The following is a 113820-nucleotide window of genomic DNA, read 5'->3' as shown; positions in this document are numbered from 1 at the left end:
TCGAGGGACTGGAAACTTGGAGCAAAATTTTCGCTCAAGCGAAGCCAAAATCCCGAGGATAGAGAGCAGAAACTTTGATGGGGGCGAATTCAGAGGATACCGCTCCTCAAGGGACGTCAGCGTCACGGTGATAAACTTTCCCAGAGGGGTTCCGGTTTCATACCTTCCACCCGTCAACGGGGGAATTAAGGACGTTGATTTTTACAATTCTTTGATCTGGGCAGTTCTGAACGGTAAAAAACCCCCAATAAAGCTCGATTTAAACGACGTCCGCGTCAGGGTCAGGAAGACCAAAGCTCCTACGCTCTGGGTTCTGCTCCTGGATTCGAGCGGAAGCATGGCCGTGCAGAAGAGGATAAGCATCGCGAAGGGGATAGCGGAGAAGCTGGTTGAGAACGGATACACAAAGCGGTCAAAGATGGCCCTGATCGTTGCGAAAGGCAATCAGGCGGAAATATTCGTTCCACCTACGAAGAACTACTGGGAGGTGCTTGAGAAAATAGAGAGCGTTCCAACTGGAGGGAGAACGCCTTTGAGTTCGGCCCTCTACAATCTTCTGCTTCTGGCGAACAGGGAGAGGATGAAGGATAAATCAGTCAAGGTGAGGGCTTTTCTAATAACCGATGGAAAGGCGAACGTGCCGCTCTTTGGAAAGAGGATCAAGGAGGAAATAACGGAGCTGGCCAGGGCGCTGAAAAAGAGAGAGATTGAGCTCACGATTTATGATACTAGGGGAAGGGGAATAAACCCGGGCCTGTCCTACGTTCCCATCCTGGAGCGGGTTGCTAGGGCGGAGGTACACAAAGTTTAGCCCTCTGAAGCGCTCTGTAGCTGGAAGAACGGCTGCACGGATGTATGGTGGGAGGCTGGGCCGGTCGGAGGCTTTGGATTTCTGAAACCTTTGTCCATTACGTACCGTGCAGCTCTGGGGTGATGCCAAGAAACCGAAAACTTTATAAATAATCCAAAGGAACCATAAACCGGAAACACTAATTGTAACTAAAAGTCCTCAATCGGTGAAAACAAAAGCGGGCGGAGGTGAGAGGAGATGGCCCAGCTCGCTGGACAGCCGGTTGTTATTCTGCCCGAGGGAACCCAGAGGTACGTTGGTAGGGACGCTCAGAGGCTGAACATTCTGGCCGCCAGGATTATTGCTGAAACCGTTAGGACCACCCTCGGCCCGAAGGGCATGGACAAGATGCTCGTCGACAGCCTCGGCGACATCGTCATCACCAACGATGGAGCAACTATCCTCGACGAGATGGACATCCAGCACCCGGCTGCCAAGATGATGGTTGAAGTTGCAAAGACCCAGGACAAGGAGGCTGGCGACGGTACCACCACCGCCGTCGTCATCGCAGGTGAGCTTCTCAGGAAGGCTGAGGAGCTCCTCGACCAGAACATCCACCCGAGCATTGTCATCAAGGGTTACGCCCTGGCCGCCGAGAAGGCCCAGGAGATACTCGACGAGATAGCCAAGGACGTCGACGTTGAGGACGCCGAGATCCTCAAGAAGGCCGCGGTCACCTCTATCACCGGTAAGGCCGCCGAGGAGGAGCGCGAGTACCTCGCTGAGATAGCTGTCGAGGCCGTCAGGCAGGTCGCCGAGAAGGTCGACGGCACCTACAAGGTCGACCTCGACAACATCAAGTTCGAGAAGAAGGAGGGCGGCAGTGTCAGGGACACCAGGCTCATCAGGGGCGTTGTCATCGACAAGGAGGTCGTCCACCCGGGAATGCCGAAGAGGGTTGAGGGTGCCAAGATCGCCCTCATCAACGAGGCCCTCGAGGTCAAGGAGACTGAAACAGATGCCGAGATCAGGATAACCAGCCCGGAGCAGCTCCAGGCCTTCCTCGAGCAGGAGGAGAAGATGCTCCGCGAGATGGTCGAGAAGATCAGGGAGGTTGGAGCGAACGTCGTCTTCGTCCAGAAGGGCATCGACGATTTGGCTCAGCACTACCTGGCCAAGTACGGCATCCTCGCCGTCAGGCGCGTCAAGAAGAGCGACATGGAAAAGCTCGCCAAGGCTACCGGCGCCAAGATCGTCACCAACGTCCGCGACCTCACGAGCGAGGACCTCGGTGAGGCCGAGCTCGTCGAGCAGAGGAAGGTCGCCGGCGAGAACATGATCTTCGTCGAGGGCTGCAAGAACCCGAAGGCCGTGACCATACTCATCCGTGGCGGTACTGAGCACGTCGTCGACGAGGTCGAGAGGGCGCTCGAAGATGCCGTCAAGGTCGTCAAGGACATCGTCGAGGACGGCAAGATAGTCGCCGCCGGCGGTGCTCCGGAGATCGAGCTTGCCATCAGGCTCGACGAGTTCGCCAAAGAAGTTGGAGGTAAGGAGCAGCTTGCCATCGAGAACTTCGCCGAGGCCCTCAAGGTCATCCCGAGGACCCTGGCAGAGAACGCCGGTCTCGACCCGATCGAGATCCTCGTGAAGGTCATAGCGGCACACAAGGAGAAGGGCCCGACCGTCGGTGTCGACGTCTTCGAGGGCGAGCCGGCTGACATGATGGAGAAGGGCGTCATCGCCCCGGTCAGGGTCACCAAGCAGGCCATCAAGAGCGCCAGCGAGGCTGCCATAATGATCCTCCGCATAGATGACGTCATCGCCGCCAGCAAGCTCGAGAAGGACAAGGGCGGCGAGGGCGGCAGCGACTTCGGTAGCGACCTTGACTGAAGGCCTTTAACCTCTTCTTTCCTTTCAACTCCGAAAAGCATTTTTAGTCCAATGAGAACTTTTCTTGTATGCCCTCCATTGAGGTAAGAGGCCTCTCCAAATGGTACGGCTCAAAAAAGGCTCTAAACGACGTTTCCTTCACCGTGGAAGAGGGCGAGATAGTGGGAATAATCGGGCCAAACGGTGCCGGAAAGACGACGCTGATAAGGATTCTGAGCTGTCTCCTGAAGCCCGACTCCGGTGAGGTTAGGATTTTTGGAAGGAAGCACTGTGAAGCAAAAGACCTTTTCGCGCTCCTCCCACAGGACGTTAAGGCCCATTTCTACACGCTCACCCCGAGGGACTACGTCTACCACTACCTCCGGATGAGGGGGTTAAGCAGAAGTGAAGCCCGGCAAAGGGTCGATGAGGCCATGGAACTCTTGGGAATAGACTACGCGGACGAACCGATGTCCACCCTTTCCGGGGGCATGGTCAGAAGGGCCCTCCTGGCCATGGTTCTCTCGGCTGATGCCAGGCTTTACTTCCTTGACGAGCCCACCGTTGGCCTGGACGTCGAGAACAGACTCAACCTGTGGGAGGTTCTCCGGGAAAAGGCGGAAGAATCAACGATAGTCCTCACCAGCCACTACCTCAACGAGATATCGAGCGTCTGCGACCGCGTTCTCCTCCTGAAGGACGGCCAGGTGAAAGCCTTCGGAAGGCCCGAGAGGGTTGCGAGGGACTACCTGAGCGGTCTTCATTCGAAGATCGTCGCCTTTGAAGACGTTAAGCTTGAGGGCTTTCTCCTGAAAAAGGCCGGGAGAAATACCTACATCTACACCCGCTCCAAGCGTGAGGAGAAGGAGATAATGGAAGTCCTCGAAAGCTCAGGAGTGCCCTTCAGAAGGGAGAGCCTGACGATAGAGGACGTGTTCATCACGGGTGGTCTCGATGATGGCGCTGATTGAGTACTACGCCAGGGCACTGACCAGGGGGAGGTTCTCCCTCATCAGCTTCGCGATTCAGCCGCTCTCCTTCATCTTCATAGTCTACGTCGTGAGCGGGGGCAGGTTCCTGAACACTGCCCTCGCTGGAGCGGTCGTTAGCTTCATAGCCGGGGTCGGCATAGCAGACCTGGCGATAGAACTCGTTGGAATGAAGACGCGTTCGAGGTTCTACGACATCCTCATGTCCCTTCCGGGAAGCGGCTGGAAGAAAGCCCTGGGAATTTCCATAGGCATGAGCGTTCCTGCCCTGCCCTATGTCCTTCTCCTCACGGTTCTCCTCCTCACGCGCCTTGGAGCCTGGGCAGTCCCCGGGATAATCCTCGGGATAATATCCCTCTGGCTGTGGAGCGCCGGGATAGGCTTCCTCCTCGGCGTGAGGATGAAGGAACCCGTTAGAACGATAAGGCTCTCGAACATACTCGTAACCGGTCTTACGGTGTTCCCGCCGGTTTACTATCCCCCCAGCGTTCTCCCCAGTAGCCTTGCTAGGATTCTCATGTTCCTCCCAACGGTGAGCGCCTCACGGCTGATATCCGGGAACGGCGATCTGGGGAATCTCCTCGTGACGACCTTCTGGGGACTCATCGGCCTGCTCTTCCTGGCTAGATTCAGGGGGCTTGAGGGGTAAGCCCACCTATTTCCTCCTCCAACCTCTTCAGCTTCCCCTTGAAGCGCCTCACCTGGGAGTTGGCAATGGCGACGATTCTCTCGATGTATGCCTCATCGACCCAGAGCTCCCCGTCCGCTCCGAGCGGAACGTCCATCCTCTCGGTGGAGCGTATCTCAACGAGGAGCTTCTTGTGGCTCACGCTTTTAATGTTCGAGTACTTGAAGCCCAGCCCGATGGCGAGGTTGAGTAACCTAACCGCATCCTCCATGGTTCGCGCGCCGACGTGAAGAATCGGACTCCTCACGAGGAACCAGAGCTGGCCCTTTGAGTGCTTTCCTATGGCATCGAGGACCTCTTCAACGGTAACCTCGCGGTGCCACTTGCCGAGCCAGACCGAGTTCACCTTGTCCCCGAAGTGGGGCATCTCCATGACCGAAATCCTGCCCGAGCACGAGGAGGTGGTGAAGTAGTTCTCAAGCGAGTTTATCTTCTCTAGGAGCGGGATTATATCCCTGTCCACCTTGCCCCCCTCTAATGCCTTTCTCAGGCCGGCCATGGCTTTCTCCTTCTGCTCGTCGAAGTTCTTCGTGTAGAGGAACATTTCTTACACTCTCCTGCCAATTTTAACAGGGTGCACCCCCGGAACATGTTCCGGGGGTATCCATTAAAAAGGATTGTAAGTTGTGTCCCTGTAGATTGACCGTATCCTGTCCCTATCCTTTTCCCTAACTTTTTTGACTTTTCTCTTTTCACAAGCCTCGTCCTTTGGGGCGGGGTACGGTTTTCAATCCAATCAGCTTTGAATCATCGAAACCCTTAAATGTCTTCCCGTTTAATAAGGGCCTCGGAGAGGCCACCGTAGAACAACCCGGGGGGAGGGGTTTCACGTTACCCTCCAGCGTTGGAGGGTTGACGCCGTGAGGCGTCCTTTCAAAGACTGCTTTCGGGCGGTCAAAAACTCTGAGTGGTGGCCTTTAAGCATAACCCTAATTCGGGTTTGCCGGTAGGGGTAACGGGCCGAAGACCCGGCCTGCGGGCTGAACCGAAAGGGGCAACCCGGGTAGGTGATGGGCCTGCAAACCGAACCGCCCGCTGGCGAGGGGTTAACTCGCTGGAACCCTCAGCCAAGGCGGGGAGGAGGTCAGATCTTTTGGAACGTCTATTTATTCTTTTGTCTCAAGATCTCAAGAGTTTTCCTCACGTCATCTATAGACAAACTTGCTGGCGGTTCGGTTAGTTCTCCGGCATCAACCACCGTCTCCTTCTCCCCCACAAACTCCACCAGCCGTTTATAAGTTGGGTGGGCACTTAAAGTCGAGGAATCGCCTATCAAAATCAGCTTCCTCTTCGCCCTCGTCAGCGAGACGTTCAAGCGCCTCAAATCCTTCAGGAAGCCCAGCTCACCCTTCCTGTTGGAGCGGACGAAGGACAGGACGATTACCTCCTTCTCGCGCCCCTGGTAGCCGTCGACCGTCTTCACCTCAACTTCCTCCGGCAAAAGCGAGCGTATCAGGTCGCGCTGGTCGTCGTAGGGCGTTATGACCCCAACCCACTCCGGCCTGAGGCCGAGCTCTAGAAGTCTTTCAACTGCCCCTTTAACGAGCCCCGCCTCAAGCGGGTTCTCCCTGCTCTCACTGCCGTACCTCTGCCTCTCGAAGCGGTCTTCTCTCTTTGATGTGTCTATGAAGACCAAGGTGTTCTCCGGCCTGAGGACTTCGTCCCATGAACCATCGCGCGCGGGGCTTTTAACCCCGAGGTCGGCTAGGGTTATCGCCCTGATGCTCCCGTCGGCCTCTATTCTACCGTTGTAGAACTCCCTGCTCGGGAACTCCATCAGGCGCTCGTTCATCCTGTACTGGACGGTGAGCATCTCACTCTTTCCGGGATAGCGCTCGATTAGGCCTTCGAAGAGGGTCTTACTCAGCTCCTTGGCCTTTTCGCTGAGTATCGTCGGGGGCAGCTGCTTGTGGTCTCCAGCTAAAACGAACCGCCTCACCCTGTTGATTGGTATGAGGACGCTTGGAATGGTTGCCTGCGTCGCCTCGTCTATTATCGCGACGTCGTAGGAACCGTAGTCAACGACATCAAGGCCGGCAGAGGAGTTCGTCGTTAAAACAACGTCGGCATCGCGGATGATTTCCCTCGCGATTCTCTCCTCAAGCTTTCTGGCATCGTCGAAGGTCTTCTGAACCTGCCGGTTGATCTTGATCCACTCCGCCATCTCGCGGATTAAGCGAGCGGGAACGCCCCTCGTCCCGATGCCCTTCGAGGCCAGCCTGAGGATCTCCTTATCGCTCAGCCCGCGCCTGTACTTCGGGGACGGCTTAGTGAACGTGTCGCGCTTCTCCTTCAGGTTCTCGCCTATAACGCGAAGCTCCCTCAGCTCGCCGTAGAGCTCGTGCCGGGTTATGAGGTAAGCTAAGGTCGTCTCGTGGAGGCTCTTTGAGACCCTGCTCGGGTGACCGACGCGAACCACCTTAATGCCCGAATGGACCAGCCTCTCCACTAGGTTGTCCACGGCAACGTTGCTTTCAGCCGTTGCCAGAACCTTGTTGCCCCTCTCCACCTCCTGCCTTATCAGCTCAGCCAAAGTTCTCGTCTTGCCGGTTCCGAACGGGCCGTGAATCAGGAAGAAGTCGGGACTGCCCAAAGCCCTCGCCACAGCTTTCCTCTGGCTCGCGTTCAGGCTTCTGTCAAAGGGCGTGAACTCGACTTCCCCGCTCTCCTCGGGCTCCCTCAGACCGAGGTAAAGCTCCAGCGCTTTCCTCCCGCTCTCGCGAAGGGCCTCAAGGTTCTCGAGCCATCTCTTAAAGGTTATGTCGTTGGCGTAGAGGTCGAGGCGGACTCCCTTCAAAGCCCACTCTGGAACGGTTTCCAAAGCCACGGTTATGAAGCGCTTCCCCTTCTCCACGACCGTTCCAACCAGGTCGCTCTTCAGCGGGTCTCGCCTGCTCACGACGACGAGGTCGCCAACGCTTATCTCCGTTTTTATCTCCCGGTCTCGGCCGTATTTCACCAGAACGTAGCCCAGCTCCTCCCCAATGACCTTCCCGTTGAGGCCGAGGATCGCTCTCCCGACTTTCTCCCTCTCCCTTCCGGAGAGCCTTTTCATTTCCAGGCGCATGGCCTCTATCTCGGCCTTACGCTCCATCTCGACGAGTATCTTGAGGTGGGCAATAAATCTTTCAGGCTCCATTCTCTCCCCCAATCTGGGAGAAGAGAGGGAGTTTAAAAAGTTAGGTCAAAAAGGAAATGAAGAAGGTCTGTTCTGTCACTTCTTAGGAACAAGTGTTTCCTTTATAGTTCTGGGATTGAGCCACCTGAGCAGGTTAAGCCATGAACCTGCTTTGTCATTGGTTCCACTCCATCTCGAACCGCCGAAAGGCTGTCTGCCAACGATTGCCCCGGTAGGCTTATCGTTTATGTAGAAATTCCCTGCCGCGTATCTGAGCATCTTTTCGGCCTTCACTATTGCATACCTATCTCTGGCGAAGATTGAGCCGGTGAGGCCATACGGTGAGGTTTCGTTGCACAGGCGGAGTGTCTCTTCGTATTTGTCGTCGTCGTAAACATAGACCGTCACAACGGGCCCAAATATTTCCTCGGTCATGAGCTTTCCTTTTGGATTCTTCGTGAGGATAACCGTCGGCTCGATGAACCAGCCCTTGCCTGAGTCGTAGTGGCCTCCGCAGATAATCTCATACTCCTCGGGGTGTGCTTTGGCGTACTCTATGTACGACACGATTTTCTTAAATGCCCCCTCATCTATGACCGCCCCCATGTAGTTGCTCAAATCATCAACGGGGCCGTACTTGATTCTCGGCAGCTCCGCAAGGAGGCCCTCTCTAATGGCCGGCCACAGACTCTTTGGAACGTAAACCCTTGAAACGGCTGAGCACTTCTGACCCTGATATCCGAAGCCGCCACGAATTATGTTCGTCACAACTGCCTTCACGTCTGCAGAGCTGTGGACGAATATGAAGTCCTTCCCCCCAGTTTCGCCCACAATCCTTGGGATATTCTTGTATCTGGTGATGTTTTCGCTTATTCTCTTCCAGAGCTTGACGAGGGTTTCATGACTTCCAGTGAAGTGAAGTCCAGCGAAGTCAGGATGGCTTAGAACAACGTCGGACCATTTGCTTGGAAACGGTACGAAGTTTATAACGCCATCCGGGAGCCCGGCTTCCATGAGTATCTTCATTATTTCAAAGTTTGCAAATATCACCGAGCGGGAAGGTTTCCAAAGAACGACATTTCCAACCATCGCCGGCGCAGTTGGCAGGTTTCCTCCAATTGAGTAGAAGTTGAAGGGTGTAACTGCGAGTATGAATCCCTCTAAGGGACGCCAGTCAGTTCTGTTCATCTCCCCTGGCGCTTGGTCTGGCTGTTGCTCGTAGATAAATCTGATGTAGTAGGGGTTGAACCTCCAGAAATCAACAAGCTCGGCCAGGTCGATCTCTGCCTCGTAGGGGTTCTTTGAGAGGTTCATCATTATCGCTGCAATGTTTCTTTTCCTGTACTTCCCGGCAAGCAAATCTGCAGCCTTACGGAATATTGCAACCCTGTGGTACCAGTCCAGCTCGGACCAATCCTCCCATGCTGAAAGGGCACATTCTATTGCCTCTTTCAGCTCATCCTCTCCAGCTAAGTGAGCTTTTGCGAGCACAACATCATGGTCGTGTGGGGCCCTTATCTCTATAACCTCTCCGGTTTTTACCTTCCTCCCTCCGATAATCAGGGGAATTTCTTCGGTCGTTTTCTTGATCCTTTCGATTTCTCTCAGAAGCTCCTCCCTTTCCTTTGTTCCGCTGGAGTAGCTCAGTATGCTGTCCATCTCATTTTTCGGCTTCTCAACTGCCCATATCATACCTCGCCACCTCATTCAATATCAAATTTAACCCCCTGTGCGAGAGGCAAGTCCCTACTATAATTCACAGTTGCAGTCTGCCTCCTTGCGTAGAACTTCCACGCATCACCTCCCGCTTCCCTTCCGACTCCGGTGTCTTTCTCCCCTCCGAACGCTCCGCCTATCTCCGCTCCAGCAGTGCTCGTGTTTACATTGGCTATGCCGCAGTCAGAATGGGCTAAGAAGTACTCCGCTTCCCTTAAGTCGTTCGTGAATATTGCAGAAGAGAGACCCTGTGGAACCGAGTTGTTGAGTTCAAGGGCCTCCTCGATGGTGGAGTACTTGAAGACATAGAGTATTGGAGCGAATGTTTCCTCCTTTACTACCCTCATATCCGGGTGCGCTTCGATTATCGTGGGCATAACGTAACAGCCCTCTAGTCTCTTTCCGCCATAAAGAATCCTGCCCCCTTCTGCAACTGCCCTCTCTATGGCTCCCTCATACTTCTTAACGGCCTCTTCGTCTATTAGGGGCCCAATCAGCGTATCCGGCTCAAGCGGATTGCCGATTTTTACGTTCTTGTACACTTTTATCAGCTTGTCCAAGAACTCGTCGTAGATTCTTTCATGCAGAATTAAGCGGCGGGTTGTTGTACATCTCTGTCCTGCAGTTGCGAGGGCTCCAAAAGCGACTCCCTTGAGCGCAATTCTCATGTCTGCCTTATCGCTGACTATAGCTGCGTTGTTCCCGCCGAGTTCGAGTATTACCCTTCCAATGCGCTTTGCAACCTTCTCATACACCTTTCTCCCTGTTGCGGTCGAGCCGGTGAAAGATATCAGCGGCAGCCTCTTGTCTTCTGCCATCCAGTTGCCGACGGTAGAACCTTTGCCGATTACAAGGAAGAATATTGGCGGAAGTCCGTGGCGCTCAAGGACGCTGTTGACGATTTTGGTGGTTGCTATTGCGGTCAGAGGTGCCTTCGTTGATGGCTTCCACACAACTACATCGCCGACTGCGGCCGCTATGAACGCGTTCCACGACCACACTGCACAGGGGAAGTTAAAGGCTGTAATAACACCTATCGGGCCGAGGGGATGCCACCTCTCGCAGAGAACGTGGTCTTTCCTCTCGCTCGCGATCGTAAGCCCATAGAGTTGCCGCGAAAGACCGACTGCAAAGTCTGCGATGTCTATCATCTCCTGGACCTCTCCCCTGCCCTCAGTCAGTATCTTTCCGACCTCAAGAGTAACCAGTCTTGCTAGTGCTTCCTTCTTTTGTCTTAGTTCGTCTCCAATCTCCCTGATAATCTGTCCCCTCTCCGGTGCGGGAATTTCGCTCCAGACATCAAATGATTCCTGCGCCTTTTTGATAACCATTTCATAGTCCTCTCTCCCTGCGATTGTGACTTTTGCAATCTCTTTTCCATCTATGGGAGAATGAGAGGATATTAACTCCCTCCCATCGATGGGCATCCATTCCCCATAGAAGACTCCAGAATTGACCTCTGACAATTCCAATTTGCCTAATATATCCTTGGGCATCGGGTCACCCCCTAGGCCTCTGGTCGGTATAACTATCCCCACGAGGAATTTAAACATTTTGTGTAAACAAAAGCACTTAAGTTAAACAGAAGTGTTTGACTATCACAAAAATATCTGAGAAATCTGAGGAGAAATCTGGGAAAGGTTAAATGTACTCCCACACCCCGTATTCTCTGTAGTTCCTGACTATTGTTTTTGTTGTGGTAAATTGTTCAATGGAGTAACCTATGCCTTCCCTTCCGATTCCGCTGTCTTTCATCCCTCCAAATGGATAGTATCCGATGCCGTGTCTCGGAAACTCGTTTATGAATACTGCCCCAACTTCAAGCCTTCTTGCGACTTTCCTTGCTCTGGCATCATTTGTGCTGAAGACTGCCGCATCAAGGCCAAAGCGGGAAGAATTTGCCAGCTCGACGGCTTCGTCTTCATTTTTGACCTTGACTAAAAGCGTCAGCGGGCCGAACACATCCTCTTGGAATGCCCTCAGCTTTGGAAGTGTCTCCTTTCTGACCTCAAGGAGAACCGGCCACACGTAGTTTCCTCTGCGCTTGAATTCTGTCAGTGGCTTTGCGCCTTTTCCAACGGCATCCCGATAGAGTTCTTCAATTGTCACTGCACTTTTCTCATCGATCAGCGGCCCCATTATGGCGTTTTCATCTTCGAGTGGATTCTTGGGATCAATCCCCTTGAGCCTCTCCACGAGCATGTCCTTGAGATTCTCATATATTTCCTTCTCTGCAAAGATTATCCTTATGGCATCGCATCTCTGCCCGGAGTAGCTTACCATTCCCTTGATGAGTTTTTCGATGGTTGTTTTGAGATCGGCATCATCCAGAACTATTGCGGGGTCTTTTCCGCCGAGCTCCATGTGGTATGCCTTTATTCCCCCGGTTTTGAGAAGGTGCTCTCCAACCTCAGTGCTTCCCGTGAAGGTTATTGCCCTGATTCTCTTGTTTGCCACGACTCTATCCATGTCTCTGCCAGCTATGGTCAGAAGTGCAAAGCTCTCTCTTGGAAGCCCGGAGAGCTCGAGAACCCTTATGAATAAGAGCGGTGCAATCGGGTCAAGTGATGCAGGCTTAAGCAGAACGGCATTTCCGCTGAGCAGTGCTGGGATAACCTTTGCGGCGGATATGAAGAGAGGATAATTGTATGGACTTATGGCTAGGACTACCCCATAAGGCTCTCTCTTTACAATTCCTTCGCTTTCGAGGGTCTCTTCACTCCAGTCTCCGGGAATGTAGTCTCCCAGAAGTCTTCTTGACTCCATCGTTGTCTTTTCCAGACGTTCGATTGTTGCCATGACCTCGCCCTTGGCATTGCTCAAGGGCTTTCCAGCGTCGAGCATTAACACCTTGGTGAAATCGTCGAATGCCTCTCTCATGAGCTGGGCAGCCTTTAAAAACGCCTTTATCCTTTTTTCTCCGGGAAAGTTTCTTATAGCCTCCCTTCCTTTTGTATAGACTGCATCAATGGCCTCCTCAAGTTGTTCCCCGTTCAGTTTTGAAACCCTTGCAATGACTTCATTGTTTATCGGACTTCTGACCTCGATGAGGCTCTCTCCAAAAACCCATCCTCCGGCTGAATATGTAGCGAACTCCACTACTCCATCGTCTCCAATCCGGCATATATCCTTAAAGATTTCGTGCTTCAGTTCGAACATAATATATCACCCGGAGAGATACATAACTAAAGGAATATTTAAACATTTTGCGTAAACAAATGGGGTTACTTTAAATAAAATTGTTTTCATAAACTCTTGGCCCAACGGACTTGTAGAAGCAAATGGACGCATTATCTAAATCTACGGGAAGACCTTGGCCTGTTGTGCTTTTCCTACCTGTGAAGATCTAGCTATAATGACACCAACCTCCTGCCTTGGAAGGCCGGGCTTTCAAAAGGAAAATGTAGAAGGCTAGAAGAGGTAGTCAGCCCATGCGAGTTTCCTCACCGCTCGGACGAAACTTCCCTCATCATCCCAGAAGGAGTAGGGAAGAGGGGTTAAAAAGCTAAGCCCTCTCAGAAGAAATCACCGAGACTATGTCCCTGTGGAAGGACTTCAAGGCCTTCCAGTGCCGCTCGTCAATCTCGTTGCTCCACGAGACCCTCTTGTAGAACCTTTCCAGGTCGTCGAGCAGGTACTCCAAGTACTCCCTGCGCATCCTGTCCACGCCGATGCCGTTGCTCAAGAGCTTGCCCCTCAGAAACGGCATGACCTCCGACGGCCGACCGAGGGCCGCCCAGAAGAGACCTTCCTTCAGTATTTCACCCAACAGCTCATCAAAACCAAAGCTCCTCTCAACATTTCCAGCGGAGGGTTTGGCCCTCCCCCCTTGCAACGTTTCTTACGGCTGCCTCCATAGTAATCACCGAAAAATGTGGACATCGATGTCTATTTTAGTCTTTCGGCTTGTTCTTTGTATTTGTGATGAACCGATGGGTAAAAAAGGGGAAAGTTTGGATTGAACGTAAACTTTTCCTGGTTCTTTTGTCATATCGTCGACGCCGGCCTCTTAAAGTCAGTTGTCTATTATTTTCCTCGTCCACGTTCCCTTCATGAACCAGGCGAAAGCAATCACCACGGAAAAGAGATTACTAAGTCCCATCCCCAGCCAGAGTCCACTTGTATCGTGCATGAGCACTCCAAGTCCGTATCCCAACGGAAGACGAAGTCCCCACAGTCTCAGCGTACTTAAAATGAGCTCGTTTCTTGTGTGGCCTGAGCTCTGGAACACATCTGTCACTGCAGAGTACACTCCAAAAAATGGAAGGAAGGTCACAAGTGCAAAACCCGCCACGACGAATCCATCACCTATGCTCAGCAAAAGACCAATTATCGGCCATGAAACGCTTGGGGCTGCAACTTCGACCCTTCCAAGTTTTCCAAGCCAGAACATATCCGTCATGTTATACACTATTTCAATCAGCTGGTTAAGAAGCAGGGATAGGCCAGCACTAATAACGTGCTTAATATAGGTCCAGTGAGTATTTTATCTCGTGTTGTCTCTAGCTTGTCTTCCTCATTTATGTGCATGTTTAATTCAAAATGCCAAGAGTATAAAAAATTTAACCAATTAATAAATTCTTTAATTAGATAAGTTATAGTTATTACACCTCGACAACCCTACGGAGAGGATGTCCTCTGGGGATAGTAGCAATCCTTAGCAGTTGATAGTTAACAAGAGTGATGATATGGCTTAAGCCTTTTTTGGGTGTGCATGTGTTATCCTGTGGCATGTTCAAATTCGTCAAAACCCTTAAAAACCCTTGACAGGTTCACGTTAAAAAGGATGTGGAGGCGCGAGAAAAATGGGAAAATTTGAACACAAACTTGTTAATGCTATTAAGGGGTACACCTTTGACGACGTTCTTCTGATACCGCAGGCGACCGAGGTCGAGCCCAGGGACGTTGACGTCTCAACGAGGATAACCCCGAACATTAAACTGAACATCCCAATCCTCAGCGCGGCGATGGATACAGTTACAGAGTGGGAGATGGCAGTGGCGATGGCCAGGGAAGGCGGCCTGGGAGTCATCCACAGGAACATGAGCGTTGGGGAGCAGGCCGAGATGGTCAGAAAGGTCAAGCGCGCCGAGCACTTCATAGTCGAGGACGTCATCACCATAGGCCCCGATGAGACCCTCGACTACGCGCTCTTCCTCATGGAGAGAAATGACATCGACGGCCTTCCGGTCGTTGGTGAGGACGGCAGAATAGTCGGCATCGTTACCAAGAAGGACATAGCGGCCAAAGAGGGCAGCCTTGTGAGGGAGGTCATGACAGGCGAGGTCATAACCGTCGGCGAGGACGTCTCGGTGGAGGAAGCCCTTGATGCGATGGTCTCCAATAGGATAGCCAGGCTTCCGGTCGTCGATGAGAACGGCCGCCTCGTGGGGATAATCACGATGAGCGACCTCATGATGAGGAAGAAGTACAGGAACGCGGTAAAGGATGAAAACGGTGACCTGATAGTTGCCGCAGCGGTGGGTCCCTTCGACATCGAGCGCGCCAGGGCCCTTGACCGAGCAGGTGTTGATGTAATCGTCGTTGACACGGCACACGCCCACAACCTCAAGGCGATTAAAGCGATGAAGGAGATAAGGAAAGCCGTCGATGCCGACCTGATAGTCGGAAACATCGCCAACCCGAAGGCGGTTGATGATTTGACCTTTGCCGACGCGGTGAAGGTCGGAATAGGACCCGGGAGCATATGCACAACGAGGGTCGTCGCCGGTGTCGGCGTCCCGCAGGTTACTGCCATAGCGCTCGTGGCAGACAGGGCTCAGGAATACGGGCTCCACGTCATAGCCGACGGCGGAATCCGCTACTCCGGCGACATAGTCAAGGCGATAGCGGCGGGAGCTGACGCGGTAATGCTGGGCTCCCTATTAGCCGGAACGAAGGAAGCCCCGGGCAAGGAGGTCGTCATCAACGGCAGGAGGTACAAGCAGTACCGCGGCATGGGTTCCCTCGGTGCCATGATGAAGGGAGGAGCGGAGCGCTACTACCAGAAGGGCCACATGAAAACCAGGAAGTTCGTCCCGGAGGGAGTTGAGGGAGTCGTACCCTACAAAGGAAGCGTGAGCGACGTCCTCTACCAGCTCGTTGGAGGTCTACGCTCAGGAATGGGCTACGTCGGAGCTTCAAGCATAGCCGAACTCAAGGAGAAGGGCGAGTTCGTGGTCATAACCCAGGCCGGCGTCAAGGAGAGCCACCCGCACGATATCTTCATCACCAACGAGGCGCCGAACTATCCGGTCGGGAAGTGATTCCCTCCCCTCTTTTTGAAAACCTTATAAGGCGTTTCTCCCAGTCCAGCCTGGGGAGAGCTATGACCAGCGTTGGAATCATCGGAAGCGGTGCCGCGGGATTAACGGCGGCCGTAGCCCTGGCGAGACGGGGCTTCGACGTGACGGTCATCGGGAGGGGAATAAGGGAGAGCAACTCCTACCTCGCCCAGGCCGGGATAGCCTTTCCCATCCTCGACGGTGATTCTCCTAAAGCCCACGTTCTGGACACTATCAGGGCCGGCAAGTATCTCAACGATGAGGAGACCGTGTGGAGCGTTGTGTCCAAGGCGAGCGAGGCCTACGAGTTTCTCCTCTCGATAGGGCTGGAGTTCGAGGCCAACGAGACCGAGGGGGGACACTCTTTCTCCAGGGTTTTCACGATTAAGAACGAGACCGGGAAGCACGTGACGAAGCTCCTACACCTCCGCGCCAAGGAGCTTGGGGTTCACTTCGTCAAAGGAGGAGTTGATGAGCTGGCCGTGAAGCGGGGGAAAGCCTACGGTGTTTTCCTTGAGGGCGAATTCCTGCGCTTTGACTCGATGGTCATAGCTTCCGGCGGTTTCTCTGGCCTTTTCAAGTTCACAGCGGGCTCGAAATCCAACACTGGCCTCCTCATTGGCGACGCGATAATGAAGGGTGCCCCAGCGAGGGACTTGGAGTTCGTCCAGTTCCATCCGACGGGTTACCTCGGAAGGAGCGGCGTTTTCCTGGTCAGTGAGGCCGTCCGCGGTGCCGGGGCAAAGCTGGTGACGGAAGACGGGGAGCGCTTCGTTAACGAACTCTCCACGAGGGACATCGTCGCGAGGGCGATATACAGGCAGATGCTCGCTGGAAAGAGGGTCTACCTAGACGCTACCTCGATAGAGGACTTCAAGAAAAGCTTTCCCCAGATATACGCTTTCCTGCGGAAGGACGGTCTCGACCCCTCTAGGGACCTAATCCCTGTATCACCGATAGCCCACTACACGATGGGAGGAATAGCGGTTGACCTCTGGTACAGAACGGGAATTAAAAACCTCTACGCAATAGGCGAGGCTATGAGCAACGGCTTCCATGGGGCGAACAGACTGGCCAGCAACTCGCTCCTTGAGTGCATTATTTCGGGGCTGGAAGTGGCCAGAACGATAGCGAGGGATAAGCCGAGACTTGGCAAGGTTAAGGAGCCGGTCTATCACGGCTACGAGCTTGGGGACGTTGATTCCCTGAGGGAACTCCTGTGGAATCACGCCGGAATCGTTAGGAGCGCGAAGACCCTTAAAGAGGGCCTCAGGGAGCTTGAGGGAATCGAGGCAGACCCGAGGTTAAAGCTGCTCGCGAGGGGAGTCCTTGAGTGCGCACTCGCGAGGGAAGAAAGTCGGGGCGCTCACTACCGCGAGGACTTTCCGGCTATGAACAAATCCTTCGAGAGACCGAGCTTCTTCGACGGAAGATGCAGGCTCTAACCAAAGGTTTAAATTTTCATCGAATCCTTATCATGCCCGGTGAAACGAGTGGAACTGCTCTACCTGATCGCCTCCTTCGCGGTAGTAATAGCCCTTATCTGGCTTAAAATCAACATTGGCGTCTCAATATTCATCGGTTCTCTGGTGCTGGCATTCCTGTTTGGAATGAGTCCAGGGGATGCCGTTGCGGCCCTTTACCACTCCGCCACCTCGTGGGAGACGATAAGGCTGGTGCTCATAATAGCCTTCATCATGGGCATGACATCGGTCTTCTCCCAGATAGGCTACCTGAAGGACATGGAAATGGCGGCGAGCAACCTCTTCCCCAAGGCCAAGTACTCCCTGGCCATGCTTCCGGCCCTCATCGGGCTGATGCCGATGCCAGCGGGCGCACTGGTCTCGGCCCCCATGATAGAGCCGGTCGCCGGGAAGTTCGAGATGAAAGCTGAAGACAAAACCCTCGTCAACTACTGGTTCAGGCACGTATGGGAGCACTCGTGGCCAATGTACCAGGCCATAGTCATTGCCTCAGCCCTCGTTGGAATCTCTATACGGGAGATGAGCACCAAGATGTTCCCTCTGACGGTTCTAATGGCGCTCATCGGCTACGTCCTCCTCATCCGCCCGCTTCCGGATGACGGCTCCGGGGAGGGAGATGTTAAAACCGGCCTCAGGCTTCTCCTGAAGAGCACCTGTCCAATACTGATAATCATACTCACCTCGATAGTTCTCGGTCTGGACATGGTCTACGGCGCTTTCCTGGGCTTTCTCGCCGCTCTCATACCCAACCTGAGAAGGGTGGACGTGAAGGAGGTGCTCGCCCACGCCCTCCAGCCGAAGATAGTCTTCCTTCTCGTGGCCGTCATGTACTTCAAATACGTGCTCCAGGTTACGGGGGCGGTTGAGACGCTTCCGAACGCCATGATATCAATGAACCTGCCGGTAGTCCTCGTTCTCATGGTGACGCCGTTCATCGTCGGCCTGATGACGGGCATAAGCTTCGCCTACGTGGGCATGACGTTTCCCCTGCTCCTGCCCTTCTTCACGGGCTTTGACAGCATAGCCCTCGCCTACCTGAGCGGCTACATGGGTATGCTCTTCAGTCCCGTGCACCTCTGCTTCGTGTTCTCGGCCGAATACTATGGGGCTGAACTCAGAAGAGTCTACCTGCGGCTCCTTCCTCCGGCGCTGCTTCTCTTCGCTGGGGGCGTTGCCTACATAGCCCTCGTTCTCTGAAAGCTTTTATACCCTGGAACATAGCATTCCACAGGTGAGACCATGAAGATGGAGGAGCTCGTGCGGGAGGTTGAACGCCTGAAGGAAGAGCGCAACGCTATAATAATGGCCCACAACTACCAGCTGCCTGAAATCCAGGATATAGCCGACTTTCTCGGTGACAGCCTTGAGCTCGCGAGGAAGGCAGTCAACGTTGATGCCGACGTCATAGTCTTCGCGGGAGTAGACTTCATGGCGGAAACGGCAAAGATCCTCAACCCCGCAAAGAGGGTTCTCCTTCCAAGCAAGCGGGCAACCTGCGCCATGGCTAACATGCTGAAGGTCGAGCACATCCTCAGGGCCAAGGAGCAGTATCCGGACGCTCCTGTGGTTCTCTACGTAAACACCACCGCCGAGACGAAGGCCTACGCCGACGTGACTGTGACTTCGGCCAACGCGGTTAAAATAGTTGAAAAGCTCGATTCCGATGTCATAATCTTCGGGCCTGATAAGAACCTGGCGAGCTACGTCGCTAAACAGACTGGGAAGAAGGTCATCCCCGTTCCCGAGTACGGGCACTGCTACGTTCACAGGCAGTTCACCCTTGAGGACGTCGAGCGCGCGAGGAAGCTCTACCCCAACGCCAAGCTGATGGTTCACCCGGAGTGCGAGCCGGAAGTGCAGGAAAAGGCGGACATAATAGTCTCCACTGGCGGGATGATAAGAAGGGCTAAAGAGTGGAACGAGTGGGTCGTCTTCACCGAGCACGAGATGGTTTACAGGCTCGGGAAGCTCTACCCGGACATTAAGTTCCACCCGGCCAAAGAAGATGCCATCTGCATCGGCATGAAGGCGATAACGCTCAACCACATATACGAGTCGCTCAGGGACATGAAGTACGAGGTTGAAGTTCCGGAGGATATAGCCGAGAAGGCCAGGAAGGCCATAGAGAGGATGCTGGAGATGAGTTGAGTTTAGAGGGAAAGATTTCGCAGTTTCTGTTAAGTATGGAGGGAAACTTTATGATCTCTCTTTCCTATCTGCTCAGGTTCCTTGAGGAGGATGCTCCCTTCGGCGACGTCACGAGTGAGGCCGTAATCCCTGAAGGAACCAAAGCCAAAGCCGTAATCATTGCCAAGCAAAACGGCGTTATCGCGGGCGTTGAAGAGGCCAAAGCTCTGTTCGAGCACTTCGGGATTGAAGCTGAGGTCAGGAAGCGCGATGGAGAGGCCGTGAAGAAGGGCGAGGCTGTACTTGAGCTCAACGGGAACGCTCGCTCGATACTCCTCGTCGAGAGGACTGCACTGAACATAATGGGCAGGATGAGCGGGATTGCGACAGAGGTCAGAAGGCTCGTGGACAAGGTTAAGGCCGTGAATCCCAAGGTTCGCGTTGCAGGGACGAGGAAGACCCTCCTCAAGCCGATAGACAAGAGGGCGATACTCATCGGCGGCGGTGAGCCGCACCGCTTCTCGCTGAGCGACGCGATCCTGATAAAGGACAACCATCTCGCTCTCGTTCCGCTGGAGGGGGCTATAAAGCGCGCCAAATCCTTCAGCGTTTACAAGGTCGTCGAGGTTGAGGTCGAGAGCCTTGAGGATGCCCTCAAAGCGGCAAAAGCCGGGGCGGACGTGGTGATGCTCGACAACATGAGTCCGGCCGAGATAGCTGAGACGGTGGAGGCTCTAAGGCGTGAGGGTCTTCGCGAGAGGGTGAAAATCGAGGTCTCCGGTGGGATAACCCCCGAAAACATCGAGGAGTACGCCAGGCTCGACATCGACGTCATAAGCCTCGGCTACCTCACGCACTCGGTCAGGAACTTCGACCTCAGCCTTGAGATAACTGGAAAGGCCTGAACGAAAACCTTTCATCTTTTTCGCGTTTCTTCAGTATCTTTTTTGGCTCCACAGACTTCCCTCCGCGGCAAGGTTTATATTCAAGTTTTTTCTTGAATGACATTGCAAGTCATAACTTGAAATGGTGGTGGGGATGGACAAGTTGAAGGTTATCGAGGCCAAGGGCACGGACAGACTCAAGCGCGGTTTCGCCAGGATGGTCAAGGGCGGAGTGATAATGGACGTCACGAACGCGGAGCAGGCAAGGATTGCTGAAGAAGCCGGTGCAGTTTCGGTCATGGCGCTCCACATGGTTCCCGCGGACATAAGAAAGGCCGGCGGCGTTGCCAGAATGGCGCCCGTTGAGAAGATTCAGGAGATAATGGACGCGGTGACCATTCCCGTCATGGCGAAGGTCAGGATTGGCCACGTGGCCGAGGCTAGAATCCTTGAGGCCCTTGGCGTCGACATGATAGATGAAAGCGAGGTTCTGACCCCGGCGGATCCGTATTTCCACATAGACAAGAGGGAATTCAGTGTTCCATTCGTCTGCGGCGCCAGGAACCTCGGCGAGGCCGTGAGGAGGATATGGGAAGGCTCGGCCATGATAAGGACCAAGGGTGAAGCCGGAACCGGGAACATAGTTGAAGCCGTCAGGCACGTCCGCCTCGTCGCCGACAACATACGGCTCCTCCAGCGCATGACGGACGAACAGGTCTACATAATCGCCGAGAAGTTCGCCGAACCCTATCTAAGGCTGGCCGCCAACATAAGGGACATCAGCGGTGTTCCCAAGCAGATACTCGAAAACGAGCCCCTTTACAGCCACTACACCTACGGCGAGATAGTTGAGGGGCTCTACAAGATTCTCCTTGAGATAAAGAAGCTCGGCCGCCTTCCGGTTGTCAACTTCGCCGCCGGAGGAGTTGCAACTCCCGCAGATGCAGCGCTCATGATGCAGATGGGAATGGATGGCGTCTTCGTCGGCTCGGGAATCTTCAAGAGCTCTAACCCTGAGAGGATGGCGAGGGCAATAGTTGAGGCCGTCAACCACTGGGACGAACCCGATGTCCTGGCCGAGATAAGCAGGGAAATCGGCGAGCCGATGCGCGGCAGGGACATCGGGGAACTGGAGGTTCGCCTTGAGGAGAGGGGCGTCTGATCTCTCTTCTTTGTCTTTTTCCGTCGAGGTGGTGAGAATGGTCAGGGTGGGTGTTATAGGCCTTCAGGGCGACGTCAGCGAGCACATCGAGGCCAGCAAAAAGGCCCTAGAAAACCTCGGCGTCACCGGGGAGGTGGTCTGGCTCAGGAAGCCGGAGCAGCTGGAGGGAATTTCCGCAATCATAATCCCCGGCGGCGAGAGCACGACCATCTCGAGGCTCATGCTGAAGAACGGCCTCCTCGAGCCGGTCCGGAAGCTCGGCGAGGACGGTCTGCCGATAATGGGAACCTGCGCCGGCCTGATAATGCTCTCGAAGGAGGTAATAGGCGCCACCCCGGAGCAGAGATTCCTCGAGCTCCTCGACGTCCGCGTTAATAGAAACGCCTACGGCAGGCAGGTGGACAGCTTCGAGGCCCCGATAAGGCTCACCTTCAGCGACGAGCCGTTCCCAGGGGTTTTCATTCGCGCGCCCCGCATAGTCGAACTCCTGAACGATAAAGTTCGGCCGATAGCGTGGCTTGGCGATAGAGTTGTTGGCGTCGAGGCGGACAACTTAATCGGGCTGGAGTTCCACCCGGAGCTGACCGACGACACAAGGGTTCATGAGTACTTCCTGAGGAATGCCCTGTAAAGGGGAATCAGCGCCAGGAGCAGGAAACTTGCGGGGCCGCATATTCCGGAGCTTTCGCTTTTCACTCCATTTTCATTGGATGCCTCGCCGCAAACAACATCCGAAGCGAAGCCGGACCCTTTCTGGAATTCCTGGAGCTGGAAAACCTTGAGCCTTTCCCCGTTGTTTGGATAGTAGAACAGGCGAAGGTCTTTCCTCTCCACGGGCGAGCCGTTGACATGGTAATCATAGGGGTAGTATAATATAATCCCCTCTCCCACGATTGCTGAGGCAAAGCCTTTAATGTCTCCCTCAACCCTCAATGATGAAACAACCTTATCAACGACGTTTATCGGAACGAGAACAACGGCACTACCGTTGGAGGCGTAGCCGTCTCCATAAACGTAGAAGCTCCCCATTGGAACGCCGTGCTCTGTTGCGTAGTAAACCGGTGTCTTCTCCGGAAAACCCGAAAAGTTCGCCGGCTCCACGCTTTCTCCTATCCAGAACTTCTTGGCTTCCACTCTGCTTCCATTCTGGAACTCAATTGAAAAGGCTTTTTTTCTGTAATACACAACAACGCGCGAGACTTCCCCCTGGGGAACGACAACGGAAGTCCCGCCTATTAACCAACACTTCCCATCCCGGACGCGGTAGGCTTCGACCCCGCGCGTGCTGTTTTCTGGAACGTAGAACTCCCTGAGGAATATCCACGAGCCGTTGTCAGGGATAATATAGGCTCCGTCGTTCACAGCACTTGCATTATCGCAGAAAAGGCAGGTGCGATAGAATGGGACAAGGGTTCCATTTGAGAAGTAGTAGAAATCGGTCCCCAGCTCGCCGTTCTCATCTGCCCAGCGGTAGATGACAAACGCATCGCCTTTCCCTGGAACCACAACGAGCTGGGGGGCTACGTAGTTGTTAGCAATCAGCATTTCTATTGTAACCAAAAACATTAAAAAACAGAGGGATTTTTTTGTTACCATCCCGGACACAGCTCCCGAACCGTATCTATTAGATAAGATAACCCTCTCCAATGGTTGCGGGGATTCGTTATTCCTGCTGGGGTTTTGAACTTGTAATACGGTACAGGGACCAGATAGTCCATTCCATTCATCAATTCATTCAGATATGAAACTAGCTCTCTAGCATCATTGTACCCGGAATTATATGAGTGGCCACTCATGGGTATTCCACTACCTTCGCCCCAGAGGTAGTTGCCCGTGAACTGTGTACTATCTGCTACTATAGCATAGTCGAAGCCTTTTTGTTTTATATTGCTTATAGTTAATTGCTTGCCATCGTACATCATTCTGGAAATATACTCTCTAATTTTTTCGTTTCATTCTATCCACCACATAGCAAAGTTAGTCACAGTAATCACCGGAGAAATTTTTCTATCTAACTTTATAAATTTTTTCCTCGTAATCTGGAATATTTTAGCAAATTTTCATCAATCTTTGCCAGAAAGCTTTTTTATTTTTGCTGCCTAGTTGTTTACAGGTGGTATGATGAAGGAGCTCAAGACGGTCGTGTGTCCCTACTGCGGCTTTGGCTGCAGGCTTCTCGTTGATCCCAAGACGATGAAGGTTAAACCTCACCGTGGCGAGCCGAACCGGGGCAAGCTCTGCCCCAAGGGACTTCACGCGACGGAGTTCGTTCTTTCCGGGGACAGGCTCAAGCGCCCCCTGAAGCGTGAGGACTCCAAGATAAGGCCGATAAACTGGGGGCAGGCCATCGAGGAGATAGCAGGTAAACTCCTCGAAATCCGCGAGCTGTACGGGGCGGATGCCGTCGCTTTCATAGCCTCCTCCAAGGTCAGCAACGAGGAGAACTACCTCCTTCAGAAGATTGCGCGGCTTTTCGGCACCAACAACATAGACAACTGTGCCCGTCTCTGCCACGAGGCGAGCGTTCACGCCCTCAAGATGACCGTTGGGGCGGGAGCACAGACCAACCCGTACGAAGACCTGGAGAGATTCGGGGTTATACTCATCTGGGGCTACAACCCCGCCGAGACTCACCCCGTTGTCATGGACTACATCCTGAGGGCCAAGAGGAACGGGGCGAAGGTAATCGTTGTTGACGTCAGGGAAACCAGGACGATGGCATTCGCGGACTACAGCCTCGTTATCCGCCCGGGGACGGACATAGCCCTCGCAAACGCCATGATGAACTTTATAATCCGGGAGGAGCTCTACGACGAGGAGTTCATAAAGACCAGAACCTCTGGCTTTTCAGAGGTCAGGATGGCGGTGAGAAAGTACACGCCGGAGTACGCGGAGAAGGTAACCGGAATTCCGGCTGAAACGATCAGAGAAGTTGCGAGAACCTTTGCCCTCGCGGGAAGCGGCGCGATAATGTGGGGCATGGGGCTGACACAGCACGTTTCAGGCGTTGAGAACGTTATGGCCGTTATAGACCTAGCCCTGCTCCTCGGCTACATCGGCGAAAAGGGCGGCCTCTACCCGATGCGCGGTCAGAACAACGTTCAGGGCGCGGCATACATGGGAGCGCTGAGTGAGTTCCTGCCGGGCTACGTCCCGCTGACCGACGAGAGGTTCAGGAAGCGGGTGGCGAAGATATGGGGCGTGGAAGACCTTCCAACGGAGCGCGGGCTCTACCTCACGGAGCTCTGGGAGGCAATAGAGAGCAACGATATTAAAGCGCTCTACATAGTTGGGGAAAACCCGGCCGTCAGTGAGGCGGACTTCATCCGGGTGAGAGATGCCCTCAGAAGGCTCGATCTCCTCGTCGTCCAGGATATTTTCATGACGAGAACTGCGCGCTATGCCCACTACGTTCTGCCGGCTTCGGCCTTCTGCGAGAAGGAAGGCTCGTACATGAACAGTGAGAGGAGGATTCAGTGGAGCCACAAGGTCTGCGAGCCAATGGGTGATTCGAAGCCCGACTGGGAAATACTGACCATGCTCGGCAAGGCCCTCGGTTTGCCCGGATTCAATTACTCAAGCGTTGAAGAGATCACCGCCGAGTACTTCCGCCTCTTCCCCTCACTGGAGGAGAGGAGCGTCGACGAGCTGAATGTTGGGGATGGGATATTCCTTCCGAAGAAGAGGCTCCACACCTGGGAGTTCGCAACCCCCGACGGGAAGGCCAGGTTCATCGCGGTGGAGCAGGTGCAGCCCTGGGAGAGGCCGGACTATGAGTATCCCTTCATCCTCACCACCATCAGGCTGATAAGCCACTACAACACCGGCGAAATGACCCTCAGGAGCCCATCGCTCGTCAGACTGATGGGAGAGCCCAGGGTGCTGATAAACAGGAGCGACGCGGAGAGGCTTGGAATCCACGACGGAGACTGGGTCGAGATCGAGACGAGGCGCGGGAAGATTAGAATGAGGGCCAAGCTTGGCCGGATTCCCTCAGGCGTCGTTGCGGTTCCCTTCCACTTCAAGGCGAACAAAATAACAAGCCCTGCCCTGAACAAAGCTGGAACGCCGGAGCTCAAGTTCTCCGCGGCGAGGCTGAGAAAGCTCAGAAGCGGAAAGCCCACTCAGGATACTCACCGGTAAGGCATGCTAAGCAGAGGTCTCTCCTCCCAACGGCTTTTTTCAGCCCTTCGACGCTGAGGTACGCCAGGCTGTCCGCTCCTATGGATTCCCTCACCTTCTCAACGCTTCCAAAGGCCGCTATGAGTTCGTGCCTCGTAGGAATGTCAACCCCCATATAGCACGGGTACCTTATCGGCGGGGAGGCTATTCTCACGTGCACCTCTCTCGCGCCGGCCTTCCTGAGCATTGCCACGATGCGCTTCATGGTCGTTCCCCTGACGATTGAGTCATCAACAAGAACGACGCTCTTGCCCTCTATTACCCCCCTCACCGGCGAGAGCTTGAGCTTAACCTTCAGCTCGCGGTAGAACTGCCCGGGGGTTATGAACGTCCTCCCTATGTAGCGGTTCTTTATGAGGCCCTCCGAGTATGGAATCCCGCTGATCCGGGAGAAGCCTAATGCAGCGGCTCTCCCCGAGTCCGGCACGGCTATGACGACGTCTCCGTCGGCCGGGCTCTCCTTCGCCAGCTCCTCCCCCATCCTGACCCTCGCGGTATAGATGTTCACGCCGTCTACCGTGCTGTCCGGGCGGGCGAAGTAGATGTACTCAAAGACGCAGCCGTGGCGTTTTTCCGTGGCAAGGATGCGGTTTTCAATCCCGTCCTCCGAGAGGAGGAAGACCTCCCCGGGCTTCACGTCCCTCACCTCCTCCACGAAGAGCCTCAGTGCGGAATCCTCCGAGGCGAAATAGTGCCCGTCTCCAACCCCGTAGCTGAGCGGCCTGAAGCCGACCGGGTCCCTAGCCACGAGTATCTTCCCATCGAAGAGAAAAGCCACGGAGTAGGCTCCCTTCACCTCGCTGAAAACTTCCCGCATAGCCTCGAACTCGTCTCCAGTCTCGCGAAGGTGCCAGAGAAAAGAGATGCCCAGCAGCTCGGAATCCACCGAGTGCCTGAACTTAACTCCCAGCCGTTCGTAGTGCCTCCTGAGGGGAAGGAAATTCGTGAGAGTCCCGTTGTGGGCAACGGCTATCCTTTTCCCGCAACAGCCGGTCTCAAGTGGCTGGGTTTCGGTGGGGGAGCCGGAGGTCGAGTATCTAACGTGGGCTATTGCCATCTTGGATTTCAGCTTCGCTATCTCGCCGTTCCTGAAGACCTCCGAAACGAGCCCCCGCCCTGCTGCCGTTTTTATCCTGTGCTTCCAGACGCTTATCCCCGCGCTCTCCTGCCCCCTGTGCTGCAGTGCTATCAGCGCGTAGTAGGCTTTTTTCGGAGCATTCTCGGCAACCGCTGCAAAGACGCCGCACTTCTCCCTCATGAGGAACCCCGCCAATTTTTTGACTTTAACATGTCAATAAGTATAAACTCTGACGCCGTACTTTAGCCTTTTTGTGTTTAAAAGCTTTGCCCATTGATTGACATTCACATGCTAAAATAAGCCTTAAATACTGAAAGATTTTACACAAAAATGGTGAAGTCCATGCAGGTTTATGAAGGTAAGGCCAAGAAGGTTATCCCTCTCGACGATGGAAAGGCCATTATGGAGTTCAAGGACGATGCCACGGCCTTCGATGGTAAAAAGAAGGGTCAATTTAAGGGCAAGGGCTGGCTCAATGCACAGATTAGCGCGGTTCTTTTCAAAGTCCTTGAGGAGAGGGGCGTTAAGACGCACTTCATAGGCATCGCGGGTGACAACAGGCTCATCGTTGAGAGGCTCAGGATGTACCCCGTCGAGGTCGTGGTTAGAAACGTCGTTGCCGGAAGCCTGAAGAAGCGCCTTCCCCTTGAGGAGGGAACCGAGCTGCCGGAGCCGATAGTCGAGCTTTACTACAAGGACGACAGCCTCGGCGATCCTATGATAAACCACCACCACGCCAAGGTTCTCGGGGTAAGCGAGAGCGAGATAAGGGAGATGGAGCGCATAGCCCTCAAGGTGAACGAGGTCCTCAGGGAGTACTTTGCCGAGCGCGGGATAATCCTGGTCGACTTCAAGCTGGAGTTCGGAAAGAACGAGAGGGGTGAGATAATCCTCGGCGACGAGATAAGCCCGGACACCTGCCGCTTCTGGGACGCCAAGACAAAGAAGAGCCTCGACAAGGACGTCTTCCGCTTCGACAAGGGCGACCTGATAAACGCCTACGAGGAGCTCTACGAGCGCTTAGCTGGCACTTCCTGAGCTTCCTCTATCATAGTCATTATTTTTCTGTGGAGCTGTTTGATCAGCTCCCTCCTGTCCTCCATCAGAATCACGTCGCTCGAGCCTATCGCCTCCAGGTTGAAGGCGAAGGGACTCGGAACGCTGTGGGTTCTGAACTCCACCTTTATTCTACCCTCCCTGACCCAGCTCAGGAAGAGCTCCGCGCTCTCAACGTCCATCTTGTCCTCCATAATCTCGCGGTAGACCTCCTTCAGGAGCGGGAAGTCGGGATGGTTCTCCTTGAGGACCCTGAGGAGGGAAACCGCCATCACCTGCTGCCTGCCGAGTCTCTTGCTCCTGCCCACGTAGCGCCTGAGGATTAGAAGCCCGCGGTTGGCCACGTGGCGGAAGCGCCTCTTCAGCAGCTCGGTGTTGTCCAAAGCCAGCTTTAACGTCTCCCTTAGGTCATCGACCTCGAAAAGCCCCCTTACCTCCTCCTCGCTCAGCTCGACCTCCGGCGGGAGTAGCAGGGCGAAGCCGTTGTCGTTTATCGCTATCCCGACGTTGCAGTTCTTCCTCTTGCTCACGAGGTAGGCGAAGGCCCTGCTGAGTGCATCGTTGGCACGCCTCCCGATGAGGGTGTGGAAGAAGTAGCGGTTTCTTTTATCCCCTGGAACAAACTCGACCAACACCGTCTCATCGTCCGGGATTACCGAATACCTCTCCTGCTCGCGGAAGTAAGCTATTATCGCCCTCGCGGCCTTCTCGTCTACCCCGTACTTCCGCACGAGCCTCCTGACCGCGTCCCTTCTCTTCAACAGCCCCTTAACTTCCCGTCTGAACCTCTGGATGTCGAGGGCCAGGTCGAAGCTGAGCGGCAGCATCTCAGAGAACCACGCGGGAATGGTGGGCTTCGCTCCCTCGCGCGGAATCACGTATATCTTGTTTCCCCTGCTCTTGACGAACTCGTAGGTCCTTCCGGCCAGGACGAAGATGTCGCCGGGCATTAAGCGCTCTGCGAACTCTTCCTCGACCGTTCCGATCATCTGCTTGTCCATGGTGTGGACTCTGATCTTGGCTTCATCTGGAATCGTGCCGACGTTCATGTAGTAAATCGCCCTCGTCATCTTCCCGCGCCGCCCAAAGCGCCCGTCCTCAAGCCATATCTTGGCGTATACCTTCTTCTCTTCTAAACCAGCGTATTCGCCGGCGAGGTACCTCAAAACGCTCATGAAGTCCTCAAGAGGCAGGTTCCTGAAAGGATAAGCGCGCCTCACGAGGTTGTAGGCTTCTTCAACTTCCCAAACTTTGTTGAGGGCCATTCCGAGCAGATGCTGGACGAGGACATCGAGCGGGTTCTCTGGGATTCTAACGCGGTCGAGCCTTCTGTTCCTTGCGTTGTGAGCTAAAACCGTAACCTCGACCAAATCGTCCCTGTCGAGGGCCAAAATCACGCCCTTGCTAACCTCGTGGAGCCTGTGGCCGGCCCTCCCAATCCTCTGCAACGCGCGGTTCACGCTCTTCGGTGAGCCGATGAGGACGACCAGGTCAATCGTTCCGATATCCAAACCTAGCTCCAAGCTTGTTGAGCTGATTACCGCCCTAAGCTCGCCCCTCTTGAGCTTCTCCTCAACGTCCAGGCGAACCTCCCTCGACAGCGAGGAGTGGTGAGCCTCTATCAGGCCCTCGAACTCCGGAAAGCGCCTCTTGAGGTTGAAGGCTACCCTCTCGGCGCCGCTCCTCGTGTTGGTGAATATGAGGGTGGTCCTGTGCTCCCGAATCAGCTCGGCCAGACGGTTGTAGAGGGCCTCGCTCAGCGCTCCAGCGGGGGTGTAAATCAAATCCTCGACGACGCTCTCGACTTTTATTTCCGTCTGCTTCGCAAAGCTCACATCTACTATCAGTCCAGGCCTCGGCTTCCCGTTTTCAAAGCCGAAGACGAACTTGGCCACTTCCTCAAGCGGGTGTATGGTGGCGCTCAGGCCTATCCGCACAAACCTCCCTTCGGCCATCTCCTGGAGCCTCTCAATGCTTAGGGCAAGATGGGAACCGCGCTTGTTCTCAGCCAGGGCGTGAACCTCGTCCACGATGAGGTACCTTATCGTCTTTAACCTCTCGCGGAACTTTGGTGCGTTCAGGGCTATCGCGAGGCTTTCCGGCGTCGTGATCAGTATGTGGGGTGGCTTCCTCACCATCTTGCTCTTCTCGTAGCTCGAGGTGTCGCTCGTCCTTATGCCGATCCTTATCTCGGGAATTTCGTAACCCAGTTCCTCGGCGACCTCCTTTATCTCCGCCAGGGGTCCCTCGAGGTTGCGCTTTATGTCGTTGTTGAGCGCTCTCAACGGGGAGACGTAGAGGACGTAGATTTTATCCTCGAGCTTTCCCTCCTTGCCGAGGAGAATGAGCTCGTTTATCGCTGAGAGAAAAGCGGAGAGTGTTTTCCCCGAGCCCGTCGGCGATGAAATGAGTACGTTCTCCCCCTTGTGAATCTCGATAACCGCGTAGCGCTGGGGCGGGGTGAAGGTTCCAAACTTCCGCTTAAACCACTCCCTAACAGGCTCGCTCAGGATTGAGAATATCTCCCCATCGCTGTATTCTCTCCCTGCCCATCGTATCATGGTTGGAACTCTCCGGGTTTGATTAAAAACTTTTTGCTTCCTAAATTCAAACCGAACCGAGCCCCTTGAGGATTTCGGTAAGCCTGCTCAGCTCCCCGAAATCCAGGAACTCCCCCTCGACGGGCACCAGCACGCGCAGCTTTGAGCTGTCGAACTTCCTGAGGAACGGCGAGACTATCTCCCTCGTCACGTCGTTGCCGTAGGCCCAGGGACTGAAAGCGGGCAGGACGATAAGCCTCTCGCCCCACAGGAAAGCCGGTACCTTCACGCTCGCCCCGACCTCGTCCCTCAGCCTTATCGCGGGGTGTTCGTGGCCGATTATGAACCTCTCTCCTTCCTCCAGCCTGTGGCCGTGAACCAGAGTCCATCCCCCTACTTCCAACCTGTCCACGATTTCAACTCCCCTCTCCCTCAGCCACAGTATCCCCGGGTCGTGGTTTCCCCTGACCACCGTTATTTCACCGATTTCGCCCTCAATGGCGTCGAAGAATCTTCCCAGCTCCTCCCGCTCCATCTTGAACGGGATGAAAGAGTGCTTTAAATCCCCGTTGATGATGAGCCTCTTCGGCCTTTCCCTCCTTACAACCGCCAGAACTTCCTGGATAAGCCTGTCGAGGAGGTTGGGAACGTAGTTGCCCTCCCTGGCCATGGACCTCTCGAAGCCTATGTGGAGGTCCGCTATTATCAGGTCTTTTCCCAGCAGGACCGCTTTCTCGGGAACGGGCCTCGGCTTCATGGTATCTGGAACGGGTCGGGGCTTAAAACGCTTGCCGTTCGGACTCGTAAGTTATCCAGACGGTGTAGCAACCCTTTTCGTCTTCCTCTATCACTATTTTCCTCAGCCGGATTCCATACTCGCTTACAGCTTTTTCCACGACGGCTGGCAGGTTCTCAAGGAATGCCTTCCTCTTTACCGTGAGCTCCATGCGACCACCGAGAAAAGTTTGGGAAGAGGCTTAAAGCCTTACCCTGTAGTTCTTCACAACTATCCCCGGTTTCTCCGTGACGGTTCCAAGCTCAAAAGCCTCAAACTGCCTGCCGAGGATTTCCAGGGTTTCCTCCCTCTCCTCCTCAGGCACTATGGCCACCATGCCAACGCCCATGTTGAAGACCCTGAACATCTCCTCTAGGGGGACGCCGTTCTCGTGGATTAGCCGGAATATCCCATCGATGGGTGGCATCTCAATGGAGAAGCCGTAGTGTGTCAGGCGCTTCAGGTTGGTCAGGCCCCCACCGGTTATGTGGGCCAGCCCGTGAACCTCGACGCTCTCAATCAGCTCAAGAACAGCTTTCACATAAATCCTCGTTGGCTCCAAAAGCCACTCCCAGAGCTTTCTCCCCTCGTATTCGTAGTCAAGGCCGTACTTCGGGATGAGGAGCTTTCTCGCCAGGGTCAGGCCGTTGGAGTGTATCCCCGAGCTGGCAATTCCGATGACCGCATCCCCGGGCTTTATCTTCTCGCCGGTTATTACCTTTCCTTTCTGGACGGTACCTATGGCCGTTCCGGCCAAGTCGAAGCCGTTTATCAGGTCGGGCATCACCGCGGTTTCTCCCCCGACTATCGCTATCCCCGCCTGCCTCGCTCCCTCGTAGAGACCCTTGGCTATCTCATCGAACACCCTCTCGTCGGGCTCCCTGACGGCGAGATAGTCAACGAGCGCCACCGGTTCGGCCCCAACGCAGAGCAGGTCGTTCACGTTCATCGCTATCATATCAATCCCTATCGTGTCGAACTTACCAACGGCCTCGGCCACGAGCACCTTGGTTCCGACTCCATCCGTCGTCATGGCCAGATAAAAGCTCCCAAAATCCATCAGCGCCGCGTAGTGGCCTATTCCACTCGGCTCGCCGGTTTTTCCCTTCCTGAACTTGAAGGTTTTCTTCGCAAGCCCTATGATTCCTCTGAGGGCCCTTGCAGTTTTCTCGTCATCGACTCCGGCCTGAGCGTAGGTCAGCATGAGCATCACCGGTGAGAGTTCCATCGAGGGCTTAAAAGCTTTGTCATGTTTATGCTTAAAAAATAGCCTAAAGGCCTAAAAATTAACAATTTAATGTTAATTTCGGTGCCTCTTCAGCAGGAGACCCGTCGTGGTGGCTAGAATTATGAACGCAGGCCCGCAGATGTTCTTTTTGTCGTTTGATGCTGTGGGTTGAGAAGGAGTGGTTATTATTGGTGGGGTGAGGGGAGTGTCCGTCGAATTTGCCGTGAGGTTTCCACCCGTTGATTTGGTTGTGTTCACGCTCGTCTCTGCACAGGCGAGCTTTTCCAAGCCCAAAACACTGAGGGAACGAACAGTTCCATTCTCAACCGTAAAGAGGAGAGGGACTCCATCAATACTTACCCCTACTGGGACGTGGATGACTCCCATGTTAATCAAAACAACTCCATGTTCCGCTGCAAACGCTTCCAGATTCAGATTTGAAGTGTTGACCCACTCGGGGAGTGTAAGGGTGTAGTGTTTTCTCAATGTAAAATGGATTGTTCCGTTCTCAATTCTTACGGGAGCGCCAGTAAGGAAACCTCTAGGGGGTTTAAAGGCAGAGGCGTTCCAGATAAATCCCTTGCAGGTGTTTGTTTTTGTCCCGTTTGGATACGAAACGATTCTGCACGTTGAAGCGTTTTCCAAACAGGTTCCATTGAACAGGTAAAGTGTCTTCACCGTCACGTTTTTGATGAGTGTGAAGTTGTGAGGTCTGCCTTCAATAGTAATGGTTACGTTTCGATATGGAGCATGAGTGCTGGTAACGATTAGGACGTAGAATGTCTCGTTCATAAACCCGACAAAAATTCCCTGCCCGATGCCGGTGCCTCCAAGCAGGATTGTTTTGTTCCCGTCGGTAAGGAGGTAGTACTCATCGGGTATGCCAACCAGCACTGGCGTCCATTCTCCTGCTATCATCTCGCAGGCATAACTGTCCTTTCCCACCCCAATGAGGAGCCAGCCATTGAAGGAGCTGATTGAATTTACAGAATAAAGCTCATACGACGAGCAATCCGCCGAGACTGTCTGAGTTAAAACTAGAATTGAGGGAATTACAGCTAAGAGAGCTATGAATTTTCTGATGAGCGCCACCTCCTTCTTGCCCCTATGCAGGCAGGAATCAAAACGCCAAGGAGAAGAAGAGCAGGGCCACAGATTCCTTTTTTTCTGGTCTGTGTTTCTGTTGTATTTAAGGATGCCTCCTTAGTGTGGGTTGTGCCGTTGGTCTCAACGGCCATGCTGGTAGATGTATTCACGTTCGCTTTCTCGCAGACTGTCATGTTAACGATTTTAACATCGCCTGGAAACCAGAAACCCTGTATCAGACTGTTGTTTCCAGTTGTGTTCAGGTAAACGAGGGTGACGTTTCTTACCAATTCGTCTTTTTTGATAATGAAATAAACCGGGAAAACGCTCGAATTCGCAACGATGGCCGGACCTGGAGACCAGCCGCTCGCGCTTTTGCTGGAAGCTATCCAGAGGTCGCTCACGTTCGCGTGACTCCACTCGCCGGGACCCCAGGATTGCAGTTCAATCTTCCAGCCGTTTATCTCGTTGCTAATCTTTCCCTGAGAGATCCAGAACCACCTGCTGACGTTTACCTGCTCAATGCAGAAGTTCCGGGTGTCAAGCCTGTAAACCATATCGGCCCTGGAGTAATCTGGGAGGTAGTACTCCATCTCCACGTACCAGCTCCCGTTGATGAACGTTGCTCTCCTGTAGATTATCCCCTCCGTGGGAACTCCTACCGCAGGAGTAAAGTTCAGCAGGTAAAGCCTGCCGCCATCGGAGAACAGGAGGTACTCGTGGCCGTAAAAGACCTCAGGCCAGCAGTCGGTCATGCCGCAGCTGACTCCCCACTGGAGGACTTCCAGATGAATTAAGGCATCGGTTCCGTTCGAGAGAACCGAGTATTTTACCTCGTAAAGGGGACTGGGCTCTTTTACGTAGTACGTTGCGGAAACAGGAAAGGTAAGGAAAAGGAGGGCAATAAAGAGGGGAATCACCAGTCGGGACATTTTGACCTCACCTTCGGATTCTCTTGAGGAGTACGCCCACAGTCAGGAGGACTATCAAACCGGGCCCGCAGATGCCTTTTTCTTTGGTGGTTTGTGTTTTTGTTATATTAGGAGGTGTCTTTGTTGTGTAGGTTGTTCCATTGGTTCCAACGGCCGTGCTGGTGGATGTATTCACTTTTTTGCAGGGTGTTACGTTAACGATTTTAACGTCATCTGGGAACCAGTAACCTGGAATTCCCGTGGTGTTCTCATTGTAGTACCCATACCACATTTGAACGGGGGTGGTGTTCAGAAAGATGAGGGTGACATTTTTCATTTGATTACCTTTTTTAAGCACAAAGTAAACCGGAAACTGAGTCTGGTTAACTATTATAAAAGGTCTGGGCAACCAGCCTGTGTTGCTGGCGTTCACAGCGACAAGAAAATCCGCTGGAGGGTAGCTGGAGGGGATGGTAGAGCCGTTCTTAAGAGATGGCAACAGGAATACCCTTGGAATTTCAATCCTCCAGCCGTTTATTTCGCTCTTGAACTCACTTCCTTTAAGCGGTGACCAGTTCACGTTGACTTTCTTAACGCAGAAGTTCCTTGTATCAAGTCTGAAGACGAAGCCCAGAGTCGTTCCCCATTGAGACTCCGCAGAGTAAGAGAAAGCACTAACGTTAACATACCAGGAACCGTTCACGTATTTTATTCCATTGAAATACACATCACTAATGTTTCTTGGCACGTTGGGCGGAAGATTGGAAAGCAGGGCTGGAGTAAAGTTCAGGAGATAAAGCTGAGAACCGTTAAAAAGGAGAAGATACTCTTGGTCTCCGTAGACTTCTGCCCAGCAACTGTCCATGCCACAGGTAACGCCGAACTGGATGACCGAAAGAGGAACCAACACCTCGCTTCCGTTGGATAACACGTTGTACTGGACCTCGTAGATGAAACTGGGCTCTTTTACGTAATGCGTTGCCGAAACGGGGACGGCAAGGAAAAGAAGAGCGAGGAGAACCGCTACCACCCGGGGCATCTTTCTCTCACCCTGTCGATGACTTCAAAGTCCGTGCCAAAGTAGTAGGCTCTTGTTGGGAATGCAGTGGGGCTCACTTCGCGAATTGCCCTGTAGTAGTCACAGGCGCGTTCAAGGCACTTTTCGTTATCACACACGTAATGATGGTTCTCATATTTGCACAAAGCACAATGCCCACGCTGACCAAGAAGGACAGCACTGTCAGCTTCCATTTCTATTGAGACCGTTGTCGTAGAGTTGGGGTTTTGTTCTTTGATTTTCCTTGGGAGTTCTTTGTAAATCCAGCGGGTTTTCTCGACTAACTTCTCGTAAGTGTAGGGCAAATCCCTGGTTATTCCTCTTTCATTGCGCTTTGAGTACTGATAGTAATTCGGCTGGACGAAAACATAGTCAAAGTAGCCACCGATCTTAGGAATCCCATCATAATCCGGGTCATTCAGATAAGACACACCCCTGCCCCCAGTTGCTGGAATCCAGATGAGTTCCTGTCCACGATTGTGAATGTAACGGAACATGTCTCTGATGAAGGTTATGTAATCGTCCACGTATTCTTTTGTGTTGGCGTTGCACATTGGGCCGAAGTAATCTACAAAGTTGGGGTCGTGCTTTGTGGCTTGAAGGCAACTCTCGTAGCTCCAGTAGAAGCCCACCCTGTAATCGTCAACTACACTCAGAACGCCATCAATCCACCCGTGCCAGTAGGATCTATCAAAGCCGTTTATCGGACAATCTCTTGGCAGTGCAGAGTATCTCTTCTTCTCGTTCAATGGATTTCGAATCGAATTATCCAAACCATAAGAGAAGGGTATCGGCACGTAGTACTTTATGGTCCCAACCCGTGAGGAAATCCACAGCGAAAGAAACTGTCCATCCGAATAACCGACGTCATACCTGGACTTGCCCTTGTTGGGATTGTTGCTATCTATGCTCCAATCGTAGTGTCCGTTACAGAGGGCACGAACGTACTCCTGAAGTTTATTGTACCTATACTGGTTAGTACCGTTTTCTGGGACGTGAGGCCCACTATAACCCAAAGACCCCCAAGAACACAACCCTATCGAAGCCCCTCTCAATGAAGTCCTCAGGGGTGGCTTTCCTGCCCCCGACGGTCATTCTTGACTCGTAGTCGGAACCATCCCACCTAACCCACCACAGACCAAACTTCGACATAAGGAATCACCAACTGCTAGTAGTTAACAGTCAATATAAAAACCTTTTCATTAAACAAAACCATTAAAAACGTCCTAAAAGTTCCAAAATAAGCCAAAATCATGGGGTAGTAACCGATTACTCCCCAGTATCCATGAAGAAGTGTAGGATTGTTCACCATTTTTCTGTCAAAAAAGGCTTAAATATCGTAAGTTTTTAACATTTTAACGTCAAAATTTGAGGTGATTGTTATGATCAAGCCCCGGGATGAACTCGGAACGGCCACAACGGATTCTGCCCAGAAGATACTCCTCCTCGGGAGCGGTGAGCTGGGAAAGGAGATAGCCATCGAGGCTCAGAGGCTGGGTGTGGAAGTCATCGCCGTTGACCGCTACGCCAACGCCCCGGCGATGCAGGTTGCCCACCGCTCCTACGTGGGAAACATGAGGGATGCCGACTTTCTGTTTTCCGTGATTGAGCGTGAAAAACCCGACGCGATAATCCCCGAGATCGAGGCAATCAACCTGGATGCACTCTTCGAGCTGGAGAAGGACGGCTACTTTGTCGTCCCAAACGCCAAGGCCACGTGGATAGCGATGCACCGCGAGAGGACGCGGGAGACCCTCGCGAAGGAAGCCAAAGTTCCGACGTCACGCTACGCCTACGCCACGACGCTCGACGAACTCTACGAGGCCTGCGAGAGGATAGGTTACCCCTGCCACACAAAGGCCATAATGAGTTCCTCCGGCAAGGGTTCATACTTCGTTAAGGGGCCAGAAGATGTCCCGAAGGCCTGGGAAGAGGCCAAGAAGAAGGCTCGCGGTAGCGCGGACAAGATAATCGTGGAAGAACATATCGACTTCGACGTCGAGATTACAGAGTTAGCTGTCAGACACTACGATGAGAACGGTGAAATCGTCACGACCTTCCCGAAGCCGGTCGGCCACTACCAGATTGACGGCGACTATCACGCGAGCTGGCAGCCGGCTGAGATAAGCGAAAAGGCCGAGCGCGAGGTTTACAGGATAACCAAGCGCATAACGGACGTCCTCGGCGGCCTCGGACTGTTCGGCGTTGAGATGTTCGTTAAGGGCGATAAGGTCTGGGCCAACGAGGTTTCGCCGAGACCCCACGACACGGGAATGGTGACCCTTGCCTCCCACCCAACGGGCTTCTCCGAGTTCGGACTGCATCTCAGAGCGGTTCTTGGACTTCCGATTCCCGGAGAGTGGGTCGAAGAGTACCGTCTGTTCCCTATCCTAACGCCCGCAGCTACTCACGTAATCAAGGCCAACGTTTCAGGCTACTCCCCACGCTTCCGCGGCTTGGCTAGAGCCATGAGCGTCCCCAACTCGACGATTCGTCTCTTTGGAAAGCCTGAGGCATACCCTGGCAGAAGGCTGGGTGTTGCGCTCGCGTGGGACAGGGATATCGGGGAGGCAAAGAGACGTGCCGAGATGGTGGCGCATATGGTTGAGCTTAGAACCAGGAGTTCAGAGTGGCACTCCCAGGATTATGAAAAAGCCGGTCATCTCTGCGGGTTCTAGCCCCTCCTCTCTTTGTTTAGGGTATGCACCAATGCATACAATCGGTCCAATAGTTTGGATAAAATCCGAAAAATTTAAATTTTAGTATTCCAATTACACGCGTCTGGTGTTTGCTGGAATAAGATGCTTGAATGATGGGCCGATTTAAATATATGGATGAAACAAGTCGTGTGGAATAATACGTTGTGCGGGTTAAAATATTGGAATCGGGGGGTTTCCCCTCATTTCATTATATTTTGGCTACATTCTTCCCTTTTCGCGGTATTCCTCAAGCTTTTTTCTAAGCTTTTCATCCCCTAGCGCCAGGATCTCAACCGCCAGCAGGGCCGCGTTCTTTCCGTTGTCTATCCCCACTGCAGCAACCGGAACTCCGGGCGGCATCTGGGCTATGCTGAGGAGGGCGTCGAGGCCGTTGAGCTTCGCCGAAACGGGGACTCCTATAACGGGCTTAACTGTGTGGGCCGCTATCACACCTGGCAGCGCGGCGCTCAGACCTGCGATGGCGATGAAAACGTCGTAGTCTTTCTTGGCCAGCTCCTCAACCTTTTTTGGGTTCCTGTGGGCCGAGGCGACCTCAACGTCGTACTCAACGCCAAACTCGTCGAGAACTGCCGTAACCTTCTCCGCTATAGGGGAATCGCTCCTGCTTCCCATCACCACGAGCACCTTCATGGACTTCACCGGAGGAAGTTCACTTCGGCCTTTATAAATTTTGCCATTTCAATGTAAAAACAAAGCTTAAAAACTTAAGTTTTTGACAAATACATGGTGAAGCTCATGAAGGTTCTGCTCGTTGGAGGCGGCGGTAGGGAGAACGCCATCGGTGAGGCGCTCGTGAGAAGCGGCGCCGAGCTGTACGTCGTTTCGAGGCACAGAAACCCCGGGCTGGCAAGGCTCGCAAAGGACTACAGTCTGGCCAGGGAAACGGATATCGAGAAAGTTATCGAACTCGCCAGGGGATGGGGAATAGAACTTGCCTTCATAGGCCCGGAGGCGCCACTTGAGAAAGGTATAGTTGATTCCCTTGAGCGTGAGGGCATCCCCGCGGTTGGACCGACTAAGGATGCCGCCCAGATTGAGACCAACAAGGCCTTCGCCCGCTCCCTCATGGAGAAGTATGAGATCCCTGGCAGGAAGCTCTTCCGTGTCTTTGAGGACGTCTCTGAGATGCGTTCGTGGATAGACGACTTTGGAAGGCCGGTCGTTGTGAAGCCCCTCGGTCTCACCGGTGGAAAGGGCGTTAAGGTGGTCGGCCACCAGCTGAGGGACAACGACGAGGCCAAGGCCTACGCCGAGGAGCTCATCAGGAAGGATGGAAGGGTTCTCATTGAGGAAAGAACCGACGGCGTTGAGTTCACCTTCCAGGTCTTCACGGACGGGAAGAGGGTAATCCCGATGCCCCTCGCCCAGGACTATCCCCACGCCTACGAGGACGATAAGGGCCCCATAACCGGCGGCATGGGGAGCTACTCATGTTCAAGCCACGTTCTCCCCTTCGTTCCGAGAGAGGACTACGAAAAGGCCCTTGGAACTTTGAAAGCGACCGTTGAAGCCATGCGGAAGAACGGAACGCCCTACAAGGGGATCCTCTACGGCCAGTTCATGCTCTCCAAAGACGGTCCCGTCATAATCGAGTACAACGCCCGCTTCGGCGACCCCGAGGCCATGAACGTTCTCCCCCTCCTCAGGACGGGCCTGCTTGAGATCGCTGAGGGAATCGTTGACGGCAACCTTGGGAAGGCGGAGTTTGAGAACAAAGCCACCGTTGTCAAGTACCTCGCTCCAAAGGGCTATCCCCTGAGCCCGGTTAAGGGGGTTAAAGTTCAGGTGGACGATAAGGCGGTGGAAGAGGCGGGAGCGAAGCTCTACTACGCCTCCATTGACGAGAACTTCACGCTCCTCGGCTCCCGTGCCATAGCGGTCGTTGGAATCGCCGATACGCTCGAAGAGGCGGAGAAGATGGCCCAGAATGCCGTCGGTTACGTGAAAGGTGAGCTGTTCTATCGCAGAGACGTGGGCACGAGGGAGAGCGTTGAGAAGAGGATTAGGCTGATGAGGGAGTTTGGAAAGGAGTTCGAGCCGAATTCATGCTGAGGTGGTTGGGATGATAAGCCGCGACGAGATTTTGAGCGTTCTTGAAAGATACGATCCGGAGAAAATCACCGTTGGAGTCATAGGAAGCCACTCCGCGCTGGATATAGCCGACGGGGCAAAGGAGGAAGGTCTTCCGGTTCTCGTCGTTGCCCAGAGGGGCAGGCACAGGACCTACGCCGAGTACTTCAAGCTTCGGAAGACGAGGGATGGCTTGACCAAGGGCTTCATTGACGAGGTTATGGTCCTTGAGAAGTTCGCCCAAATCGTTAACGTCCAGGAGGAGCTGGTAAAGAGGAACGTTATCTTCGTCCCGAACCGCTCCTTCGTGGTCTACACCGGCATTGATAGGGTTGAGAACGACTTCCGCGTTCCGCTCTTCGGCAGCAGGAACCTCCTCAGGAGTGAGGAGAGGAGCGAGGAGAAGAGCTACTACTGGCTTCTTGAGAAGGCCGGGCTTCCCTATCCGGAGCCGGTAAAACCGGAGGAAATCGACGAGGTTGGCCTCGTCATCGTCAAGCTCCCGCACGCGAAGAAGAGGCTTGAGCGCGGCTTCTTTACGGCAGCAAGCTACAAAGAGTTCCGCGAGAAGGCCGAGAAGCTCATCAAGCTCGGCGTAATCACCGAGGAGGACCTCGCGAAGGCCAGAATCGAGCGCTACATCATTGGGCCGGTCTTCAACTTCGACTTCTTCTACTCGCCGATCGACGGGGAGATTGAGCTTTTGGGCATAGACTGGCGCTTTGAGACGAGCCTGGACGGCCACGTGAGGCTTCCCGCTCATCAGCAGTTGACCCTTCCGGAGCACCAGTTCGAGCCTGAATACACCATCACCGGTCACGCCTCTTCAACCCTCAGGGAGTCTCTTCTTGAGAAGGTCTTCGACATGGCCGAGCGCTATGTGAAGGCTACTCAGGAGTACTACTCCCCGGGAATCATCGGGCCCTTCACCCTCCAGACGGCCGTTGATAAAGACCTGAACTTCTACATCTACGACGTCGCCCCGAGGACGGGGGGCGGAACCAACATCCACATGGCGGTGGGGCACCCCTACGGAAACGCCCTCTGGAGGAAGCCGATGAGCACCGGAAGGAGAGTTGCCCTTGAGATTAAGCGCGCTGTTGAGCTCGACGAGCTTGAGAAGGTGGTAACCTGATGGTCTAAATTACTATCTAATTATATTCTTGCTCCTTTTTGGTCTTTAATCGTCATCTCTCATTATCTGTGTTTATTAAATTTATATATAAAAACCAAAAGTTTTTATATGCTAAAACAAAATACATCAATGACTACTACATGGGGGGAGTCCTGTGAAAGTAGAAGTGATACGAATGGGATTTGGAGAACACGCAGAGGGTATAAACCCCTATCCGGGAGATTGCAATATTTGGGACGGTCCCGGAACACCTTGTACCCCCAATTTCGTATTCCCGATATGTCCACAGGATGGTGGTGGGGGAAGTCCGTGTCACTGCCGTTTCCAGATGCTTGTTTCCAAATGAGTTGCCTCTTTAATCTCTTTGATTTTCATTATAATGTTAAATAACATCGCGGAGGGGGGTATATGGAGAGTTATAAATTTTCAAAGTTTAACTTGCTGTATAAAATAGATGGTTCTATGTTTGTTGTTAATACATATAGTGGTGCTATCCTAAAAGTTGATAATGAATTTGTAGAAGTGTTTAAATCTAAGTCAGTTGATAAATTGCCTCAAGATATTAAAGAAGTACTTATTAATAATGGTATTCTTGTTCCTAATTCTCTGGATGAGCTTAAAAGGATTGAATTTGAGTATAACCTCAGCAGGTTTCATCCTAAGGTTTTTAAAGCGACACTTACTCTAACACGTGATTGTAATCTAGCGTGTCCTTATTGTTACCAGTTGCAAAGGGGGTTGAGAGAGCGTAAGTACTTAACTAAAACTGATGCCAATAGTCTTGTGTTGTTCTTTGAAAGGATGTTTAATACTTATTCTTTGCCCATATCGATTTTCCTTACTGGAGGGGAACCCTTGGTGAATTTTGATACAGCAATGTATATATTTGATTCTTTAATTCAAAAAGAAATTCCATGGAAATTTGATGGAATTGTTACGAATGGGACACTTCTTGATATGGAAACTTTGAGATTGATTGATGAGTATGGTCATAAAAGCAACTCTTTAGTTAGACTCCAAGTAACTCTCGATGGGTATAAACAGAGACATGATAAGTTTAGATTTTTTAAGGATACTCGGGAGGGAACTTTTGATATTATAATTGATAATCTTAAAAATGCGAAAAAGTTTAAGCATATTCATCCATTTATACGGATAAATATATCTCTTGGCAATTTTGAAGTTGAGGAGATTCGGGAGTTGTTAACCTTACTAAAACAAGAACATCTTGATGAGATAGGAACAATATATTTTGCGTTTGTTAATAGTAAGAGTATTCCTATTGTATCGGGGAAGAAAAATAAGTATTTTATAACTGGAAAGACTGTCGCGAGAGTTTTTAGACAACTGTTAGATATTGCTGAAGATGTTGGTGTCAACATGATGAATTTAACTCAGCTTGTTAATAGAACGGGCCATTTTTGCATGTTTGATACACCATTTAGTATTGCTGTTGATTTTGATCTAAGTGTTTATAAATGCTGGGAGTTGGTAGGGGATAAAAGGTTTTCTGTTGGTACTATAGACAGCAATGGCATTTTAAAACCAAATCCTTCGTATTATACAATACATTCCAGAAATCCTACCCAGTTTAAACAATGTTCTAATTGTAAGCTTTTGCCAATTTGTATGGGTGGATGTGCTAGGGAAGCTCTTAAGTTACACGGTACGTTCTTTGGTTCAGGGTGTATTGAATTAGTCTATACATATCCTATCATAATTGAATATATTGTGAAAAAGAGAATTTCTCAGAATATCCAGAAGAGTTAATATTTGTTTTTATATTTTAACTTTACATTTTTCTGTCAAAATAAGCCTTAAAAACTTCGAATTTTTACACTTTTCTGACAAGGTGGTCGCGATGAGGTGGAGGGTTACGGTTACGGTTCGTCTCAAGGAGGGACTCAACGACCCGGAAGGTCGGGTCATAGGAAAGGCCCTGAGGAACCTCGGCTACGCGGTTGAGAACCTGCGCGTCCCGAAGTGCTTCGAGTTCGAGCTTGAGAGCGAGAAGCCTGAGCAAGAGGTCGAGGAGATGTGCAGAAAGCTCCTTGCCAACCCGCTCATCCACGATTATGAGTACAGCATCGAGCCGGTGAGCTGAGATGATCCGCTTCGCTGTGGTCGTGTTCCCCGGAACAAACTGCGACTTCGAGACTGAGAGGGCGATAAGAAAGGCCGGCGCCGAGGCCGAGCGCGTCTGGTACAAAACGAGCCTCAAGAACTTCGACGGCGTGGTTTTGCCTGGTGGTTTCAGCTACGCCGATTACCTACGCGCTGGGGCGATAGCCGCTCGTCAGGATATAATGGGGGAGGTGAAGGAGTTCGCCAGGGAAGGCAGACCCGTTCTGGGGATATGCAACGGCTTTCAGGTTCTAACGGAGGCCGGCCTCCTGCCCGGGGCACTGAGACCGAACAGGATTCCGCGCTTCCTCTGCAGGTGGGTGCACCTTCGCGTTAACGACGTCGAAACGCCGTTCACCTCGCTATACGAACCCGGGGAGGTCATAAGGATGCCAATAGCCCACGCGGAGGGCAACTACTACGTGGACGACCCCTCGAAGGTCAGAACCGTCTTCCAGTACAGCGACGAGAAAGGAAACGTGAGCGAGAAAGCAAACCCCAACGGCTCGGTTCTCAACATAGCGGCGATAGCCAACGAGAGGGGCAACGTTCTCGGAACCATGCCCCACCCAGAGCGCGCGAGCGACCGTTTTTTGGGCAGTGAAGACGGCCTGAGGCTCTTCAGGAGCATGGTGGAGTGGGCGAGGAGGTGAGGAGATGTTCCCGCACGAGGAAAAGCTCATCCGTGAAAGGCTCGGCAGGGAGCCGAACGAAGTTGAGTGGGCGATGCTCGAAGTTATGTGGAGCGAGCATGCCTCCTACAAGTCGAGCAGACCCTGGTTGAAGCTCCTTCCAACGGAGAACGAGCACGTAATTCTTGGCCCCGGTGAGGACGCCGGGATAGTGAAGTTCGACGACGAAACGTGGATCGTCGTCGGAATTGAGAGCCACAACCACCCTTCGGCTGTGGAGCCCTACGGTGGAGCGGCCACGGGCGTCGGCGGAATAGTGAGGGACATACTCTGCATGGGAGCAAGGCCGATAGCGCTCCTCGACCCCATACGCTTCGGCCCGCTGGAGAAGGAGCGGAACAGGTACCTCTTCGAGTACGTCGTCAAGGGTATAGCTGACTACGGCAACAGGATAGGCGTCCCGACCGTTGGGGGCGAGACGGAGTTCGATGAGAGCTTAGATAACTACACACTCGTTAACGTTGCCTGCGTTGGAGTTATGAAGCCCGAGCACCTCGTCCACAGCTACGTAACCGAGCCAGGTCTCAAGCTCATCCTCGTCGGCAACAGGACCGGCAGGGATGGCATTCACGGCGTCACCTTTGCGAGCGAAGAGCTTGGCGAGAACGCGGAGGAGGAAGATCGCTCGGCGGTTCAGATTCCCGACCCCTTCACTGAAAAGCTGCTCATCGAGGCGACCCTTGAGGCAGTCTACACGGGCAAGGTGAAAGCGCTGAAGGATTTGGGCGGTGGAGGATTGACCTGCGCCGCCTCCGAGATGGCGGGCAAGAAGGGCTTCGGTGCGGTGGTCTATGCCGACAGGGTTCCCCTCCGCGAGCCGGGGATGACCCCAACGGAGGTCATGATTTCCGAGAGCCAGGAGAGGATGCTCTTCGCCGTTAGCGAAGCCGATATCGATGTCCTCGGGGGAATCTTCGAGAAGTACGGCCTCGAATGGACGGTTGTTGGAGATGTCATCGAGGAGCCGCGCTTTATAGTATACTGGAAGGGCGAAAAGGTAGCGGACCTTCCGGTGGAGCTCCTCGCGGATGTGCCGACGATAGAGTGGGAGATGGAGCCATACAAAGCTGAAAAGCCTGTTGAAACTCCGGAGGTTTCCTTCGAGAAGGCCTTCGACCTCGTCTGGAGCAGTCCAAACGTATTGGGCAAACGCTGGGTATGGCAGCAGTACGACCATGAAGTTCAGGGAAGGACGGTTCTCAAGCCCGGAAGGGACGCCGCGGTGTTGAAGCTCAACGACGAGTACGGGCTGGCGTTTGTAGCGGACGGAAACCCTAACCACAGCCATCTCAACCCCTACCACGGTGCGATGGGGGCTGTTGCCGAAGTCGTTAGAAACCTCGTGGGTATTGGGGCAGAGCCCCTCGCCCTGGTGGACAACCTCAACTTCGCCTCTCCGGAAAGGCCACAGGTGTACTGGAGCTTCGCCGAGACCGTTAAGGGCCTCGCGGACGCGGCTAAGGCCTTCGGTTTGGCATACGTCAGCGGGAACGTGAGCTTCTACAACGAGGTCGTTGACAGGCCGATAAAGCCGACTCCGGTTGTGGCCGGCCTCGGGAAGGTTAAGCTTGAGGAAATCCCTGAGATGGGGCTGAGCGGTGGGCTGCTCATAGGCGTCGTTGGGATAACGAAGGCAGAACTCGGCGGCTCGGAGCTGTTCGCGAGGCTCGGCGTCGAAGGCGGCTTTGCCCCGCGCGTGAACCTCGACGAGGAGAAGGCCAACGCCGAGGGAATTCTGGGAGCGATAAAGAATGGCCTCGTTAGGGCGGTTCACGACGTGAGCAGGGGCGGAATAGCAGTGGCGCTCGCTGAGATGGCCCTATCTGGAAACACGGGCTTCACGGCAGACCTCTCAAAGGTTCCCACCGAAACCTCGAACCCGATTGAGGTCGCCTTCAGCGAGAGCCACTCCCGCTACATAGTTACCTTCCCGGAAGAGAATCTCGATAAGCTCAAGACCATGTTCAGGCACTTCAGGGTCATCGGGAAAGCAGGAGGAAGCGATGCGGTCTTCTACTGGCACGGAAGGGAGCTCCTCAGAAAGCCCCCCGAAGAGCTTAGAGCAATCCATGAGTCCCTGCCAAAGCTCTTGGGTGAGGAGAAATGAGGGTAGCGACCTATGCTTCACACTCGGCCCTTCAAATTTTGAAGGGAGCAAGGCAGGAAGGCTTTGAGACGGTGGCCTTTGGAAAAAGTCGAGTTAAACCGCTCTACACGAAGTACTTCCCTGTGGCGGACTACTTCATCGAGGGGAGCTATCCAGAGGAAGAGCTGCTCAGCTTGGACGCCGTTGTTATACCTACCGGCTCGTTCGTCGCCCACCTCGGAATCGAGCTTGTTGAGAGGATGCGCGTTCCCTATTACGGCAACAAAGAGGTGCTGAAGTGGGAGAGCGACCGCTCACTGGAGAGAAAGTGGCTTGAGAAAGCCGGCTTAAGGCTTCCGAGGGTTTACGAAGATCCGGACGACATAGATGGACCGGTCATAGTCAAGCCCCACGGGGCGAAGGGTGGAAAGGGCTACTTCCTGGCCAAGGGTCCAGAGGACTTCTGGAGGAAGGCCGAGAGGCTCGGCGTGAGGGACAAAGATGACCTCGGAGGGGTTCAGATTCAAGAGTACGTCCTCGGCGTCCCGGTTTACCCTCACTACTTTTACTCGAAGCTCAACCGAGAGCTGGAGCTGATGAGCATAGACCGGCGTTACGAGTCCAACGCTGACGCGATAGGAAGGATTCCGGCCAAAGAGCAGCTCGACCTCGAACTCGGCACCAACTACACGGTGATAGGCAACATCCCGATAGTTCTGAGGGAGAGCCTGCTGATGGACGTCATCGAGGCCGGGGAGAGGACGGTCAAGGCTGCCGAGGAGCTCATGGGCGGTCTCTGGGGCCCCTTCTGCCTGGAGGGAGTCTTCACCGAGGAGCTTGAGTTCGTCGTCTTCGAGGTTTCCGCCAGGATAGTCGCCGGAACGAACCCCTTCGTCCACGGTTCCCCATACAGCTGGCTCCGCTACGACAAACCGGTGAGCACCGGCAGGAGGATAGCCATGGAGCTGAGGCAGGCTTTGGAGGAGGACAGGCTTGGAGAGGTTTTGACATAAATTTGTTTAATATGTTGCAGGATAAGTTTATAAATTGACGCCCAAATGGGGGCAAAAGGAGGATGGTAGTGATGTGGGAGCGCTTTATAGAGGAGAAGGTTGAGGAGATTAGAAATACGGTTGGCGATGGCAGGGCTATCATAGCACTGAGCGGTGGCGTCGACAGCTCAACAGCGGCAATCTTGGCTCACAAGGCAATAGGTGAGAGGCTTCACGCCGTTTTCGTCAACACAGGTTTCATGCGGAAAGGCGAGCCGGAATTCGTGGTGAAGACCTTCAGGGATGAGTTTGGCCTCAACCTCCACTACGTTGATGCGAGCGAGCGCTTTTTCAGCGAGCTTAGGTGCATTACCGACCCGGAGGAGAAGAGGAAGGTAATCGGCAGGGTCTTCGTTGAGGTGTTTGAGGAAGTGGCGAAGGAAATCAACGCGGACTTTCTCATTCAAGGAACCATAGCCCCGGACTGGATTGAGAGCAAGGGCAAGATAAAGAGCCACCACAACGTTGGCGGTCTGCCCGAGAGGCTCAACCTCAAGCTCATCGAACCCCTCCGCGACCTCTACAAGGACGAAGTGAGGGAATTAGCGAAGGAACTCGGTTTGCCGGAGAAGATATACAACCGCATGCCCTTTCCGGGGCCCGGCCTCGCCGTCCGCGTCCTCGGCGAGGTTACGCCGGAGAAGGTCGCCATCGTTAGAGAGGCGAACGCCATAGTCGAGGAGGAGATTGAGAAGGCCGGACTGAAACCCTGGCAGGCCTTCGCCGTTCTGCTGGGAGTGAAGACCGTCGGCGTTCAGGGGGACATAAGGGCCTACAAGGAAACGATAGCGGTTCGCGTGGTTGAGAGCCTCGACGGCATGACGGCCAACGCAATGAACGTTCCCTTCGAGGTCCTCCAGAGGATAGCCTTCCGGATAACGAGCGAGATTCCCGAGGTTGGGAGGGTGCTATACGACATCACCAACAAACCTCCAGCAACGATTGAGTTTGAGTGAGGTGGTGGCATGATAGTCATCATGGACAACGGAGGCCAATACGTCCACAGGATTTGGAGGACTCTGAGGTACCTCGGCGTCGAGGCAAAGATAATCCCCAACACGACGCCGCTTGAGGAGATAAAGGCCATGAAACCGAAGGGCATAATCTTCTCGGGCGGCCCGGACATCGAGAGGACCGGCAACTGCTCCGCTATTTTGGAGCATTACGACGAGTTCAACGTTCCAATTCTTGGCATCTGCCTGGGTCACCAGCTGATAGCGAAGCACTTTGGCGGAAAGGTTGGAAAGGGCGAAAAAGCAGAGTACAGCCTCGTTGAGGTGGAGATACTGGAGGAGAACGAGGTCTTCCGTGGGCTTCCAAGGAGGCTGAAGGTCTGGGAGAGCCACATGGACGAGGTGAAGGAGCTGCCTGATGGCTTCAGGCTCTTGGCCAGGAGTGAGACCTGTCCGGTCGAGGCCATGAAGCACGAGAGCCTTCCCATCTACGGCGTGCAGTTCCATCCAGAGGTTGCCCACACCGAGCACGGCTCCGAGATATACCGCAACTTTGCGGAGCTCTGCGGGGAGCTCAGCTAGTCGGTCCTCTCCTCATCTTTTCTCGGCAACGGGTTCTTTCATCATCGCTCCGTCCAGCATGTGGAATCCCCTCTGAAAAGTCTTGCTGGTTACGTCTTTAGATTGCAATTTAGAAAACTTTTTAAGGTTTTGGTTCTTACTCTTTATTGTGATAGCTTGGGGCACACGGTGTACTACCGCACCAGGATTGATAGCTGGAAGGAATTCAAGGAGTTCTTAGAAAAGGCCTGCGAAGGGCTTGGCTTCCGTTTTGTTGAGGGAGAAGACGCCGTTCTAATCCTTCCGGAATGCCACGGTGTCGAGCCCCTGGAGATAAAGAAGATGGGTAAGGGATTCGTCAAGACGAACCTCGTCGAGCCCTGCCACTCGATATATCTGCTCGTGCTTCATTCGGTTTCTTCCTTCGGTTCAGTCGAGCTCTGGGAGGACTGACCGAGATAGATCTCCAGTATCCTTACGGGTCTGGCGCTCCTGAAGGTTCTATCCTCCACGAGAACCTTCACAACTCTTCCAGGCTCCGCTTCCTCGACCGCCGGGAGCCAGTAGAAGCCCGGCTTGATGTTGGCCGCTATGTCGTCGTGGATGAAGACCCTGACCAGGTCGCCCTTGACTTCCTCGACCGTCCCGTAGGTGTAATCCCTTCCAAAGGTTGCCTTGAAGTAATGGCGGAAGAGGAGAACCGCCAGCGCTATTATCCCGACGTAGGCGTAGTAGTGGTAGATTTCTGGAGAGGCGAGCTTCAGCAGGGAGTATCCGAGGAAGGCGAGGAAGGAGATGGTGGAAATTCCGTAGTAGAAAACCCTGTACGGTTTTTCTTCGATGAGGAAGCTACCGTAGCGGATGAGGAAGTAGCGGAGGTAGAGGAAGTATGGAATGGAGAGCGCGGGAATGTACCACGGTCTGGTCGTGAGGAAGACGAGGACAAAGCTGACCGCGAGATACGTCATGAAGCAGAGCTGGAGGTGGAGGCTGATGAGTTCGTGGAAAGTGAAATTTCGTTTTTCCATCACTCCCCTGGTTATTTTTAAACCCGGGGGCTTAACCGACGGGGCGGGAAAAAGGAACTCCCTTATTGTATCCATGCATTTTCCAAAGGCGGACTCGGCCGTGGAGCCTACCGTATAAAGAAAGCTTTCGAGGCTCATATTATTTACCCCCTGTTCAGTTTCCGAATACGAGCGTCCTGGTTGTCTCGTCGAGCTTGAAAGCTGGGTAGTTGAATGCTGAACCATCCCATACCGAATGTTTGCAGTACTCGTTTAGGCCATCCACACTGCATTTCAGGAAGTAGTACGACACGCTCGTGTAATCATCGGGAACGTTTGCTCCAACGCTCTCGAGTGCACCCGGCAGTGTTTGATCCGTATCCGGATCAGGAACCATGAATGTTTCAAGCCCTGCGGGGAGCTCGTTGGTAATCCCGAGGGCGGCCTGGAATTCCCTTGATAGAGTCAGGTAGTAGGAGTGCTGTCTCATGCCCTGTGGGGAAACGATTGGTTTTCCTTCAAATCTCTCGAGTACCGTCGGGTAATACATACCCGCCGAGGAGTTGTCCCGGAGACCGAGGTAGCACCAGTTGAGGACGAGCTCCTCCACATCATCCTGGCTGGATATGTTGTAGTACCCGTAGGTTTCCCCCGGAAACGGTATTTTGCAGGGGGTTATAACCCTGGTGTACAGTCCGTTGAGTTCCCTGACTATGAACGGGTCTTCAAAACCGACAATGCTCACGATGGAGTAAATGTACTCCCCATCTCCAGGAGGGATATCCCCGGAGTACCTCACGCCCCCTGAGCCGTCTGTGATTGTGATGTTTTTTATCTTCACCCTGACTGCGACATGGAAAGAATCGAGCGGCCCCACGGTGACCTCCAGGTGATCCCTCACGAATTCATCCGGGTTGGACGGCTCCACCCCCATCCCGATGGAGCCGAGGTAAGCAACGGTGTTGGTGAACCAGTCCCTGATCGTGATTCCGTTCATGCCGCTCTGGGGGATTCCGTTTAACGTCCCATCGATCATCAGGTTACCGAGCTCCAGGGACGCGTTGTCCACGAAGCTGTTGTTGATCACGTACTCCGTCAGGGTTAAATATGCCCTTTTAAAGCTCAGCTCCACAATGTTCTGGAGGTCATCCTGGATGTTGGTTATTCCAAAGTACTGCCTCTCGACCAAGGTTCTCTGGGACTGGGATGCAACGATATAGCTGGAGGCCTCCTGGTACGTGGCCGCGAGAAGGAGGAGGGGGATAATGAGAAGCAGCACCGTGACGTTGAGCAGATACCCCCTGCGCATCAGCCACACCTCCATATGCGAAGGGTCACGGTTATAGCGCCTCCTGTTGCGGGAACGCTCTTTATGCCGATTGCCTTGCCAGCGAGACCCTTGAGCTCCACTCTAACTGGGTTGTTTTCTGCCCCCGGAAGGTAGGTGGGAGCTGCTTTGAGGTAATCTGTAGAATATTCCTTTGCACCCAGCTGGAGGAAAAGTCTATAGATTGCATCATCAAGGGCGTAGTTCCAGGGCTGGAGCTGGTCGGTGCTTATCTGCATCGGCGTCTCACTCGGCCTGCAGTTGCCTATGAGAACGCTTCCCTGCTGGGCACCGCTCCCGATGTCGTACCAGTAGGTTAGATTGTAGCCACAGGCATTGTCCTGGGCGTAATAGGTGAAGATATCTCCGTACCCCGCGTAGCCGTTGAGGAAGTAGTGGACGATGGCGCGGCTGTCATCAACTCTGAATACATAATCATTGGAATCGCTTTCAAGTTTGAATGTATTGGTGCCACCGGGCACCATCATGTTAGCATTGAGACGGGTATACGCAAGGCGGATGAGGTAATAATCGAGAGGAAACTCAAAGACCTTTGTGTTGGCGTTTGGACCCTCGTAGAGGGTTGTTATGCCGGCAGGGTATCCAGTGAAATGTATGGCTGTCCAGGCGTCAACGTACCAGGGGATAGCCTTGTCGGGAAGGTAGTAGTCAAAGTACATAGTTCTATAGCCAGCAAAATACCCCCACCAATAAACTGGATTTTCACCGTTTAGAGAGTATGTCTGTTCAATGGGTATCATGAATCTGGTTCTTGTAATCCTCGACACATAGGTAATGTTTATGTACGAGTCCGGATAGCTGTATAGAACCCTTTCATTGTCCCACTCATAATGATAGTCCTGACCTGCATACCTAACTGGACGACTATAGTTTGCGTCATAATAAGCATCCAGCATTATTACTAAGTTGAAGTTTCTCTTGCTTAGCTCTTCAAGAGTCGTGTAGTTCAGCAGTCCTTTTGAGCTCGACTGACCTTCCATTAGAGTCTTGTTGTCAATAGTTATCGTTGTTAATCCAGGTGAGACGCTGGTGTTCTCGTAGATGAGGTTGAGAGCGGTTCCGTTGGAGTAGTAAACCCTGACTTCATGGACGCCCTCAACGGTGAGCTTTATGCTTATGCCAGTAACGTTTCCGGGAACAAAGAGGGAGTTGAGGTAGTATATTCCAGTTCCATCACTTGTTATATTGTATAACTTAACCAAGCCGGGGTCATCTACCTGGGGCGTTGAAGTTTTGTACTTCAGGCTTATCCAGCTACCGCTACCGAAACCGATTTCTGACCCTTGAGGATTTGTAAATGTAGCTTCAAGAACATTGTCTCCACCAACTAAGTAACTTGAGATGTCAGTGGATGTTGTATTTCCATTTAGAGTGAAACTCACGGATTCACCCATACGGGTGGCATAGTTAAGGAGTCCGCTTTTATCCGAGGCATCGAGAGGGAGGTTGAATTTGAAAGCGACATTAAGAGAGTTTTTATCCCCATATGCTCTTGAAGAGGAGATGTACCACCAACTCCAACTAACCTCAACGTAAACTCCACTGTTTAGGTATACAACTGCTTGATTCCCGCTGGCATCCTCGTACACTATCTTCTTGACTTCGTAATTTGTAGTAAATGGGAAGAGCACTCTGTCCAAGTACAATTTAATTGTGTTTGCTCCATCGGTCAGTGTAATGCGACCAGTATATCCATTGTAATAAACACTCCACCCACTCAGATCCTCATCAACGTCCACACTTCCTCCACTGTAGCTGCCGCTGAGCTGGAACCCCCCGGATTGGACGGTGTTTCTATCGCCCGGAACCGTCCGGTATAAGATGCAGAAGAACGAAACAGTTAGAGGATAACCATTGTAATATGACGAAGAAATGTCGGGCTCCGAACAGTAATACCCCCCCGCCAGAACCCTCTGTATCCCAACGAGCTTCTCCTGGGACGTTACAAGCTTCGTCAGGTACGCCTTCGCAACGTATCCTCTCGGCGTCTCGTTGGAGACGTATCCGCTGACCATAACAGTCGCAGAGCCGACGTCGCTCGCGTTCTCGTAGGAGTTGTCGAAGGTGAGATAAGGGCTTGTGTAGTTGTTTATTATCAGCTGGTACTTGTATCCCCTGGCGAGGTTGTCGAGGAGGTACTTCATTATGGTCTCAGCTTTCTGTTGATAATCCGTTGAGTTCAGCGCCCAGTAAGTTGCGACTATCTGGAGGGGTGGCATCTGGGGACTTACGTAGGTCGGATCCAGAACCGGGTCCGTTCCGTGTATCCAGGTCTCTATCTGTGTGGGCGGCACTAAATTGCTCAACGGGACGGTTCTGAAGGTCGCCAAAAGATTCTCCGCCACTTGTTTGTTTTCTCCCCGAATCTGGGTCGTGTAAATACCTGAAGCGTTGCTGGTTACCCCTATTATGCCGACTACTACTATCGTCACAAGCGTTACCGCGAGCAGAGCGTCGAGCGTGAAGATGAATCCCCTTCGCATTAGCCTCACCTTCTCGGCCACACCCAGAGCCTTATAACTCCCATCTGTCTCACGGGCTTAAGGTAGGCGTCGAGATTCCCGATGTCCTCTATGGTAACCTCCGGAAATCCTTCAAGGCTGTATGCCCACACTGTGAATGTAACGCTTTTGTCGAGTTCTGCTGGAGGGACGAGGCAGGAAAAAGGCACGAGGGCCTGTCCTTTTTCGAGTTTGATGTAACATCCTTCCGGAACGCCACTGGTAGTGTGCCCTTGATAAATTCTGGTCATGTTTATTCCATATACCCAGTGCTCATCATTCTTAACTATCACCAAGACTGAGTATCCGGTGTAATCTTTTCCTGAAAACGCTGAGATTAGTGTCAAATTGCCTTTATCAACGTTGGTTGGAAGGGTTATGTTTAAAACATCGTTAGTATATTGGTCAAGCAATCCAGAGTATATCTCTTTAGGCAACTCATTACTACTTATAAAGTAATCCTTTGAATAAACGAGCCTTAACACAGGCATACGCCTTTCAGAAAATTCAATCCATGGAGACGAATTCATCGACGCAGACACAGTTAATGAATTATCAATAGGTGTACAGTTTAAAATGGATATGCTACTTACGTTATCTGAGGAGTAATACGAAGTTGGATAAGTTAGCACCACCGAGAGGTTCATGACATTGATTATTATTTGCCCAGGCTGGCCCGGTGTCGATTGGAGACATGGGGGCAGTGGAAACTCTCCAGGAGGGCTTTTTAGTGATGATGAACTGCCGTTGACTACTATATTGTCAGTTCCCTCTATAACTTTGATCCCATCAATTTTTGCAGTATCACCCGTAATTGCCACATCATCAGAGGCGGAAGTCCAAGAGGTGCCATCCCAGCGATACCAGTTGTTTTCATTGGACGGATTCCCAACTACTGCGTACCATACGCCATTAACCCTTACATACAGGTTCCCATTAATGGTAACTTGGGTACTACCAACAAGCCAGATAAGTCTGTTGGCAGAAGCAAGTCTATTCCCGAATACATACACGTCTCCATAAACTGTGTATGGACCAGACCCGCTTACCTTCCAGTACTCTCCTATGTAAACGTCGTTGTATATTGACCTGCTGGCACTGGCGGTAAGCCACCAAGCGCCGGTAACGTAGACCCTGCTGTAGATTGAAAGGGTATTTGAAGAGGAGTCCTTAAAAGTGCCATTGATAGCGAGGTATGTATCTTGGGCAACGTAACTCCCTATCATCGCACTAACTGCCCCTGTAAGTTTTAGATCCCCAAATGTACAAAAGTTTCCAGACACTTGAAAGTTATCATTGGGACCTGAGAATCTCACGGTGTTTGTACAGTTTATCAAGACTGATCCATCAATTGTATTACCTCCAATTTCCGAGTAATTGGAACAATCATATATTGAGAATCCTTCCAGAGAGACACCGCCACCTCTCCCAACATGATACACTGAGATGTTGGCGAAAACTGTTGAATTTGTAAAAAGTGCGGTGAGTTTAAAGTTGTTGTCATGAGAAAGATTGCATAGGGAGGAGATTACATTTGAGTTTCCTGATTGTACCAGATCGAAGAGTACTTTAATCTTTTCATAGTTTAAGTAACCCTCTTGTCTATCCAATAGGCCAACAACCCTGACGTTTTGAGGGTTCTCCTCCCAATCCTCCGGCTCCCCCGGGCTCTTGGTCAGGACGTCCAGCATGTTGTCCGCTATGTTGGCCCTCTCGTACCAGCCAACCAGCGAAGTTATTTCGCTCCTCAGGCTTTCAGAGGTTGCCGATACCGTGCCGAGTATCATAATTACAAGAACTATCGAGATGAGCGCGTCCATTGAGAAGAGCTGGCCACGCCTCACGATACCACCTCCCGCGTCTCGCCAACGGTGACGTTAAACTCCACCAGCCTCCCCCCATAGTACAGGTGGCCGCCATCGAGCCTGAATCCCCTCACGTCTTTAAGGTACTCTTTGAAGAATTCTCCGACGTTCTTGGCTATTTTGGAGTCCCTTGAGGAGTTCGAGGAAAGGTCATGCGTGAATTTTACGGTTATCGTAACTTTCTCATCGCTTTCAGAGGTTACACCAAGTCCGGCGAACCTGAACCCCACGCTTCCGTATTCTGTGTACTTCTCTATGACATCATTCAACGCCGCGTACTCCCCTTTGTCGCTGATCACCCCTGTCTCGATGTAAACGGCGGCCTGGGCCGCGGCGTCCCTCACCGCCGCCAGCATAACGGAATCCCCGCTCTCCTGGGTGTAGAGCGGGATGATGACAACTACCCCCGCGAGGATTATCCCAACTATGAATAGCATCTCGACAGAGGTTTGGCCCTTACGGCTTCTCGCTAACCTTGACATCCATCCCACCGGCTGTCTCGTTGTATTCGCAAACTATCCAGAGTTCTTTATTTGAGGGGGTGAGGGTAACCGTGCTATTTGAGACGAGGGGCACGGGAATCCTCTGGACGGTCGTGTATTTCCCCCCGTTGATCTCCGCCTCGACCTTCAGTTCGTTGGATGTCTCGTTCAGTGTGACCCTTACGTACTCCCCGCTTTTCAGCTCGAATGGGACGGTCTTCTTAACCGCGAATCCATCGCCGGCGGCGTAGACCTTGGTCACGGTGTCCCTTAGGTCGATTGCGAAGACCTTCAGCCTGGTGGATGCGTCGAACGCCCTTGCCCCCTCAACCTCGTGGGTTGCGAGGCTTATCAGGCTGACCACGGTCAGCGTCATGAGGGTCACCGCAAAGAGAAGGTCGAGGCTCAGCTGTGCTTTTCTCATCTCATCCACCCGGGTTGATGTTTATCCTCAGCTCCTTGGCCGTTGTGTTGTATGACCACGAGTCGCCTCTGTCGGGGTTCCACTCGACGACGATTTTCAATTCGGAGGGCAAATCCGCTGGCTCCACGATTATCCCGTATAGGGTGTACGTGGAGCCGCTTTTGGCCCCGCACTCCTTGGAGAACTGCCCACTGGGATTATCAATGGATATCTGGGAGAATGGCGGGGAGGGTATTACCCCCCAGATTGAACTGTTATCGCTGAGCTTTTTTGAGTAGATTGCCGCGCCATGAAACACGTTCTTCTCGTCTCCGGTGGTGAGGGGTTCAAAGGGAGCCGTTTTGTTTGTGATGAACACATAGGTGCCGGGTCTGCCCGACATGTTGCAGTACGTTATGAACACGGCGGGGTTCTTTACCTTGGATGCCCTCTCAACGTACCCGGCGTTCTTCAGGTAGGTCAGCTTAACGTAGGTCGTCGCCTTTGAGCCCGGCCCCTGGGCGTACACCTGGCTTATAGTATTGGATATGGCGTTCGCCAGGCTCTTCTCCTCAAGGGCAATCTGGATCCGCAGGTTCTCAACCGATGGTGAGCCCTCACTGAAGGAGACGTTCCTCACGGAGTATATCAGGAGGATTGTGAGCAGCCCGAAGATGAACAGGAACTCGAGGGATATCTGGGCCCTCCCAGTGTTGCTTTTCTTGATCATACATCTCTCCCTCAAATGGTATATCCACGAACATCTATTTAATCGTTACTCTTCGGTTTTCCGGCGTTTACAACGGCAAAAAGGCCAGTTCCGAGCCGTTTGGTTTCAACGCCGAAGTAATCTCCGCTGAATATTTTGAACCTGTATCTCTCCGGTTGGAGGGAGTGCTTTTCCACGAGTCCGGCCAGTTCGTCGATGAAGAACTGCGTCAGCTCGTAGTATACCAGGTCGAGCCTCTCGCGGGTGATGTCCCGGACGAAGAGGACAACCGGAAGTGCTGCCAGCCCCGCGACGAAGTACGGCTGCCCCAGGATTGCCGTTGCGGCCGCAGTGGAGGCGATCAGTGCCCCTATAACGGCGTGGGCTATCTTTTCCCTCTTCCTTGCTTCCTTGATTTCCCTGACCTTTTCCTCCCAGATGTCGAGGAGTGCGGGGTTGTAGAAATCAAAGGCTGTGTGGCGCTTTCCCTTCGCTATCCTCTCCCTGATGAGGTCGTCCCAGTCGTCCTTGTAGTAGATGACTTCCCCGTGGAGCCTCGCCCTCTCGGCATCGAGGGAGGAGATGATCCTGATGATGTCCTCGGCGCTCTCGTGGGCAATGTGGGAGTAGACCTCCTTCTCGTCAAGGTCGAGGGCCACCTCAACGGAGTCCTTTATCGGGTCACTCATATTTCTCCCTCCTGAGCCTCTCGCTTACCTCTTCGATGTCGGGGTACTCCCCGTCGGGGATTCCCTTGGCGTACACGTCATCGAAGTCGGGCAGGCCGCTCAGGAGCTCTTTCTTCCGGTTCTCCGCTTCCTCCTTCGCCTCCATGAAGGACCGGGCGTACTGCTTTGCCGTGATGATGATGTCCTCGATGCTCCTGCTCTCGTAGATGCCGCTGAGGAGGGTTACAACCTCGACCTCCCTCTCGCGAGGGTCCGGATAGAAGCCGCGGAATATCTGCTTGCCCCTTATCTTGTTGGTGAGGTAGTTGAGCGCCTCGAATATGTCGGCGGCCTTCAGAGTCTCCGGCGGCCCGTGAATCGCGACCAGCCCGTACAGCGCCGATTCGATGTTCGCCTCAAGGTACAGGCCCTCGCTCTCGAAGGACCGGGTGATTAGTCTTGAAAGGCTTTTTATCCTGCCCGCGTCAGCCTTGGCGTAGCCGACCGTTGCAAAGCTTCCGAAGGCCTTGAGGACGAACTTTAAATCGCTCGCGTCGAGAGTCTGCTCGCCGGGGACGTCTACCAGGGCTAAGAGCGACGCTATCCTCTCGACTATCGTGTAGTTTATCCTCTCGTAGGCTTTGCTTATGTCGTCGCCGCCTTCCTTGAGCTTGTTGTTGTCTATGGCTATTATCGAGTCCGCTATCTTCGAGAGCTTGTCGATGGTTATGGCCGCGTTGATGGTAGGCCTTATTCCCTCTTCCCTGAGGGGGAGTGCACCGATGGCCACCACCAGGGAGTCTGGGTACTCCTCTTTGAGCGCCTCGGCCAGGACGGGTGTTCCTCCGGCGCCCGTTCCGCCGCCGAAGCCGAAGGTCAGGAAGAATATGTCGACATCCTCGTAGCCGATTATTGAGCCTATCTTGCGCATGACGAGGGGCAAATCGCGCTTCATGGCCTCCCTGCCGAGTATTGGGTTCGCGTTGACCCCCTTGCCGCCGGTTAGGCTCTCTCCTATGAGTATCCTCCGCTCATGGGGGACATGCTTGAGGTACTCCAGGTCGCCCCTGGAGGTGTTCAGGGCGAGCGCCTCAAAATCGACGAGGGAAAAAAGGTCGGCGATTTTAGTCCCGCACTGGCCGACCCCTATGATTAGAGCCCTCACTTCTCTATCACCCCGCGTCCAGGAGCTTTATCTCGTTGGGGTCAACGACGCCGTTTCCGTTGGAGTCCTTCGCCTCGAGCACCAGGTATTTTCCGTGGAAGTATTTGAAGAGGCCAGAGGTAAATATGAGCTCCACAGCCTCGCTGCTCTGCTCGTCGAAGAGAACCATCAGCACGTGGCCGTCCTGAGTCCTGCCGGGTATTATGACTATGGTGCTGGCCAGGGGGTATGTTCTGCCGTTTACCGTCACCAGCTGACCCCTGACCTCGAGGGTCACCTCGCCGTTGTACCTTGAGACGTTGATATCGCCGGGGGCGGCTAGGAAGAGGTGGTTTCCCTCCTCCACATTGGAAACCCCTTCCTTCAGGTCCACACTCGACCCGAATTCCTCGAGCTGGGGCGCGATGGTCTCGGCGACCGCCCTGTATTCCCCGGCGTAGTGAAGTTCCCACAATCCGCCGCGGAGGGCGTTTATGGTCTCGTAGAGAGTTACTCCCGGCAGGAACTTGACGTCCTTAATGAACTCGAGGGCAAGGGCGGTGTCCACGGTCGTCTTCGTCCCGTTGTGGAGGTTGTCAATGACCCACTTTAGGGCGTCGTCCTTTACGTCGTATCCGAGGGCGTCCAGGACCTCCGCGGCCCGCACGGTGTACTCCATCGAACTCACTCCTGATGAAACCTCTCCCAGCATGTTTTCGCTTCTGCCAAAGTGTCCCCAGGAGCCGTCGTGGAGTCTCTGGGCCATCAGCCAGTCCGAGTGCGGGCCCAGCTTCTCAATATCTGTGATCCCTGTGAGGGACTCCAGAACCCTCACTGTGGTTGGGACGTTCTTTCCGACCATAACACTCAGCAGGTGGTTGAGTATTATGCCCCATCCGTCCGGGGTCACCGACAGGAGCCACTCCTTGGAGGCGTTGATGTCATCCCCCTTCGCGCCGAGCTCCAGCAGCAGGTCAAGACCCATCGCCGTTTCGTACGGCTGAGGTATGGAGAAGTACCCGGTCCATCTACCTGGAAAGACCTCCAGAGAGCGTGTGAAGTTCAGGAGTTCCTCCTTTTCGTCGTCGCTCAGATCACCAAACCCCGCGAGAATCTTGACCGTGTAGTAATACTCTTCGGTCACGGTCCCGTGGAGTACCGCATCGTCCCTGGCATCTCCAAGGTGCTTCCTGGCCCATTCTATGGCCAGGTCAACACTTTCCGGCACGGGGGTGCATGTCTTCAGCGCCCGAACCGCGTAGTAGGTTGCCTTCGCCGATCCGGGGTTTCCTGTGTAGATTCCCCAGCTCCCGTCGGGGTTCTGGCTTTTGGTCAGCGCTGAACACAGCTCCCCCTTGGGATTGGTGAAGTTTCCTGAGAGCCTGTCGGCCACGCTTGAGAACGCCATAACCGCGTAGGCGGTGGGGGTGATGGAATCCGTATCGAGGAACGGGCCCTCACTGCTGGTTAGATGATACGTCCCGTTGTGGTTGCCGGCCAGTTCGAGAACCGTCAGCGCCTGGCCTGTGTCGAAACTCAGCGGCTCGTAGAGAACCAGGGCGTAGGTGAGCATGGCCCTCTCCCTTTCGTTGAGTTCGTCAGAGGACAGGAGTTCTTTGCACCTCTCCAGATCCGCAGTCACGTTTCCGTAGCCGATGGCTTTAAACGCTATTAGCCTGAGGGCCAGGTAGTCTGGCCTCAAATCCCTGGCCCTCTCTAGGTATTCGGCCCCGGCTTCGACCGCGATGCTTTTCTCGGGCGTTAAACCAATGTTCCCGAGTGCCCAGAGCGAGAGTGCGGTCGGGTAGAACTCCGTGGGAGAGTCCGCCAGATACCCCCATCCCTCTCCATTAAACGCTGTTAGAAGATACGTCCTGCCATCCCGTATTGCTACTTCAATGTCGTTTTCGCTGATTCCGGTATGGTAATCCTTTATAAGCTCCCTAACGGCCCCAAGGGCAATCAGAACAGTTGCAGTATCCTGGGGAGTGCTCACCTCGCCCCGGTAGTGGCCCCAGCCCCCATCCGGGTTCTGGATTTCGAGAAGCTCCTTCGTGACGTTCACTACGGCGGAGAGCGCGTCTGTACTGTTCTGGGCCTTCCCGACAGTGGAAACGAGGGCAGTTAAAAGCAGGGCTTTTTCGGGGACTTCGTTTGTGTCCGTCACGGTGTACCTGATGAATCCAAGGGACTCATCTATTACACTCGCGGCACTGGCATAAGGGAGCACAAAGAGCATGAACAGAATTACGGCAGTTAACGTCCTCCTCATTCCCGTACACCTCTAACTATCCCCTAGGGGATGAAAATAAATAAACTTTTTCCATATCCCGGGGGAATAAAAAGGAAAGGAGGTCAGTGCTTTATGAATCTGCCGCCGATTCCGGTTCCGTGGGAATCGACGTCGTCGCGCATTATGAGCACGACCCTGCTCGGCTCGTACTCGTCCTCGATGTGGTATCCGGGCAGGTGCTTCACCAGCTCCTCGGCGAAGGCTTTGATCTCCTCGTGCCTCGGCATGTTGTTGATGGTGAGTCTGTTGCGCGAATAGCCGACGAACATGTAAGCTTTTGCCTCAACGAACATCGGGTTGGCGAGCTTTATCAGCTCCGCGTAGCCCTCGGGGCTGTGCATGTTCTCGTCCTTGACGAGGGTGAGCCTTATCACCGTCCTGGTCTGGGCGTCCTTCATGAGCCTGAGCGTCTCCTTTATCTTCTCCCAGCCGTCCGGGACCATGGGGACGTTAACCCTGTTGTAGGTCTCGATGTCCGGGGCGGTGAGGGAGACGTAGAGCTGGCTCGGCAGCTTGTCCTCCTTTATCATTTCCTCGAGCCTTTCCGGAACGGTTCCGTTGGTGACGATGAAGGTCGTGAAACCGCGCTTGTGGAACTCCTCGACGAGGTCGCCCATGTAGGGGTACAGCATCGGCTCACCGGAAAGGCTTATAGCGGCGTGCTTTGGATTCCACGCCTCCTCGAACTTCTTCATGTTTATGCCAGGCATTCCCTTGTAGCCGACGAGGAGCTTGCGCTGGGCCTTTATGCTCTCCTCGACGATGAATGCCGGGTCGTCCCACGGCTCCGGGAGCTCCGTGCCGAGAAAGCCCTCCATCGGGCGCCAGCAGAATATGCAGTTGTGGGTGCACCACGCTGTAACCGGCGTCATCTGCAGGCAGCGGTGGGAGTGTATGTTGTAGAACTTCTGCTTGTAGCAGAAGCGGTCGTGCTTTATGCTCTCCTTGAGCCAGTGGCAGAGCTTTACCGAGCTGTGCCTGCCCACGAGCGCGTAGTGCTGCTTCCTGAAGAGGCTCGCTATCTCCTCCGGCATGTTCGGGTTGGACTTGAACGTTAACGCCATTAGCCTCACCTAATTCCTCTCTCCGGGTTGGCTTTGAACGAGCCTTTTAAAAAGGTGATGGGTCGGGTGTGTGGAGATGCCGTTTCGTCCGGAATATTTTATTGTCGAAAAATACTTCGGCAATATGCGAAAACTTTAAAAGCTGCCCGTTGATTCTACCTCCATGTTTGGACACATAAAACCGCGCCAGGAGATTAAGGCAAGGGAGATTGAAATAGATTTCTTCGAGGAGGATGTGGGCCCGCTGGAGAGGCCAAAGGTGAAGCTCCTCTTTGAGATCAAACGTCACCGCCTTGCGTAGTGGCGTTTATCAGCACTATGTCCTCAAAGAACACGTGCACCCTAGCGGCTATTTTTCCCCTCAGTCCAGCTTTCTCCAGCCTTCTCAGCGTTTCTTCCACCCCGGTTATCGAGCTCTGGACTATCTGAACGGTTCCGCCGGGTTTGAGGTAATCCCGCACCTCCTGAATGAACCGGTCGAGGACCTCCCTGCCGCCCTCGCCGCCAACCAGCGCCAGGTCTATCGGTTCCTCCGGCTCTCCGGGCAGGTATGGGGCGTTGAATGTTACCACGTCGAACCTGCCTTCAACGTTCTCAAAGAGGTCGCTCAGGCGAAACTCGACGTTTTTGATGCCATTAAGCGCTGCATTCTCCCTTGCCAGCTCGACGGCCAGCGGGTTGATGTCCACTCCGAGGACGGAGCGGGCTTTCCTCGCCATCAGGAGTGCTATAAGCCCAGTCCCCGTGCCGACGTCCAGCGCCCTCTCCCCTTCCCTAACCGCGAGGTTCTCGGCGAGGAGGAAGGTGTCCTCCGCCGGCTCGTAGACCTGGGGGTGGAGCTTGAGCTCGATGCCGTAGTAGGTGGGCATGGTACCATCTACCACAACGTCCTTTTGAGGTTAACCCTTAAGGGGATGTAGAAAAGCCTGAGAAAGGAGAGGAATCACTTCCTCTTCCACTCGGTGTAGCCGCAGCGGCCGCAGCTCCAGCGGTCCTTGTGCTCGGCCATGAAGACGCCCGGACCGCAGCGCGGGCAGAACTTGCCCTTCCTCTTGACCTTTCCGCCCTGAACCTCGTAGAGCTTCCACTTCTGGCTGGTCTTCTTGCCCTTAGCCATCTAAACCACCTCACTCCTCCTCCTTCTGAACCAGGCCGTCCCTAACGAGGATGTATTCCGGCTCGATGTAGAGCATCCTCTCCCTGCTCTCGTAGGCCTTGGCGTAGCCCCTGCTGACGCGGCTACCGAAGTAGCTCCTTATGTACTGGAGAACCACGGTCTCCGGGTTGAGGTCGAGCATGGCAACGAGCTTGCCCTTAACGTCGGCCCTGCTCGGGGTGGCCTCTCCCTCGTGGATGACATCGAAGTATATCTCCTTCCTTCCGAGGAGCTTGTTCTCCCTTATCTCGGTAACCTTAATCTCCATCGTGAATCACCTCCATCTTCGACATGAGCTTTCCACACTTGAGCTTGCATTCGGGGGTTACCTTTATAAGCACTACTCCCTCGTCCGGCTGGCCGTAGAGCACGAGAGTGCCCTCGGGGGCGTAGAGCACGGCGGGAATCGCCGCCAGGTCTTCCTCTCCGTACACCTTTATGTAAACACGCCTGCCCCTCGCGGCCAGTCCAAAGCCCTTTCTGATTGCGTTTAATAAAGCTTTCGTTATGGTTCCGGCCGGGTTCTGGACGGTCATCACGACCGAACCCGTCTCGATATCCGGGTTGTACTCGTGCCTTTTGGTTCTGTGGTCGTATATGGCTATGCTCGGCCTTATCCCGAGCTTGAGGACGTTCTCCGTGACGACGTCGCCTACAGTAACGACGCGCCCGGCCCTCTCAAGCTCACCCTTAAGCCGGATGTACGGCTCGGGGATCTCCCCTCGGATGAGCTCTCCGAGGGGGTCTTTGAGTTCCCTTCTAAGCTCTGGGGTGAGTACGAACCTCATCATCTGACCCTTATGGCGTACTTTCCTGGGACATCAACGCCCAGCTTCTGGGCTATCATCGACTTCTCGGGCTCGGTGATTATGACGAGGTCGAACCACTCGTCGCTGAGGTCCCTGCTGCCGCAGACCGGGCAGCGCTCCTCCGTGGTTATGTAGTGGCAGTGCCTGCAGGCGCGCTCCTTCGCCATTACTCCTCAGCCTCCCTGCGCTTTTCCTTTTCCACCCAGTCCCTCTTTCCGAGGCCCGGCTGGCGCATGGTGAGGCCTATCTTGTTCTCCCTGATAACGCGGCTCTTGACGCTTATGGCTATTATCCTCGCCTTCGCCTCGTCGCCGAGCTTGAGGATCCTGTTGGTCTCCTTACCGATGAACTGCTTGTTCTTCTCGTCGAAGACGACGTAGTCGTCCATGAGCTGGCTGATGTGGACGAGACCGTCCATCGGGCCTATCCTGATGAAGGCACCGTACGGGGCGACGTCTATGACCTCACCCTCCACGACCTCGTGCATCTCAGGCTTCCAGACGAGGACGTTGAAGACGACCTCGTGGTAGGTTGCCCCGTCACCGGGGACGATAACCCCCTGCCCGATGTCCTCAACGTCCATGACCGCTAGAACAACGCCCTCGTCGCGGTCGTAGATCCCTTCGTAGGCCTCACGAAGGACTATCTTGGCGGCCTCCTTGGGATCCATAGTGAACATTCTTGGGGGAATCCTAACGACGTCCTTAATCTTGAGGAGCTTGTACATGCCTTAACCTCCTTGGGGGAATAAGAGGGAAAAGAAATCACTCCTTCTTGCCGAACTTCTCCTTGTAGAGCTCGATGGCGCGGAGGATCTCCCTCTTGGCCTCCTCGGCGTTGCCCCAGCCCTCTATCTGGGTGACCTTGCCCTGGAGCTCCTTGTACCTCTGGAAGAAGTGGGCAACCTCGTCGAGGAAGGCCTTCGGGACGTCGTCTATGTCCTTCCAGTCGTCGAAGTACGGGTCCTCAACGGGGACGGCGAGGACCTTCCAGTCCTTGTCGCCGCTGTCCTCCATCTTCATTATGCCTATCGGCCTCGCCTCGATGATGGTGAGCGGGTAAACTGGCTCGCGCGTGATGACCATGATGTCGAAGGGGTCGCCGTCGTCGTACCAGGTCTGCGGGATTATTCCGTAGTCGACCGGGTAGAAGAACGGGCTGTAGAGCACTCTATCGAGCTTTATAAGGCCGGTCTTCTTGTCGAGCTCGTACTTGTTCCTGCTTCCCTTCGGAATCTCTATGAGAGCGTAAACGACCTCTGGAACCTCCGGTCCGGGCTCAAGCTCGTGGAACGGGTTCATCTCTAACCACCTCTTACCTCTTTAAGAACTTCTAGCTTAGGCTTTCGAATAGGGCTTTTAAAGTTGTTGGTTAAGGAAATTGGAAAAAAGCGGGAAAAAGAGATGCCTCAGTTGGCCTCCTTCCCTTCCCCTGGCAGGAGCTTCCTGTACTCGTATGACACCCCATTGTCGATTATTGCGTAGACTTCCTCGTCTTCCTCTATGTAGTGCAGGATTGGCTTATCTATGAGCTCAAAGGTTGTCTCCAGGTCTTTGGGGGTCTTAAGCTCAACGACCTTCTCAACGGGGCCTGGGGCGCCTTTGACCATGTAGGGCCTTATCTTCGCCAGCTCGTCTTTAGGAGCCCTTGATGTGTAAACGTAGCCGAGCAGGGGTATCAGCATCAGCAGTGCCAGTACCGTGGTGACGGTCTGGGCCGTTCCAAGGTCACTTGTTATGCCAAGAACGCTTGCATCCTTCTCCGTCCTTACTGTCTCGGTGAGCGCTCTCTTCTCTGCCTTGCTGGTGTCCGTGAAGTAGTAAAGCTCTGCCGTTGAGTCCCTAACGAGTTCGACGGTGTGGTCGAAGTTCTCCCTTATCTCCCTGCCGCCGACGCTTCCGGTGCTCGTCACTGTGGTCTCAATGGTTATCCTGTTCTTCAGCCTCTTCACACCGAGTTCGCTGGAGATCCTTTTGCTCGTGTTCTCGAAGCCTTTCATGTCCAGAACGTACTCCGCGGTGAATCCGCCGTCCGTCAGATTTCCTCTCTCGTCGAAGAGCGGTTCCTCCCAGAGGACTATCTCCTCGCTGCCTTTGTTCACGTAGTACTCAGCCTTCACAACGATATGGTACGACCCCTCGCTCAGGGGCGGCTGTGACCTGTAGGTGTACGTCAGCAGGAACCGATCGACCAGCGGTATCGGGTAGTTGTCCATTGTCAATCTGTACCCGTAGAGATCGTTGGGTTCGAGGTAGGCCTCGTGTTTCAGTGTTCCCTCTTCCCGATACGTTCCTATCTTATGCGTGGTGACCATGTACGGGCTTGCACTCATGAGCTTCACGGAATAAAATCCGAAAACTATGAAGAGCACCAGGAATATCCCCAGCACTTCCTTCCTTCTGATAAATTTTGTAATACCTTCTTTATTCATCCTTCACATGCCTCCGTGCAACAGTCAGATTCGATTTCAGCCACTTCATAGACGTCGGGCACCTCCGGACCATCCCCGCTACCATGGCAACCGCACGGGTAGACGTGAACGTACTTGGCGCAGCCATGACACTCACAGCCGGCAACGCAGGGGGTGCTGACCAGCATAACGTACTTGTGTGAGTTGGTGTGGATCCCATCCGTATGTTCGTAGAGGTTGAGCTTGGCAACCTCATTGTGGGCCAGGTGGAGTGTCCAGGTAACGCGCGTCTCTCCATTTGGCATGACTTCTGTTGAGACGGTACCTCTCGTTGGTATGTAGTTTGTGAGGGTGAACTGGGAGCCAATGTACTGTGTTACGACTAGGTCCCTCTCGTCTCCCCGGTTCTTTACTACGATTCTGGTGTGGTAGTTTGCGGGAGTATCCCTGGGGAGGTGTCTAGCCCCGCTGATCCAGCGGTTCATTATGCACAGGTCGCAGTCTCCGTCCCCCTCACAGGTCGCGTGGACGGTTATGCTCTCACTCGTGATGCCGTATTCCACCAGCTCGGCCCCCTCGTTCAGGATGTAGTCTCCGCAGGACGTGAACTCCTGCTTGCCCGCTGGGTTGAGTTTGGTGTATATCGTCACGTTCATGTGGGCGCTCTCACCCGCCCCAAGGTGGACCTCCCAGGTGATGTGGTGCGCCGCCCCGGTCTGTGTTACCGTGTACGTTCCGGCGCTTGGATCTATCGACCCTATCTCGAACTCCCCCGGGATCACGTCCTTTATCGTAAGCGTCTGCTCCTCTCCTGGGTTCGTCACTGTGATTCTGAACGTCCACTCCGCGTACGTGTGGGTTGGAATCTCAAGCGGTCCGCTCAGGAGCTCCTTCTCTATCGTGGGTCCTCCCTTGATGATCAGCTTTATGGGGCAGGTGGATATCGATGCGTCCCCGCCGTTCCATGTTGCGTACATATCAACCGGGACGATGTACTCCCCAGGTCCCACGTCCCCCACGGTTACGTTTCCGAAGAACGTGTACTCCTCTTCGGATGCCAGAGTTCTCGACGCACCATCCTCAGTTTCTATGAACATCGTGACCCCCGCGGGGAGTCCCGAATAGTCTGGATATAGCGTAATCGTGACGTCCTTCCTGTCGTTGAGGTAATTCCTGACCGTCAGGGCATCGAAGTCAAGCTCCGAATTTTTATTGACCTCAATGACCGCCGCGTATCCGTCTTCGCAGTCAAAGCCGAGATACTCCTGTTCGTGCGGTACCACCTGGACTTTGACCTCTCTGGTGGCCTCGAAGCTTACAAAAGTCCCGCTTGAGCTGACGATAACCAGTGATGCCAGTGCGATTGTTATCAGTACTGCAATAATTCCTCTCATACCTTAAACACCTCCGATATTCCCCTGTGTTTTGAATGCCTATTCCTCCTGATTCTAACAACATCTTCGTTCCCTATCCCGGAGAGTATGTACATCGTTCCGAGGAACGCTGAAACTACGGCCAGGATTGCCAGTAGGGGTGCCATCGGGTGCACCTCGTAGAGGGCGTCCATCACGGATCCCGGAAGTAGGGGGGGATATGCGTTTACCCGAATCTTGGTGGAGTACATGGCCGTTTGCTGAGGTGCCACAATGGTGACAGTGAAGTTTTTTTCACCGCCCCTGGGAAGACTGAAATCCTCACTCGAGATTTTTGTAACCGGCTCTGGGGCGGAGATGTAGTACCTCATGGGGTACATGTTGTTGTTCTTCACTGTAATTTCGGCCTGGAACTCTTCCCCCGGATGATACCAGCCCTCCCTTGCCCCGCCGGCTGAGGTTACGGAGTACTCTACAGGTATGACCTCCCACGAGACAAAGATGGATATGGCCACCATCAGCAGCAAGAACACCGAGGCGAGCATGAAGAGCGTTCTGAACTTCACGGTGAAGAACCTCTTTCTCTTCCCTCTCCTCACCGCCTCACCGCCCCCGAAGGCTAGTATTCCAGCGACTATCAGAATGGCCCCCAGGAGTATTTTGCCCCTGTCCGAGAGACCGCTCTCGATGTAGTTGCCGACCTTAGGCACGGTTATCACGTGGCCGCCGGGGGCTATCACGGTCCCCCCGATCTGGTCCTTCTTTATTGGGGGTATGTTGCGGCTCTGCTGGTCGCTGGCCACGTTGTTATCGCCCTTCGTTATGTATCCGTCTTCGGTTATTGCGACTACCCTATGGACGGTCCACGTGCTTCCCACCTTGAACACTATAACATCCCCGATGTCGGGATTTCTCGCGAGGGGATTGATGAAGAACAGGTCGCCCTTGTCTATGGTGGGTGTCATGCTCCCCGAGTAAGCGTAGGATACAAAAACTGGCCTGTCAAGGAGGGCCCCGGTAAGAGAACCTATGACCAGTATTCCGAGAACCGCGAGGATCGCGTACTCCACGAGGGTATTCATCCGCAGCTTCCTCCCCAGGCCTCTATGGTTATTTCACTCAGGTAATCCCCGAGCTGAAGCCCGGTGGTGTTCACCATCATGCCTATCTCGGCGCTCTCGTCCGCCCCGAGGGTGACCTCAACGACGTCCGCCCAGCTTCCGCCGAAGGCGCCCTCAAAGAATCCCAGGTTCGAGGAGTCCGAACTTATCCTCACGCATATGGTTTCGTAACCGGTTTCGCTCTGGTTGTTCTTTATCATGAAAACCCCATCAAAAACGTAGGTGCTGTTAACGCTCAATCCGTCTCCATCGCCCGGATAGAACGGGCTGTCAGGTGATATATCAACGACGAGAATTCCGTTATCCAGATATGAATACGGGGGGACGGGGGAGTCCACAGAGAACTCTTCCCCATCCGGGGTCGCGTAAACTACCGTAATCGAGCCGGAGGAATGGAATCCCGCGACGCCTATGATCAGAATTATCATGATTCCAATGCCTGCAATGACCTCTGTCTCTGTCCCCATCTCTCTTCCCCCTTGAAGAATTTAAAAAGAGGAGCAAACGCTCCATAATGAAAGTTCTATCCGCTTAATCAGCTCTCGCACTCGCCGGCCTCGGCGTAGAACTGTATCTGGCCGTCCAGTGAGTCGGGCGCGCTGATTCCGGTGGTGTTGATGATCATTCCGATCTTGACGACCTCGCCGGGCATGACGGTTAGGGTAAGGCTGCTGGTGCCGACGGTCTGGCCGGGCACGTAGTCGCCCTCAAAGAACGTAACCTCGTCGCCTCCACTGTAGGTGATCTCCATGCATATCGGTATCCCCTCCCAGAGGTCGTTGCTCACGCCGAATACTTCCTCGAACACGTAGGTGCTGTTCGGGCTGACGCCCTCACCGAATCCTTCCTGCCAGTTGGGGTTGTTGTGGCTGAGGTCTATGACGAGCATTCCGTTGTCGTTGATGTAGGCGTAGGGCTGGATTGGCCTCAGGTCAATGAGCTCGTTGTCGTCAGGGACGATCTGGATATGAACGTTCCTGTCTGCCTCAAAGTAAGCGAAGTTGGCACTGCTGGCGGTGACCGCTATCAGTAGTCCTGCTATAAGGACGAAAAGTCCGATTATCTTTTTCATTTTGATCACCTGCCCCCTCCGCAGTCAATGGGTGCGTCGTCAGCCGGCCAGGCCTTAACGGTTATGGTCACGTCGTAGCTGCCCAGGGTGTTTCCTGCCGCTAGCTCCATGCCAACACCGAGGGCCTCTCCGGGCTCAAGGTAGAAGCAAACGTCCCCAACTGCGGTGTCTGAGTTGTACGGGATGGCGTTGCCATACGTGCTGTACATGTTCTCGTCAGGGTCGTAGAATGAGAGCTTGCCGGGATCCGAGGATATGATCTCGACGACTATAACCTTGTTCTCCCAAAGGTGGTTGCTCACGTTGAAAACGTGGTCGAAGTTGTACCTGCTCTGCGGGCTCAGGCCGATTCCCCTGCCTGTGTATCCCTCAAGTTCTCCCTGGTACTCTGCCCAGTTCGGGTCATCGTGCCCGGGCCAGTTCGGGTTGTTCTCTGAGAAGTCAATAACAAGTTGCCCCCCATCGTTGATGTAGGCGTAGGGCTGAACCGGCGTCAGGTCGATGAGCTCGGTGTCGTCGGGAACGACGGCAATGTGTGAGCTCCTCTGGACGCGGTAGTCCCTGAAGGTCGCGCTTGTGCCCAAAGCAAAGGCCGCCGCGATCATCAGCCCCAGCATACCGAGGGCTAAAATTTTCTTCATGGTGTTTTCCTCCCAAATATCAAATTGGCATCCCTCGGCACTGTCACTTGACAGCACATCACCGGGACACTTGTACCTTATTAGGATGCTTTGAGTATATAGTAAATTCCGAATTACTGGCAGGTAATGCATCATTACCCGCGTTAAAGCCTTATTACAATTAGAACAGAGGCAGTTTTAAGCCCCGTTTGGCTAAATCAGTCTGCTTATCTTCCTGTGATGCACCACGCTAATGGCCAGGTACACGATGGCCGCAAGGAGCAGGGGCAGGTTTTCCAGATACCACCCTGCGGCTATGAATATCAGCGAGGTACCCATGTAGAAGGCACTCCAGCTGATGTCGTGTTTGTTCACCACTTCCATGTAAACGGTAACATCGTCGGGTATTTTCAGGAGCGTGACGACGCCGTGATTGAACGCTATAACCCCCTCCCTCTCCAGTTTCGGGATGTGGGTCTGCACCAGGCTGACGTACACGCTTTTCCTGTGCCTTCTATCGGTGTCGCCTTCTTTTTCGGCTATATACTCAACTATGTCCCGCAGTTCCGCATGACCGTCCCTCCCCTGTAGGAACTCTATCATGAGCATCCGTCTGTCGTTCCCGAGTATTGCAGTCGTTGCCCCCATGCTATCACCGTAACCTGTAGTGCTTGCGCTTATTTCCATTCGTGTAGAATGCTTCAACCTTTTTTTGCTCAACCATTTTCCTCAGGGTTCTCTCCACCTTCTGCCGCGTGCAATCAAGTCCCATCTCGTTGAGGAACCTGGTTATGAACGCTACGCTTAGTGAACCGTGAACCTTGAGCAGGTTGGTGATTTCACTCTCCAAGCTGATGGTGCTGCTCATGCCCTCACCTCCATGTTAGGCAATCGGTGTGTAACATCACTTTAAAAGTGGGATGACATTCTATTTAAGGGTTCCTGAAAAGTTCGATTTTTGAATTTTCGGTAGTTTGATGGCTTATTCAGTTGATATAGGCCCTACAAGCAGATAAAACTGGTTTCTGTCTCCGTTCCTCCGACTTTCGAATGTCGTTTCTGCGGGATTTTTTGGATATTTTACAACACTTTAGTTAATCTGCAGCAGAATATGAGCGATTTTTCTGCAATCTCGCGGAATCCCCTGATATTAAAAAAGGGACGCACATCCTAACAATGGCACATGATACGCATTGCGGTGTACTTTGAAGTTCGAAACTAGAACTTGGGATAGGGGAGAAAGCGGGGTTCGAATGTCTGGAGCCCAGTTGAATGGTAGCCCCGCGGGGATTCGAACCCCGGTCAAGGGATCCAGAGTCCCCTATGCTTGGCCGCTACACCACGGGGCTGTACCCGTTGATAGGTTCCGGTATGGATTTATAAATTTTATCCTCCCCAGGACTCCTTCGCAAAGTTTATAATCTTCCTCACCCAAAATAGTAACTGGTGGGACCCGTGGACTTCGCCCCCTTCATGGAGCGGTACGGTTACAGGATTCTAGTGCTGGTTTTTGGTGCCGCCATACTTGGAATAATGCTCGCCCCTTCGTGATGACGTTCTGGGCCTTCAGCAGTGGCGGCATTGCGGCCGCGGTTATAGCGGTGTTGGTGCTCGCCGTGGGCATTGCATTGATGGTCGTCCCGAAGTTCTGGAATTTCGCCGACAAGATGCGGCAGACCCATGTCGTTGAAGACTGGAACGAGGAAAACTGACATCCTCCCTGCCCTAAAGGGCGAGGCTTTCGGGAGAAAAATGTAACATCAAATTCTGCGCCGCAGGGATTGATTCGACGTTTAAGCTGTATCTAAAACGTAGGGGATACAGTAAGCCATGTTTGACGCGAACTTGGTGAGATTTCTTTTTCAAGCTCGTCCTTCCAGTGGATGGGAGTCCGCACTGTCCCGAAAACTACTTAAACATTTTTGGGTAGCCTAATCAGGTGAGGTCGTTGGAGGTAAGCAAGAGGGAAGAGGAATACCTCGAGACCATGTACATCCTTCACAAGAACAAGGGGATCATCCGCGTCAAGGACATCGCCAAGATGATGCGCGTCAAGCCGCCGAGCGTCGTCGATGCTCTGAAGAAGCTCTCGGATAAAGGACTGGTGGAGTACGAGAAGTACGACAGGATTCTGCTGACGGACGCCGGCAGGGAGATAGCCGAGGCAACCTACTCAAAGCACCTGCTCCTCACGCAGTTCTTCATCGACATACTCGGCATCCCGCCGGAGATAGCCGAGCACGACGCATGCCAGTTCGAGCACTACGTCAGCGAGATAACCGTGCAGAGGATAAGGGAGTTTGCCCAGTACATACAGGAGCAGTGTCCCTACGTTCTCAAGCAGTTCATCAAAGAGAAGCTGGCCGAGAACGCGGAGTCTGAGTGATGCTCCCTTTTTGCTCTTCTTGTCTAATAAAATGAAAGAACTCAGAAGGCCCCGCCCAGGTAGGCGAAGTAGGCCAGGAAGATTATAGAGAGGGCGTACATCAGCGGGTGTATCTCGTCCCTTCTGCCGCTGAAGAGCTTGAGTATCGTGTAGCTGATGAAGCCGATGCCTATTCCGTCGGCTATCGAGTAGGTGTATGGTATGGCTATGAGCACGAGGAAGGCAGGGATGGCCTCGGTGTGGTCGGCAAAGTTCACATCCTTTATGGCGCTGAGCATGTAGTAACCGACTATGACGAGGGTCGGAGCGGTTGCAAAGGCCGGAATCGCCCCCGCCAGCGGCGCTATGAAGAGGCCTATGCCGAGGAAGAGCAGGCCGGTAACGAGTGCCGTCATTCCAGTCCTTCCGCCCTCCTCTATTCCGGCTGCGCTCTCGATGTAGGTCGTGACCGTTGAGGTTCCGAGGATGGCTCCGACGGTCGTGCCTATCGCATCGGTGAGGAGAACCTTCTCGGCATCGGGAACCTTTCCGTCCTTCGTGATGAAGCCTGCCTTGGCGCTCAGACCCGTAACCGTTCCCAGTGTGTCGAAGAAGTCCACCATGAAGAATGCGAAGACAACTCCCAGCGCCCCTACGTTGAGGAGGCCCTGGAGGTCCATCTGCATGAATGTGTAGCTGATGTCGGGGGTCGAGAACAGGTGCTCGGGCCAGGGGGCGACGCCGGTGATCCAGCCGATGACGCTCGTAGTTATGATGGATATCAGGAGCGAGCCCTTAACGCGGAGCGCGATGAGAACCATCGCGAGGAAGAGGCCGAAGAAGAACAGCAGTATGTCGCCGCTCGCCAGAGCGGAGGTGTTCAGCCCGGTGAACTGGAGCGTTCCTATCAGGTGGGTTTGGCCATCTATGACAAGCTCTGAACCCTGGGGGGCCACGACCTTGGCGGAGAGAAGGCCGACGTCGTTGAGGCCTATGAAGGTCAGGAAGAGTCCTATTCCTGCCCCTATCGCGTACTTCTGGCTCAGTGGAATCGCGTGGATTATCGCGCTCCTAACCTTTGTGACGCTGAGGACTATGAAGATGAGTCCCTCCACGAAGACCGCCGCGAGGGCAACGCGCCAGTCGTAGCCCATACCGAGGACGACGCTGTAGGCGAAGTAAGCGTTTAACCCCATTCCCGGCGCGAGGGCGAAGGGCTTCTTGGCATAGAGGCCCATCAGAATGGTCGCGAAGCCAGCGGCCAGGGCGGTAACTGCCACGAGGGAGTTGAAGGCATCCTTACCCATGGCATCGCTGAGTATGGAGGGGTTCACGAAGAGAATGTATGCCATCGTCATGAAGGTGGTAACGCCCGCCAGGATCTCGGTCTTCATATCCGTGCCGTGCCTATCAAACTCGAAGTAGTTCTCGAACCATCCCATGAGCTTCACCCCATCGTTTTGACTTGTTCCTGCCTAATAACTTGGTTTTTTAAAGATTTTTTGACGGAAAAATGTTAAAAAGAAAGGGAAGATGGGGCGTGGGCACTGTTTGGACGGGCGGAACCTTAACCCTCACCGCCCACCGCGGTGAAGCCTTCCGCGTAGGCCTTCACGACCTCCTCTCCCTCGCCGAGTATCATGAGAACCCTGATTAGGTCCATGCCCTTGATTTCGGTGAATTCTACGTAGAGATATTGGTTGTCTCTCCGGTACATCTTAATGCTCAGAGGTCTGAAGTAATCGTTCTCCGCGGGTTTTTTCTCCAATGGGACTTCTTCGAATCCTGTCGCGTTTATTGCGTCCTCGAGTTGGTCGATGACGGCCCAGACGGGACAGGTGCAGGTTCCCCTTATTGTGGTCTCTCTTTTTCCACAGGTTGCTGGCTCCAGAAAGTCGTTCCACTGTCTACAGGCAAGATTTTCCTGAATTGCCCATGTCGTGTTGGCGTGGGGTATCATGTACGTGGCCAGGTACACCTTTCCCCCTGGTAGGACGGGGGATTGTCTGTTAATGGCACACCTCTTGTTCCTCACCGTGGGACAGAACGAGCCGGTAGCGTTCTTGCTGCTCCAGGTCACGAATGCCACCTGACTACCAGCTATCGCGCATTTGGGAGTTATTCCGATTCTAGCCGGCCAATCGACGCCATACACTGCCCCTGGCGGCCTCTCCGGACTGATGTTTTCCACTGAAAACACCGGCATAATGGTTAAACCATCGTGATACTCTATGTACAAATTCCCCAGAGGGTGCCTGACACTCCAGCCGGTCCAGGCGTTGATTGGTTTGAATTCTGGCTCAGTTTTGAGTCCGCACAGAGAAGAGGTTAAGTTATCCTTTGTAGGGTTATCTTCAACGGCTTCCAGGGAGTTTCCGGCGCTCAGTATCTTTGAGTAGGCTTCAACGGGTTCTTTCTCTCCCTTAACCATAAGGACCCTGATGAGGTCCAGTCCTTTCACCTTAGCGAATTCGACGTAGAGATACTTGTCTCTCCTGCAGTATAGCCGCGAGGTGAGGGGCTTGAAGCCGTTGTTCTCGGTAGCTTTCATGCCCTTCTGGACCTCAGTGAAACCTATGCTCTCGATTCTCCGCAGGGTAGCGTCTATTATGTCCCTCCACTGGCAGTTGCACTCAACAATGGGTGTTTCGCTCCTAACTTTGTCCCGGGGATAAGTCCCGTACTCCGTTATCCTCCATATTGCAGTGGTGGTTGGCACGGCGTAATGGGCCAGGTACACTTCGCCTTTGGGCGTGGAAATCTTTTCAGCTCTGAGGTATTCCTTGAACGCCGCGACTGGACGGTACGTTGCCATTACGTTTTTTCCCCTCACGTGGAGTGCCCCTTTGACCATTGAACACGGGGGTTCTATGCCCAAAGCGGACGGCCAGTCTTCCGGTTCCAGCTCTCCATCGGTCTCCAGTAAAACGGTGTCCTCGAATCCGATTGTTGTTCGGTTCATGACTTCTTCCACCGTCCAGTACCACGAGTTGGACGGGGTAAAGTTGGGAGCATAATTAATGCTACAGTTGGGCAGGGAATTGGCACGGTCTTGTCCGCGTTCCGCCGTTGTGTTCAGGACAGCCACAAAAAGTGAGAGACAGATAATGGAAATGATGCCAGTGGTTGCTGCTTTTTTTATGTCCAATCCCTTCCACCCCTCATGTTCTGTATGCGCGAACCAGAACGAGGTAGTTGGAGCCGTTTGGTTTCCCAGAGTATCTATGCCGTTGGATTATTTAACCCTTTCTATCACCAAAAGTGAAAACAAAGCTAAAATCAAGTTATGTCGATTGGACTTCTCTGAATATTGTCAATGTACAATGGCACTTTGAAAAACCATCAGGGCTTTTCATCCCAGCACCGAGAAGCTCCTCACCTCGACATCTACCCTCTCCGGCATCGCCTCAACGCCGAAGGGCAGCTCGTCGAGGAAGCGCTCCGCGAGGATTACCTCCCCCTCAATCCCGAGCCTCAGCCTTATCCTGCCGGGCAGGAGTTCGTAGTCGAGAACCTCCGCGGTATCACCGGGTTTTACGTAGACGCTCTCTGGCCTGAAGAAGACCTTCACTTTCCCATCCCTTCCGACGTCGAAGCACAGCCCTCCAAGGCAGGCCTTTCCGTTCTCGGCTTTAAGCTCCAGTATGTTGCTTAAGCCCAGAAAACGCGCCACGAACTCGGTCTTTGGGCGGTAGTAGAGCTCCAGCGGTTTTCCCACCTGCTCAACGTGGCCGACGTTCATGACGGCAATCCTGTCGCTTACCGCCATCGCCTCCTCCTGGTCGTGGGTGACGTAGATCGTCGTTATTCCAAGCTCGCGCTGGATCCTCTTTATCTCCCCTCTAAGCCTCTCCCTTATCTTGGCGTCGAGGTTGCTGAGGGGTTCATCGAGGAGCAGGACGTCAGGCTCAACCACCAGGGCCCTCGCGAGGGCAACCCTCTGCTGCTGGCCGCCGCTCAGCTGCTCGGGATAGCGGTTTTCGAGGCCCTCCAGGCCGACCAGCTCAAGCGCCCACCTTACCCTCCTCTCTATCTCCACCCTTGGGAGCCTCTTCATCTCAAGGCCGAAGGCGATGTTTTTGAAAACAGTCATGTGGGGAAACAGCGCGTAGTCCTGGAAGACTATGCCTATCCCGCGCTCGTAGGGCGGTAAATCGTTCACCCGCCTTCCGTCGAAGAGTATCTCTCCCCTCTCCGGCTTTTCAAAGCCCGCTATCATCCTCAGCGTCGTCGTCTTTCCGCAGCCGCTTGGGCCGAGGAGCGTGAGAAACTCGCCGTCCTTGACATCGAGCTCGCTTATCTCAAGCCGAAAATCCTCCCACTCCTTGAGGACTCCCTTCAGTTCTACCCTCACCATACCTCCTCACCTATCCTGTCGATTATCAGGAAGCTGAGCGTTGAGACGGCCATAAGAAGAACCGCCAGGGCCGAGGCTGAGCCGAACTGCCTCGCCCCGAGAAACTTGTATATGGCCACAGTCATCGTGGTGTACTCTGGTTTGGCCAGCATGTAGGTCGCTCCCAGCTCGGCTATGCTTATGGCGAAGGCGAATATCGCGCCGACGATTACCCCACCGAGCGCCAGCGGAAGCTCCACCCTCAGGAAGGCTTTCCACTCCCTCGCGCCGAGGCTTAACGCCGCCTCCCAGAGGTTCGGCCTTATCTTCTTCAGGGACGTTGAAACGGCGCGGAGCACGAAGGGGTAGGCTATAACCGTGTGGGCGGCGATGATTATCCAGGCGGTGAAGTACAGGGGCGTGGTGTGGAAGACCCTTATGTATCCCAGACCGAGGGTTATGGCCGAACTCGCCAGCGGGAGCATCACAAGGACGTCGAAGAGCCTCTTGCCTTTAAACTCCCAGCGGTGGAGGGCGTAGGCTATCGGGAGTGCGACGAGAACCGAGAGGAATATCGTGGCTAAACCGAAGGTGAGTGAGTTCCTGACCGCGTCGAGCGTTGTCGCCCCGAACATCGGATTGTACTCCGTCGAGAATATTCTCCTGTACCATTCGAGGCTCCAGGCCTCGTTGAAGCGCAGGGAGTCGTAGAGGACCGCTAAGAGGGGAGAAACTATGAAAACGAAGACGATTAGGGAGTAGACTCCAACGAGCAGTCCCTTGAGGCTCAGCCAGTCGCGCCTTGTGAACGGAGCCGGCTTCCTGAAAACCCTCTGCTCCTCGCGCTTGGCATAGGCATCGAGCGCCCTCAGGTAGAGGTACATGAAGGCCATGCTGAGGAGTATCTGGATTATGGCCAGAGCTGAGCCGGTCTTGAAGTCCAGGAGAACCATTATCGAGGTGAATATGTCTACCTCTATGGTAGCGTAGCGGTAGCCGCCGATTATGAGGGGAATCGAGAAGCTCAGGAAGCAGAACACGAAGGTGAGCATCGCCGAGGCAAAAATCGCCGGGGAAATCATCGGCAGGGTAACCTTCCGGAAGAGCGTCCAGCCCCTCGCTCCCAGGGCCATCGCCGCCTCCTCGTAGTGGGGATTCACGCGCTGCCACAGCGACGAGACCATGCGTATAACTATCGGAAAGTTGTAGAATGCATGGGCGAGGAGAATGCCCTTCCAGGAGTAGATTATGCCCAGATCACGGCCCAAAAGCTGGGTCACGAAGCCGCTCTTTCCGAAGAGGAGTATGTAGCCCAACGCGACCATCACGCTGGGCATGACGAACGGGACGGTTAAAACCGCCTTTATACTGCCCTTTCCTGGAAAATCATAGCGGGCGAATATGTACGCCCCGGGAAGGCCGAGTGCCAGGGTAAGGAGTGTCGAAGCTACCGCCTGCCCTATCGTGAAGAGGATGACCCTCCTGTGGTAGTCGTTGGCCAGAACGGCGGAGATGTGTTTGAGGGTGAGGCCGTTCTCCCAGAGGCCGGTTTTTAGAATACTAACTAACGGGACGTAGAAGAAGATGATCAGGAAGGCCAGCGGGATGAGCAGGAAGAGCTTCGAAGGCTTCACCCTCATGGGCAAAACTCAGTTTTAGGGGTTTATAAGCGTTGATTGGGCAAGGTTGTTAAATCCAGCGTGCTATCTATCACAGGTGATACCATGAAGGCCCCAGAGCTCGGGATAAAAATCGGGCTTTACGAGCATGGAAAAAGAAACTCGATAGCGGATTTGGGCGTTAAAGTCGGCCACTCAACGATAATCGAAGGGGAAAGCATCAGAACGGGCGTTACAGTTCTCCTCCCTCCGGTGAAGAACCCCTACCGCGAGAGACTCTTCGCTTCAACCTTTGTCATGAACGGCTTCTCAAAGCCGATAGGCTTCGTTCAGGTGGAGGAGCTCGGCTACATCGAGACGCCTATAGCTTTGACCAACACGCTGGGCGTTTACACCGTTGCCAACGCGATGGTTAAGCACATGATTGAGCTGAACCCCGAGCTGAAGAGCGTCTCGCCGGTCGTTATGGAGTGCAACGACTCATACCTGAACAACATAAGGAAACTCGCCGTGGGGGAGGAGCACTACTTTGAAGCCCTCAAAAACGCCAGGCTCGACTTTGAGGAGGGTTCAGTTGGAGCGGGAACCGGAATGAGCGCCTTCGAGTTCAAAGGGGGCATAGGCTCGTCGTCGAGGGTCGTTGAAATCGGTGGCGAGGAGTATACGGTTGCTTCCCTCGTTCTGGCTAACTTCGGCAGGAGGGAGGACCTGACGATCGCCGGCATCCCCGTTGGCCTTGAGCTGAAAGACTACCCAGGCAGGGGAACCTCTGGAAGGGGGAGCATCTCTATCGTCGTTGCCACGGACGCGCCCCTAACGGCCAGGCAACTCGGAAGGCTCGCAAGGAGGGCTATTATAGGCCTCGCGAGGACAGGTGGCTACGCCTACCACGGGAGCGGTGACGTAGTGCTGGCCTTCTCCACCGCCCAGACCGTCCCGCTGGATAAGGAAGCCCATCTACTCAGCTTCCTGCCTGACAACGCTCTGAGCCGGCTCTTTAGAGCGGCGGCCGAAGCTACTGAGGAGGCTATAATCAACGCACTCCTCCAGGCCAGAACCATCGAGGGAAACGGGCGTGTGAGGTACGCACTGCCCCCTGAGCGGGTTTTGAGGATACTCAAAAATTATGGAATGACTGGGCCGGGCCTCATATCTCCTCAATCTGAGTGATGACCTCCTTGGGGCTGCCCTTCAGAACCACCTTTCCGGCGGCTATGACCACCACCTCATCGGCAAAGCCGATAAGGGGACGCCATATATGGGATACTGCCACGATGTTCAACCCCTCATTCGCGAGCTTTCCGAGCGTCTCCGAGACCTCCTTTATTCCTTTGAAGTCGAGGTTTGCAAGGGGCTCATCCAAAAGGGCTAACTCGGGTTTTCCGATGAAGGCTTGAGCCAAAGAAAGCCGCTTCAGCATACCCGCGGAGTACTCGCCAATCCGCCTGTCAAGAAAACCCGTAACCGAGAACATTTCAGCACTCTCCAGAACGTCGCTCTCATCGGCTCCCTTGAACCTTGCAATGTAATCAAGCCACTCCCGCCCGGTCCTGTGCTTTGGGAGTGACGGCGGGTCAAAGGAGACGCCGAGCCTGGACTTGACCCCCTCGTTGCTCCACGGAGCCTCGCCGAGAACCTCAATCCTCCCCGAGCTTGGCCTGTAGAGGCCCGCGCACAGGTTCAGGAAAGTGCTCTTGCCCCCACCATTCGGGCCGAGGATAAGGGTGAATCCCTTCCCAATCTCTACACTGACCGAGTCAAGGGCCACGAGCTTTCCAAAACGCTTGCTCAGGTTTTCTGCAGTGATCATCTTCTCCCCTCCCTAAAAAGCAGTAATGCGAGCAGTATCGCCGAAGTTCCGCCGATAAAGTATTTTATCTCCAAAATCCGCTTTGATGGGTACTTTGAAGTCATCCTGTACGCTAAGGTGACCGGGGCATAGTAACTCGTTACCTGAGCGAAATAATAACCGGCGTGCTCAATTTTTAAGTACCCGTTGAGCTGACCCTTTGGAGTCTCGTTGAGGACGAACCTGTCATCCTCTGGGTCGTAGAATGAAACGCTGTAATTCACGCCCTTTCCGGCGTTGGTCGTCACGCGAAGAACACCTGCTGAGGGAAGCACAAAACCTCTCTCCTGGCTTACAATGCCAGAGGTCGATGTCCTGAGGGCCTTTTCCTGGAGCGGAAATGAAAGGAGGGTGAAGAGCAGCAGGGCCAGGAGGAACGCTTTTATGAGCCTCACGAGACATCCCTCCACTCGCTCAGAACGAGCGTGAGTGATAGAACGACCAGCGGGAGCAGCAGGCCGGCGTAGAACGTCGTGTTGAAGAAAACGCTCAGCTTCTCTCCGGGGTCCCAGAACACGGCGTGCGCCTTTACGAGTCCGTCGTTCAAAATCCTTGGGGGCAGGAAGTCCCAGTCAAGAATCTCCGGGATGTACATTATGGTAATCCCCCCCAGGATCGACGCGAACGTGCCGGGGCTCAGGAGAGCTATTAGGGACGACAGGGCCGACACGTACAGGGATGCTTCAAGCCAGTACATGAGATGTATAAGCAGATATCGCTGACCGAGCATTCCCTCCCTAATCATGCCTGGGCTGTCCCCGTAGGCGTAGATGTAGGCGAGGAAAGCCGCTGTGAAGGCCGAGAGGAAGAGGACGGTGAAGACCGTAATGAACTTTGCTAGGATAACCTCATAGTTCCTGATGGGAAGGGAGTAGACGCTCTTTGCAACCCTCGTGTCCCTGTCGTAGCGGATGGTAAGGGATGCAAGGAGAACGCCGGTAATGGCGAAGATTGCGGAGGACTTATCGGAGAGTCCAGGAAAAAGCATGGCCGTCCCCGCGGCCGCCTGCTCCCTGGCCATCTCCAGGCCCATGGGCATCACGTTCGCGTTAATGCTGAAGAGATTGGTGTAGAACGTCACCGCGAGCAGGACGAAGCTGAAAACAAATATGAGGGCCACGTAGGGGTCCTCCAGTTCCCACTTCAGCTGTTTTCCAATGCCCCCCATCCACTCACCTCCGCCTGAGCAGGATTACGGTAACGCCGACAACGAGGGCAGCGAAAAGCACCTTAAGTCCAAGTCCCCCATCGTCGCCGGTCCGTGGAGAGCTGGGTGCGGGTCCCTCGCCGGGAGTTGGGGACGGGCTCTCGCTCTCGGTTGTTGGAGGTGTGTAGGTTGGAGTTTTCTCCTGAACCTCTTTCCTGAGGGTCAGCTTCACGCTGACGTTTTCACCGGCCTTCAGGTAGACCCCGGTGCTCGCGTTCTCGTAGCCGGTGAGCGAAGCCGTTATGACGTAGCGGCCCGGGCTGAGCGTCAGCCGGCAGGGGCTGGTGCAGGTGGCATTTCCCACAATGACCGTGGCGTTGCCGGGCTCTGTCTCGACGAAAAGGATTGGCAGGGGCTTTAGAGCTACCGTGAGAACTTTGCTCTCGTTCGGCGCGAGCACAACGGTGAGGTTCTCGGCTAGATGTCCCGGGGCCGAGACCGTAACGAGGTGCTCACCCGGCGAAAGCGTCACGCTCGTGTTCTTGACCTGCTCGCCGTCGATGGCCACGGAGGCGTTGCCGGGTGTGACGTTGAGGACGAGGGTCACTGGGAAGGGTCTGAGCGTCAGGTTGAGCCTTTCGGTTCCCGGCAGACTGAAGTCCTCGCGGGCACCGGTGCCGTTTGCAAAGGCCTTCACCGTGTAGTTCCCGGGCGGGAGGTAAAAGACAGCCGGGGAAGTGCCCCTGACTAGGACGGTACCGTTTATGACGAGCGATGTGCCTTCGGGCTCGGTTTGAACCTCAACGCGGTGGAGCTTTATCTCCCTCTCCTCCACGCGAACAAGCTCAAGGGCGCGCTTGAGACTGTAGTTTATTTTGTACTTCTTCTCAGGTTTGAGCCGTATAACCGCCGTCAGGAGTGTGTGGTTGGCCCCGACGCTCAGGTTGTAGGTGTCAATCCTTGGAATGTGCTCTATTCTTATGACGTCCCCGTCCGTACTCGTCCCCGTGACGTTGTACACATCGCGGGGAATCACCGGCAGGATTACGGTAAACGGGGTCGTCATCGAGGCCGCGCTGGCATTGAAGACGTAGCCCTTAACGTACTGTATGTCAGAGGCAACGCTGACGGCGGATAGGGGAGTTATAAAGCTCACGTTCTTGAGTACAGCACCACCACCAACCCCTCCCGGACTCACAATCGTATGGAAGACGTACTCAAGCTTCCCGTTTATGTCCTGCGTGCCGTCCCTGAGATAGCAGGGCATCACTGTGTTGTTGATTAGGAGCTTTGCAACGGTGCTCCCGATGTCCTTTAAGGTCATGGGGGAGGGCCTGTCTGTGTAGTAAAAGGGGCTCCAGCCGCCTCCGCATCCCCGCCCAACGCCGAGGCTTGGCGTGGAGTTGTAAACGGGGTAGTTCTTCCACCAGTCGTACGTCACTTTAACGCCGAGGATTGTGAGGTTGCCCTCAACGAGCTCCCCCGGGTTTCCCTTCCTGAACTCCACCTCGACGAGCCTCGAAGAGTTCATGAAGACCCTCGCTTCGAGCTCGACATCTCCCTTCACTTTAACGGTGTAGTTTCCGGCGGGCAGGACTAAGGCAATGGGTGCCTCGAAGGTGCCCACCCCTTCAATCGTGACTTCTCCCACTCCCTTTATGCTCAGGACGCCGTATGCGGTGTTGCCGGCATTGACGGCGGGCAGTAGGGAGAGCAGGAGAACCCCAAGCAGGAACAGTCCCTTCAACCTCACCTCTTCCACCTCCTTAAGAGCGATGCAGTTAAAATGACGAGCCCGAGTAGCAGGTAGTACTTAAGGGGCGTGTCGGGGGCTTTGCCAGTCTGTTCCTTGGGGAACTGGATGTTTGTTTTATAGAGAACGAACCCGTACGGCCAGTACTCCTTTGAAAAGTCCAGCTTTTTGTTCATTTTGGCGGAATGGTAGTTGGATATTCCTCCGTTTATTATTCCAAGAATATAAAGTTCCGGCCAAGGTGCCGGCCATATGCCAATGGCCACCCCAGTGTCTAAATCATAAATGGTGTTTGTTATTAAGGATGCGCTTAGATAACCCTTCCGCGAGTAGATTAGTGGTGGCTGGTTTGATTTGACCTCAATGAGAGGGGGATAAAAGGTTTTGATGAAGGTTAAAGCTTTCCGTCTATCTTCAAACGTCACGTTCTCCACCAGGAGGTCATGGGAGATAAAGCCGTATTTTTTGAGAAGCGACGCCCTGAAAAGCAGAGTCTTCTTCCCGGGAAGTTCGTAGGGGAGGATAAAGAATGAAGGCCTGCCAATTTGAGTGCCATTAAAATAATAATAGCCGTCAGTAAAGTTCAAAAGTAGCTTTCCTGTTAACGTGACGTTACCGAGATTGCACCAGGGGATTGTAACGTTATAGAGCTTTAAGGTGATTTTAATCACCGCGGAGGAGTTCGTGACATTAACTATCCTGAAAGTCAAGAGCAACTTGTCGGTTACAACCAGATCACCAAGATGGCCGGACTCTAAGAGCACACGTTTAACATCCTCGCACTGCTCATCACTGGAGTTGTCTATGCCCTCAAGTAGTGCTTTCTTATTCTTTTCTGACATAAGCTCTGTGAAGAAAAATAAATCGTTAACACCCTTCTCTGTATTGCTAGCAAAAACTACGTATGTAACATACGTCCCGTTCTTGAACCAGGAGGGCGGGGTGAATGCACTGACTTGAGGGGGAAAATGAGGAGGAAAATGAAAAAGACGATGAAATCTCTAAGAACCTTCACAGGGCCACCTCCTGAAGTCAGGGCCAGAGGTGGGGGATTCTTGCTACTACATGGTCTTCCTTCCCAGTATCTGGGTCGATATAGTCAACTCTAGCGTATGCCCACTTCAAATCGTCGTCGACTAGTGTTATAGGATCCCTTGTTCGTTGCACACCCTGAGCCTCTGCCACGAGGTGAGGGGACGGCGGCTGGTGGTTGGGGTCGGGAACTATCCGCACAAACCTTCCGTTGCAGACGAGAACCTTGGCGTGGGCTCCGGCCCAGACGAGAGTACGAGCATCCCAGCTCTTCTCGTCGGTGTCGTGGTCCCATACCTCATTGCAGGATGCTGCTGTTGGGACCAGGGGTTTCCACGCTGACACCAACCCGAAGAGGAGTCCCCCGAGCAGGAGAACTCCGAGCAATTTCCTCAACCTCATAGGTGCCACCCCACTGCCCCAGCGGGCAGTTCTAACTATGAATAGAAGTATATAAGTTTTTTCAGCAAACAAAACAATTTACATTCAATATGAATTATTAAGAGCATACGTGAATACTGTTGTTCTGTAGATACTAACTTTTAATGGTCACAATGTAACAAGAGGTGTTCCTGTAGGGGCCCATACCAGGCCAAGGGTTGATTCTAACGTGATGCCTTAAAGAGATAATGTTACCTTAAGTACGCATACCTAAGGCCATCGCCGTCTCCGGGGCACCCTGATTTGGGAAGCACGTCCAGGGTTTCCGCTCTGTGTTACTCTATTTTATAGGTATTAATAGGGATATTCTAAATTGACACTATGATATTTCTGGAAAATAGAAATTCTTAAATATGCAATTTTTTCTTCAGATGTATGTGGTGACCGAAATGACCAGGGTTGTTTTCACGTTGGATGAGACCCTGACGAGCACGTACCACGACGTCCCCCTGCTGGACTTCCTCGGCTGTGCGCCCTACGACAAACTCCCCAAGTGGGTCTTCCGGGTAATGGACACCCAGCTCCCGGACGAAGACGGCATCTTAATCCAAGCGCCCTACGGCCTCCGGAAGGTCGAGGCGGCGCTCCTCAGGAATGGCTTCGGGAGGAACGAGGTAGTCGTGGCGCACCCAAGGAAGGTAGAGAGGTTCATAGGTGAGGACACAACGATAGTTTCCCTCTACGAGATGGACCCCTTCGGCCTTGGTCCGGTAAGCATGATGTTCACCAACGGCGGCCAGTGGAGGAACTACACCCGCGTTAAGTTCAGGGAGCTAGTCGAGAGGATAAACGCGGTAAGGGAAAAGAAGAACCTGGACTTCAAGCTCGTTGTCGGCGGCCCTGGAGCGTGGCAGCTCGACCTCAGGAAGGACGAGAGGGAAATGCTGAGGATAGACCACGTCGTCATAGGGGAGGCCGACCACGTTGCTGGAAGGCTTTTCAGGGAGATAGAGGCCGGAAGCGCCGACGAGACGATAGTAATCAGGGGCTGGCCGAGGGTAGAGGAGATACCCACCATCGTGGCCCCCTCCTACAAGGGGCTCGTGGAGGTCATGCGGGGCTGTGGGCGGGGCTGCCGCTTCTGCGAGCCCAACTTGAGGGTTGCGCGCTTCATACCCCTCGAGAAAATCGAGAGGGAGATATGGCTCAACGTTAGGGCCGGGATAGACCACGCCTGGCTGCACAGCGAGGACATCTTCCTATACATGGTCGAGGACAGGAGGAACTTCTACCCGAACGAAGAGGCTGTTGTCGAGCTGTTCGAGCGGGCGAGGAGGTACACGAGGAACGTGAACCCTACCCACGGAACCGTTGCGGCAGCGCTAGCTGCGCCGGATATGATAGAGGCCATCTCGGGCATCGTTGACGCCGGCCCGAACCACTGGGTTGGCATACAGGTCGGCTTCGAAACCGCCGCCCCGGAGCTCATCGGCAGGTACATGAACAACAAGATGAAGCCGTTCTCTCCTGAGGAGTGGCCCTGGGTTCTGCTCAACGGAACCTACGTCTTCAACAGGAACTACTGGTTCCCTGCATACACGACGATACTCGGTCTGCCCGGCGACACGGACGACTACGAGATAGAAACGGCCCGGCTGATTGTCACGATGGAGAGGAAACTCGAGGAGAATCTCGGCGAAAGGGCCCACTTCACGGTGACCCCGCTCGCCTTCGTGCCCATGGGCCTTCTGAGGGGCGAGGAGTTCTACCGCATCGAGGACATGATAACCTACGGGCAGTTCCTCCACCTCTATTACGCCTGGAAACACCTGGCGAAGGAGGTCATCCGGGGATTACCCAAGCTCCTGCGGGGAAACCCGTTCCTGATTCCCTTTTACCCCCTCGCGCGCTTCGGTGTGAGGGTCGTCCTCAGGCAGATAGAGAAGTGGGGTAAGAGAAAAGGCTATGAGGTCAGGCCCCTCGAACCACTCGATTTGCACATCGAGGTCGAGGAGCACAGATGGTATGGCCAGTCGAGTCTTGTTGAGGCCTATTAGGCCTTTATCTCCTCGTATTTCTTCTTCATCAGGAGGGCATCGCCCTCGATGTTCGGGCTCTCGCTTATGACGACGCCCTTGACCCTGAACTCCTTGAGAACCTTGAGCAGGTCTTCCCAGTTCATGTCGCTTTCCTGGAGGTTCAGGTGGTTCCTCTCGCCCTTCGAGGTGTAGTTTATGCCGCTTATGTGGATGTGCATGTTGTCGAGCGCCTCCCTGCCCAGGCGGTCCTCCATGAAGGCCAGCATCCCGCGCCACTCTTCAGCGGTGTTGAACTTCCCTACGTTTCTCGCGTAGCAGTGGGCGAAGTCTATCGTAGGCAGAACCATTTCGATCTCCTCGCTGAGCTTCACGAGTTCCCTCAGGTTTCCGAACTGAGTCGACTTGCCGGTCAGCTCAGGTCTTACCCACACCTCGATGCCCCTGTCCTTGAGGTTGCTCACTATATCCTCAATCTCGCCCTTTATCCTCTCATAGACCTTCGCGGGGTCCTGCTTGAGGTAGTAGCCCGCGTGGAAAACAACGCTCCAGCCGCCGGCGTCGTAAAGCCGTTCGGCGCTTTGAATTATTCTCTTTTTGCTGGCCTCGACCTTGGCTTTCTCCGCTGCATTGAGGTTAATGTAGTATGGGGCATGGGCCGTCAGCAGGATATCGTGCTTTCTGGCGACGTATTTTATCTTCTTGGCCAGCTCGGGCTTGATGTTGACCCCTCGGACGAATTCAAGCTCCATCGCATCGAGGCCGAGGTTTCTCACGTGGACTATCCCATCTATAGTTGAGCGCTTTGGGGTTGAGATTGGTATTCCTGCCGTTCCGAAGCGCAGCCTGTCAACTTTAAACATGCTCACCACCCAAAAGAATTAGGGGAGCCTAATTCATAAACCTATCGCTCTATCGATTCGCCCAGGGCTGCTTCGAGCCTGGAAATTGCCTCGTCCAGCTCCCTCTCGAGGTGCTCCAGCTTGCTCCTGAGCTTTTTGAGCTCCATCTCTCTTTCCTCGATGAGTCTCTGGAGCTCCCACAGCTCCTTTTCCATGCCCTTAGCACCTGTTAGAACTTCGTCGCGCCTCTCTTCCAGCTCCGTCAGCCTTCCCCGTTCCTCCTCTATCCTCCGCGCCCTCTCCTCGAGGTTATCGATGAGCCACTCAGCGGTCTTTCGGTACTTCCCTTCCAGGCCGGGGTGTATCTTCTTCACGAGGGATATGAACTCCTCTGGCTTTCTGAGCGCGACGGAGCTGTCCCTGATGAATTCCTGGGCGATGGCCTCGTGCAGGCGCAGCCTCTTAACGGGCTTTTGGAGCTTCGAAGCCTTCGAGCGTACTTCCGTTTCTTCACTCCGTATCCTGGCCGAGAGGCTCTTTATCTCCGTCTCCAGCTCTTCCAGGCCGTGTAGGCGGCGCGATTCCTCAATCTCCGCCCGCTTCTTCTTAGCCTTCTCCTGGAGCGCGCGGATCTCGTCCGTGAGTTCTTCAATGCTTCTCCGGAGGGTTTTCTCCTCCGATAGAATCTCCCGTATTCTGAGGTCCTCCAGCCCCTTCTCCGCCAGCTCGTTGTAGTACCTCACGTAGTCCTCGTTCAGCTCCTTCAACAGGCGATTTATTGCGTAAACGTCCTTCTCGAAGAGGATTATGAGGTACCTTCCGTGTCCAACGTGGAGCTTCGCGAGGTCAGGGAGGCGCTTTCCCAGGTCGTCCATGTCGCCGATGCTCTCCAGGGCGTTCCTGAGGGAAGTGACGTAGCTCTTCCGCTCTGCGGTCACGATTTTCCTAATGTTTTCGTCCACGTTCTTCGGAATCTTCTTCCTTTCAAGGGAGTCTATCCTCTTCAGAACCTCCCGCAGCTTTTTCTCCAGGCGTTTGTTGTACTTTTTTCTTATTTTCTCGGCCTCTTTTGCGGCCTTCTTTCTCCTCTTATCGTACTCATCAAGCGCTTGCTCCAGCCTCAACTCTCTCCCATCCCCTAACTTTTCCTCTCATGTAGATTCCAACCAGAACCGCCACCGCGACGTCTGCCAGCGCAAACAGGAGCTTTGTGAAGACCTCTATGTCGGAGAGCGTCAGTATGGCCATCGCGTAGCGGGTGGTGAGGTCTATCGTCACCCACAGGGCCGGCATCATGAGCAGCGTTGATGTGTAGTACCAGATGTGGTGGTCCTTCCTCAGGTAGGACTGTATCACCTTACCAGTTATCATGACCGCTACCCCTATTATCAGGGAGGGGTTGAGTGCGTTGATGTAGATCAGCATCGCGAGGAGCGGCGTTCCTGGATAACTGCCTATCAGCTCCAGGGAGTACTCCTCAAGCCGGAAGTAGGCGTTTATCGCACCTCCTATGATGATCAGCGCTCCGGCTATGACCGAGATGACGAAGACGAACTGCTTGGCTATGGTCTCACGGACGTTGAATCTGAAGCCCTTGGTGAAGAAGTAGCCGCCGATGAAGAGCAGTATCGTGCCGGTTATCGTGGCGGAGATTATCTTAACACTCTCCGGATACCAGACGCCGATGAGGCGTGCTATCCCGTACAGCAGGAGTATCATTCCGGGAATGCCGAGGACTACCTTCGCCACCTCGGGGTCGCTCAGTATCTCCTTCAAATACCTGTAGATGATGTAGTATGTCGTCTCTATGCCCTCGCTCTGTTTGACCACGACGCGGTGGGAGCTTATTATCGGTACCTTCGATGTGATTATCGGGAATATCTGCTCGTCCTCGGCGCCGTCGGTGACGGTGATAACCCCATCCGCCGGGAACCTCTCAAGGACGAGCTCCAGCTGCCTGGCGAGCTCCAGGTCGCTCTTGACACCCACCTTCGGATGGCCGGTTATGAGGGCCACCTGAACGTCTTCGAACTCGTCGCTCTCGCGTAGCCCGTCGTAGAGTTTGACCGCGGCGTAAACCACGTTGGCATCGCTGTCCTCCGGGTCGGCCAGGCTGAGCTTTAGGGCGGCGTCGATGCAGGCGTCTCGCCCGATGACCGGCCCCTCCACGCCGGCCTTCCCTCCGAAATCGTCGTCGCGGTCTATAGCGAGAATCAGTGCTTTAATATCAACCACCCCTCACCTTCTCCATCACCGATTTTACCTTGTCCTCCATGTGTCTGTCCTTGTCGCGCCGGTCGTCTATCCTCACGGTTGTTGAAACCCTCTCGGCTCCCAGTTTGAAGGTCAGCTCGTGGGCCTCCTCGATTATTGCGAACGCTTCCCGCACCGTCGGAACCTCTATGATAGTCGCCATCGGCGTCAGTTGATATTTAACTCCCTTCCTCTCTAAAAGCTTTACCACTTCTGCGACGTACCTGCTGAGACTCTTCTCACCGAGGGGAACTATGACGAACTCCACTATGACCATATTCGACACCCGACTTAACTTTTTTCGGCAATCTTTTAAATCTTGCGGGAAAGGTAAATAACCCTTCGGCGTATTGTTCTTTGGAGGTGAGACTGTGTACAAGATTAGGGAAGAGTGGGGTGAGTTCTTGGTTAGACTCGCGAGAAAAGCCGTTGAGGAGTACGTGAGGCATGGGAAAACAATAGAACCCCCAGATGACACTCCGCCAGAGCTCTGGGAGAAGATGGGCGTCTTCGTTACACTCAACAACAGGCACGCGCCGCCCCAGATGGCCCTGCGCGGCTGTATCGGGTTTCTACTCCCAATATACCCGCTCGTTGAGGCCACGATAAAGGCGGCCATCTACGCCGCCGTCGATGACCCGCGCTTTCCACCTGTGAGGGAGAGCGAGCTCGATGATCTAATCGTCGAGGTGAGCGTCCTGACGCCCCCTGAGCCGGTTGAGGGGTCGCCGGAGGAGAGACCGAGGAAGATAAAGGTCGGCCGCGATGGGTTGATAATTGAGAAGGGCATCTATTCCGGCCTGTTGCTCCCGCAGGTTCCGATAGAGTGGGGCTGGGACGAGGAGGAGTTTCTGGCCCAGACCTGCTGGAAGGCCGGTCTTCCGCCCGACTGCTGGCTCGATGAGGATACGAAGGTTTACCGGTTCACGGCGGAGATATTCGAAGAAGAAAAACCGGGTGGGCCTGTCAAGAGGAAGCCGCTGGTTTAACCCTTTCTTAATTTTGCAATGAAGAATCCGTTGCAGTCGTGCCTGTGGGTCCATGCACGGAAGACCCTATCGCCGATTTCAAGGAAGCCCCTATCGCCCCAGCCGAAGGGGTAGTCCACCAGTTCAAGCCCGACCCTCTCAACCGCGAAGAGCACGTTCTCCTCGTCCTCGTCGATCCTTATCGAGCACGTCGAATACGTCATCTCACCGCCGTCGCGCAGGTTCTCGTACGCGTTTCTGAGCATGTTCCTCTGGACGCTTATGATGCGCTTGATCTTGTTCTCATCGAAGCGCCACTTCACCTCCGGGAACTGCCGGTAGGTTCCGGAGCTTGAACATGGCGCATCGAGGATGATTTTGTCGAACTTCTCTTTATCCTTGAAGCTCTGACCGTCGGCATGAACTAGTTTGACGTTTTTAATGCCGAGCAGTTTCATTTTCTCCTTCATGCGCATGAGCCTGTCGTAGGAATAATCAACCGCCACTATCTCGCCCCGGTTCTCCATCAGCGCCGCCGCGTGGAATGTCTTGCTCCCCGGTGCGGCCGCTAAATCGAGAACCCTCTCGCCGGGTTCGGGGGCCAAAACGTGGGCGACGTAAGCTGAGGCTAAATCTTGGATAACGAACTTTCCTTCCTTGTACCAGTCGAGCCTCGTTACCGGAGTCTTGTATTCGAGGATCTTCAGAACGTCCGGAACGGGGGTCAGGGCCGTCCTCACGCCGTTCTCCTCAAGGTAGTCCCTCAGCGAGTCCACGTCGGTCTTAAGGGTGTTTGCTCTGACGTAGTACCTCTGCGGCCTGTTGTTGCTCAGGAGGAGCCTCACCGCCTCATCGTAGCCCAAAAGCTCTACCGCGTACTCAACGTACCAGCGGGGGTGGGAGAAGCGGACGGAGAGCCATTCTATCCGGTCCCCTTCCCTGAGTCTCTTAAGTGCCTTCTCGACGTCGAACTTCTCTATCTCGTGCATCAGAGCGTTGACGAACTTGGCGCGGGAGAAATCGAAGCGCTCCTTAACGACCCGGATTATTGAGTCCGTGGCCACTGCCGGCGGGACCTTCCTGAAGTGGATTTCAAAGGTGCCTATTCTCAGAAGGTTGGCCAGATAGGGGTCTAAATCATCAACGCTCGAACCCCTCAGCACGGAGTTGATTATGAAGTCTATCTTCGCCCTCCACTTCTCAATCTCAAAGACGTAGGCATGGGCCAATCCGCGCGCCTTGTCCCGGTCTCTACCCGACACCTTCTTGAAGACCCTCTCAAGGGCGTGCTTCGATGAGAGTTCACGCTCCTCAACCAGGCTCAACGCGTCCGCCACCACTTCCTGAAAGCTCACGCGGTAAAACAGCTCCATGGACGGGGCTTTGAGTGGGGGTTTAAAAAGGTGGTGGTGAGGTTTATTAGTCCCCACGTCGAAAATCCCCAGGTGTTGGTCATGATTCTCGATACAGACTACATCACCGAGGATGGGAAGCCCGTCATAAGGATATTCAAGAAGGAGAGCGGCGAGTTTAAGATAGAATACGACCGCGAGTTCGAGCCATACATCTACGCGCTCCTCAGGGATGATTCTGCCATAGAGGAGATCAAGAGGATAACCGCCGAGCGCCACGGCAGGGTCGTTAAGGTGAAGCGCGCCGAGAAGGTGAAGAAGAAGTTCCTCGGCAGGCCGGTGGAGGTCTGGAAGCTCTATTTCACCCACCCCCAGGACGTCCCGGCTATAAGAGACAGGATACGTGCCCATCCTGCCGTCGTTGACATCTACGAGTACGACATACCCTTCGCCAAGCGCTACCTCATAGACAAGAACCTCGTCCCGATGGAGGGTGATGAGGAGCTCAAGCTGCTCTCCTTTGACATCGAGACGCTCTACCACGAGGGCGAGGAGTTCGGAACCGGGCCGATCCTCATGATAAGCTACGCCGATGAAAACGAGGCACGCGTTATCACGTGGAAGAAAATTGACCTGCCCTTCGTTGACGTTGTCTCCACCGAGAAGGAGATGATAAAGCGCTTCCTCAAGGTTGTCAGGGAGAAGGACCCCGACGTTCTCATAACATACAACGGCGATAACTTTGACTTTGCCTACCTCAAAAAGCGTTGCGAAAAGCTTGGGATAAAGTTCACGCTCGGGAGAGATGACTCCGAGCCCAAAATCCAGCGCATGGGGGACAGATTTGCGGTCGAAGTAAAGGGGAGGATTCACTTCGACCTCTACCCCGTCATACGGCGCACCGTCAACCTGCCCACATACACGCTTGAAGCCGTCTACGAGGCAATTTTCGGCACCCCAAAGGAGAAGGTCTACCCCGAGGAGATAACCACCGCCTGGGAGACCGGCGAGGGGCTTGAAAGGGTCGCGCGCTATTCCATGGAGGACGCTAAAGTCACCTTCGAGCTTGGAAGGGAGTTCTTCCCGATGGAGGCCCAACTTTCGCGGTTGGTGGGTCAAAGCTTCTGGGACGTCTCCCGTTCAAGCACCGGCAACCTCGTGGAGTGGTTTTTGCTTAGAAAGGCCTACGAGAGGAACGAGCTCGCTCCAAACAAGCCAGATGAGAGGGAGCTAGTGAGGAGAAGGAACAGTTACACAGGCGGCTATGTTAAGGAGCCGGAGCGTGGACTGTGGGACAACATAGTCTATCTGGACTTCCGCAGCCTGTACCCCTCGATCATCATCACCCACAACGTCTCGCCGGACACGCTCAACCGCGAGGGCTGTAGGGAGTACGACACCGCCCCCCAGGTCGGTCACAAGTTCTGTAAAGACGTCCCGGGCTTCATCCCGAGCCTCCTAGGGAACCTTCTCGACGAGAGGCAGAAGATTAAGCGCAAGATGAAGGCCAGCATAGACCCGCTGGAGAAGAAGCTCTTCGATTACAGGCAACGGGCTATCAAAATCCTGGCGAACAGTTATTACGGCTACTACGGCTACGCAAAGGCCCGCTGGTACTGCAAGGAGTGCGCCGAGAGCGTTACGGCATGGGGGAGGGAGTACATCGAAACGACCATCCGCGAAATAGAGGAAAAGTTCGGCTTTAAAGTGCTCTACGCGGACAGCGTCACGGGCGATACCGAGGTTATCATCAGAAGAAATGGAAGGATTGAGTTCGTCCCAATTAAGAGACTCTTCGAGCGTGTTGACTACAGAATCGGGGAAAAGGAGTACTGCGTTCTTGAGGGAGTTGAGGCGCTGACACTAGACAATAGAGGGCGGCTTGTCTGGAAGAGTGTCCCTTACGTCATGAGGCACAGAACGAACAAGAGAATCTATCGCGTATGGTTCACTAACTCATGGTACCTTGACGTGACGGAGGATCACTCGTTAATAGGCTACATGAACACTAGCAAGGTAAAGCCCGGAAAGCCTTTGAAAGAGCGCCTCGTCGAGGTCAAGCCGGGAGAACTAGGAGAAAGGGTCAAGTCGCTCATTACACCTAAGGGAGCAATTGCTCATAGCATTAAGGCCAACCCAATTGCCGTCAAGCTCTGGGAGTTAATCGGTCTGCTGGTGGGCGATGGTAACTGGGGTGGACAATCGAACTGGGCCAAATACTACGTTGGCCTTTCCCTCGGACTGGACAAGGAAGAGATTGAAGAGAAAATCCTGAAGCCCCTGAAGGAGACGGGCATTATCTCGAATTACTACGACAAGAGCAAGAAGGGCGACGTTTCCATACTCTCCAAATGGCTCGCTGGGTTTATGGTCAAACACTTCAAAGACGAGAACGGAAGCAAGAGGATTCCCGAGTTCATGTTCAACCTTCCAAGGGAATACATAGAGGCATTTCTACGGGGACTGTTCTCAGCAGACGGAACCGTGAGCCTGCGTAGAGGAATCCCAGAGATTAGGCTAACGAGTGTTAACGGGGAGCTCAGTGATGCCGTGAGAAAGTTGCTGTGGCTCGTTGGAGTTTCCAACTCAGTATTCACTGAAACCAAACCAAACCGGTATCTGGGGAAAGAAAGTGGGACGCATTCGATTCACGTAAGGATAAAGGACAAGCATCGCTTTGCCGAGAGGATAGGCTTCCTCCTCGACAGAAAAGCCACCAAACTCTCCGAGAACCTGAGGGGGCATACAAGCAAGAAGAGGGCTTACAAATATGATTTCGACTTGGTGTATCCTAAGAAAGTTGAAGAGATAGCCTACGACGGCTACGTTTACGATATTGAGGTCGAGGGGACCCACAGATTCTTTGCCGATGGGATACTTGTCCACAACACAGACGGCTTTTTCGCAACGATACCGGGAGAAGACGCTGAAACAGTCAAAAAGAAGGCCAAAGAGTTCCTCAAGTACATCAACGCAAAACTACCTGGCCTTCTCGAACTCGAATATGAGGGCTTCTACGCCAGGGGCTTCTTCGTGACGAAGAAGAAGTACGCTGTCATAGACGAGGAGGGCAAGATAACGACGCGCGGGCTTGAGATTGTAAGGAGAGACTGGAGCGAGATAGCCAAGGAGACGCAGGCGAGAGTTCTTGAGGTGATACTGAAGCAGGGAGACATTGAGGAGGCCGTCAAGATAGTCAAGGAGGTCACCGAGAAGCTGAGCAAATACGAGGTTCCCCCGGAGAAGCTGGTCATCCATGAGCAGATCACCAGGGAGCTCAAGGACTACAAAGCAACGGGCCCGCACGTGGCCATAGCGAAGCGCCTCGCCGCGAGGGGGATAAAGATACGCCCCGGCACGGTGATAAGCTACATCGTTCTGAAGGGCTCCGGAAGGATAGGCGACAGGGCGATTCCATTCGACGAGTTCGACCCGACTAAGCACCGCTACGATGCCGAGTACTACATTGAGAACCAGGTTCTCCCTGCTGTGGAGAGGATTCTGAAGGCCTTCGGCTACAAGAAGGAGGAGCTTAGGTATCAGAAAACGAGGCAGGTCGGGCTTGGAGCGTGGCTGAAGGTGAAGGGGAAGAAGTGAACGCCAAGCTCCTTCGCTAGCTCTCCTTTTCTATCTTCCCCAGCACCTCAAGAATATCCTCAACACCCGGAACCTCGAAGCCCCTCTCGTGGATTTTTCTGACTTCCTCTGTCTCTGGGTTTATCCAGACCGCCCACATGCCGGTTCTCAGTGCCCCTTCAAAGTCCTCCGCGTAGGTGTCGCCGATGTGAATGGCCTCGCCCGGCTCTATGCCAAAGGCCTCGAGCGGTTTTCTGAACATCTCTGGCATCGGTTTATAAGCCAGAACCTCGTCGGCGAAGAAGGTCTTGTCTATGAAGTTCATAAGCCCGAAGCGCTCCAGCAAGAGCCGAGTGTACGAGCCGGGCCAGAACATCACGTTGCCCGTCACGGTAACCTTCAGCCCCCTCCTTCTGACGCCCTCCAGCGCCTCCTTCGCCCCGGGGAGGACTATCTCGTCCCCAACGTTGAGCGTTGCCCTCGCGGCGGCCCTCTTGACGAGCTCGACCTCTACTCCCAGGAGCTCCGCAAGCATCTCCTGGCTTTCCTCAAGCGACCTCGACGGATCTCCCGCCGTTTGGGCCCTCATGCGCTTTATCCTCTCGCGGGAGAGCATCATTCCCTCGACGACGTCTATTATGCACGCCCCCATCAGCTTGGAGAGCTCAACGGCCATGGCGTCGAGCATAACCTCTATGTCGAGGAGTGTGTTCCAGACGTCGAATGAAACGAGCTTCACCTTCACCACCGGTCTGGATTCCCATCGGGAGGATAAAAACTCAACGCCCCTTCTCCCTCCCGGCCAGGTAGGCGAGGCCCTCCATGAGTCTGGCCTCCCTAAGGACTGCCTTGAGGTTTCTGAACCTTGAGCGCATGACGAACAGCTCGTAGAAGCCCTCCAGGTTGCCCCAGTGGCCATAGGCTGACAGAGCGAGGTACATTACTTCCTTGGGCTTGAGCTTTCTCCCGAGGCTCTTGTTAAGAGTTTTTAGACCGGGTTTTATCTTATCCAGGAGCCCCTCCCTCGCTATGAGGTGGAGCATCAAATCCTCGACGGTCGGCTTCTTCCACTCTATCGTATCGTCCTCGAAGGGAAGGCCGATTATGAGCGGAACCACCTCGGTTTTCCCGACGAGGTAGCCAAGGGGTGTTTTTCTGTGCTTAAAGCCCGAGAGCTTCCCGGCTATCGAGGCCAGGGCGGCGTCTCTGTCCTCATCGATGTCGATGGCGACTCCAAGTCTCTCGACGGTGAAGTCGAAGACGGCCATGGCTTTAAGGAAGTTGCCGAGGTTCCTTATCACCCCGGAGTTGCCCTCGCTTGGCAGCACCGCGATGTAGTACTCGTCCCCCTCGCGCTTCAGCAGGTCGAAGTTGTCGCGCTCAAAGACGCGCTCGATGAACCGCAGGCTGTAGGGCGCCTCCCGGCGCTCCTTGAACTCGAAGAGCTTCTTGAAGACCGCCTTGAAGAACTTGGCGTCAGTCTTACCCTCGACGAAGAGGATGCTGGTTTCACTCCTTGCCCCAGAGAAGCCACCGCGAACGTCGAAGTCGAGGTACTTCCTCAGCTCATAGACCTCCTTCATGGTGAGGCTCTTCCCTGTGTCCGAGTATAGGAGGACGTTCTCCTCGCCCCGCCGGAACTTCCAGGCGATTAAATCAATAAGCTCAAGGCTCGCCGTGATGACGGTTTCCTTTCCGGTTAGGGAATCAACGAAGTCGATGAGTTCATCGCGGTTTTTCCTGTACTCTGGGAAGAGTATGGATTTTTCGTCTGCGAAGGCTTCCCACCTTTTTCCTGTTACGAGCCTCATTCACTTCACCATATCAACGGTTATTGCGCCTATCACAGCGAAGGTGCTTATAAGTATGGTCGCGTTGATGTACTGGCCGGGTGTGAAGTCGGCCAGGTTGTTGATTCCGTACACGTATATCAGAACGGCCGATATCAGGTAGGCTATTCCCGTGACGGTTAGGAGCCTCTTGGGAATGTGGAAGAGCTCCTCCCTCTTCAGGTTCCCTATCCGGGATTTGGCTATGAACAGGTATGCAACTCCTAGGGTCATGAGGAGTACCGCGATTGAGCGTTCAACCGAGATGTCCTTGGCTATCTCCCACAGCTCCGCCGTGAAGAGAAACGGAAGGGCGAAGGTTACGGCACCGATGATCTCCTGGGCAATGTCGTCCCATCCGAGCTGATCTGGAGCTTTTCTCTTCTCGTTCTCTTTTTTCAATTCCTGGATGCTGGAATACAGCTCCTCAAGTTGTCTCTCCATTTTGGTTCGCCTTTCGTTTTCAATCCGACGCTCAGGTTCGGGGTTCATCATCCCGTCAGCATTGGATTCACTCATCATCGCGGAGGTGTTTTTCTCAGGAAATATTATAAACATTGAGCTTTAATCTGAACTTGGTGATAAGAGGTATGAAAAATGTCCTAGTGGTTGTTACGGTCATCATGATTTTGGGATTGGCCATTGCGCCCATCAGCGCAGAGGTCGCATGGATTAACTCAGCCAACACAGTGATAGTCCTTCCAACCACTAAGATAGTTAACGGGACGCCTTTGCACATAGGGGAAGATGCGATAAGCGGGTCGAGATTGGGGGCGTTCCTTGTTCTTCAGGGGATAACCATTGGAAAGTACACCTCAGTCGCTTCTGTGCCGGTTGAATACCACAGCGTCCTTATCCCGGACGAAAACCAGGTTTACCTGTTGAACGAAGAGGATATGCCGGACGTGGGAATCAACGTCAGTGATCAGCCTGTGGGTGATGTGGTGGTTGTTCAGGTGAACTTCTCCCGTGTGGGGTTCAACCTGACTCGGGGCTCGGTGGAGTTTCTTGATAGGAGTGTTGAGGTGACATTTAACGAGAACACGACCCCCCTCGACGTTGGTGAGGATTACAAGATTGTATCAACCACCGTTGATGGGAAGGACACGATGTTTCTGTACTCCCACGAGGCTGCTGATTCAAAACTCACGTCCCTCGGCGACTCGATAACGGTCGGCGGGTGGAAGCTCAAGCCTCTGGACATAAACATCAACGCCTCGAAGATGCTGGTTGAGCTAACGTATCCGAGCGGCATCATCAAGACTAAGGCCATGGCGCGGAGCAGGTATTACATCATGTACCTAACCGCCGATGGTGAGGAGGACTTCGAAGAATACGACAGTTATCCGGTTTCCAGGCTCAACGAACTCTTTGAAGCAGGAGCGGATAAAGTGTTCCTGTTTTCCCCGACTGACTTCTTTATTGGGGTAAGTGGATCCAAGACTGTCATCTATAGCTACGAATACTATGAGAAAGTTGGGCGGTATCAGGATGGGGATATCTACAGTGACCAGTGGGTCTGGGACATAGACCCTGAGCACGGGCTCTACACACTTTACCTACACGTGGGTGGTGAGAGCTTCCCGCGGGTGTTCGTGGCTCCCGGACAGTCCCTCTCGATCCCGACGGGATGGAACCTGAGCATTGTCCCCTCCTTTGCCAAGAACGCCCAGGGGGATATCGTCGGTGTGAGCGGTTACCGTTTCGTGCGTAGGGTCTCCGTGGCCAAACAGGTCTCCATAACCGCCCCCAAGGTTCAGGCGACCGAGGATGTCTACTCCCTCATAATAAACGACACTCAGCTGACCGCCCTTCCAAGCGATAAAAACGTTATCATCGTGGGGGGTTGGGTCAGCAACAGCGCCTGGGCTCTCCTGGAGAGGGTCTACGGGAAGGATGTTGTGGATTCCATAAAGCGGGAGATACTGCGCAACGGCTACGTTGTGAAGAACCTTCCCAACCCGAACAACAGTAGGTACAGGGTCATAATACTGGCCGGCAGGACCCACGTGGAAACTGGTAAGGCGGTTGAGGAGTTCATGGCCAGCCAGTGAACTTTTTCATTCTATTGACTTTTTTGGCTCCTTCGAGAGTGGGGAGATGGATTTGGTGCCTTGATACGCATGGTTAACTGCACCCAACCTTTGGTTTGCGACAAGGTTATATACTCAAATAGCGGTCTGAACGTTCATGTCACTGCAGAATTATCGCGGGTTCGGAAGGGACGCATGGCTGCTCGTTGCCTACTCCTTCGCCTCCGCCTTCGGGGGCAACATAGCCTGGTTTATCTTCCCGTTCTACCTCAAATCGCTCGGCTTCGACTACACTAACATAGGCGTGGTCTTCTCGCTCTCAACGCTGGCCCAGGCAGCGGTTCTGTTGTTCTCAGGCCCATTCGGCGCGAGGGTGGGCTACAAGAAAACCGTCCTCCTTGGAGTGAGCATGATGTTCCTCGGGAGGCTCGCCCAGGTTCTCCACCCGACCCTCTGGATGCTCACCCTGGGCGGCGTCCTGATAGGGATAGGCATGGCGCTGGAGTCGCCTTCATTCATGGCACTGCTCAGCGGGGAGGTGGAGGACGGAAAGAGGCACTACCTGTTCAGTCTCTCCTCAGGAATCGGCACGATAGCCTCTGCCCTCGGAATACTCGTCGCGGGCTTTCTCTCGCGCTGGCTGAGCTATGGAGGGGTGTTCTCCCTGGTTCTCGTGGTCATACCTATTCGGTTCGCGATAGTTCTCTTCGTCAGGCCCGTGCTTGAGAGACACTCCCGCGGGCTGAACCTCGACAGGAGCCTTCTCATCAGAATAGGCCGCTTCGCACTTCCGGGGGCACTGATAGGTCTGGGTGCAGGAATAGCGATTCCCTACATGGGGCTCTGGTTCAACCAGCGCTTTGGAACGAGCCTGGAGAGCATCGGCTGGCTCTTCGCCTTCCAGCAGTTCATAATGGGGATCGGGATGTTCCTGCTGCCCATGATAGCCGACAGGTTCGGCAGCGTTAAGACCATCGTCTCCTTCAACGGGACGGCGAGCCTCCTCATAGGCGCCCTTCCGTTCTCGCCGGTGTTCCCAGTGGCGGCGGTCGTATACATCCTCAGAACGATACTGATGAACATAGTCAACCCGATATGGAACTCCTTCATGATGGGGTTCTTCGAGGAAGAGGAGCGCTCCACCGCGATGGCGCTTAACAGCCTGGCCTGGACTGCGACCTTCGGAGTGGGCCAGTACGTGGGCGGCGTTCTCTTCGACATGTCCCTGGTCTGGCCGTTCCTGATAACCGCCTTCCTATACAGCCTCTCGATGGTGGTATTCTGGGGCTTCTTTGGAAAGAAGGGGGAGGGGTGAAAAAGAATAGGTATAGAGATTCAGAGCCTGAACTGTTCAACGTTCTGGCGAAGACGCTTGGCGATTTCCCTGAGTTTCCGGGCTTCGGAGCTGAGCGTCTCAATCTCCGCTCTCTGCTCCTGCATGGCGGAGTTAACCTCCTCCGCGCTGGCGGTGGTCTCCTCGGCACTTGCGGCAAGGTTTTCCAGGGCCTGGAGTGCTTTCTCAACCTCCTCCTGCGTCCTGATGGTCTGCTCCCTTATCTCCTCAACTTTGGTGCCAACGTTCCCTATCATTTCGGCGATGTAGCCGAGATATCCCAGGCTCTCACTCAGGGTCTCCGTTGAACTGGCCACGTTCTTTACTCCCTTCTGGGTCTCTTCCACGGCTTTCTGAACTTTCTCGTCCATCTCATCTATGATGTCCCTTATCGTTTCCGCGGCGCTCTTGCTTTCCTCCGCCAGTCCCCTTATCTCCTGGGCAACGACCGCGAAACCTCTACCTGCTTCCCCAGCCCTTGCCGCTTCGATCGCCGCATTCAGGGCAAGGAGGTTTGTTTGCTCAGCAATGTTGCTTATGGTATGGGTTATCTCGCCTATGCGTTTGCTCATCTCACTGACCGCGTTAACTGCCTCCTCTATGAAGTCCATGGAGCGTTTAATGCTCTCAACGTCCCTAACCGCTTCGTCTCCCTTCTCTCTTCCTTCCTGTGCTATTCTGACGACTTCATCGATAGCCCTCTCGAACTCGTCCATGATGTTGGAGGTTTCTGAGGTGGTGTCCGAGACGAGGCGCATTCCTTCGGTTATCTCGTTTATGTGCTCCTGCTGGCGCTGGGCCTCGATGCTGACCTGTTCTATTGCTTCACTAACTTGGTTGGTCGAGTTTCTGACGTGGGTCGCTATATCCGCCAGTTCCCTGGCCTGCTCGTCCAGGGTTACTCCAATCTCCCTGATGTTTCCGATGAGGGCTTTCATCTTGGCTGAGGTCTTTTGGAGTGCAATTATTATGTTCTGGAGGTCTCCCTGGGCCCTGGCGTCTATGGTGTAGTTCAGCCGGCCCTCGGCCATGGCTTCGAGCTTGTCGATAACGCCGTTGAGGGTGCCTATGACGTCGGCGGATATGGCCTCGAAAGCGGTTATCAGTTTTCCTATCTCATCGTCCCTGTGGGGGTAGTCTATCGAACCAACCACTTCCCTCGCATCCTCAAGCCTGCCCGCCGCTATGAACTCCGCCGCGTTCGTGAGCTGCGATATTGGCTGCAGCGCCCTCTTTAGATATCTGGCACTCAGGAGTACAAGCCCCCCTGCCACCAATATTGTTACCGTCATCCCGTACAGGAGTTCCTTTGATGCGTCCGTCTTCGCCTCGTCCAGCGCGGTTACAAGCCCGCCGATGAGCTCATCCTCTGGTGCTACAGCGGCTATCGTCCAGTCGGTGGTCCTGCTCCTGGCGAATGAGATCACCATCTTTGTTCCATCCAGTTCTACCTCAACAACCCCATCCTCCGAGTTTTCCATTGCCCTCGCTAGTGCCGCGTATCTGCTGTCCTCAAAGACGTTCAGCTTTCCAACGACCTCCGGGTCGGGATGGATTATGACGGTTCCATTGGGGCTGATGACGAAGAGGTATCCTGTTTTACCCACCCGGGTGTTCACTATTTCATTCGCCAGGTATGAGAAGTCAACGTCTATTCCAAGAACGCCCTTCACGGTCCCCTTGTACTTCACGGGGGTGACGTAGGTTATCACGGTCTTATTTGTTATTATGTCCGTGTAGGGCTCCATCCAGAACGCTCCCCGGGATACCGCCCCTTGGTACCAGGAGGATTTTGTGGCGTTGTACCCCTCGGGAAGTTCGGCTCGGGGGATTATTATCACTTTTCCGGTTTCATCGGCGTAGTAGGCGTTTATTATGTCGTCATTTGAGTTCTTTAAGTCTCCGAGTCTGCTGAAAATGCTTGCGCCGAAGATTGGGGTTCGTGAGTAGCCCGGTTCGACTTCGTCCTTCACGTAAAGCGACCCTATCGAGTTTGCGTAGGAGTTCGTGACGACGATCAGCGGCCTAAGCCTTTCATCAATCGTCACAGCGTATTTCTGGCTCTCCAGAAGGGCTATCTGTTTTGCATGTTCTGCCAGAGTGGGAGCCACGTTTTCCTCTATCTTCTGCCCCATGCCGTCTATCGTCCTGAACTGGATTAGTGACGTTATTAGTATGACCATCAGGACCGTCCCGAGGAGTGCGGTGTAAAGCTTCTGGCGAAATTTCAATTCTATTCCCCCCATTGAGACATTTTACTATTTTGGGCCATCTTTTGGTTGCGTTTTATCCCTAATTTCGTGTTCTTTTAAGCGCTTTGTGTAGGGTGGGGGGTAGGTTCTAACTGCGAACCAGCCGTTGAAAATTACGCATTTGGTTCGGGAGAGCGTTGATTAATGTTTTTAAGCTCCCCGGAGAACCCACCGCGGTGATGCTCATGGTGGTTAAGGACTGTCCCGAGTGCCACGGAACCGGGAAGGTTAAAGTTGGCGAGAAGGAGTGCCCCGTTTGTGAGGGCTGGGGTTACGTTCCTGCCGATTTCAAGGTTGGAGAGAAGCTGAAGGGCTATCGCAACCTCGACTACATCGGCGTTGAGGACGAGGTTGACGAGATACCCTGTCCCGAGTGCCACGGGAAGGGCGTCGTGCCGGTTTACGACACCTGCCCGACCTGCGGTGGGACCGGCCGCGTTCTGGCCTGTGACATCTGCGGCAAGGTGAAGGGGCCCTGGGAGCCTGGCATGGAAACCACCTGGGTCTGCCCGGACTGCATGCGCAAGTACAAGGTCGTTTACGTTCTCGACAAGACCTGCGACGTTGAGGACATTGAGATTGGGGGCGTTTACAAGGGCACAATCGACCGTGTCGAGCGCTTTGGCGTCTTCGTCAAACTCAATCCGCACGTCAGGGGTCTTATACGGAGGAAGGACCTCCTCGGCGGGAGGGATTACAAGCCTGGAGACGGGATACTCGTTCAGGTTCTCGATGTAAAGCCAGACAGGGGTGAGGTGGACTTCATAGAGTCCGCCCTCAAACACTACAAGGAGGTAGTCGTCAGAAAGGAGCTCCCGGTAACGCTCATCGGCGACCTCCGCAAGGACATGGCGGGCCAGACGGTCAGGCTTCGCGGTAAGGTCACCCAGATACAGGTTACCGGCGGGCCGACGGTCTTCACGATAACAGACGGAACGGGTATAACATGGGCCGCGGCTTTTGAGGCGCCGGGCGTTAGGGCCTACCCCAACATAAACGTCGGAGACATCGTGGAGATAATCGGGAAGATAGCCTTCCACTCCGGCGAGATTCAGATCGAGACCAGCGACATGGCGAGGCTCTGGGGGCCGGAGGCTGCCGAGGTCAAGAGACGCATAGAGGAGGAGCTCGACAGGCGCGCCCAGCCCCAGGATGTGGGCTTTCTGGTCGAGAGTGAAGTGCTCGAGGCTTTGAAGCCGAAGATAATGAAGGCCGCATCCACGATACGCCGCGCCATCCTGGAGGGCAGGCCGATACTGCTGAGGCACCACGCCGACGCGGACGGCTACACCTCGGGCCTGGCCCTCGAGTACGCCATAGTCCCGCTCATCGAGGAGATCTCGCCCGATTCCGGTGCCAGGTGGAAGCTCTTCAAGCGCAGACCGAGCAGAGCACCCTTCTACGAGCTGGAGGATGTCCTCAAGGACATAATCTTCATGGTCGAGGACCACGAGAGGTTCGGCGACCCGCTTCCACTTTTGGTCATAGTGGACAACGGCGGAACGAGCGAAGACATTCCGGCTTATAAGCGCATAAGGGCCTTTGGCGTCCCGATAGTCGTAATAGACCACCACGACCCGCGCGAGTGGGTGAGTGAGGACAAAGCCAAGGTCGACGACTACGTCGATGTGCACGTCAACCCGCACCACATAAAGCGCGGCTACTACGAGTTAACGGCGGGAATGCTGGCAACGGAAGTGGCGCGCTTCATCAACCCGGAGGTTGAGGACAAGATAAAGCACCTGCCGGCCATAGCGGGAACCGGGGACAGGAGTAAAGCTCCCGAGTTCTACCAGTACCTTGAGATAGCGAAGAAGGCCAAGGGCCTCGACGAGGAGGACCTCAAGAAGATAGCCGAAGTGATAGACCACGAGGCCTACTTCTGGAAGTTCATGGACGGACACGGCATAATAGACGAGATTCTCCTCCTCACGGGCAACCTCCAGAGGCACCGCGAGCTGATAAACGCGATCTACCCGGAGGTCAAGGAGAAGCAGGAGAAGGCTTTGAGGGCCTCGCTGCCGCACGTCAAGAGCGTCGTCCTGCCGAACGGGATAAGGTTCAACACGATAGACATCGAGCTCTTTGCTCCAAAGTTCAGCTATCCGTCCCCGGGCAAGCTCTCTGGTCTTATACACGATCACTTCAAGGAGAAGTACGGTGAAGACGCGCCGATACTCACCCTGGCCTACGGTCCGGACTTCGCGGTGGTCAGGGCCGCGGACGGGATGGCGGCGTACAGCTTCGACCTAAACGAGATAATTCCAAAGCTCCAGGAGGCTCTGCCAAGCGCCGGAATCGAGGGCGGCGGCCACAGCTACGCTGGCTCAATTAAGTTCTTCGAGGGCATGCGCAAGGAGGTGCTTGAGGAGTTCGCCAAGCAGGTGGTCAAGCTGAAGAAGACGGGTTAAATGCGCTTTTTTATTTTTTCCAGGGCCAACCTTTTTAACATCGTTGGCCTAAGGGCTTATGAGCAATATCCGGAGGAATGTTGATGAAAATCGTTCTTGAGGTTACCTTCAGAATGGGCGGTGTTTCCTACAGGGGCCACCGCTGGGAGGGCGATGCCCTTGTTTTCGAGTTCGAGCGCCTTGGAGATGCCTTCATTCAGGTTCTCAGCAAGAGGAATGTGGAGGAAGAGGTCGAGCGCGAGCCCTCGGCCGTGATCGTTGAGCTGAAGACGAAAGAAGGCGGGAAGATATTTGAGGCCGCCCTCGAAGGTGGCGTTTACAGAGCGAGGGAGCCTTAGGTTTTTATACCTCTCCCCCAATTCTCTACGGTGATGCCCATGTACATGGCGGAGTTCAAGCTTCGCTTTGGTGACAGGAAGTGGTACGTCAGGAGGCTCGTTGAAGCTTCGAGCGTTGAGGAGGCCGAGGAGAAGGCTAAACGCTACGCCGAGCTGATGAACAGGGGAGAAGTGAAGTGGGAGTTCAGCTATGTTATTGAGGCTGGAAGGCCCCTCATTATAGGCGATGAAGAGCTTGAGAAGCTCGGCGCTTGATTTTATCCATTTTGACTTCCTTTTAGCCACTTTCTGATTTCGGGAGAAAAGCAAAAGGAAAGAGTTATTGCTCCCTCACGAAGGTCATTAGAACCATGGCAACGAGGTTCATAGCCGCCGCGAAGGTGAAGGCATAGGCCAAGGAGTAGCTCCCCCAGAGCCAGCCGGCTATCACCGACGCCGGAAGGACGAAGATGCCGAAGACCGTGTGGTAGGCCCCTATTATCGTGCCCTTCTCGTATTCCCTCGCTAGGTCCGCCATGTATGCCCGTGGAATGGTGTCCTCGATGGCGATGTAAATCCCGTAGAGCACGAAGGCCGCTATGAGCGTGTAGAAGTCCCTCGCGTAGGCGAAAGCCAAAGCCGCCAAAGCCGCAACGCCGAAGCCCAGGGTTATCATCCTCTTCTTGCCGAAGGTGTCGGAGTAAACCCCGAGGGGATAGGCCGAGAGGGCGTAGATTAGGTTGAAGAGGGCGTAGAAAGCTATGCTCTGGACGACGGAGTAGCCGAGCTCCTGCGCCTTCCACATCGTGAAGGCGTAGCTGTACCTTCCGAGGGCACCTATCGCCACCACCGCGAGGAAGAGCTGCAGGTTCCTGTTCTTCAGAGTGGATATGCCCTTTATTTTCCTCTTGACCTCACCGCCCCGGTCCTTCACGAAGAGGATTATAACGAACAGAGATATCGCCCCGGGAACCGCAGAGAGCAGGAAGATGTAGCGGTAGGCCGTTTCCGCCGGAAGGCTCTTCAGGAGCTCGATGAGTGCTATGGCAACGAGCGGCCCGGCGACGGCTCCGAGGGTGTCCATCATCCTGTGGAAGCCGAAGGACTTTCCGGTCTTCCCCTTCTCGCTTGACTCGGCTATCAGCGCGTCCCTGGGGGCTGTTCTTACCCCCTTGCCTATCCTGTCCACCGCGCGCAGAAGGAGGAAGTCCCACCAGTAGCGGGTGAATGCCAGGGCACCTTTGGCGAGGGTTGAGAGGGCGTAGCCCGCGAAGACGAAGACCTTCCTCTTTCTAAAGCGGTCGCTCACGTAGCCAAAGGCAACCTTGAACAGCGAACTCATGCTTTCTATCGCGCCCATAACGGAACCGCTGAGGAGCTTTCCAGTGCCAAGAACCTCCATCAGATAGCTCGGCATAACGGGCATTATCATCTCGCTGCTCATATCGTTGAGGAAGCTGACGATTCCGAGCAGGAAGACGTTCCAGCTTATTCCGAATATCTTCTTCTCCCTTTCCTCCATTCCTCATTCCCCCAGCAGTTCAAGGCAGAGTTCCCTCAGCTTCTCCTTGCCCTCGTCGAGGGTTCTCCGGCCGATTTCCGTTATCTCGTAGACCCTAACCCGTCTCCCACTCCGGACCTCCCAATGGCTTTTGAGGAGGCCCTCCCCTTCCAGGGAGTGAAGGAGTGGGTACATGGTTCCCGGGCTGATGTGGTAACCGTGTCTCTCAAGTTCTTTCATCAGAAACGAGCCTGTAACTGGTTCTTCGCTCGCGTGGTGGAGTATGTGCAGGGCCAGGAAGTCGCGGTACTTCATATCGAACACCGATATCTGGATATGATATCAAGGCTTAAAAAATTTTGGTTCATTCGAGCACGTGCTTCTCCAGAACGTAGCAGTGGAAGGTTCCCTCGAAGACTTTCTCGTCCCTCTCGTTGAAGACCTCTGCTTTCACCAGCTTCTTCCTTCCGAGGTCTTCGCTCACCTCTGCCTTTGCCCTCAGAGTTTCACCTGCCCTCACTGGCTTCAGGAACTTGACTTCCGCCTTCCCGAGGACTACGGTCGGCTCGTTGACGGCTAACATGGCCGCGTAGTCAGCCAAGCCAAAGGTGAAGCCGCCGTGAACCAGCCCGTACTCGTCGACCGCCATCTCTTTGACGGTCTCCATAAGGACTTCCGCGTAATTCTTCTCAATTTTCACGGGCTTTCCAACCAATCTTTCAGAGGTCAGCCTGTGAGTCCTCTGCTCCATCGACATCACCGTTTAGAGTTCTCGCGAGTGCTTAAACATCTAACGGAGTTATGCAAAGGTTTATTTATTCCAGCTCCCTAAAAAAGTTAGGTGGTTGCGTGCACCCGATAAAACGCGCGGTTGAGTATAATGGCTCGGTTGAGTTCACCCGGAGCGAGCTCGTTGGGATACTTGCCTTCAGCCTCCGCCTGATGGACGTGAAAGCCGCGAAGGAGCTTATAGCGAAGTCCCTGGAGGAGGGCCTCCTCGAGGAACGGGGAGGGGTTCTGGTGGTAAACAAAGCCCTGCTCGCGGAGGAGGAAGCCGAGGAGGACCTCTTCAACGAGATGGCGGCGCATATAGCCGGTTCTCTCGGCTGGGAGCGGGAGGAGGTTCTTGAGGGCATTAAATCCATGCGCGAGCGCTACGGCGACCTAGACGAGAAGGTTCTTGCGTACCTGTTCGGCATGGACAAGGGCGTTGATATGTCGCGCTTTAAGGACCGGCTTGAGATGTGAGGGCTTTCCCCTCTATTCCGCAAACCGTTTTAACGATCCCGCCAAATTCTCTCCGGGGTGATGTCATGCCCGAGGAGGCGCTCATCATCGTTGACATGCAGAGGGATTTCATGCCTGGAGGAGCTTTGCCGGTTCCCGACGGGGAAGGGATAATATCCCGGTGCAACCGCTACATCGAGGAGTTCAGGAAGAGGGGGGCCCTGATAGTTGCCACGCGCGACTGGCATCCCGAGAACCACGTCAGCTTTAGGGAGCAGGGTGGGCCGTGGCCGAGGCACTGCGTCCAAAACACTCCCGGGGCAGAATTCGTCGTTGAACTTCCCGCAGATGTCGTGATAATCTCAAAGGCCACGGAGCCGGATAAAGATGCCTACTCCGGATTCGAGGGAACGAATCTGGCGGAGATACTGGAGAGAAACGGGGTGAGGAGGGTTTACGTCTGCGGCGTCGCTACGGAGTACTGCGTTAGGGCGACCGCCCTCGATGCCGTCAAGCACGGCTTCGAGACCTACCTCCTCCGCGACGCGGTGAAGGGGATTAAACCCCAGGATGAGGAGCGGGCTTTGGGGGAGATGGAGAGGGCCGGCGTGAAGGTTCTCTACCTGATATGACCCTTTTCCATTCTTTGAGGAGGACAAGGAGAAGGTTGAGCACTATCGGACCGATTATGAGGCCCTTCACCCCCATGGCCCACGTTCCGCCTATCATCCCGATGAAGACGAGGGTCTCGTCGAGGTTCGCGTCCTTAGCGACCATCATTGGCCTTATCGTGTAGTCGGGCATCGGGGAGACCAGGAAGAAGCCGTAGATTGCTATCCCGATTGCGTGGAGGTACATGGCCTTCTTGGCAAAGTACGCAGCTGCGATAAGCCATATCATCCAGCCCTCAAATAGGGGAACGAAGGAGAAGATGAAGGTCAGGAACCCGGCCACTATCGCGGTGTAGAGGTCGGAGACCCCGAACAGGAGGAAGCCAAACGTCATCAGAATCCCTTTTATGACGTTCAAAACCAGCCAGGCCCTCACCAGTGCTCCGAGGGTCTTGTTGAGGCTTTCCAGGATTCTCTCACCTAGTTCGCGGTTCTTTCTCGGGAGAGACAGGTGAATCTGCTTCGAAATCTCCTCGGCGTATGCGAGGGAATGGTAGAACGTGAGCAGGAAGACCAGGAGCTGGAGGATGTAGAGGGGGAGTGAGAGGGTTTCATGGGATATGTACTCCGAGATCCTGGGTATCAGCTGGTCCGAGAAGCGCTCGAGGAAGGCCAAAACCTCCGGCGGCAGTGGCTGGCTCATAAGCCAGTCAAAGAACTCGACGATGCTGTCGTAGAAGGAGGACGCTACCTTAACGGATATCATTAGCAGCTCGAAGGTCACCGCACCTCCGAGGCCGACGGTTCCAACGGTGAGGGCCACGGCGGACTTCTTCCTGCCCATCCTGCCACTCAGCCGGCGGTGGATTGGATATGCGGCGTAGGCGAGGACGATGCCAAAGAATATCGGGGTGATGAGGGGACTAACCGTTTCCCACGCGAGATACGTTATTATGAGAACCGCCGCCGTCCAGGCGATTAGTTCCGCCCGCATAGTCCCTCGACAGGTTTATTAGTCTCCCCCTTATAAATGCTGTGTGGTGAAGTGGATGGAAAAAGAGCTTGCCGAGAAGGTTTCGGCCTATATAAACCGCGCGGAGCATTATGCCAAGGAAAGGCGCTTTGAAATGGCGTACGGTGCCTATGTGGACGCCCTGTACGCAATCGGGGCATACGTGATATACCGTGATATGGGGATACTCCTCCCCGCCGATCAGCTCGTTGGAGTGCTGAGGAGCAGGTATCCCGAGGTTTATGATATTATAGCGCGCTACGCTGGGGCAACCCGCGTTGATGAGACAACGATAACCGCTTTAAGGGAGGACGTTGAGAGGCTCAGGGGAATGATGACTTTGCCGAGTCCTGAGGGGTGATGAGGTTCAGCGGCTGACCCTTCGACGACAGAAGCTCGCCTTCTCCTTTCCCCTCCTCCTTCCGGCACGCCTTCGCGGCATCCCTGAGTGTCTCTGCCAGTCCGGGGTTTCCGTGGAGGGTTATCACCACCACGCCGCCGCCCACTGGGTGGAACGTTATCTCTATGACGCCCGTGATTCGGTCGACGTCGATTCTCGAGGGCACCATCCTCACTAGAAAAGCACCCTTCTCCATTCGGCCCCATACCGCCGTTATCTCGATGAGCCCGTGGGAGTAGAAGATGTTCATGAATGGAAGTGGGTCTTCCGTTGGCGTCAGGGGGTGGGCAGCTTTGCCGTAGAAAACAGCCTTTCCCCGTGCCGTTCCCAGGTAGATAGAACCGCAGAGGTCATCTATGTAACGACCCAAAGTTTCATAAACTACATTAACCGAGTCACCCAATGCTATCACCATGATATACTTTGTCGTGGGATGTATATTGGTAATTGCCCGTTAACGGTGGTTTCCATGAAGATCGTTGCAGCTGACACGGGTGGCGCACTGCTCACGGAGGACTATGAACCGGTTGGCCTGATAGCGACGGCGGCGGTGCTCGTTGAGAGGCCATACAGGACCGCGGCGCTGAGCGTGGCCCGCTACGCTGACCCGTTCAACTACGATATGAGCGGCAGGCAGGCGGTAAGGGACGAGGCTTTCCTGGCCGTTGAACTCGCGAGGGAGGTCAAGCCCGATGTAATCCACCTCGACTCCACCATCGGGGGAATAGAGGTCAGGAAGCTCGACGAGCCGACGATAGATGCCCTGACGATAACCGACAGGGGCAAGGAAGTGTGGAAGGACCTGGCCAAGGACCTTCAGCCCCTGGCAAAGAAATTCTGGGAGGAGACCGGGATAGAGATAGTCGCCATCGGCAAGTCCAGTGTCCCGGTGAGGATAGCGGAAATCTACGCAGGAATTTACACCGCCAAGTGGGCGATTGACTACGCTAAGGAGCACGGAAAGGCCATCGTGGGCCTGCCGAGGTACATGAAGGTCGAAATCCGCCCCGGAAAAATCTACGGCGAGAGCCTCGACCCACGCGAGGGCGGTCTCTTCGGGGAGATTGAGGCGGAAACGGGAGGAATCGGCTGGGAGCTCTATCCAAACCCGCTCGTGAGGCGCTTCATGGTGCTTGAGGTTTGGAGGGAGTGATACAAAGTTTTTTTAACCGATTATTCATTACTTCTTTTGATGGCTGGGCTGGAAGTTCCCTTGTTGTATACGTTCGTGATACTTTTGAACGTTATCTTGGTCTGGATTAGAGCCACGAAGTTCTTCTACTACTTTCATGACTGGTTTGCTACTGAAAATCTTGGGGGGCCAGATTACATGGATTCAGAAAACTGGAGGGCCGTTCTCAGGGGAGCCTTACTTCTCGCGGTTCCTGTGATACTCGTTATCTGGTTGTTCAATTTCGTAGATGATGTAATTGGCATCGTGGGGGGATTTGGAGTTGTGGTTTTGTATCAGCTTCTTCTCGGTGCCATGGTCTCCGACGAAATAGAAAAATTAAGAAGGGAACGGAAAGATGGCTGGCGCTACGGCTGGTATTAGTCCAGCTCGCTCGGGAACTTTATCGCGTCGTTTATCGAGGCCCTCGTAAGCGCTTTATGGTCCTTGAGATGTAGAGGGAGTGAGGGAACGTTGGCGAATGACGTCGTCGAGGTCAAAGGCAAGGAAGCCCTCTCCCCTAAGCTCGTCTTTACTCTCAAGCTCCCTCGCTATGATACCGAACCTGTAGTTTCCCCTCAGGGGCAGGAGTTTTGCCTTTCTCCCAAGGGCTTTCAGAATCCTCCTCGCGTCCTTCAAGCTCAGGTCCCGCCATTTGACCTCAAAGAGGACGATGTTCTCCCTGTCGTAGGCGACCACGTCTATTTCCTCGCCCTTGTGCCACCAGCGGCCGATGCGTTCTGGCTTAAAGCCGAGGTCAATGGCCCTCACGAATTCCCTCGCTATTCTCTCGTAGGTTCCGCCCACGAAGGAGGAGAACTCTCCTTTGAACCTCTCAAAGACCCTGTCAGGGTCTTCCTCAAGGGCCGTGTAGTTGTGATAAATAAACCTGAACCAGAAGTTGAAGAACTCGTCGCTTATCCTGTAGGCCACTTTCCTCGTCTTCAGCGGGTTCTCGGTAACGGGTACTTCCCTCGTCAGGTACTCGTAGTGATTGGTCAGCTCGCTGAGGTACTTGCCGACTGTCAGTAACTTCATGCCCGTTTTGTCGCTTATCTCCTTGGGCGTGACGTAGCCGAGGCTGACCGCTTCGAGGATTGAAAAGTGGGCGCGGTAGAACCTGCCGAACTCAAGCTTAAGAACGTTCAGGCCCTCTTCCCTGAGCGGGGCGAACTCGTCGAAGAAAAGCCCCCTAAGGGCCTCAACCGAGTCCCCACGATAGTAGCGCGGGACGTAAAGGAGATACCTCGGCATTCCCCCCAGGGCAGAGTAGAACTCAACGAAGTCTCTCGGGTTTATATCAATCAGCGAGCGCACGAACCCCCAGGCCGTCCAGAAGTCAAAGGGCCTGAGCTTTATCCATTCATCAACCCTGCCGAAAAGGGGTTCCTTTCTGTCCATGAAGATGCGCTTAATCATGCCGACGTACGAGCCTACTGCGATGAACATGAGATTGGAGCCGTCCTTCTTTTCGTCCCAGAGCCTCTGAAGGGAGGAGAAGAAAGATGGCTTAACGGTCCTGAAGTTCTGAAACTCGTCGAAGACCACCACGAGCTTTCTCTCGCGTGAGAATTCGAGGAGGAACCCGATAAGCTCTTCGAGGGATTTGAAGCTGGGCTTCATATACGAAGGGAGGTAATCGGAGAGGCTCTCTTCGACCTCACGGACGTATTCCTCAAGGAGAAGCGCCTCGTCCTTTTCCCCCGCGAAGAAGTAGAGACCGAGCCTGTCCTTCAGGAACTCCCTGGC

General features: G+C 54.1%; 111 protein-coding genes and 1 tRNA gene (2 of these 112 cut by a window edge). 40 read left to right on the top strand and 72 right to left on the bottom strand.

Annotated elements, in window-relative coordinates:
- From FPV09_RS07310 to FPV09_RS07295, 4 genes are all read left to right on the top strand, one after another.
- Nucleotides 1-811: the final stretch of a VWA domain-containing protein gene (locus tag FPV09_RS07310; RefSeq protein WP_148882897.1), read on the top strand. It extends 1109 nt beyond the left edge of the window; only the last 811 of its 1920 coding nucleotides appear in the window; the start codon falls outside the window, past its left edge; its stop codon occupies nt 809-811.
- A gap of 237 nt (nt 812-1048) precedes the next feature.
- Nucleotides 1049-2683: a thermosome subunit beta gene (thsB, locus tag FPV09_RS07305; protein ID WP_148882896.1), complete on the top strand. Its 1635-nt coding sequence runs from the start codon at nt 1049-1051 to the stop codon at nt 2681-2683.
- A 68-nt stretch (nt 2684-2751) separates the two neighbouring features.
- The gene (locus tag FPV09_RS07300; RefSeq protein WP_148882895.1) at nt 2752-3633 is read left to right on the top strand and encodes an ABC transporter ATP-binding protein; all 882 of its coding nucleotides are present in this window, start codon (nt 2752-2754) and stop codon (nt 3631-3633) included.
- Complete coding sequence (locus FPV09_RS07295) at nt 3617-4300, top strand: multidrug transporter (protein WP_148882894.1); 684 nt, start codon at nt 3617-3619, stop codon at nt 4298-4300. Before FPV09_RS07300 ends, FPV09_RS07295 begins: the two co-directional genes overlap by 17 nt.
- Here the strand turns inward: FPV09_RS07295 and taw3 are convergent.
- The 7 genes from taw3 to FPV09_RS12180 all read right to left on the bottom strand — a co-directional run bounded on the left by taw3 (nt 4281) and on the right by FPV09_RS12180 (nt 13575).
- Complete coding sequence (gene taw3, locus FPV09_RS07290) at nt 4281-4883, bottom strand: tRNA(Phe) 7-((3-amino-3-carboxypropyl)-4-demethylwyosine(37)-N(4))-methyltransferase Taw3 (RefSeq protein WP_148882893.1); 603 nt, start codon at nt 4881-4883, stop codon at nt 4281-4283. The two genes, FPV09_RS07295 and taw3, sit on opposite strands and share 20 nt — an antisense overlap.
- Nucleotides 4884-5441: 558 nt before the next feature.
- Nucleotides 5442-7478, bottom strand: a complete 2037-nt coding sequence (locus FPV09_RS07285; protein ID WP_148883763.1) for an IGHMBP2 family helicase — start codon at nt 7476-7478, stop codon at nt 5442-5444.
- A 75-nt stretch (nt 7479-7553) separates the two neighbouring features.
- Entirely contained in the window at nt 7554-9149 is a 1596-nt protein-coding gene (gene pruA / locus FPV09_RS07280; protein WP_148882892.1) for an L-glutamate gamma-semialdehyde dehydrogenase, read from the bottom strand.
- An 11-nt stretch (nt 9150-9160) separates the two neighbouring features.
- The gene (gene amaB / locus FPV09_RS07275) at nt 9161-10669 is read right to left on the bottom strand and encodes an L-piperidine-6-carboxylate dehydrogenase (RefSeq protein WP_148882891.1); all 1509 of its coding nucleotides are present in this window, start codon (nt 10667-10669) and stop codon (nt 9161-9163) included.
- Between the two features lie 145 nt (nt 10670-10814).
- A complete protein-coding gene (gene gapN / locus FPV09_RS07270) occupies nt 10815-12332 on the bottom strand; it encodes an NADP-dependent glyceraldehyde-3-phosphate dehydrogenase (RefSeq protein WP_148882890.1) in 1518 nt (505 codons plus the stop codon).
- A 346-nt stretch (nt 12333-12678) separates the two neighbouring features.
- A complete protein-coding gene (locus tag FPV09_RS07260; RefSeq protein ID WP_342781701.1) occupies nt 12679-12942 on the bottom strand; it encodes a hypothetical protein in 264 nt (87 codons plus the stop codon).
- 246 nt (nt 12943-13188) lie between these two features.
- Nucleotides 13189-13575, bottom strand: coding sequence for a hypothetical protein (locus FPV09_RS12180; RefSeq protein WP_342781700.1), 387 nt, complete (start codon nt 13573-13575; stop codon nt 13189-13191).
- Between the two features lie 403 nt (nt 13576-13978).
- Between FPV09_RS12180 and guaB the strand changes: the two genes are divergently transcribed.
- The 7 genes from guaB (at nt 13979) to pdxT (ending at nt 21745) form a co-directional block, all read left to right on the top strand.
- Entirely contained in the window at nt 13979-15439 is a 1461-nt protein-coding gene (gene guaB, locus FPV09_RS07250) for an IMP dehydrogenase (protein WP_148882888.1), read from the top strand.
- Nucleotides 15440-15501: 62 nt separating this feature from the next.
- Nucleotides 15502-16902 (top strand): L-aspartate oxidase, encoded by a 1401-nt coding sequence (locus FPV09_RS07245; protein WP_148882887.1) that lies wholly within the window; start codon nt 15502-15504, stop codon nt 16900-16902.
- Between the two features lie 48 nt (nt 16903-16950).
- Nucleotides 16951-18138 (top strand): TIGR00529 family membrane protein, encoded by a 1188-nt coding sequence (locus FPV09_RS07240; protein WP_148883762.1) that lies wholly within the window; start codon nt 16951-16953, stop codon nt 18136-18138.
- 42 nt (nt 18139-18180) lie between these two features.
- Nucleotides 18181-19089, top strand: a complete 909-nt coding sequence (nadA, locus tag FPV09_RS07235) for a quinolinate synthase NadA (protein ID WP_148882886.1) — start codon at nt 18181-18183, stop codon at nt 19087-19089.
- Between the two features lie 50 nt (nt 19090-19139).
- On the top strand, nt 19140-19973 hold the full coding sequence (gene nadC / locus FPV09_RS07230; RefSeq protein WP_148882885.1) for a carboxylating nicotinate-nucleotide diphosphorylase: 834 nt from the start codon (nt 19140-19142) through the stop codon (nt 19971-19973).
- A 133-nt stretch (nt 19974-20106) separates the two neighbouring features.
- Complete coding sequence (gene pdxS, locus FPV09_RS07225) at nt 20107-21114, top strand: pyridoxal 5'-phosphate synthase lyase subunit PdxS (protein WP_148882884.1); 1008 nt, start codon at nt 20107-20109, stop codon at nt 21112-21114.
- 37 nt (nt 21115-21151) lie between these two features.
- Nucleotides 21152-21745, top strand: coding sequence for a pyridoxal 5'-phosphate synthase glutaminase subunit PdxT (gene pdxT / locus FPV09_RS07220; RefSeq protein WP_148882883.1), 594 nt, complete (start codon nt 21152-21154; stop codon nt 21743-21745).
- Here pdxT and FPV09_RS07215 read toward each other — a convergent pair.
- Entirely contained in the window at nt 21715-22659 is a 945-nt protein-coding gene (locus tag FPV09_RS07215; RefSeq protein ID WP_168194748.1) for a CGP-CTERM sorting domain-containing protein, read from the bottom strand. The genes pdxT and FPV09_RS07215 overlap by 31 nt on opposite strands.
- 44 nt (nt 22660-22703) lie before the next feature.
- Nucleotides 22704-23033, bottom strand: coding sequence for a hypothetical protein (locus tag FPV09_RS07210; RefSeq protein WP_148882881.1), 330 nt, complete (start codon nt 23031-23033; stop codon nt 22704-22706).
- A 202-nt stretch (nt 23034-23235) separates the two neighbouring features.
- Between FPV09_RS07210 and fdhF the strand changes: the two genes are divergently transcribed.
- A complete protein-coding gene (fdhF, locus tag FPV09_RS07205; RefSeq protein WP_148882880.1) occupies nt 23236-25257 on the top strand; it encodes a formate dehydrogenase subunit alpha in 2022 nt (673 codons plus the stop codon).
- Here fdhF and purF read toward each other — a convergent pair.
- Nucleotides 25220-26554, bottom strand: coding sequence for an amidophosphoribosyltransferase (gene purF, locus FPV09_RS07200; protein ID WP_148882879.1), 1335 nt, complete (start codon nt 26552-26554; stop codon nt 25220-25222). The two genes, fdhF and purF, sit on opposite strands and share 38 nt — an antisense overlap.
- Nucleotides 26555-26716: 162 nt before the next feature.
- Between purF and purC the strand changes: the two genes are divergently transcribed.
- Nucleotides 26717-27412, top strand: a complete 696-nt coding sequence (gene purC / locus FPV09_RS07195) for a phosphoribosylaminoimidazolesuccinocarboxamide synthase (RefSeq protein ID WP_148883761.1) — start codon at nt 26717-26719, stop codon at nt 27410-27412.
- Here the strand turns inward: purC and FPV09_RS07190 are convergent.
- From FPV09_RS07190 to FPV09_RS07155, 9 genes are all read right to left on the bottom strand, one after another.
- The gene (locus FPV09_RS07190) at nt 27385-29991 is read right to left on the bottom strand and encodes an ATP-dependent helicase (protein WP_148882878.1); all 2607 of its coding nucleotides are present in this window, start codon (nt 29989-29991) and stop codon (nt 27385-27387) included. The genes purC and FPV09_RS07190 overlap by 28 nt on opposite strands.
- A 46-nt stretch (nt 29992-30037) precedes the next feature.
- On the bottom strand, nt 30038-30727 hold the full coding sequence (locus tag FPV09_RS07185; RefSeq protein ID WP_148882877.1) for a metallophosphoesterase: 690 nt from the start codon (nt 30725-30727) through the stop codon (nt 30038-30040).
- Nucleotides 30728-30749: 22 nt separating this feature from the next.
- Nucleotides 30750-30917: a hypothetical protein gene (locus FPV09_RS12020; protein WP_168194746.1), complete on the bottom strand. Its 168-nt coding sequence runs from the start codon at nt 30915-30917 to the stop codon at nt 30750-30752.
- Between the two features lie 30 nt (nt 30918-30947).
- Entirely contained in the window at nt 30948-31949 is a 1002-nt protein-coding gene (gene purM, locus FPV09_RS07180) for a phosphoribosylformylglycinamidine cyclo-ligase (RefSeq protein ID WP_148883760.1), read from the bottom strand.
- 96 nt (nt 31950-32045) lie between these two features.
- On the bottom strand, nt 32046-33065 hold the full coding sequence (locus FPV09_RS07175; RefSeq protein WP_148882876.1) for a hypothetical protein: 1020 nt from the start codon (nt 33063-33065) through the stop codon (nt 32046-32048).
- On the bottom strand, nt 33041-33991 hold the full coding sequence (locus FPV09_RS07170) for a hypothetical protein (RefSeq protein WP_148882875.1): 951 nt from the start codon (nt 33989-33991) through the stop codon (nt 33041-33043). The genes FPV09_RS07175 and FPV09_RS07170 overlap by 25 nt, the downstream gene beginning before the upstream one ends.
- Before the next feature lie 7 nt (nt 33992-33998).
- A complete protein-coding gene (locus tag FPV09_RS07165; RefSeq protein ID WP_148882874.1) occupies nt 33999-35009 on the bottom strand; it encodes a CGP-CTERM sorting domain-containing protein in 1011 nt (336 codons plus the stop codon).
- Nucleotides 34994-36043 (bottom strand): DUF4855 domain-containing protein, encoded by a 1050-nt coding sequence (locus FPV09_RS07160; RefSeq protein WP_246112246.1) that lies wholly within the window; start codon nt 36041-36043, stop codon nt 34994-34996. The genes FPV09_RS07165 and FPV09_RS07160 overlap by 16 nt, the downstream gene beginning before the upstream one ends.
- Complete coding sequence (locus tag FPV09_RS07155) at nt 36033-36179, bottom strand: hypothetical protein (RefSeq protein WP_210411115.1); 147 nt, start codon at nt 36177-36179, stop codon at nt 36033-36035. Before FPV09_RS07155 ends, FPV09_RS07160 begins: the two co-directional genes overlap by 11 nt.
- Before the next feature lie 230 nt (nt 36180-36409).
- Here FPV09_RS07155 and purT point away from each other — a divergent pair, with 230 nt between their 5' ends.
- A complete protein-coding gene (gene purT, locus FPV09_RS07150) occupies nt 36410-37705 on the top strand; it encodes a phosphoribosylglycinamide formyltransferase 2 (protein WP_148883759.1) in 1296 nt (431 codons plus the stop codon).
- 240 nt (nt 37706-37945) lie between these two features.
- Here purT and purE read toward each other — a convergent pair whose 3' ends face one another.
- Nucleotides 37946-38377 carry a 5-(carboxyamino)imidazole ribonucleotide mutase gene (gene purE / locus FPV09_RS07145; RefSeq protein WP_148883758.1) on the bottom strand — a complete coding sequence of 144 codons (432 nt, stop codon included), beginning with the start codon at nt 38375-38377 and terminating at the stop codon, nt 37946-37948.
- A gap of 105 nt (nt 38378-38482) precedes the next feature.
- Between purE and purD the strand changes: the two genes are divergently transcribed.
- The 10 genes from purD to FPV09_RS07095 all read left to right on the top strand — a co-directional run bounded on the left by purD (nt 38483) and on the right by FPV09_RS07095 (nt 48873).
- The gene (gene purD, locus FPV09_RS07140) at nt 38483-39799 is read left to right on the top strand and encodes a phosphoribosylamine--glycine ligase (protein ID WP_148883757.1); all 1317 of its coding nucleotides are present in this window, start codon (nt 38483-38485) and stop codon (nt 39797-39799) included.
- A 10-nt stretch (nt 39800-39809) separates the two neighbouring features.
- A complete protein-coding gene (locus tag FPV09_RS07135; protein WP_148882872.1) occupies nt 39810-40952 on the top strand; it encodes a formate--phosphoribosylaminoimidazolecarboxamide ligase family protein in 1143 nt (380 codons plus the stop codon).
- 408 nt (nt 40953-41360) lie between these two features.
- Nucleotides 41361-42722 carry a radical SAM/SPASM domain-containing protein gene (locus FPV09_RS07130; RefSeq protein WP_148882871.1) on the top strand — a complete coding sequence of 454 codons (1362 nt, stop codon included), beginning with the start codon at nt 41361-41363 and terminating at the stop codon, nt 42720-42722.
- 91 nt (nt 42723-42813) lie between these two features.
- A complete protein-coding gene (gene purS, locus FPV09_RS07125; protein ID WP_148883756.1) occupies nt 42814-43056 on the top strand; it encodes a phosphoribosylformylglycinamidine synthase subunit PurS in 243 nt (80 codons plus the stop codon).
- Nucleotide 43057: 1 nt separating this feature from the next.
- The gene (purQ, locus tag FPV09_RS07120; protein WP_148882870.1) at nt 43058-43729 is read left to right on the top strand and encodes a phosphoribosylformylglycinamidine synthase I; all 672 of its coding nucleotides are present in this window, start codon (nt 43058-43060) and stop codon (nt 43727-43729) included.
- A 4-nt stretch (nt 43730-43733) separates the two neighbouring features.
- On the top strand, nt 43734-45875 hold the full coding sequence (purL, locus tag FPV09_RS07115; RefSeq protein ID WP_148882869.1) for a phosphoribosylformylglycinamidine synthase subunit PurL: 2142 nt from the start codon (nt 43734-43736) through the stop codon (nt 45873-45875).
- Nucleotides 45872-46867, top strand: coding sequence for a formate--phosphoribosylaminoimidazolecarboxamide ligase (locus FPV09_RS07110; RefSeq protein WP_148882868.1), 996 nt, complete (start codon nt 45872-45874; stop codon nt 46865-46867). The genes purL and FPV09_RS07110 overlap by 4 nt, the downstream gene beginning before the upstream one ends.
- Nucleotides 46868-46935: 68 nt before the next feature.
- The gene (gene guaA, locus FPV09_RS07105) at nt 46936-47862 is read left to right on the top strand and encodes a glutamine-hydrolyzing GMP synthase (RefSeq protein WP_210411183.1); all 927 of its coding nucleotides are present in this window, start codon (nt 46936-46938) and stop codon (nt 47860-47862) included.
- Nucleotides 47863-47871: 9 nt separating this feature from the next.
- Complete coding sequence (locus FPV09_RS07100; protein WP_148882867.1) at nt 47872-48441, top strand: GMP synthase subunit A; 570 nt, start codon at nt 47872-47874, stop codon at nt 48439-48441.
- Between the two features lie 168 nt (nt 48442-48609).
- On the top strand, nt 48610-48873 hold the full coding sequence (locus FPV09_RS07095) for a TonB-dependent receptor (protein ID WP_246112245.1): 264 nt from the start codon (nt 48610-48612) through the stop codon (nt 48871-48873).
- Here the strand turns inward: FPV09_RS07095 and FPV09_RS07090 are convergent.
- From FPV09_RS07090 to twy1, 11 genes are all read right to left on the bottom strand, one after another.
- Nucleotides 48828-49523 carry a DUF2101 family protein gene (locus FPV09_RS07090; RefSeq protein ID WP_342781736.1) on the bottom strand — a complete coding sequence of 232 codons (696 nt, stop codon included), beginning with the start codon at nt 49521-49523 and terminating at the stop codon, nt 48828-48830. The two genes, FPV09_RS07095 and FPV09_RS07090, sit on opposite strands and share 46 nt — an antisense overlap.
- A gap of 79 nt (nt 49524-49602) precedes the next feature.
- Nucleotides 49603-50736: a hypothetical protein gene (locus tag FPV09_RS07085; protein ID WP_148882864.1), complete on the bottom strand. Its 1134-nt coding sequence runs from the start codon at nt 50734-50736 to the stop codon at nt 49603-49605.
- Nucleotides 50736-53279, bottom strand: a complete 2544-nt coding sequence (locus tag FPV09_RS07080) for a hypothetical protein (protein WP_148882863.1) — start codon at nt 53277-53279, stop codon at nt 50736-50738. Before FPV09_RS07080 ends, FPV09_RS07085 begins: the two co-directional genes overlap by 1 nt.
- Nucleotides 53264-55120 (bottom strand): hypothetical protein, encoded by a 1857-nt coding sequence (locus FPV09_RS07075; protein ID WP_148882862.1) that lies wholly within the window; start codon nt 55118-55120, stop codon nt 53264-53266. Before FPV09_RS07075 ends, FPV09_RS07080 begins: the two co-directional genes overlap by 16 nt.
- The gene (locus tag FPV09_RS07070) at nt 55117-55623 is read right to left on the bottom strand and encodes a class III signal peptide-containing protein (RefSeq protein ID WP_148882861.1); all 507 of its coding nucleotides are present in this window, start codon (nt 55621-55623) and stop codon (nt 55117-55119) included. Before FPV09_RS07070 ends, FPV09_RS07075 begins: the two co-directional genes overlap by 4 nt.
- Nucleotides 55598-56047 carry a hypothetical protein gene (locus tag FPV09_RS07065; protein ID WP_148882860.1) on the bottom strand — a complete coding sequence of 150 codons (450 nt, stop codon included), beginning with the start codon at nt 56045-56047 and terminating at the stop codon, nt 55598-55600. The genes FPV09_RS07070 and FPV09_RS07065 overlap by 26 nt, the downstream gene beginning before the upstream one ends.
- Nucleotide 56048: 1 nt before the next feature.
- Entirely contained in the window at nt 56049-56756 is a 708-nt protein-coding gene (locus FPV09_RS07060; RefSeq protein WP_148882859.1) for a class III signal peptide-containing protein, read from the bottom strand.
- Nucleotides 56757-56794: 38 nt separating this feature from the next.
- Complete coding sequence (locus FPV09_RS07055) at nt 56795-57424, bottom strand: ead/Ea22-like family protein (RefSeq protein WP_148882858.1); 630 nt, start codon at nt 57422-57424, stop codon at nt 56795-56797.
- Nucleotides 57417-58568 (bottom strand): FtsZ/tubulin family protein, encoded by a 1152-nt coding sequence (locus FPV09_RS07050; RefSeq protein WP_148882857.1) that lies wholly within the window; start codon nt 58566-58568, stop codon nt 57417-57419. Before FPV09_RS07050 ends, FPV09_RS07055 begins: the two co-directional genes overlap by 8 nt.
- A gap of 7 nt (nt 58569-58575) precedes the next feature.
- A complete protein-coding gene (locus tag FPV09_RS07045; RefSeq protein WP_148882856.1) occupies nt 58576-60819 on the bottom strand; it encodes a prenyltransferase/squalene oxidase repeat-containing protein in 2244 nt (747 codons plus the stop codon).
- Between the two features lie 83 nt (nt 60820-60902).
- Nucleotides 60903-61904 carry a 4-demethylwyosine synthase TYW1 gene (twy1, locus tag FPV09_RS07040; protein ID WP_148882855.1) on the bottom strand — a complete coding sequence of 334 codons (1002 nt, stop codon included), beginning with the start codon at nt 61902-61904 and terminating at the stop codon, nt 60903-60905.
- A gap of 163 nt (nt 61905-62067) precedes the next feature.
- On the opposite strand from twy1, the gene FPV09_RS12015 reads away from it, so the two are divergent.
- Complete coding sequence (locus FPV09_RS12015; RefSeq protein WP_168194745.1) at nt 62068-62205, top strand: hypothetical protein; 138 nt, start codon at nt 62068-62070, stop codon at nt 62203-62205.
- On the opposite strand, the gene FPV09_RS07035 is transcribed toward FPV09_RS12015, so the two are convergent.
- From FPV09_RS07035 to FPV09_RS06960, 16 genes are all read right to left on the bottom strand, one after another.
- Nucleotides 62183-62773 carry a HemK2/MTQ2 family protein methyltransferase gene (locus FPV09_RS07035; RefSeq protein ID WP_148882854.1) on the bottom strand — a complete coding sequence of 197 codons (591 nt, stop codon included), beginning with the start codon at nt 62771-62773 and terminating at the stop codon, nt 62183-62185. The genes FPV09_RS12015 and FPV09_RS07035 overlap by 23 nt on opposite strands.
- Nucleotides 62774-62847: 74 nt before the next feature.
- Complete coding sequence (locus FPV09_RS07030; RefSeq protein WP_014012712.1) at nt 62848-63021, bottom strand: 30S ribosomal protein S27ae; 174 nt, start codon at nt 63019-63021, stop codon at nt 62848-62850.
- A gap of 10 nt (nt 63022-63031) precedes the next feature.
- Nucleotides 63032-63328, bottom strand: coding sequence for a 30S ribosomal protein S24e (locus FPV09_RS07025; RefSeq protein WP_148882853.1), 297 nt, complete (start codon nt 63326-63328; stop codon nt 63032-63034).
- Nucleotides 63318-63848: a GTP-dependent dephospho-CoA kinase gene (locus tag FPV09_RS07020; RefSeq protein ID WP_148882852.1), complete on the bottom strand. Its 531-nt coding sequence runs from the start codon at nt 63846-63848 to the stop codon at nt 63318-63320. The genes FPV09_RS07025 and FPV09_RS07020 overlap by 11 nt, the downstream gene beginning before the upstream one ends.
- Nucleotides 63848-64036, bottom strand: coding sequence for a transcription elongation factor subunit Spt4 (gene spt4, locus FPV09_RS07015; protein WP_148882851.1), 189 nt, complete (start codon nt 64034-64036; stop codon nt 63848-63850). Before spt4 ends, FPV09_RS07020 begins: the two co-directional genes overlap by 1 nt.
- Nucleotides 64036-64596 carry a DNA-directed RNA polymerase gene (locus tag FPV09_RS07010; RefSeq protein ID WP_058938327.1) on the bottom strand — a complete coding sequence of 187 codons (561 nt, stop codon included), beginning with the start codon at nt 64594-64596 and terminating at the stop codon, nt 64036-64038. The genes spt4 and FPV09_RS07010 overlap by 1 nt, the downstream gene beginning before the upstream one ends.
- Nucleotides 64597-64633: 37 nt before the next feature.
- Entirely contained in the window at nt 64634-65170 is a 537-nt protein-coding gene (locus tag FPV09_RS07005) for an inorganic diphosphatase (RefSeq protein ID WP_148882850.1), read from the bottom strand.
- 107 nt (nt 65171-65277) lie between these two features.
- Nucleotides 65278-66240, bottom strand: coding sequence for a DUF5305 family protein (locus FPV09_RS07000; protein ID WP_246112244.1), 963 nt, complete (start codon nt 66238-66240; stop codon nt 65278-65280).
- Nucleotides 66241-66296: 56 nt separating this feature from the next.
- The gene (locus tag FPV09_RS06995; protein ID WP_148882848.1) at nt 66297-67673 is read right to left on the bottom strand and encodes a COG1470 family protein; all 1377 of its coding nucleotides are present in this window, start codon (nt 67671-67673) and stop codon (nt 66297-66299) included.
- Nucleotides 67670-68734: a signal peptidase I gene (locus FPV09_RS06990; protein WP_148882847.1), complete on the bottom strand. Its 1065-nt coding sequence runs from the start codon at nt 68732-68734 to the stop codon at nt 67670-67672. The genes FPV09_RS06995 and FPV09_RS06990 overlap by 4 nt, the downstream gene beginning before the upstream one ends.
- Nucleotides 68731-69240 carry a DUF1102 domain-containing protein gene (locus tag FPV09_RS06985; protein ID WP_148882846.1) on the bottom strand — a complete coding sequence of 170 codons (510 nt, stop codon included), beginning with the start codon at nt 69238-69240 and terminating at the stop codon, nt 68731-68733. Before FPV09_RS06985 ends, FPV09_RS06990 begins: the two co-directional genes overlap by 4 nt.
- 68 nt (nt 69241-69308) lie before the next feature.
- Nucleotides 69309-69845 (bottom strand): DUF1102 domain-containing protein, encoded by a 537-nt coding sequence (locus tag FPV09_RS06980; RefSeq protein ID WP_148882845.1) that lies wholly within the window; start codon nt 69843-69845, stop codon nt 69309-69311.
- A gap of 5 nt (nt 69846-69850) precedes the next feature.
- The gene (locus FPV09_RS06975; protein WP_148882844.1) at nt 69851-70486 is read right to left on the bottom strand and encodes a DUF1102 domain-containing protein; all 636 of its coding nucleotides are present in this window, start codon (nt 70484-70486) and stop codon (nt 69851-69853) included.
- Nucleotides 70487-70678: 192 nt separating this feature from the next.
- The gene (locus FPV09_RS06970; RefSeq protein WP_148882843.1) at nt 70679-71113 is read right to left on the bottom strand and encodes a DUF7344 domain-containing protein; all 435 of its coding nucleotides are present in this window, start codon (nt 71111-71113) and stop codon (nt 70679-70681) included.
- A 4-nt stretch (nt 71114-71117) separates the two neighbouring features.
- A complete protein-coding gene (locus FPV09_RS06965; RefSeq protein ID WP_058938336.1) occupies nt 71118-71333 on the bottom strand; it encodes a hypothetical protein in 216 nt (71 codons plus the stop codon).
- 405 nt (nt 71334-71738) lie between these two features.
- Nucleotides 71739-71814 (bottom strand) — tRNA-Gln (locus FPV09_RS06960).
- Nucleotides 71815-72413: 599 nt separating this feature from the next.
- Between FPV09_RS06960 and FPV09_RS06950 the strand changes: the two genes are divergently transcribed.
- Entirely contained in the window at nt 72414-72851 is a 438-nt protein-coding gene (locus FPV09_RS06950) for a metal-dependent transcriptional regulator (RefSeq protein WP_148882842.1), read from the top strand.
- Nucleotides 72852-72892: 41 nt separating this feature from the next.
- On the opposite strand, the gene FPV09_RS06945 is transcribed toward FPV09_RS06950, so the two are convergent.
- From FPV09_RS06945 to FPV09_RS06930, 4 genes are all read right to left on the bottom strand, one after another.
- Nucleotides 72893-74272, bottom strand: a complete 1380-nt coding sequence (locus FPV09_RS06945) for an NCS2 family permease (protein ID WP_148882841.1) — start codon at nt 74270-74272, stop codon at nt 72893-72895.
- A gap of 125 nt (nt 74273-74397) precedes the next feature.
- Nucleotides 74398-75978 carry a hypothetical protein gene (locus FPV09_RS06940; protein ID WP_148882840.1) on the bottom strand — a complete coding sequence of 527 codons (1581 nt, stop codon included), beginning with the start codon at nt 75976-75978 and terminating at the stop codon, nt 74398-74400.
- Nucleotides 75979-76182: 204 nt separating this feature from the next.
- A complete protein-coding gene (locus tag FPV09_RS06935) occupies nt 76183-77187 on the bottom strand; it encodes an ABC transporter ATP-binding protein (protein WP_148882839.1) in 1005 nt (334 codons plus the stop codon).
- On the bottom strand, nt 77181-78806 hold the full coding sequence (locus FPV09_RS06930) for an ABC transporter permease (RefSeq protein WP_148882838.1): 1626 nt from the start codon (nt 78804-78806) through the stop codon (nt 77181-77183). The genes FPV09_RS06935 and FPV09_RS06930 overlap by 7 nt, the downstream gene beginning before the upstream one ends.
- Before the next feature lie 84 nt (nt 78807-78890).
- Between FPV09_RS06930 and FPV09_RS06925 the strand changes: the two genes are divergently transcribed.
- On the top strand, nt 78891-79955 hold the full coding sequence (locus tag FPV09_RS06925) for a DmpA family aminopeptidase (protein ID WP_148882837.1): 1065 nt from the start codon (nt 78891-78893) through the stop codon (nt 79953-79955).
- Here FPV09_RS06925 and FPV09_RS06920 read toward each other — a convergent pair.
- From FPV09_RS06920 to FPV09_RS06895, 6 genes are all read right to left on the bottom strand, one after another.
- Entirely contained in the window at nt 79933-80595 is a 663-nt protein-coding gene (locus tag FPV09_RS06920; protein WP_148882836.1) for an ABC transporter ATP-binding protein, read from the bottom strand. The two genes, FPV09_RS06925 and FPV09_RS06920, sit on opposite strands and share 23 nt — an antisense overlap.
- The gene (locus tag FPV09_RS06915; protein ID WP_148882835.1) at nt 80592-81029 is read right to left on the bottom strand and encodes a hypothetical protein; all 438 of its coding nucleotides are present in this window, start codon (nt 81027-81029) and stop codon (nt 80592-80594) included. The genes FPV09_RS06920 and FPV09_RS06915 overlap by 4 nt, the downstream gene beginning before the upstream one ends.
- A complete protein-coding gene (locus tag FPV09_RS06910; protein WP_148882834.1) occupies nt 81026-81802 on the bottom strand; it encodes an ABC transporter permease in 777 nt (258 codons plus the stop codon). Before FPV09_RS06910 ends, FPV09_RS06915 begins: the two co-directional genes overlap by 4 nt.
- A gap of 4 nt (nt 81803-81806) precedes the next feature.
- A complete protein-coding gene (locus FPV09_RS06905) occupies nt 81807-83534 on the bottom strand; it encodes a PEGA domain-containing protein (protein WP_148882833.1) in 1728 nt (575 codons plus the stop codon).
- Entirely contained in the window at nt 83531-84376 is an 846-nt protein-coding gene (locus tag FPV09_RS06900; protein WP_148882832.1) for a hypothetical protein, read from the bottom strand. Before FPV09_RS06900 ends, FPV09_RS06905 begins: the two co-directional genes overlap by 4 nt.
- 190 nt (nt 84377-84566) lie before the next feature.
- Nucleotides 84567-84968 carry a hypothetical protein gene (locus FPV09_RS06895; RefSeq protein ID WP_148882831.1) on the bottom strand — a complete coding sequence of 134 codons (402 nt, stop codon included), beginning with the start codon at nt 84966-84968 and terminating at the stop codon, nt 84567-84569.
- 428 nt (nt 84969-85396) lie between these two features.
- Here FPV09_RS06895 and FPV09_RS06890 point away from each other — a divergent pair, with 428 nt between their 5' ends.
- A complete protein-coding gene (locus tag FPV09_RS06890; RefSeq protein ID WP_148882830.1) occupies nt 85397-87004 on the top strand; it encodes a B12-binding domain-containing radical SAM protein in 1608 nt (535 codons plus the stop codon).
- Here FPV09_RS06890 and FPV09_RS06885 read toward each other — a convergent pair.
- Genes FPV09_RS06885 through FPV09_RS06870 form a run of 4 tightly spaced genes read right to left on the bottom strand, consistent with a single transcriptional unit; the run spans nt 87001 to nt 90355 of the window.
- A complete protein-coding gene (locus tag FPV09_RS06885) occupies nt 87001-87846 on the bottom strand; it encodes a deoxyribonuclease IV (RefSeq protein WP_148883754.1) in 846 nt (281 codons plus the stop codon). The genes FPV09_RS06890 and FPV09_RS06885 overlap by 4 nt on opposite strands.
- Nucleotides 87847-87887: 41 nt before the next feature.
- Complete coding sequence (locus FPV09_RS06880) at nt 87888-88949, bottom strand: hypothetical protein (RefSeq protein WP_148882829.1); 1062 nt, start codon at nt 88947-88949, stop codon at nt 87888-87890.
- Nucleotides 88927-90060 carry a DUF373 family protein gene (locus FPV09_RS06875; protein WP_058938845.1) on the bottom strand — a complete coding sequence of 378 codons (1134 nt, stop codon included), beginning with the start codon at nt 90058-90060 and terminating at the stop codon, nt 88927-88929. The genes FPV09_RS06880 and FPV09_RS06875 overlap by 23 nt, the downstream gene beginning before the upstream one ends.
- The gene (locus tag FPV09_RS06870; protein ID WP_148883753.1) at nt 90053-90355 is read right to left on the bottom strand and encodes an MTH1187 family thiamine-binding protein; all 303 of its coding nucleotides are present in this window, start codon (nt 90353-90355) and stop codon (nt 90053-90055) included. Before FPV09_RS06870 ends, FPV09_RS06875 begins: the two co-directional genes overlap by 8 nt.
- Nucleotides 90356-90449: 94 nt before the next feature.
- Between FPV09_RS06870 and FPV09_RS06865 the strand changes: the two genes are divergently transcribed.
- Complete coding sequence (locus FPV09_RS06865; protein ID WP_148882828.1) at nt 90450-91067, top strand: TIGR00296 family protein; 618 nt, start codon at nt 90450-90452, stop codon at nt 91065-91067.
- Here FPV09_RS06865 and FPV09_RS06860 read toward each other — a convergent pair.
- Nucleotides 91064-92419, bottom strand: a complete 1356-nt coding sequence (locus FPV09_RS06860) for an RsmB/NOP family class I SAM-dependent RNA methyltransferase (RefSeq protein ID WP_148882827.1) — start codon at nt 92417-92419, stop codon at nt 91064-91066. The two genes, FPV09_RS06865 and FPV09_RS06860, sit on opposite strands and share 4 nt — an antisense overlap.
- A gap of 81 nt (nt 92420-92500) precedes the next feature.
- Here FPV09_RS06860 and FPV09_RS06855 point away from each other — a divergent pair, with 81 nt between their 5' ends.
- Nucleotides 92501-95995 carry a DNA polymerase domain-containing protein gene (locus FPV09_RS06855; RefSeq protein ID WP_148883752.1) on the top strand — a complete coding sequence of 1165 codons (3495 nt, stop codon included), beginning with the start codon at nt 92501-92503 and terminating at the stop codon, nt 95993-95995.
- Between the two features lie 16 nt (nt 95996-96011).
- Here FPV09_RS06855 and FPV09_RS06850 read toward each other — a convergent pair whose 3' ends face one another.
- Genes FPV09_RS06850 through FPV09_RS06840 form a run of 3 tightly spaced genes read right to left on the bottom strand, consistent with a single transcriptional unit; the run spans nt 96012 to nt 98247 of the window.
- The gene (locus tag FPV09_RS06850) at nt 96012-96713 is read right to left on the bottom strand and encodes an HAD family hydrolase (RefSeq protein WP_148883751.1); all 702 of its coding nucleotides are present in this window, start codon (nt 96711-96713) and stop codon (nt 96012-96014) included.
- Nucleotides 96714-96753: 40 nt separating this feature from the next.
- Entirely contained in the window at nt 96754-97785 is a 1032-nt protein-coding gene (locus FPV09_RS06845; RefSeq protein ID WP_148882826.1) for a DUF3226 domain-containing protein, read from the bottom strand.
- A complete protein-coding gene (locus FPV09_RS06840; RefSeq protein WP_148882825.1) occupies nt 97786-98247 on the bottom strand; it encodes a DUF2391 family protein in 462 nt (153 codons plus the stop codon).
- Nucleotides 98248-98381: 134 nt separating this feature from the next.
- Between FPV09_RS06840 and FPV09_RS06835 the strand changes: the two genes are divergently transcribed.
- Complete coding sequence (locus FPV09_RS06835) at nt 98382-99857, top strand: S-layer protein (RefSeq protein ID WP_246112243.1); 1476 nt, start codon at nt 98382-98384, stop codon at nt 99855-99857.
- Between the two features lie 136 nt (nt 99858-99993).
- Entirely contained in the window at nt 99994-101151 is a 1158-nt protein-coding gene (locus FPV09_RS06830) for an MFS transporter (RefSeq protein WP_148882824.1), read from the top strand.
- Between the two features lie 20 nt (nt 101152-101171).
- Here the strand turns inward: FPV09_RS06830 and FPV09_RS06825 are convergent, their stop codons facing one another.
- Nucleotides 101172-103400 (bottom strand): methyl-accepting chemotaxis protein, encoded by a 2229-nt coding sequence (locus tag FPV09_RS06825; protein WP_168194744.1) that lies wholly within the window; start codon nt 103398-103400, stop codon nt 101172-101174.
- 206 nt (nt 103401-103606) lie between these two features.
- Here FPV09_RS06825 and FPV09_RS06820 point away from each other — a divergent pair, with 206 nt between their 5' ends.
- The 3 genes from FPV09_RS06820 (at nt 103607) to FPV09_RS06810 (ending at nt 106425) form a co-directional block, all read left to right on the top strand.
- Nucleotides 103607-105832: a DHH family phosphoesterase gene (locus tag FPV09_RS06820; protein ID WP_148883749.1), complete on the top strand. Its 2226-nt coding sequence runs from the start codon at nt 103607-103609 to the stop codon at nt 105830-105832.
- A gap of 83 nt (nt 105833-105915) precedes the next feature.
- A complete protein-coding gene (locus FPV09_RS06815) occupies nt 105916-106170 on the top strand; it encodes a hypothetical protein (protein WP_148882822.1) in 255 nt (84 codons plus the stop codon).
- Between the two features lie 39 nt (nt 106171-106209).
- Entirely contained in the window at nt 106210-106425 is a 216-nt protein-coding gene (locus tag FPV09_RS06810) for a hypothetical protein (protein WP_148883748.1), read from the top strand.
- 64 nt (nt 106426-106489) lie between these two features.
- Here FPV09_RS06810 and FPV09_RS06805 read toward each other — a convergent pair whose 3' ends face one another.
- The 3 genes from FPV09_RS06805 to FPV09_RS06795 are packed head-to-tail and all read right to left on the bottom strand — an operon-like array spanning nt 106490 to nt 108401.
- A complete protein-coding gene (locus FPV09_RS06805) occupies nt 106490-107671 on the bottom strand; it encodes an MFS transporter (protein ID WP_148882821.1) in 1182 nt (393 codons plus the stop codon).
- A 3-nt stretch (nt 107672-107674) separates the two neighbouring features.
- Nucleotides 107675-107965 carry a PadR family transcriptional regulator gene (locus FPV09_RS06800; protein WP_058938861.1) on the bottom strand — a complete coding sequence of 97 codons (291 nt, stop codon included), beginning with the start codon at nt 107963-107965 and terminating at the stop codon, nt 107675-107677.
- Nucleotides 107966-108014: 49 nt separating this feature from the next.
- Nucleotides 108015-108401, bottom strand: coding sequence for a PaaI family thioesterase (locus FPV09_RS06795; RefSeq protein ID WP_148883747.1), 387 nt, complete (start codon nt 108399-108401; stop codon nt 108015-108017).
- A 98-nt stretch (nt 108402-108499) separates the two neighbouring features.
- Here FPV09_RS06795 and FPV09_RS06790 point away from each other — a divergent pair, with 98 nt between their 5' ends.
- Nucleotides 108500-108898, top strand: coding sequence for a DUF2240 family protein (locus FPV09_RS06790; protein ID WP_148882820.1), 399 nt, complete (start codon nt 108500-108502; stop codon nt 108896-108898).
- 65 nt (nt 108899-108963) lie between these two features.
- A complete protein-coding gene (locus FPV09_RS06785; RefSeq protein WP_148882819.1) occupies nt 108964-109509 on the top strand; it encodes a nicotinamidase in 546 nt (181 codons plus the stop codon).
- Here the strand turns inward: FPV09_RS06785 and FPV09_RS06780 are convergent.
- The gene (locus tag FPV09_RS06780; protein ID WP_148882818.1) at nt 109436-110482 is read right to left on the bottom strand and encodes an AI-2E family transporter; all 1047 of its coding nucleotides are present in this window, start codon (nt 110480-110482) and stop codon (nt 109436-109438) included. The genes FPV09_RS06785 and FPV09_RS06780 overlap by 74 nt on opposite strands.
- A 55-nt stretch (nt 110483-110537) precedes the next feature.
- On the opposite strand from FPV09_RS06780, the gene FPV09_RS06775 reads away from it, so the two are divergent.
- Nucleotides 110538-110861 (top strand): hypothetical protein, encoded by a 324-nt coding sequence (locus FPV09_RS06775; RefSeq protein ID WP_148883745.1) that lies wholly within the window; start codon nt 110538-110540, stop codon nt 110859-110861.
- Here FPV09_RS06775 and FPV09_RS06770 read toward each other — a convergent pair.
- Nucleotides 110824-111315: a hypothetical protein gene (locus FPV09_RS06770; protein WP_246112242.1), complete on the bottom strand. Its 492-nt coding sequence runs from the start codon at nt 111313-111315 to the stop codon at nt 110824-110826. The genes FPV09_RS06775 and FPV09_RS06770 overlap by 38 nt on opposite strands.
- Before the next feature lie 54 nt (nt 111316-111369).
- Between FPV09_RS06770 and FPV09_RS06765 the strand changes: the two genes are divergently transcribed.
- Nucleotides 111370-112053 (top strand): DUF4152 family protein, encoded by a 684-nt coding sequence (locus FPV09_RS06765; RefSeq protein ID WP_148882817.1) that lies wholly within the window; start codon nt 111370-111372, stop codon nt 112051-112053.
- 39 nt (nt 112054-112092) lie between these two features.
- The gene (locus FPV09_RS06760) at nt 112093-112455 is read left to right on the top strand and encodes a hypothetical protein (protein WP_148882816.1); all 363 of its coding nucleotides are present in this window, start codon (nt 112093-112095) and stop codon (nt 112453-112455) included.
- A gap of 54 nt (nt 112456-112509) precedes the next feature.
- Here FPV09_RS06760 and FPV09_RS06755 read toward each other — a convergent pair whose 3' ends face one another.
- Nucleotides 112510-113820: the 3' portion of an ATP-binding protein gene (locus FPV09_RS06755; protein ID WP_148883744.1), read on the bottom strand. It continues 111 nt past the right edge of the window; only the last 1311 of its 1422 coding nucleotides appear in the window; its start codon lies beyond the right edge, outside the window; it ends in the stop codon at nt 112510-112512.

The organism is Thermococcus aciditolerans, assembly GCF_008152015.1.
Classification (GTDB): domain Archaea; phylum Methanobacteriota_B; class Thermococci; order Thermococcales; family Thermococcaceae; genus Thermococcus; species Thermococcus celericrescens.
Note: the sequence above shows the minus strand (reverse complement) of the source record. Positions and strands in the feature narration are given on the sequence as shown.

Bases quoted from the DNA above. Each gene is read 5' to 3' on its own strand.
- thsB (WP_148882896.1), top strand. From the start codon at position 1,049: ATGGCCCAGCTCGCTGGACAGCCGGTTGTTATTCTGCCCGAGGGAACC.
- FPV09_RS06885 (WP_148883754.1), bottom strand. From the start codon at position 87,846: ATGTTTAAAGTTGACAGGCTGCGCTTCGGAACGGCAGGAATACCAATC.
- FPV09_RS06770 (WP_246112242.1), bottom strand. From the start codon at position 111,315: ATGGTGATAGCATTGGGTGACTCGGTTAATGTAGTTTATGAAACTTTG.
- guaB (WP_148882888.1), top strand. From the start codon at position 13,979: ATGGGAAAATTTGAACACAAACTTGTTAATGCTATTAAGGGGTACACC.
- pruA (WP_148882892.1), bottom strand. From the start codon at position 9,149: ATGATATGGGCAGTTGAGAAGCCGAAAAATGAGATGGACAGCATACTG.
- FPV09_RS06805 (WP_148882821.1), bottom strand. From the start codon at position 107,671: ATGGAGGAAAGGGAGAAGAAGATATTCGGAATAAGCTGGAACGTCTTC.
- purS (WP_148883756.1), top strand. From the start codon at position 42,814: ATGAGGTGGAGGGTTACGGTTACGGTTCGTCTCAAGGAGGGACTCAAC.
- FPV09_RS07020 (WP_148882852.1), bottom strand. From the start codon at position 63,848: ATGAGGTTCGTACTCACCCCAGAGCTTAGAAGGGAACTCAAAGACCCC.
- FPV09_RS06985 (WP_148882846.1), bottom strand. From the start codon at position 69,240: ATGGGGACAGAGACAGAGGTCATTGCAGGCATTGGAATCATGATAATT.
- FPV09_RS06795 (WP_148883747.1), bottom strand. From the start codon at position 108,401: ATGGAGCAGAGGACTCACAGGCTGACCTCTGAAAGATTGGTTGGAAAG.
- FPV09_RS06845 (WP_148882826.1), bottom strand. From the start codon at position 97,785: ATGAGGCTCGTAACAGGAAAAAGGTGGGAAGCCTTCGCAGACGAAAAA.
- FPV09_RS06860 (WP_148882827.1), bottom strand. From the start codon at position 92,419: ATGGAGCTGTTTTACCGCGTGAGCTTTCAGGAAGTGGTGGCGGACGCG.
- purQ (WP_148882870.1), top strand. From the start codon at position 43,058: ATGATCCGCTTCGCTGTGGTCGTGTTCCCCGGAACAAACTGCGACTTC.
- fdhF (WP_148882880.1), top strand. From the start codon at position 23,236: ATGAAGGAGCTCAAGACGGTCGTGTGTCCCTACTGCGGCTTTGGCTGC.
- FPV09_RS06930 (WP_148882838.1), bottom strand. From the start codon at position 78,806: ATGAGGGTGAAGCCTTCGAAGCTCTTCCTGCTCATCCCGCTGGCCTTC.
- FPV09_RS06855 (WP_148883752.1), top strand. From the start codon at position 92,501: ATGATTCTCGATACAGACTACATCACCGAGGATGGGAAGCCCGTCATA.
- FPV09_RS07010 (WP_058938327.1), bottom strand. From the start codon at position 64,596: ATGTACAAGCTCCTCAAGATTAAGGACGTCGTTAGGATTCCCCCAAGA.
- amaB (WP_148882891.1), bottom strand. From the start codon at position 10,669: ATGCCCAAGGATATATTAGGCAAATTGGAATTGTCAGAGGTCAATTCT.
- FPV09_RS06840 (WP_148882825.1), bottom strand. From the start codon at position 98,247: ATGGAGAGACAACTTGAGGAGCTGTATTCCAGCATCCAGGAATTGAAA.
- FPV09_RS06965 (WP_058938336.1), bottom strand. From the start codon at position 71,333: ATGAGCAGCACCATCAGCTTGGAGAGTGAAATCACCAACCTGCTCAAG.
- purD (WP_148883757.1), top strand. From the start codon at position 38,483: ATGAAGGTTCTGCTCGTTGGAGGCGGCGGTAGGGAGAACGCCATCGGT.
- FPV09_RS07110 (WP_148882868.1), top strand. From the start codon at position 45,872: ATGAGGGTAGCGACCTATGCTTCACACTCGGCCCTTCAAATTTTGAAG.
- FPV09_RS06785 (WP_148882819.1), top strand. From the start codon at position 108,964: ATGCCCGAGGAGGCGCTCATCATCGTTGACATGCAGAGGGATTTCATG.
- purE (WP_148883758.1), bottom strand. From the start codon at position 38,377: ATGAAGGTGCTCGTGGTGATGGGAAGCAGGAGCGATTCCCCTATAGCG.
- purM (WP_148883760.1), bottom strand. From the start codon at position 31,949: ATGCTGACCTACGCTCAGGCCGGAGTCGATGACGAGAAAACTGCAAGG.
- purC (WP_148883761.1), top strand. From the start codon at position 26,717: ATGCAGGTTTATGAAGGTAAGGCCAAGAAGGTTATCCCTCTCGACGAT.
- gapN (WP_148882890.1), bottom strand. From the start codon at position 12,332: ATGTTCGAACTGAAGCACGAAATCTTTAAGGATATATGCCGGATTGGA.
- FPV09_RS07100 (WP_148882867.1), top strand. From the start codon at position 47,872: ATGATAGTCATCATGGACAACGGAGGCCAATACGTCCACAGGATTTGG.
- FPV09_RS07090 (WP_342781736.1), bottom strand. From the start codon at position 49,523: ATGGATACAATAAGGGAGTTCCTTTTTCCCGCCCCGTCGGTTAAGCCC.
- FPV09_RS07025 (WP_148882853.1), bottom strand. From the start codon at position 63,328: ATGGAGATTAAGGTTACCGAGATAAGGGAGAACAAGCTCCTCGGAAGG.
- nadA (WP_148882886.1), top strand. From the start codon at position 18,181: ATGAAGATGGAGGAGCTCGTGCGGGAGGTTGAACGCCTGAAGGAAGAG.
- FPV09_RS06820 (WP_148883749.1), top strand. From the start codon at position 103,607: ATGGTGGTTAAGGACTGTCCCGAGTGCCACGGAACCGGGAAGGTTAAA.
- FPV09_RS06975 (WP_148882844.1), bottom strand. From the start codon at position 70,486: ATGAAGAAAATTTTAGCCCTCGGTATGCTGGGGCTGATGATCGCGGCG.
- FPV09_RS07130 (WP_148882871.1), top strand. From the start codon at position 41,361: ATGGAGAGTTATAAATTTTCAAAGTTTAACTTGCTGTATAAAATAGAT.
- FPV09_RS07245 (WP_148882887.1), top strand. From the start codon at position 15,502: ATGACCAGCGTTGGAATCATCGGAAGCGGTGCCGCGGGATTAACGGCG.
- FPV09_RS07070 (WP_148882861.1), bottom strand. From the start codon at position 55,623: ATGTCAAGGTTAGCGAGAAGCCGTAAGGGCCAAACCTCTGTCGAGATG.
- FPV09_RS06895 (WP_148882831.1), bottom strand. From the start codon at position 84,968: ATGAGGTTGAGGAAATTGCTCGGAGTTCTCCTGCTCGGGGGACTCCTC.
- nadC (WP_148882885.1), top strand. From the start codon at position 19,140: ATGATCTCTCTTTCCTATCTGCTCAGGTTCCTTGAGGAGGATGCTCCC.
- FPV09_RS06945 (WP_148882841.1), bottom strand. From the start codon at position 74,272: ATGGGATGGTTCGAGAACTACTTCGAGTTTGATAGGCACGGCACGGAT.
- FPV09_RS07170 (WP_148882875.1), bottom strand. From the start codon at position 33,991: ATGTCCCGACTGGTGATTCCCCTCTTTATTGCCCTCCTTTTCCTTACC.
- purL (WP_148882869.1), top strand. From the start codon at position 43,734: ATGTTCCCGCACGAGGAAAAGCTCATCCGTGAAAGGCTCGGCAGGGAG.
- FPV09_RS07135 (WP_148882872.1), top strand. From the start codon at position 39,810: ATGATAAGCCGCGACGAGATTTTGAGCGTTCTTGAAAGATACGATCCG.
- FPV09_RS06800 (WP_058938861.1), bottom strand. From the start codon at position 107,965: ATGAAGTACCGCGACTTCCTGGCCCTGCACATACTCCACCACGCGAGC.
- FPV09_RS06900 (WP_148882832.1), bottom strand. From the start codon at position 84,376: ATGTCAGAAAAGAATAAGAAAGCACTACTTGAGGGCATAGACAACTCC.
- FPV09_RS06980 (WP_148882845.1), bottom strand. From the start codon at position 69,845: ATGAAAAAGATAATCGGACTTTTCGTCCTTATAGCAGGACTACTGATA.
- FPV09_RS07190 (WP_148882878.1), bottom strand. From the start codon at position 29,991: ATGATACGATGGGCAGGGAGAGAATACAGCGATGGGGAGATATTCTCA.
- FPV09_RS07055 (WP_148882858.1), bottom strand. From the start codon at position 57,424: ATGAGTGACCCGATAAAGGACTCCGTTGAGGTGGCCCTCGACCTTGAC.
- FPV09_RS06870 (WP_148883753.1), bottom strand. From the start codon at position 90,355: ATGGTCATAGTGGAGTTCGTCATAGTTCCCCTCGGTGAGAAGAGTCTC.
- FPV09_RS07185 (WP_148882877.1), bottom strand. From the start codon at position 30,727: ATGAAGCCGAGGCCCGTTCCCGAGAAAGCGGTCCTGCTGGGAAAAGAC.
- FPV09_RS06810 (WP_148883748.1), top strand. From the start codon at position 106,210: ATGTACATGGCGGAGTTCAAGCTTCGCTTTGGTGACAGGAAGTGGTAC.
- pdxS (WP_148882884.1), top strand. From the start codon at position 20,107: ATGGACAAGTTGAAGGTTATCGAGGCCAAGGGCACGGACAGACTCAAG.
- purF (WP_148882879.1), bottom strand. From the start codon at position 26,554: ATGAGGGAGAAGTGCGGCGTCTTTGCAGCGGTTGCCGAGAATGCTCCG.
- FPV09_RS07035 (WP_148882854.1), bottom strand. From the start codon at position 62,773: ATGCCCACCTACTACGGCATCGAGCTCAAGCTCCACCCCCAGGTCTAC.
- FPV09_RS07165 (WP_148882874.1), bottom strand. From the start codon at position 35,009: ATGCCCCGGGTGGTAGCGGTTCTCCTCGCTCTTCTTTTCCTTGCCGTC.
- FPV09_RS12015 (WP_168194745.1), top strand. From the start codon at position 62,068: ATGTTTGGACACATAAAACCGCGCCAGGAGATTAAGGCAAGGGAGATT.
- FPV09_RS07065 (WP_148882860.1), bottom strand. From the start codon at position 56,047: ATGAGAAAAGCACAGCTGAGCCTCGACCTTCTCTTTGCGGTGACCCTC.
- FPV09_RS06910 (WP_148882834.1), bottom strand. From the start codon at position 81,802: ATGGGGGGCATTGGAAAACAGCTGAAGTGGGAACTGGAGGACCCCTAC.
- FPV09_RS06995 (WP_148882848.1), bottom strand. From the start codon at position 67,673: ATGAGAGGAATTATTGCAGTACTGATAACAATCGCACTGGCATCACTG.
- FPV09_RS06990 (WP_148882847.1), bottom strand. From the start codon at position 68,734: ATGAATACCCTCGTGGAGTACGCGATCCTCGCGGTTCTCGGAATACTG.
- purT (WP_148883759.1), top strand. From the start codon at position 36,410: ATGATCAAGCCCCGGGATGAACTCGGAACGGCCACAACGGATTCTGCC.
- FPV09_RS06925 (WP_148882837.1), top strand. From the start codon at position 78,891: ATGAAGGCCCCAGAGCTCGGGATAAAAATCGGGCTTTACGAGCATGGA.
- FPV09_RS06775 (WP_148883745.1), top strand. From the start codon at position 110,538: ATGGAAAAAGAGCTTGCCGAGAAGGTTTCGGCCTATATAAACCGCGCG.
- FPV09_RS06760 (WP_148882816.1), top strand. From the start codon at position 112,093: ATGGCTGGGCTGGAAGTTCCCTTGTTGTATACGTTCGTGATACTTTTG.
- FPV09_RS07045 (WP_148882856.1), bottom strand. From the start codon at position 60,819: ATGAGGAGGACGTTAACTGCCGTAATTCTGTTCATGCTCTTTGTGCTC.
- FPV09_RS07295 (WP_148882894.1), top strand. From the start codon at position 3,617: ATGATGGCGCTGATTGAGTACTACGCCAGGGCACTGACCAGGGGGAGG.
- FPV09_RS12180 (WP_342781700.1), bottom strand. From the start codon at position 13,575: ATGACGGATATGTTCTGGCTTGGAAAACTTGGAAGGGTCGAAGTTGCA.
- FPV09_RS06920 (WP_148882836.1), bottom strand. From the start codon at position 80,595: ATGATCACTGCAGAAAACCTGAGCAAGCGTTTTGGAAAGCTCGTGGCC.
- spt4 (WP_148882851.1), bottom strand. From the start codon at position 64,036: ATGGCGAAGGAGCGCGCCTGCAGGCACTGCCACTACATAACCACGGAG.
- taw3 (WP_148882893.1), bottom strand. From the start codon at position 4,883: ATGTTCCTCTACACGAAGAACTTCGACGAGCAGAAGGAGAAAGCCATG.
- FPV09_RS07085 (WP_148882864.1), bottom strand. From the start codon at position 50,736: ATGCGCAGGGGGTATCTGCTCAACGTCACGGTGCTGCTTCTCATTATC.
- FPV09_RS07005 (WP_148882850.1), bottom strand. From the start codon at position 65,170: ATGAACCCGTTCCACGAGCTTGAGCCCGGACCGGAGGTTCCAGAGGTC.
- FPV09_RS06935 (WP_148882839.1), bottom strand. From the start codon at position 77,187: ATGGTGAGGGTAGAACTGAAGGGAGTCCTCAAGGAGTGGGAGGATTTT.
- FPV09_RS07155 (WP_210411115.1), bottom strand. From the start codon at position 36,179: ATGTCGAAGTTTGGTCTGTGGTGGGTTAGGTGGGATGGTTCCGACTAC.
- FPV09_RS06830 (WP_148882824.1), top strand. From the start codon at position 99,994: ATGTCACTGCAGAATTATCGCGGGTTCGGAAGGGACGCATGGCTGCTC.
- FPV09_RS06780 (WP_148882818.1), bottom strand. From the start codon at position 110,482: ATGCGGGCGGAACTAATCGCCTGGACGGCGGCGGTTCTCATAATAACG.
- FPV09_RS07210 (WP_148882881.1), bottom strand. From the start codon at position 23,033: ATGTACGATGGCAAGCAATTAACTATAAGCAATATAAAACAAAAAGGC.
- FPV09_RS07030 (WP_014012712.1), bottom strand. From the start codon at position 63,021: ATGGCTAAGGGCAAGAAGACCAGCCAGAAGTGGAAGCTCTACGAGGTT.
- FPV09_RS12020 (WP_168194746.1), bottom strand. From the start codon at position 30,917: ATGGAGCTCACGGTAAAGAGGAAGGCATTCCTTGAGAACCTGCCAGCC.
- FPV09_RS06815 (WP_148882822.1), top strand. From the start codon at position 105,916: ATGAAAATCGTTCTTGAGGTTACCTTCAGAATGGGCGGTGTTTCCTAC.
- FPV09_RS07285 (WP_148883763.1), bottom strand. From the start codon at position 7,478: ATGGAGCCTGAAAGATTTATTGCCCACCTCAAGATACTCGTCGAGATG.
- twy1 (WP_148882855.1), bottom strand. From the start codon at position 61,904: ATGGCGTTAACGTTCAAGTCCAACCCGAACATGCCGGAGGAGATAGCG.
- FPV09_RS06890 (WP_148882830.1), top strand. From the start codon at position 85,397: ATGACCAGGGTTGTTTTCACGTTGGATGAGACCCTGACGAGCACGTAC.
- pdxT (WP_148882883.1), top strand. From the start codon at position 21,152: ATGGTCAGGGTGGGTGTTATAGGCCTTCAGGGCGACGTCAGCGAGCAC.
- FPV09_RS06970 (WP_148882843.1), bottom strand. From the start codon at position 71,113: ATGGGGGCAACGACTGCAATACTCGGGAACGACAGACGGATGCTCATG.
- FPV09_RS07060 (WP_148882859.1), bottom strand. From the start codon at position 56,756: ATGATCAAGAAAAGCAACACTGGGAGGGCCCAGATATCCCTCGAGTTC.
- FPV09_RS07215 (WP_168194748.1), bottom strand. From the start codon at position 22,659: ATGCTGATTGCTAACAACTACGTAGCCCCCCAGCTCGTTGTGGTTCCA.
- FPV09_RS07300 (WP_148882895.1), top strand. From the start codon at position 2,752: ATGCCCTCCATTGAGGTAAGAGGCCTCTCCAAATGGTACGGCTCAAAA.
- FPV09_RS06765 (WP_148882817.1), top strand. From the start codon at position 111,370: ATGAAGATCGTTGCAGCTGACACGGGTGGCGCACTGCTCACGGAGGAC.